Annotated in this window: 100 protein-coding genes, 2 tRNA genes and 2 pseudogenes (1 of these 104 running past the window's edge); 56 read left to right on the top strand and 48 right to left on the bottom strand. The window is 41.1% G+C overall.

Annotation, left to right across the window (positions count from 1 at the left end; genetic code table 11):
• Positions 1–10 precede the first annotated feature (10 nt).
• The 4 genes from hflK to EJ103_RS14880 all read left to right on the top strand — a co-directional run bounded on the left by hflK (position 11) and on the right by EJ103_RS14880 (position 4,348).
• Positions 11–1,183 carry an FtsH protease activity modulator HflK gene (gene hflK / locus EJ103_RS14895; RefSeq protein WP_004587663.1) on the top strand — a complete coding sequence of 391 codons (1,173 nt, stop codon included), beginning with the start codon at positions 11–13 and terminating at the stop codon, positions 1,181–1,183.
• A gap of 5 nt (positions 1,184–1,188) precedes the next feature.
• Positions 1,189–2,067 carry a protease modulator HflC gene (gene hflC / locus EJ103_RS14890; RefSeq protein WP_004587662.1) on the top strand — a complete coding sequence of 293 codons (879 nt, stop codon included), beginning with the start codon at positions 1,189–1,191 and terminating at the stop codon, positions 2,065–2,067.
• 216 nt (positions 2,068–2,283) lie between these two features.
• Entirely contained in the window at positions 2,284–3,597 is a 1,314-nt protein-coding gene (locus EJ103_RS14885; RefSeq protein WP_126008377.1) for an adenylosuccinate synthase, read from the top strand.
• Between the two features lie 112 nt (positions 3,598–3,709).
• On the top strand, positions 3,710–4,348 hold the full coding sequence (locus tag EJ103_RS14880; RefSeq protein WP_029772606.1) for a tetratricopeptide repeat protein: 639 nt from the start codon (positions 3,710–3,712) through the stop codon (positions 4,346–4,348).
• Between the two features lie 81 nt (positions 4,349–4,429).
• On the opposite strand, the gene EJ103_RS14875 is transcribed toward EJ103_RS14880, so the two are convergent.
• Positions 4,430–6,280, bottom strand: a complete 1,851-nt coding sequence (locus EJ103_RS14875) for a sodium:proton antiporter (protein WP_024031470.1) — start codon at positions 6,278–6,280, stop codon at positions 4,430–4,432.
• A gap of 851 nt (positions 6,281–7,131) precedes the next feature.
• On the opposite strand from EJ103_RS14875, the gene proB reads away from it, so the two are divergent.
• Both proB and EJ103_RS14865 read left to right on the top strand, forming a co-directional pair.
• Positions 7,132–8,238 (top strand): glutamate 5-kinase, encoded by a 1,107-nt coding sequence (gene proB / locus EJ103_RS14870; protein ID WP_004587658.1) that lies wholly within the window; start codon positions 7,132–7,134, stop codon positions 8,236–8,238.
• A complete protein-coding gene (locus tag EJ103_RS14865; RefSeq protein WP_126008375.1) occupies positions 8,235–9,482 on the top strand; it encodes a glutamate-5-semialdehyde dehydrogenase in 1,248 nt (415 codons plus the stop codon). The genes proB and EJ103_RS14865 overlap by 4 nt, the downstream gene beginning before the upstream one ends.
• A 45-nt stretch (positions 9,483–9,527) precedes the next feature.
• Here EJ103_RS14865 and EJ103_RS14860 read toward each other — a convergent pair whose 3' ends face one another.
• The 4 genes from EJ103_RS14860 to EJ103_RS14845 form a co-directional block, all read right to left on the bottom strand.
• Positions 9,528–11,753, bottom strand: a complete 2,226-nt coding sequence (locus tag EJ103_RS14860; protein WP_126008374.1) for an EAL domain-containing protein — start codon at positions 11,751–11,753, stop codon at positions 9,528–9,530.
• 57 nt (positions 11,754–11,810) lie between these two features.
• A complete protein-coding gene (locus tag EJ103_RS14855; RefSeq protein WP_126008372.1) occupies positions 11,811–15,029 on the bottom strand; it encodes an ATP-binding protein in 3,219 nt (1,072 codons plus the stop codon).
• On the bottom strand, positions 15,029–16,291 hold the full coding sequence (locus tag EJ103_RS14850) for an extracellular solute-binding protein (protein ID WP_126008370.1): 1,263 nt from the start codon (positions 16,289–16,291) through the stop codon (positions 15,029–15,031). Before EJ103_RS14850 ends, EJ103_RS14855 begins: the two co-directional genes overlap by 1 nt.
• A gap of 154 nt (positions 16,292–16,445) precedes the next feature.
• Positions 16,446–16,521 (bottom strand) — tRNA-Ala (locus tag EJ103_RS14845).
• Positions 16,522–16,685: 164 nt separating this feature from the next.
• On the opposite strand from EJ103_RS14845, the gene EJ103_RS14840 reads away from it, so the two are divergent.
• Together EJ103_RS14840 and EJ103_RS14835 are read left to right on the top strand one after the other, a co-directional pair.
• Complete coding sequence (locus EJ103_RS14840) at positions 16,686–17,087, top strand: hypothetical protein (protein ID WP_024031465.1); 402 nt, start codon at positions 16,686–16,688, stop codon at positions 17,085–17,087.
• A 1-nt stretch (position 17,088) separates the two neighbouring features.
• Positions 17,089–17,589, top strand: a complete 501-nt coding sequence (locus EJ103_RS14835; RefSeq protein ID WP_126008368.1) for a prolyl-tRNA synthetase associated domain-containing protein — start codon at positions 17,089–17,091, stop codon at positions 17,587–17,589.
• On the opposite strand, the pseudogene EJ103_RS14830 reads toward EJ103_RS14835, so the two are convergent.
• Positions 17,556–18,700 (bottom strand): annotated as a pseudogene (locus tag EJ103_RS14830) (MFS transporter). The gene EJ103_RS14835 and the pseudogene EJ103_RS14830 sit on opposite strands and share 34 nt — an antisense overlap.
• A gap of 199 nt (positions 18,701–18,899) precedes the next feature.
• Between EJ103_RS14830 and EJ103_RS14825 the strand changes: the two are divergent.
• The 4 genes from EJ103_RS14825 to EJ103_RS14810 all read left to right on the top strand — a co-directional run bounded on the left by EJ103_RS14825 (position 18,900) and on the right by EJ103_RS14810 (position 22,058).
• On the top strand, positions 18,900–19,439 hold the full coding sequence (locus tag EJ103_RS14825) for a DUF2058 domain-containing protein (protein ID WP_004587650.1): 540 nt from the start codon (positions 18,900–18,902) through the stop codon (positions 19,437–19,439).
• A 160-nt stretch (positions 19,440–19,599) separates the two neighbouring features.
• A complete protein-coding gene (locus EJ103_RS14820) occupies positions 19,600–19,923 on the top strand; it encodes a c-type cytochrome (RefSeq protein ID WP_004587649.1) in 324 nt (107 codons plus the stop codon).
• Between the two features lie 166 nt (positions 19,924–20,089).
• Positions 20,090–20,857: a class II aldolase/adducin family protein gene (locus EJ103_RS14815; RefSeq protein ID WP_024031462.1), complete on the top strand. Its 768-nt coding sequence runs from the start codon at positions 20,090–20,092 to the stop codon at positions 20,855–20,857.
• A gap of 25 nt (positions 20,858–20,882) precedes the next feature.
• A complete protein-coding gene (locus EJ103_RS14810; RefSeq protein ID WP_054983246.1) occupies positions 20,883–22,058 on the top strand; it encodes a mandelate racemase/muconate lactonizing enzyme family protein in 1,176 nt (391 codons plus the stop codon).
• A 127-nt stretch (positions 22,059–22,185) separates the two neighbouring features.
• Here EJ103_RS14810 and EJ103_RS14805 read toward each other — a convergent pair whose 3' ends face one another.
• From EJ103_RS14805 to zapB, 8 genes are all read right to left on the bottom strand, one after another.
• A complete protein-coding gene (locus EJ103_RS14805) occupies positions 22,186–22,557 on the bottom strand; it encodes a hypothetical protein (RefSeq protein WP_126008366.1) in 372 nt (123 codons plus the stop codon).
• Positions 22,558–22,603: 46 nt separating this feature from the next.
• Entirely contained in the window at positions 22,604–23,446 is an 843-nt protein-coding gene (locus EJ103_RS14800) for an amidohydrolase family protein (RefSeq protein WP_126008364.1), read from the bottom strand.
• Between the two features lie 10 nt (positions 23,447–23,456).
• Positions 23,457–24,185, bottom strand: a complete 729-nt coding sequence (locus EJ103_RS14795) for an SDR family oxidoreductase (protein ID WP_096042384.1) — start codon at positions 24,183–24,185, stop codon at positions 23,457–23,459.
• A gap of 26 nt (positions 24,186–24,211) precedes the next feature.
• On the bottom strand, positions 24,212–24,700 hold the full coding sequence (locus tag EJ103_RS14790; protein WP_126008362.1) for a peptidylprolyl isomerase: 489 nt from the start codon (positions 24,698–24,700) through the stop codon (positions 24,212–24,214).
• A gap of 67 nt (positions 24,701–24,767) precedes the next feature.
• Entirely contained in the window at positions 24,768–26,246 is a 1,479-nt protein-coding gene (locus EJ103_RS14785) for a LysM peptidoglycan-binding domain-containing protein (protein ID WP_126008360.1), read from the bottom strand.
• A gap of 37 nt (positions 26,247–26,283) precedes the next feature.
• On the bottom strand, positions 26,284–27,306 hold the full coding sequence (locus EJ103_RS14780; RefSeq protein WP_126008358.1) for an MBL fold metallo-hydrolase: 1,023 nt from the start codon (positions 27,304–27,306) through the stop codon (positions 26,284–26,286).
• Between the two features lie 62 nt (positions 27,307–27,368).
• Positions 27,369–27,671 (bottom strand): cell division protein ZapA, encoded by a 303-nt coding sequence (locus EJ103_RS14775; RefSeq protein WP_004587640.1) that lies wholly within the window; start codon positions 27,669–27,671, stop codon positions 27,369–27,371.
• On the bottom strand, positions 27,671–27,901 hold the full coding sequence (gene zapB, locus EJ103_RS14770) for a cell division protein ZapB (RefSeq protein WP_024031454.1): 231 nt from the start codon (positions 27,899–27,901) through the stop codon (positions 27,671–27,673). The genes EJ103_RS14775 and zapB overlap by 1 nt, the downstream gene beginning before the upstream one ends.
• 238 nt (positions 27,902–28,139) lie before the next feature.
• Between zapB and rlmJ the strand changes: the two genes are divergently transcribed.
• Positions 28,140–28,979 carry a 23S rRNA (adenine(2030)-N(6))-methyltransferase RlmJ gene (gene rlmJ, locus EJ103_RS14765; RefSeq protein WP_126008357.1) on the top strand — a complete coding sequence of 280 codons (840 nt, stop codon included), beginning with the start codon at positions 28,140–28,142 and terminating at the stop codon, positions 28,977–28,979.
• Between the two features lie 43 nt (positions 28,980–29,022).
• Here rlmJ and EJ103_RS14760 read toward each other — a convergent pair whose 3' ends face one another.
• The 3 genes from EJ103_RS14760 to EJ103_RS14750 form a co-directional block, all read right to left on the bottom strand.
• Complete coding sequence (locus tag EJ103_RS14760; RefSeq protein ID WP_126008355.1) at positions 29,023–29,838, bottom strand: META domain-containing protein; 816 nt, start codon at positions 29,836–29,838, stop codon at positions 29,023–29,025.
• Positions 29,839–29,954: 116 nt separating this feature from the next.
• Entirely contained in the window at positions 29,955–30,521 is a 567-nt protein-coding gene (locus EJ103_RS14755; RefSeq protein WP_055252603.1) for an alkylphosphonate utilization protein, read from the bottom strand.
• A gap of 69 nt (positions 30,522–30,590) precedes the next feature.
• Complete coding sequence (locus EJ103_RS14750) at positions 30,591–31,349, bottom strand: transporter substrate-binding domain-containing protein (RefSeq protein ID WP_126008353.1); 759 nt, start codon at positions 31,347–31,349, stop codon at positions 30,591–30,593.
• Between the two features lie 144 nt (positions 31,350–31,493).
• Here EJ103_RS14750 and EJ103_RS14745 point away from each other — a divergent pair, with 144 nt between their 5' ends.
• From EJ103_RS14745 to EJ103_RS14715, 7 genes are all read left to right on the top strand, one after another.
• The gene (locus EJ103_RS14745) at positions 31,494–32,759 is read left to right on the top strand and encodes an EAL domain-containing protein (RefSeq protein WP_126008351.1); all 1,266 of its coding nucleotides are present in this window, start codon (positions 31,494–31,496) and stop codon (positions 32,757–32,759) included.
• Positions 32,760–32,761: 2 nt separating this feature from the next.
• On the top strand, positions 32,762–33,370 hold the full coding sequence (locus EJ103_RS14740) for a paraquat-inducible protein A (protein ID WP_126008349.1): 609 nt from the start codon (positions 32,762–32,764) through the stop codon (positions 33,368–33,370).
• A gap of 63 nt (positions 33,371–33,433) precedes the next feature.
• Positions 33,434–33,799, top strand: coding sequence for a hypothetical protein (locus EJ103_RS14735; RefSeq protein WP_235576578.1), 366 nt, complete (start codon positions 33,434–33,436; stop codon positions 33,797–33,799).
• Between the two features lie 262 nt (positions 33,800–34,061).
• Entirely contained in the window at positions 34,062–35,384 is a 1,323-nt protein-coding gene (locus EJ103_RS14730; protein WP_126008347.1) for a TolC family protein, read from the top strand.
• 4 nt (positions 35,385–35,388) lie between these two features.
• Entirely contained in the window at positions 35,389–36,924 is a 1,536-nt protein-coding gene (locus EJ103_RS14725) for an efflux RND transporter periplasmic adaptor subunit (RefSeq protein ID WP_126008345.1), read from the top strand.
• Entirely contained in the window at positions 36,921–40,043 is a 3,123-nt protein-coding gene (locus EJ103_RS14720) for an efflux RND transporter permease subunit (protein WP_126008343.1), read from the top strand. The genes EJ103_RS14725 and EJ103_RS14720 overlap by 4 nt, the downstream gene beginning before the upstream one ends.
• Positions 40,044–40,336: 293 nt before the next feature.
• Positions 40,337–40,792 carry a hypothetical protein gene (locus EJ103_RS14715; RefSeq protein ID WP_004587628.1) on the top strand — a complete coding sequence of 152 codons (456 nt, stop codon included), beginning with the start codon at positions 40,337–40,339 and terminating at the stop codon, positions 40,790–40,792.
• Positions 40,793–41,001: 209 nt separating this feature from the next.
• Here the strand turns inward: EJ103_RS14715 and ppx are convergent, their stop codons facing one another.
• The 3 genes from ppx to EJ103_RS14700 form a co-directional block, all read right to left on the bottom strand.
• On the bottom strand, positions 41,002–42,489 hold the full coding sequence (ppx, locus tag EJ103_RS14710; protein WP_126008341.1) for an exopolyphosphatase: 1,488 nt from the start codon (positions 42,487–42,489) through the stop codon (positions 41,002–41,004).
• Complete coding sequence (ppk1, locus tag EJ103_RS14705; RefSeq protein ID WP_004587626.1) at positions 42,482–44,569, bottom strand: polyphosphate kinase 1; 2,088 nt, start codon at positions 44,567–44,569, stop codon at positions 42,482–42,484. Before ppk1 ends, ppx begins: the two co-directional genes overlap by 8 nt.
• Positions 44,570–44,746: 177 nt before the next feature.
• Positions 44,747–45,253 (bottom strand): ACT domain-containing protein, encoded by a 507-nt coding sequence (locus EJ103_RS14700; RefSeq protein ID WP_004587625.1) that lies wholly within the window; start codon positions 45,251–45,253, stop codon positions 44,747–44,749.
• A 657-nt stretch (positions 45,254–45,910) separates the two neighbouring features.
• On the opposite strand from EJ103_RS14700, the gene EJ103_RS14695 reads away from it, so the two are divergent.
• From EJ103_RS14695 to EJ103_RS14665, 7 genes are all read left to right on the top strand, one after another.
• Positions 45,911–48,145: an ABC transporter permease subunit gene (locus EJ103_RS14695; RefSeq protein WP_126008339.1), complete on the top strand. Its 2,235-nt coding sequence runs from the start codon at positions 45,911–45,913 to the stop codon at positions 48,143–48,145.
• Positions 48,146–48,160: 15 nt separating this feature from the next.
• Positions 48,161–49,810, top strand: coding sequence for a phosphate ABC transporter permease PstA (gene pstA, locus EJ103_RS14690; RefSeq protein WP_004587623.1), 1,650 nt, complete (start codon positions 48,161–48,163; stop codon positions 49,808–49,810).
• Between the two features lie 26 nt (positions 49,811–49,836).
• Positions 49,837–50,664: a phosphate ABC transporter ATP-binding protein PstB gene (gene pstB / locus EJ103_RS14685; RefSeq protein WP_004587622.1), complete on the top strand. Its 828-nt coding sequence runs from the start codon at positions 49,837–49,839 to the stop codon at positions 50,662–50,664.
• Positions 50,665–50,709: 45 nt separating this feature from the next.
• A complete protein-coding gene (phoU, locus tag EJ103_RS14680) occupies positions 50,710–51,411 on the top strand; it encodes a phosphate signaling complex protein PhoU (RefSeq protein WP_004587621.1) in 702 nt (233 codons plus the stop codon).
• Between the two features lie 150 nt (positions 51,412–51,561).
• Positions 51,562–52,239 carry a TIGR00153 family protein gene (locus tag EJ103_RS14675; protein WP_126008337.1) on the top strand — a complete coding sequence of 226 codons (678 nt, stop codon included), beginning with the start codon at positions 51,562–51,564 and terminating at the stop codon, positions 52,237–52,239.
• 40 nt (positions 52,240–52,279) lie between these two features.
• Entirely contained in the window at positions 52,280–53,548 is a 1,269-nt protein-coding gene (locus EJ103_RS14670) for an inorganic phosphate transporter (RefSeq protein ID WP_126008334.1), read from the top strand.
• Between the two features lie 82 nt (positions 53,549–53,630).
• Complete coding sequence (locus EJ103_RS14665) at positions 53,631–54,551, top strand: hydrogen peroxide-inducible genes activator (RefSeq protein ID WP_004587618.1); 921 nt, start codon at positions 53,631–53,633, stop codon at positions 54,549–54,551.
• 118 nt (positions 54,552–54,669) lie between these two features.
• Here the strand turns inward: EJ103_RS14665 and EJ103_RS14660 are convergent, their stop codons facing one another.
• A complete protein-coding gene (locus EJ103_RS14660; protein WP_024031438.1) occupies positions 54,670–54,882 on the bottom strand; it encodes a hypothetical protein in 213 nt (70 codons plus the stop codon).
• A gap of 187 nt (positions 54,883–55,069) precedes the next feature.
• Positions 55,070–57,601, bottom strand: coding sequence for an EAL domain-containing protein (locus EJ103_RS14655; RefSeq protein WP_024031437.1), 2,532 nt, complete (start codon positions 57,599–57,601; stop codon positions 55,070–55,072).
• Between the two features lie 201 nt (positions 57,602–57,802).
• Here EJ103_RS14655 and queA point away from each other — a divergent pair, with 201 nt between their 5' ends.
• The 7 genes from queA (at position 57,803) to EJ103_RS14620 (ending at position 66,266) form a co-directional block, all read left to right on the top strand.
• The gene (gene queA, locus EJ103_RS14650) at positions 57,803–58,834 is read left to right on the top strand and encodes a tRNA preQ1(34) S-adenosylmethionine ribosyltransferase-isomerase QueA (RefSeq protein ID WP_004587615.1); all 1,032 of its coding nucleotides are present in this window, start codon (positions 57,803–57,805) and stop codon (positions 58,832–58,834) included.
• Between the two features lie 175 nt (positions 58,835–59,009).
• Positions 59,010–60,134 carry a tRNA guanosine(34) transglycosylase Tgt gene (gene tgt, locus EJ103_RS14645; protein ID WP_004587614.1) on the top strand — a complete coding sequence of 375 codons (1,125 nt, stop codon included), beginning with the start codon at positions 59,010–59,012 and terminating at the stop codon, positions 60,132–60,134.
• Between the two features lie 25 nt (positions 60,135–60,159).
• A complete protein-coding gene (gene yajC / locus EJ103_RS14640; protein ID WP_004587613.1) occupies positions 60,160–60,495 on the top strand; it encodes a preprotein translocase subunit YajC in 336 nt (111 codons plus the stop codon).
• A gap of 19 nt (positions 60,496–60,514) precedes the next feature.
• The gene (gene secD / locus EJ103_RS14635; RefSeq protein ID WP_004587612.1) at positions 60,515–62,374 is read left to right on the top strand and encodes a protein translocase subunit SecD; all 1,860 of its coding nucleotides are present in this window, start codon (positions 60,515–60,517) and stop codon (positions 62,372–62,374) included.
• 9 nt (positions 62,375–62,383) lie between these two features.
• The gene (gene secF / locus EJ103_RS14630; RefSeq protein WP_004587611.1) at positions 62,384–63,331 is read left to right on the top strand and encodes a protein translocase subunit SecF; all 948 of its coding nucleotides are present in this window, start codon (positions 62,384–62,386) and stop codon (positions 63,329–63,331) included.
• A 318-nt stretch (positions 63,332–63,649) separates the two neighbouring features.
• Complete coding sequence (locus EJ103_RS14625; RefSeq protein WP_126008332.1) at positions 63,650–65,440, top strand: bifunctional diguanylate cyclase/phosphodiesterase; 1,791 nt, start codon at positions 63,650–63,652, stop codon at positions 65,438–65,440.
• Between the two features lie 16 nt (positions 65,441–65,456).
• Complete coding sequence (locus EJ103_RS14620) at positions 65,457–66,266, top strand: transporter substrate-binding domain-containing protein (RefSeq protein WP_126008330.1); 810 nt, start codon at positions 65,457–65,459, stop codon at positions 66,264–66,266.
• 53 nt (positions 66,267–66,319) lie between these two features.
• On the opposite strand, the gene suhB is transcribed toward EJ103_RS14620, so the two are convergent.
• Complete coding sequence (gene suhB, locus EJ103_RS14615; RefSeq protein WP_004587608.1) at positions 66,320–67,123, bottom strand: inositol-1-monophosphatase; 804 nt, start codon at positions 67,121–67,123, stop codon at positions 66,320–66,322.
• Positions 67,124–67,574: 451 nt separating this feature from the next.
• On the opposite strand from suhB, the gene EJ103_RS14610 reads away from it, so the two are divergent.
• A complete protein-coding gene (locus EJ103_RS14610; protein WP_004587607.1) occupies positions 67,575–67,991 on the top strand; it encodes a VOC family protein in 417 nt (138 codons plus the stop codon).
• A gap of 70 nt (positions 67,992–68,061) precedes the next feature.
• Here EJ103_RS14610 and EJ103_RS14605 read toward each other — a convergent pair whose 3' ends face one another.
• Entirely contained in the window at positions 68,062–68,718 is a 657-nt protein-coding gene (locus tag EJ103_RS14605; RefSeq protein ID WP_126008328.1) for a LiaF domain-containing protein, read from the bottom strand.
• A gap of 316 nt (positions 68,719–69,034) precedes the next feature.
• On the opposite strand from EJ103_RS14605, the gene EJ103_RS14600 reads away from it, so the two are divergent.
• The 4 genes from EJ103_RS14600 (at position 69,035) to EJ103_RS14585 (ending at position 70,892) form a co-directional block, all read left to right on the top strand.
• A complete protein-coding gene (locus EJ103_RS14600; protein WP_126008327.1) occupies positions 69,035–69,601 on the top strand; it encodes a BON domain-containing protein in 567 nt (188 codons plus the stop codon).
• Positions 69,602–69,666: 65 nt separating this feature from the next.
• Positions 69,667–69,825, top strand: coding sequence for a YqaE/Pmp3 family membrane protein (locus tag EJ103_RS14595; protein ID WP_004587604.1), 159 nt, complete (start codon positions 69,667–69,669; stop codon positions 69,823–69,825).
• A 269-nt stretch (positions 69,826–70,094) separates the two neighbouring features.
• Positions 70,095–70,171 (top strand) — tRNA-Ile (locus EJ103_RS14590).
• 205 nt (positions 70,172–70,376) lie between these two features.
• Positions 70,377–70,892 (top strand): hypothetical protein, encoded by a 516-nt coding sequence (locus tag EJ103_RS14585; protein WP_126008325.1) that lies wholly within the window; start codon positions 70,377–70,379, stop codon positions 70,890–70,892.
• 732 nt (positions 70,893–71,624) lie between these two features.
• Here EJ103_RS14585 and EJ103_RS14575 read toward each other — a convergent pair.
• Complete coding sequence (locus tag EJ103_RS14575) at positions 71,625–72,446, bottom strand: DUF4437 domain-containing protein (RefSeq protein ID WP_126008323.1); 822 nt, start codon at positions 72,444–72,446, stop codon at positions 71,625–71,627.
• Positions 72,447–72,590: 144 nt separating this feature from the next.
• Here EJ103_RS14575 and EJ103_RS14570 point away from each other — a divergent pair, with 144 nt between their 5' ends.
• Together EJ103_RS14570 and EJ103_RS14565 are read left to right on the top strand one after the other, a co-directional pair.
• A complete protein-coding gene (locus EJ103_RS14570; RefSeq protein ID WP_126008321.1) occupies positions 72,591–73,544 on the top strand; it encodes a LysR family transcriptional regulator in 954 nt (317 codons plus the stop codon).
• A gap of 196 nt (positions 73,545–73,740) precedes the next feature.
• Positions 73,741–75,621 carry a methyl-accepting chemotaxis protein gene (locus EJ103_RS14565; RefSeq protein ID WP_004588644.1) on the top strand — a complete coding sequence of 627 codons (1,881 nt, stop codon included), beginning with the start codon at positions 73,741–73,743 and terminating at the stop codon, positions 75,619–75,621.
• A 112-nt stretch (positions 75,622–75,733) separates the two neighbouring features.
• Here the strand turns inward: EJ103_RS14565 and EJ103_RS14560 are convergent, their stop codons facing one another.
• On the bottom strand, positions 75,734–76,063 hold the full coding sequence (locus EJ103_RS14560) for a 5-carboxymethyl-2-hydroxymuconate Delta-isomerase (RefSeq protein WP_004588643.1): 330 nt from the start codon (positions 76,061–76,063) through the stop codon (positions 75,734–75,736).
• Between the two features lie 168 nt (positions 76,064–76,231).
• On the opposite strand from EJ103_RS14560, the gene EJ103_RS14555 reads away from it, so the two are divergent.
• The 6 genes from EJ103_RS14555 (at position 76,232) to EJ103_RS14530 (ending at position 81,193) form a co-directional block, all read left to right on the top strand.
• Entirely contained in the window at positions 76,232–76,714 is a 483-nt protein-coding gene (locus EJ103_RS14555) for a CreA family protein (protein WP_004588642.1), read from the top strand.
• Between the two features lie 9 nt (positions 76,715–76,723).
• Positions 76,724–77,497: a hypothetical protein gene (locus tag EJ103_RS14550; RefSeq protein WP_055252632.1), complete on the top strand. Its 774-nt coding sequence runs from the start codon at positions 76,724–76,726 to the stop codon at positions 77,495–77,497.
• An 11-nt stretch (positions 77,498–77,508) separates the two neighbouring features.
• On the top strand, positions 77,509–78,135 hold the full coding sequence (locus tag EJ103_RS14545; protein WP_126008319.1) for a LysE family transporter: 627 nt from the start codon (positions 77,509–77,511) through the stop codon (positions 78,133–78,135).
• A 15-nt stretch (positions 78,136–78,150) separates the two neighbouring features.
• Positions 78,151–78,645, top strand: coding sequence for a gamma-glutamylcyclotransferase family protein (locus EJ103_RS14540; RefSeq protein ID WP_004588639.1), 495 nt, complete (start codon positions 78,151–78,153; stop codon positions 78,643–78,645).
• A gap of 11 nt (positions 78,646–78,656) precedes the next feature.
• A complete protein-coding gene (locus EJ103_RS14535; RefSeq protein ID WP_126008317.1) occupies positions 78,657–80,198 on the top strand; it encodes a serine hydrolase in 1,542 nt (513 codons plus the stop codon).
• A 77-nt stretch (positions 80,199–80,275) separates the two neighbouring features.
• Entirely contained in the window at positions 80,276–81,193 is a 918-nt protein-coding gene (locus tag EJ103_RS14530) for a histone deacetylase family protein (protein ID WP_126008316.1), read from the top strand.
• A gap of 48 nt (positions 81,194–81,241) precedes the next feature.
• Here the strand turns inward: EJ103_RS14530 and EJ103_RS14525 are convergent, their stop codons facing one another.
• The 14 genes and pseudogenes from EJ103_RS14525 to rsmD form a co-directional block, all read right to left on the bottom strand.
• Positions 81,242–81,535: a hypothetical protein gene (locus EJ103_RS14525; RefSeq protein ID WP_029772753.1), complete on the bottom strand. Its 294-nt coding sequence runs from the start codon at positions 81,533–81,535 to the stop codon at positions 81,242–81,244.
• A 2-nt stretch (positions 81,536–81,537) separates the two neighbouring features.
• Positions 81,538–82,347 (bottom strand): DUF2797 domain-containing protein, encoded by an 810-nt coding sequence (locus tag EJ103_RS14520; protein ID WP_055252638.1) that lies wholly within the window; start codon positions 82,345–82,347, stop codon positions 81,538–81,540.
• Between the two features lie 28 nt (positions 82,348–82,375).
• Positions 82,376–84,916: an EAL domain-containing protein gene (locus EJ103_RS14515; RefSeq protein ID WP_126008314.1), complete on the bottom strand. Its 2,541-nt coding sequence runs from the start codon at positions 84,914–84,916 to the stop codon at positions 82,376–82,378.
• A gap of 374 nt (positions 84,917–85,290) precedes the next feature.
• Positions 85,291–86,574, bottom strand: coding sequence for a phosphoribosylamine--glycine ligase (gene purD, locus EJ103_RS14510; RefSeq protein ID WP_024031418.1), 1,284 nt, complete (start codon positions 86,572–86,574; stop codon positions 85,291–85,293).
• Positions 86,575–86,590: 16 nt separating this feature from the next.
• Positions 86,591–87,412 carry a class I SAM-dependent methyltransferase gene (locus tag EJ103_RS14505; RefSeq protein WP_126008312.1) on the bottom strand — a complete coding sequence of 274 codons (822 nt, stop codon included), beginning with the start codon at positions 87,410–87,412 and terminating at the stop codon, positions 86,591–86,593.
• A 97-nt stretch (positions 87,413–87,509) separates the two neighbouring features.
• Complete coding sequence (purH, locus tag EJ103_RS14500) at positions 87,510–89,096, bottom strand: bifunctional phosphoribosylaminoimidazolecarboxamide formyltransferase/IMP cyclohydrolase (protein WP_126008310.1); 1,587 nt, start codon at positions 89,094–89,096, stop codon at positions 87,510–87,512.
• A 458-nt stretch (positions 89,097–89,554) separates the two neighbouring features.
• A complete protein-coding gene (gene fis, locus EJ103_RS14495; protein WP_002957804.1) occupies positions 89,555–89,845 on the bottom strand; it encodes a DNA-binding transcriptional regulator Fis in 291 nt (96 codons plus the stop codon).
• Between the two features lie 19 nt (positions 89,846–89,864).
• A pseudogene (gene dusB / locus EJ103_RS14490) lies at positions 89,865–90,777 on the bottom strand (tRNA dihydrouridine synthase DusB).
• A 282-nt stretch (positions 90,778–91,059) separates the two neighbouring features.
• A complete protein-coding gene (gene prmA / locus EJ103_RS14485) occupies positions 91,060–91,941 on the bottom strand; it encodes a 50S ribosomal protein L11 methyltransferase (protein ID WP_126008309.1) in 882 nt (293 codons plus the stop codon).
• A 66-nt stretch (positions 91,942–92,007) separates the two neighbouring features.
• Positions 92,008–93,855, bottom strand: a complete 1,848-nt coding sequence (gene rpoD, locus EJ103_RS14480; RefSeq protein WP_054983281.1) for an RNA polymerase sigma factor RpoD — start codon at positions 93,853–93,855, stop codon at positions 92,008–92,010.
• 124 nt (positions 93,856–93,979) lie between these two features.
• On the bottom strand, positions 93,980–95,731 hold the full coding sequence (dnaG, locus tag EJ103_RS14475; protein WP_024031414.1) for a DNA primase: 1,752 nt from the start codon (positions 95,729–95,731) through the stop codon (positions 93,980–93,982).
• Between the two features lie 373 nt (positions 95,732–96,104).
• The gene (locus EJ103_RS14470) at positions 96,105–96,551 is read right to left on the bottom strand and encodes a GatB/YqeY domain-containing protein (protein ID WP_004588626.1); all 447 of its coding nucleotides are present in this window, start codon (positions 96,549–96,551) and stop codon (positions 96,105–96,107) included.
• A gap of 20 nt (positions 96,552–96,571) precedes the next feature.
• Positions 96,572–96,787, bottom strand: a complete 216-nt coding sequence (gene rpsU, locus EJ103_RS14465) for a 30S ribosomal protein S21 (protein WP_002957797.1) — start codon at positions 96,785–96,787, stop codon at positions 96,572–96,574.
• Between the two features lie 145 nt (positions 96,788–96,932).
• Positions 96,933–97,538, bottom strand: coding sequence for a 16S rRNA (guanine(966)-N(2))-methyltransferase RsmD (gene rsmD, locus EJ103_RS14460; protein ID WP_004588625.1), 606 nt, complete (start codon positions 97,536–97,538; stop codon positions 96,933–96,935).
• A 207-nt stretch (positions 97,539–97,745) separates the two neighbouring features.
• Here rsmD and ftsY point away from each other — a divergent pair, with 207 nt between their 5' ends.
• The 4 genes from ftsY to rpoH all read left to right on the top strand — a co-directional run bounded on the left by ftsY (position 97,746) and on the right by rpoH (position 102,837).
• Entirely contained in the window at positions 97,746–99,821 is a 2,076-nt protein-coding gene (gene ftsY, locus EJ103_RS14455) for a signal recognition particle-docking protein FtsY (RefSeq protein WP_126008307.1), read from the top strand.
• Between the two features lie 231 nt (positions 99,822–100,052).
• Complete coding sequence (ftsE, locus tag EJ103_RS14450) at positions 100,053–100,730, top strand: cell division ATP-binding protein FtsE (protein ID WP_004588623.1); 678 nt, start codon at positions 100,053–100,055, stop codon at positions 100,728–100,730.
• On the top strand, positions 100,727–101,713 hold the full coding sequence (gene ftsX, locus EJ103_RS14445; protein ID WP_004588622.1) for a permease-like cell division protein FtsX: 987 nt from the start codon (positions 100,727–100,729) through the stop codon (positions 101,711–101,713). Before ftsE ends, ftsX begins: the two co-directional genes overlap by 4 nt.
• Positions 101,714–101,973: 260 nt before the next feature.
• A complete protein-coding gene (rpoH, locus tag EJ103_RS14440) occupies positions 101,974–102,837 on the top strand; it encodes an RNA polymerase sigma factor RpoH (RefSeq protein WP_004588621.1) in 864 nt (287 codons plus the stop codon).
• A gap of 154 nt (positions 102,838–102,991) precedes the next feature.
• Here rpoH and EJ103_RS14435 read toward each other — a convergent pair whose 3' ends face one another.
• From EJ103_RS14435 to gpmM, 4 genes are all read right to left on the bottom strand, one after another.
• Positions 102,992–103,753, bottom strand: coding sequence for a divergent polysaccharide deacetylase family protein (locus EJ103_RS14435; RefSeq protein WP_126008305.1), 762 nt, complete (start codon positions 103,751–103,753; stop codon positions 102,992–102,994).
• Positions 103,754–103,953: 200 nt separating this feature from the next.
• The gene (locus EJ103_RS14430; protein WP_126008303.1) at positions 103,954–105,219 is read right to left on the bottom strand and encodes a S41 family peptidase; all 1,266 of its coding nucleotides are present in this window, start codon (positions 105,217–105,219) and stop codon (positions 103,954–103,956) included.
• Between the two features lie 36 nt (positions 105,220–105,255).
• Positions 105,256–106,395 carry a peptidoglycan DD-metalloendopeptidase family protein gene (locus EJ103_RS14425; protein WP_126008301.1) on the bottom strand — a complete coding sequence of 380 codons (1,140 nt, stop codon included), beginning with the start codon at positions 106,393–106,395 and terminating at the stop codon, positions 105,256–105,258.
• A gap of 3 nt (positions 106,396–106,398) precedes the next feature.
• Positions 106,399–107,943 (bottom strand): 2,3-bisphosphoglycerate-independent phosphoglycerate mutase, encoded by a 1,545-nt coding sequence (gene gpmM, locus EJ103_RS14420; RefSeq protein WP_004588617.1) that lies wholly within the window; start codon positions 107,941–107,943, stop codon positions 106,399–106,401.
• A 585-nt stretch (positions 107,944–108,528) separates the two neighbouring features.
• On the opposite strand from gpmM, the gene EJ103_RS14415 reads away from it, so the two are divergent.
• Genes EJ103_RS14415 through gpsA form a run of 4 tightly spaced genes read left to right on the top strand, consistent with a single transcriptional unit; the run spans position 108,529 to position 110,780 of the window.
• Positions 108,529–108,960 (top strand): rhodanese-like domain-containing protein, encoded by a 432-nt coding sequence (locus EJ103_RS14415; protein WP_004588616.1) that lies wholly within the window; start codon positions 108,529–108,531, stop codon positions 108,958–108,960.
• Between the two features lie 31 nt (positions 108,961–108,991).
• Entirely contained in the window at positions 108,992–109,249 is a 258-nt protein-coding gene (gene grxC, locus EJ103_RS14410) for a glutaredoxin 3 (protein WP_004588615.1), read from the top strand.
• Positions 109,250–109,283: 34 nt separating this feature from the next.
• Positions 109,284–109,769: a protein-export chaperone SecB gene (gene secB, locus EJ103_RS14405; RefSeq protein WP_126008300.1), complete on the top strand. Its 486-nt coding sequence runs from the start codon at positions 109,284–109,286 to the stop codon at positions 109,767–109,769.
• Positions 109,770–109,772: 3 nt separating this feature from the next.
• Positions 109,773–110,780 carry an NAD(P)H-dependent glycerol-3-phosphate dehydrogenase gene (gene gpsA, locus EJ103_RS14400; RefSeq protein ID WP_126008298.1) on the top strand — a complete coding sequence of 336 codons (1,008 nt, stop codon included), beginning with the start codon at positions 109,773–109,775 and terminating at the stop codon, positions 110,778–110,780.
• Between the two features lie 97 nt (positions 110,781–110,877).
• On the opposite strand, the gene trmL is transcribed toward gpsA, so the two are convergent.
• On the bottom strand, positions 110,878–111,342 hold the full coding sequence (gene trmL / locus EJ103_RS14395; protein WP_029773366.1) for a tRNA (uridine(34)/cytosine(34)/5-carboxymethylaminomethyluridine(34)-2'-O)-methyltransferase TrmL: 465 nt from the start codon (positions 111,340–111,342) through the stop codon (positions 110,878–110,880).
• 108 nt (positions 111,343–111,450) lie between these two features.
• Here trmL and EJ103_RS14390 point away from each other — a divergent pair, with 108 nt between their 5' ends.
• A complete protein-coding gene (locus tag EJ103_RS14390; RefSeq protein ID WP_029773365.1) occupies positions 111,451–112,368 on the top strand; it encodes a cation diffusion facilitator family transporter in 918 nt (305 codons plus the stop codon).
• On the opposite strand, the gene EJ103_RS14385 is transcribed toward EJ103_RS14390, so the two are convergent.
• The 3 genes in view from EJ103_RS14385 to EJ103_RS14375 are tightly spaced (at most 2 nt apart) and all read right to left on the bottom strand, a layout consistent with a single transcriptional unit that may run on beyond the window.
• Positions 112,328–113,275, bottom strand: a complete 948-nt coding sequence (locus EJ103_RS14385) for an alpha/beta fold hydrolase (RefSeq protein ID WP_126008296.1) — start codon at positions 113,273–113,275, stop codon at positions 112,328–112,330. The genes EJ103_RS14390 and EJ103_RS14385 overlap by 41 nt on opposite strands.
• Before the next feature lie 2 nt (positions 113,276–113,277).
• Positions 113,278–114,693 carry an ATP-binding protein gene (locus tag EJ103_RS14380; protein ID WP_039972343.1) on the bottom strand — a complete coding sequence of 472 codons (1,416 nt, stop codon included), beginning with the start codon at positions 114,691–114,693 and terminating at the stop codon, positions 113,278–113,280.
• On the bottom strand, positions 114,671–115,343 hold the 3' portion of the coding sequence (locus EJ103_RS14375) for a response regulator (RefSeq protein WP_126008294.1). 17 nt of this gene lie beyond the right edge of the window; the window shows 673 of its 690 coding nt (coding positions 18–690); its start codon lies off the right edge, out of view — the gene reads right to left on this strand; its stop codon occupies positions 114,671–114,673. Before EJ103_RS14375 ends, EJ103_RS14380 begins: the two co-directional genes overlap by 23 nt.

Here is a 115,343-nt window from a genome sequence, read left to right as displayed (position 1 = left end):
GAGTATAGCTATGGCCTGGAATGAACCGGGTAATAATGGCAATGACAAAGATCCGTGGAACAATAAAGGCGGACGTGATCAAGGCCCACCTGATTTAGACGAGGTGTTCCGTAAGTTTAGCAACAAGTTAGGCGGCATATTTGGCGGTAAAAAATCCGGCAATAATAGTGGCGGTGGACTTGGCGGAGCCGGTATTTCATTTATCCTCATTATCGCCGCAATTGTGTGGGCGTTAAGTGGTATTTATACGGTTAAAGAAGCCGAACGTGGTGTGGTACTGCAATTTGGTAAGTATGACCGTATTGCAGAGCCAGGCTTACGCTGGAAAATGACCTTTATTGAAACGGTTATTCCAGTAGATATTGAAGCTGTGCGTTCATTATCTGCATCAGGGTTTATGCTAACGGAAGATGAAAACGTAGTAAGCGTTGAGTTTGAAGTGCAATACCGTGTTATTGACCCGTACCTTTACAAGTTTAGCGTAACTAATGCTGATAACAGCTTAGAAGAAGCGCTTGATAGCGCGTTACGTTACGTTGTTGGCCATGCAAAAATGGACCAAGTACTGACTAATGGCCGTGAAGTTGTTCGTCAAAATACGTGGGATGAGCTTAATAAAATCATCGAACCGTATAACTTAGGTTTAATTGTGACCGATGTGAACTTTAAAGATTCACGTCCACCAACTGAAGTAAAAGATGCATTTGATGACGCTATTGCCGCACAAGAAGATGAAGAGCGTTTCATCCGTGAAGCAGAAGCGTATGCACGTGAAATTGAACCGCGCGCGCGTGGTCAAGTAACACGTATGACGCAAGAAGCAGAAGGTTATCAAGAACGCATTACACTTGAAGCACAAGGTGAAGTGGCTCGTTTTGAAAAACTATTACCTGAGTATCAAGCAGCTAAAGAAGTAACGCGCGAACGTTTATACATTGATGCTATGGAAGAGGTGCTTAGCAGCAGTTCTAAAGTCATTGTTGATGTTAAAGGCGGTAACAACATGATGTACTTACCACTTGATAAAATTATGGAAAAGCAAGGCACTGCAACACGTGTAGCTTTACCAAGTTCAAGTGATATTCAAGATTTACGCAATAAAGTAAATACATCACGAAATAGCACTGTGAATAGCGGTAATGACCGTTTTAACAGTGATCGCTTTAACAATAACGGGAGATAAGCGTAATGAAAAACTTTAGTTTAGTCATACTATTAGCTGCCATTGTTATGTCTTTCTCTGCGGTATTTGTAGTACCTGAAGGGCAAAAAGCGATTGTGTTGCTATTTAGCAAAGTTGAAAAAGACAGTGAAGACAAAGCCGTTGTATACAGCCCAGGCCTTCACTTAAAAGTACCATTTTTTAGCCAAGTACGTCGTATTGATGCACGTATTCAAACACTAGATGGCACGCCAGACCGCTTTGTAACAAGCGAGAAAAAAGACTTAATTGTTGATTCGTTTGTTAAATGGCGCGTAAACGACTTTAGCGCATTTTACCTTCGTGCTCGTGGTGATAAGCAATACGCTGAAACACTACTAAAGCAAAAAGTTAATAATGGTCTGCGTACTAACTTTGGTACGCGTACTATTCGCGAGATTGTATCGGGTGAGCGTAGTGAGCTAATGGAAGAGGCGTTAGTACAAGCTTCTGAAAGTGCGCGTGAGTTAGGTATTGAAGTACTTGACGTGCGTGTTAAGCAAATTAACTTACCACAAGAAGTGAGTAGCTCTATATACCAACGTATGCGCGCTGAGCGTACTGCTGTTGCAAAAGAGCACCGCTCGGAAGGTCAAGAAAAAGCAGAAACTATTCGTGCTAATGTTGACCGCCGTGTAACGGTAATGCTTGCTGATGCAGAGCGTAATGCGCGCTCAGTACGTGGTCAAGGTGATGCAGAAGCTGCCGCTATTTATGCTAAAGCATACAACAAAGATCCAGAGTTCTTTGGTTTTGTTCGTTCTTTAGAGGCGTATAAAAAGACCTTTAAAGATAAACAAGATGTTATGGTACTTTCACCAGATAGTGACTTCTTTAAATATATGAAAGGCGCTGCAGCGCAATAAGCGATGCCTTAATCATTTAAAAAGTTATAAAGCCCCGCCTATGCGGGGCTTTTTGTTAAGTATAATTTAAAACTTTAAATTACTGTTATATATGTGGTTATTTAAAAAGTGTGATGGCCTAAAAAATACGCGCAGAAAAAATAAGCTGAACAGGGGTGATCTTTACTTCCGTTTTCTGGTAAAATCTCGTCCTAATTTTCTCGAAGTGAATTTACAATGGGTAAAAACGTTGTTGTATTAGGCACCCAATGGGGTGACGAAGGTAAGGGTAAGGTTGTTGATCTCCTTACAGACAAAGCATCTTTAGTAGTTCGATACCAAGGTGGCCACAATGCGGGTCATACTTTAGTTATTGACGGTGAAAAGACAGTTCTACACCTTATTCCATCGGGTGTATTACGTGACAATGTTAAATGTGTGATTGGTAATGGTGTGGTTTTATCACCAGAAGCGCTAATGAAAGAAATTGGCATGTTAGAAGAGCGTGGCGTACCTGTACGTGAGCGTCTTTTAATTAGTGAAGCATGTCCGTTAATTCTGCCTTTCCATGTTGCATTAGATGTAGCTCGCGAAACTGCTCGCGGCGACAAGCCAATTGGTACAACTGGCCGTGGTATCGGTCCTGCGTACGAAGATAAAGTAGCCCGTCGCGGTTTACGCGTAGGTGACTTATTCAATCCAGAATTATTCGCAGCTAAACTAAAAGAAGTACTTGAATACCATAACTTCACTTTAGTTAACTACTACAAAGTAGATGCTGTTGATTTCCAAAAAACGTTTGATGATGCAATGGCTGTTGCAGACATCTTAAAAGCAATGGTTGTTGATGTAACTGAGCTTTTAGATCAAACACGTTTAGCGGGTGAACACATTTTATTTGAAGGTGCACAAGGTACATTACTTGATATCGATCACGGTACTTACCCTTATGTAACTTCTTCAAACACCACAGCTGGTGGCGTTGCGACTGGTGCTGGTTTTGGTCCATTAAACCTTGACTACGTGTTAGGTATTATTAAAGCGTACACTACACGTGTTGGTTCTGGTCCTTTCCCGACAGAGCTTTACGATGGCCTTGAAAAACAAGACCCAGTGGGTAAGCACTTAGGTGATAAAGGTCATGAGTTTGGCGCGACAACAGGTCGTTTACGTCGTACTGGTTGGTTAGATGCTGTGGCAATGCGCCGCGCAGTTCAAATCAACAGCATCTCTGGTTTTTGTTTAACTAAGTTAGATGTTTTAGATGGTTTAGAAACGCTTAAAATCTGTACTGGTTACCAGCTTGAAGATGGCACAGTGACTAATGTAACGCCATTAGCTGCTGAGGGTTACGAGAAAGTAACACCAGTATATGAAGAGATGCCAGGTTGGTCTGAAAACACAGTTGGTGTAACTAACCTTGAAGGCTTACCAAAAGCTGCGATTGACTACATCAGGCGTATCGAAGAAATCACAGGTGTACCTGTTGATATTATTTCTACCGGCCCAGATCGTGTAGAAACAATGGTACTTCGCAACCCGTTTGCTTAATCACCATTAGTTTTAAAAAAAAGCTGCTTTTGCAGCTTTTTTTATGCCTAAAATTCACCTTGGAACGATCTTTGTATATTATTTGATAAGTTTTATTTTATACGTGGTAAACATGCGCCTATCTACCTGTAACACTTTTCTAGCGTCTTTGCTCACTCCGTTACTTTTATCTATAAGTAGCAATGTGTTAGCTGAAGAAACGCCTGCTGCGGTGCCGCTTTATACCGAACCGGAGCTGATTGCACTAATAAATAAAAATACACATTTGCAGCGTGTAAAGGCAGACGATTGCCAATTAGTACAAGATATAGAGGCAAGGGCCAATAAAATGGCGCTGCCATCTTACCAATTTTTATATGGCGATATGCTGGCATATAACGTGTGTGTTGAACGCAATGTGGAATTAGGTGTGTACTACATGCGTAAAGCGGCTGAACAAGGCTTAGCGGCTGCATTAGAGCAGCTTGGACGTTATTACGACACGGGTCGCTTAGTGCAGCAAGATAAAGCTATGGCCATTACCTACTTACGAGAGGCCTCAGCGCAAGGGAACTTAAAAGCACAGCTAAGGCTGGTTAAGCTTTTTAATGCAGGCTACGGAAGCCCACGTGACTTTGAAGATGCGTATCGCTGGTTATTCAATGCCATGGTGGCAGATAAAGCAACCCATAAAAAAATTGAGCGTGCGCTTAGCTTACTCGCTAAAAAAATGCCCGACAGCGTTGTTGCCCGCGCCCGATTGCCCATGTAAGTGCCGATAACGCACGCTATTTATATAAAATAAAAAAGCCCTAATATTTAATTAGGGCTTTTTTGCAATAACCAAAAGAGGTTAGCTCTCTTCTTTATTTTTTGTTTTAGCGGGGTCTTTTAATACCGACATTTTTGGCGGCTGAAGTGCAAATATACGCTCTCCCTCTTGCGGTGGCTTTTCCATATTACTGGTAAATGGGCGAAGCTTAACTGGCGTATCGTCGTCGTTGTCTTTATCACCTTTTAAAATAAACAACGGGATCGCTTCAGGGTTCATCTCTTGGTATTTTTCCCAATCAAATTCTTCTGAAATACGCGTCGCACTTACTTTACCGCCTTTAGCAATAATACTGCTTAGGCGAGCGTAAGAGCCATCTTCACCAAACAAAATTTGTCTAGATAGGAATGTTGCACTGTCTTTATTCGCTTTAGCATGCGAGGTAGATGAGCGCAGTGAAAATACATTTTTTTCATTCAACAAGTGAGAAAAATATTGTACACCAAGCGCATTATGGTGGCGGTTTGGTGAAAGTGCTAATACCGTTCTTATTGTTGTGAGCGGCAAGTAACGCTCAGCATGCTCTGATTGTGGGTTACCATAATAACAGGCAAGGCCGTCCATACGAGCCATTTTACAGTTCTCCCATGCGGGGTCTGATAGATGAACAGGAATGCTTTGCTCTTGTAAGCCTTTACCTATAGCGCGAGATACATGGTTTGCACCAATAATCAGTATGGTATTTGGAGAAGGTTGGCGCACGCCTAATAGCTTAGCAACAGGAATAGCGGTTAAGCTTTGCAATACCACAGTGATGATAATAACGGTAAATATTAACGGCACCATTTTTTCTGCATCAGCTACGCCAGCTTCCATCATACTTAGCGCAAATACCGAGCCAACAGCAGCTGCAACAATACCTCTAGGGGCTATCCACGATAGCACCAAGCGCGATTTCATTGGCAAGTCAGTACCAAAAGTAGATATGGCAATACACAATGGACGCGCTATAAATAACACCACTGCAAGGAATATAAATACGTCGCTGTCTAACATCATCAAGTCAGAAAGCTGTAGCCGTGCAGCAAGTAAAATAAACAGTGATGATATTAAAATCATCGATAAGTCTTCTTTAAACTCAAGTACAGAATCGATTTCTAAATCATTTTGGTTAGCAAGCCAAATACCAAATACGGTAACAGCCAATAATCCCGATTCGTGACTTAAGTGATTAGATACCGAAAAGCTAATAAGCACCAAGGCGAGTATGCCAAATTTATGTAGTTCAAACGGTAGCCATTCACGGCGCATAAGCTGTGTGGTGATCCAGCCCGCAACAACACCGATAGAAAGCCCTACGCCGACTGTTTTAACAAGTGCAACAATAGTGTGGCTAAGCACTTCTCCTTGGCCTACCAGCATGACTGCTTCAAATACAAGCACAGCAAAAAGAGCACCGATTGGGTCAATTACAATGCCTTCCCATCGTAATATACGGTCAATATCTTGTGTTGGGCGCATCGAATTAAGTAAAGGGGCGATTACCGTAGGCCCTGTTACTACTAGTACAGCGCCTAATACTGCAGCCACCCGCCAGTTAAGCTCCAGTAACCAATAGGCACTTAAGCTTATTACCACACAGGTGGTGATCATGCCGATAGAGCACAGGTTACGTACGACCTTACTTATGCCTTTTAATTCTCTAAAGTGCAAAGTAAGGGAGCCTTCAAATAAAATGACAGCCACACTCAGTGACACAACAGGAAATAATAAATCACCCAGTAAAGCATCAGGGTCTAATACACCACTAAACGGCCCTAGCAATAAACCGGTAAGCAATAAGAACAAAATAGCGGGTACTTTAAACGCCCACGCTACCCATTGGGCAAGCACCGAACAAAGTGCGATACCGGCTATATAAATTGCTGACATAAATTAAGAATTCCTTATTTATCACAATGTGAAAAGTATAACTTTTGTTAAATATTAATACAGGGGTATACACGTGAAATGTTTAATTTGCTAATAAAATTTTAGCGCTTAATACAAAAATTGTAGGTTAAACTTATTGATTTATTTATAAAAATTGAATTAAAACACAAAAATAAATATAACTCTTTGATTTTAAATGATTAACCACTTAGAGGTGAGGCGTAGCTATGCATTAGAGTGATTTTTAGCCTTGATCTTACCCCTTGAAATGTCGTATTATATTTAGAGTTCAAACAATTAGTCATCTAAATATAATTTTGCAAAATAACGGTAAGTATTAATACTAGCGTCATATTTGCCCTGTAATAATAGATTTGTACGCTATTATTACAATTAATTAGTAGCTATTGTATTATTGAATATCTTGGTATGGTTTTTTCAAACAAGTTTATTTAAGAAATTAAGTAAATAAATGTTTGAGTTGAACTATTACTTTCAATGTTTAGCTCCCATCGTGGCGGCTAAATCTCGGTCCTTAAGTCATCACCCTATCTGTTGGTGTATCTGACTTTAGAGGCTCTATGTATGTTGTTAACAAAAAGGCCGCACACAGCTTTTTACAGCGATACATAAACAACACTTTTTATTTTTATATTTAATAGACCTCCATTTATTTTGGTTGGTGCTGTTTCATGTCTTTACAAATCTAAAAGCAATTTTAGGTCGTGTATTTGCGTGCGTTTAAAAAGTGTATAAACAAACAACCTATTCGAAATTGCGTATTTTATACGCAATTACCTAGTTTTAGTTCACACTATGTGAATGCAGATAAAATGGAAAGTTGAGATTTTATGCAAAAGTTAAATTGGCGTCGTATTGTTTTAAAAGTAGGTAGTGCTCTAATTGCTCCAGATCAAGATGGGTGCCGTTCACGCTACTTATTAACCATTGCGCAATTTATTGTTCGCTGTCGTGCTCGTGGTATTGAAGTTATTTTAGTATCTTCAGGCTCAGTAGCTGCAGGCTCACACTTATTCCCATCTGACATTCCACGTTCAGTTGTGATGAAAAAAGCGATGGCAGCAGCAGGTCAAACTGAAATGATGGCCATGTGGGATCGCTTTTTCGATTTTCCATCAGCGCAATTATTGTTAACCCATGGTGATTTACGTGACCGTGAGCGCTATGAAAGTATTCGCGAAACTATTTTTACTTTGCTAGAGCATGGTGTACTGCCTATTATTAACGAAAATGATGCTGTAACAACTGATGACTTAAAAGTAGGTGACAACGATAACTTATCAGCCATGGTAGCGGCGGCCGCTGATGCCGATGCATTAATGATTTTTTCTGATGTAGATGGGCTGTATGATAAAAACCCAAATTTGCACGACGATGCAGTTTTACTGCCTGAAATAAAATCAATTGATGAGTCTATTTATGCTATGGCAGGATGTGCTACAAGCTCTGTAGGAACCGGTGGCATGAAAACCAAAATTGAAGCTGCTGAAAAAGCAACGTCTCACGGTATTGCTACTTATATTATTAATGGCTTTAAAGAAGAAACCTTTAATAGATTATTGGCAGGTGACAACCCTGGTAGTGTTTTCCTTCCTTATGAAAAACCAATGCAAGAAGCTGTGCACTGGATGACGCATACAGCCAATGAGCAAGGTGAAGTAGTCGTAGATGGCTCGTTTGATGAGTCTCTTGAAGGTGAAAACGGTTGCATACGTGGCGACGAAATAATGGAAGTTCATGGTGAGTTTGCCATTGGCGATACCATTTTAGTTAGAAGCGAGGATGGCACACGTTTAGCAAAAGCCACCGCAAATTATAGTAGTTGCTTGTTAAGCTTTATTGCAGATAACGAGCAAAGTGAATTTAGCGAAAAAATGCAGGATTCTATTGGTCCTGTTATTTCAGAAAAAGATATCGCATTATTGGAGAAGTCATGAGTTTGATTACGGATATTTCACGCCAGGCAGCAAAAGCTGCAAACACACTTGCTTTACTCGACACCGAGACCAAAAACCAAGTGTTAACCGAAATGGCGGCAGCATTACGCGCAGAAAAAGCATTTATAATTAAAGAAAACGAAAGTGATTTAAGCGCAGCACGCGATAATAACTTAGCCGCTTCGATGATCGACCGCCTAACGCTTAATGAAGAGCGCATTGAAGCAATGGCAGAGGGTATTGAAGTTATTGTAAGTTTAGATGATCCAGTCGGTCAGCTACGCGACATTACAGAGCGCCCAAATGGCATTAAAATACGTAAAATGCGTGTGCCATTAGGTGTTGTATGTATGATTTACGAAGCGCGTCCTAATGTAACTGCGGATGCTGGCGCATTGTGTTTTAAATCGGGTAATGGTGTTATTTTACGCGGCGGTAAAGAAGCCCTTAAAAGCTCACAAGCCATTGCGAGTGTACTGCACGGTGTACTTGAAAAACATAACTTACCTAAAGCGCTGATCTCAGTTATTCCTGATCCAGACCGTGCATTGCTTATGGAGCTAATGCAGCAACGCGAAAGTATTGATTTAATCATCCCTCGTGGTGGCGAAGGCTTAATTAACTTTGTTACAGAAAACAGTACTATTCCTGTTATTCAGCACTTTAAAGGGGTGTGTCATTTATACGTAGATAAAGATGCCGACTTAGAGGTTGCACTTAATTTACTATTAAATGGTAAAACACAGCGCACAGGCGTATGTAATGCGCTTGAAGGGCTAGTGGTTCACCAAAACGTTGCTGATGAATTTTTAAATTTATGTGCCGTTGTATTGCGCCAAGAAGGTGTGAAAATTAATGCAGATGAGCAAGCCGCAAAATACTTCGATAATGCTACAGTACTTGCTGATAATGAATTTGGTGAAGAATACTTAGATTTAGAAATTGCTATTCGTGTAGTACCAAGCTTTAGTGCTGCTGTGGAGCATATTGCTCAATTTGGTTCAAACCACACTGAGGTTATTTGTACTAAAAACGATACTGCGGCTGAGCTTTTCCAACGCAGTGTTGATGCATCGGTAGTAATGGTAAATGCATCATCGCGTTTCTCAGATGGCTCGCAATTAGGGTTAGGTGCTGAAATTGGTATAGCTACAACTAAGCTACATGCTTATGGTCCTATGGGGCTTGAATCACTTACAACTGAAAAGTATTTAGTTAATGGCGAAGGCCAAGTACGTAAGTAATATACTTCACATATAAAAAACGCCGATTGTTTAATCGGCGTTTTTTTATGCATTTTGCAAAGTATGGTTTAGTTTTTCTAACCAGCTTTCTAATGGCTCAGGCCGGTGCAGATGGTACCCTTGTAGGATAACCTCAGGGTACTCTTGTAATAAGTCAAAGTGCGATTGATTCTCAACTCCTTCCGCTACCACTTCTAATTGAAACAACCTGCCAAGGCTGACAATCATATCAATAATTAATTTATCGTTGTTATCAGTGGGGGCTTCAAGTACAAATGAGCGATCTATTTTTAGCTCATGAATAGGTAACTGTTTTAAGTAGGTTAAACTTGAGTAGCCCGTGCCAAAGTCATCTATTGAAACACGTACGCCCAGCTTTTTAAGGTAGTGTACGGCTTCAATGGCCGCTTCCATGTGATTAAGTAACGTCCCCTCTATTATCTCAATGGTGAGTTGCTGAGGATTAATATCAGCACTTTTAATTTGTTGGCTTATAAAGTTTAAAAATCGCGGTTCATGAAAATGGCGACCGCTTATATTTACCGAAATATTCAAACTTGGGTGGCTGTATTTAAGCTTGGTAAGTAAATTAAGTGCATTAGTCGTAACCCAGCAGTCTAATTCAAAAATAACATCAGATTCTTCAGCTATTGATATAAATTCACATGGGCTTATAAAGCCTTTTTGAGGGTGATTCCAGCGCAGCAGTATTTCTGCGCCTTTTAACGTTTGCTTACTATCAAATTGCGACTGCAAAAATATGGATAGCTCATTTTGAGGAATGGCTTTTCTTAAGTCTTGTTCAATTTCAAAGCGTCGTTTAGCTTGCTCGCCAAATGTAGTATCAAAAAATGTAACTCTGTTTCCGCCTTTTTCTTTGGCTTTATAGCAGGCTGCTTCACAATTTCTGATTGTCTCAATAGCACTTTCCCATACATCGTCACGCGGGAAAATATAAGTGCCTATACTAATTGTTAAGCTAACCTCTTGCCCATCAACGTCAAAAGGGCGGTTAACTGCGTTTAAAAGCTCTTGCGCTTTGTTTTCGGCGATTGATTGCGCACGTGTACGCCCAATTCCTTTATCTACGCTACATAAGGCGGCAAATTCATCACTGCCTAAGCGTGCGATAATATCTTTTTTATCTACATTGGCATGAATACGCTGAGCAAGCTCCTTTAAAATATTATCACCTGCTAAAAGCCCTAAGCCATCATTAATAGAGTGGAAGCTATCAATGTCGATAATATAAATATAGGCATATGTTTTATCGCTACTGCAATCTTGTAGTTGTTGTTCTAACTGTTTTAAAAAGCCATTACGATTAGGTAGCTTTGTAAGCTCATCATGCCAAGTTAGGTAATCTATGCGCTCTTGCGTTACCTTTACGCTTGAAATATCACTAAAAACGCCAATGTAGTGAATGTTGGTGTCTTGCTCGCTTTTTACCATGCTAAGTGTTAATAGCTCAGGGTATAGCTCGCCATTTTTTCTTCGGGTTACAAGTTCTCCGCTCCAGTAGCCCGCTTCGTTAGCGTGCTTCCATACTTCATCAAAGCTAATACTTGGGTGATTATTTTGTTTTATCTCTTTTAAATCCATTTCTAACGATTCAGCTTCGCAATAGCCAGTAATTCTACAAAATGATGGATTAACAGCGATAATCTTGCCATCGCTATTAGTAATTACAACACCATCGGCGGTACTAGTAAGTGCCTGGTAAAATAACTTTTGCTTAGATGACAGCTGCTTTAGCTCTTCCTCGCGTTGGCTTAACTCTTTTGCAAGGGCTTCTATTTCGAGTAATTTGTCGTGTAAGTCAAAGTTTTTTTCGATAAGTCTGTCTAGCATGCCTTGTGCAGTAATGTGCGTACGTATGCGCGCTCTAACCAAAGCTAACTTGTAAGGTTTATGGATATAATCAATGGCACCCATTGCAAAGCCTTTCTCTTCAGACTCTACTTCAGTAAGTGCGGTGACAAAAATGATGGGAATGCCTTTGGTATTTTGCTTTGCTTTTAATCTTTTACATACTTCATAGCCATCCATGCCTGGCATCATAATATCGAGTAAAATTAAATCTGGGCGTGTGGATTCAACAAATACAAGCGCTTGTTCACCACTTGTTGAAATGCGTACATCGTAGTCTGCAAGTAGGCCCTCAACTAATACATGTAGGTTGCTAGGTTCATCATCAACAATGAGTATCAAAGGCTTTCGCGGTTGAGTTACTGCAGGTTGATTGTTGCCAGCTAGAAAGGTTGAATGCACACTAAATCCTTATTCTTTAATTACCCCTTAAAGTTAGTTTATAGTTGCCATAATTGTCTAGTTTTTATAGTTATTTCTGTATTTATCAATAAGTTTAATCACTAAAGCGTAGTTAAAGTTATCTATTGCCTCTTTTAGCTTGAATAATGGATGGGAATGATCGAATTTTTGAAGCGCAATTTCTCTAACTAATTTACTAGGAATAGGACGGGCAGATAACGCTAAAGAATAGATTTCATCAATTAATGTATCTGGATTTTGCCCAGAGCTCATAGCTTCAGGCTGATGATTATAAGAGTTTGTTACCAGTAGCTGTCTTACTGCATAAAGTGCTAAGGTCAATTGTTCATTAAAAACACTAAGATCGGTGCATGCGTTACTGCTCAGTTCTAACTCTGCTTTTTTAGCGCTTTGCTCTAGTAGCTCTAACCCTAGGGTGCCGGCTAAGCCTTTTAAGTTATGCATCGCTCTAGCTAATGTTTTATGCTCATTATTTTTCAAGTGCTTTACAGCTACCTCCATAAAGTGGCTGTAATCGGTATTAAACTTAGTGAATATTGAATTAATGAGTTCATTATTATCTTCAAGATTAGACCGTGCTACATCGAGGTTTAATGTACATAACGTATGGGTTTTTGTTAGATGCTTTTCTATGCTGTCACAAAGCAGACCAAATAATAACGGCTTGACTAAATAGTCATCCATGCCTGCTCGAATGGCGGCTTTTTTATCATTAGAAAATACAGCTGCAGTTACAGCAACAATAGGCGTTGTATAACCCCTTTGACGCAGTATACGTGTCGCTTCTAGGCCATCCATCACTGGCATTTGAATATCCATAAAAATAATATCAATTGTGTTTTCTTCTGCTTTAATGAGTGCTTCCTCGCCATTACTTGCAGAGATAACAGTCATATTCATTTTAGTTAATAGTGCTTCAAGAATCTCTTGGTTTACAGGGTTATCATCTACTGCAAGTGCGGTGTAACCGGTAAACTGTGGGTAAGACTCTCCTTCTTTAAGCTGTGTTGAGTCGGGCAATAATAAACGCATTAACTGAGAATCAGTGTGAGTATTACCTATTGTTATAATATCAATATGATCGCTATCGGGGACTGCTTGCGGGTGTTCTTGATCGTTAATGAGTAAAATAAGCAGCAGTTTGTGTTTATTTTTTTGTTTTTGTAAGTACAGTTGCTGCAAAATAAAATTCTCTTTTAGTTCTTTGTGTGACAACGTCATGATCACAATATTAAAAGGGTTACTCGGTTGAGACATTTTTGCAATTGCACGCAACGGCTCTTGGGTAATTTCTGCAGTAATATCAGCGCTACTTAATAACTTAGTGAGTGATTTTATTTGCTCAGTATCGGGAGTAATTAGTAAGGCATGCTTTTTAAGCGCTTCTTTGCTCGTCATTTTAAACGGTAGTGTAAAATAAAACTCACTCCCGACGTGGGGTGTGCTGCGTACTTGTATTTCGCCGCCTAGTAACTTGGTTAGTTGCTTACAAATAGTTAAACCTAATCCGGTGCCGCCATATTTACGTGTTGTACTGGAATCGCCTTGGTAGAACGAGTCAAAAATTGAGGCGGTTTGCTCAGGCGTCATGCCTATGCCAGTGTCTTTAATACCAAAGCGTAACTGTATTTGCTGCTCATCTTGTGTTGTGGCTTCAATTGTTACAGTTACTTCACCGCGATCTGTAAATTTAATGGCATTACCTACACAGTTATTGATAACTTGACTCAAGTGCAGTGGATCGCCCATCAGCTCAAGCCCTGCATCAACATGCAATACAAAATTAAGGCGCAACCCTTTTTGTTTAGCATTTACCGAAAATAAATTTTTTACATTAGAAACCACGGTATGCAAAGTAAAAGGGATTGATTCAAGCTTTACTTTATCAGACTCAAGCTTTGAAAAGTCGAGTACGTTATTAAGTATTTGCAGTAAGTTTTGAGCACTTGAAAACGCTTTATCTGCATAGTGTTTTTGTTTTGCTGGAAGAGCGCTGCTTTGTAATAGCTGCAGCATACCTAAAATACCGTTCATTGGAGTGCGAAGCTCATGGCTCATATTAGCTACAAAGTCACCTTTCGCTTGGTTGGCATTTTTTGCTTGGGTGATGGCTAGTGTAAGCTCTTTATTCATTAATTCCATTTTAGAATTAAGCGCTTGGGTTTCTGCTAGTAGTTCTTTTGTTTGTTTATTTTTTAAATACAGCGCATTAGCGGCGGTAATAACCGAGTTAATTTCATTTTGATGATGCTCATCACTATTTAGTGTTACTTGCTTTTCATTACTCATATCATTTAACAGCTTAGTTAATTTCGCAATGGGCTTAATGACAGAGTTAAATATAAAAAAGGTAATTACTATTATGATAACAGTGATCAGCGCGGCAAAAAGGTTGGCCATTTCGGTACTTTTTAATACGTGGTCTCTTAGCTGCTGCTCGGTCTGGGAGAGCTTTTGCTTCTCTACATCCCTAATTTTTTCGGCTAGGTAAAGCAGCTCGTTTTCTATTCCTGTTAAAACTACATTTATCGAAAACGTATAGCTGCGGGTTAAAATAACTAATTGGCTATACGCTTGCTCAAGCTCGTCAGTATTATTAAGTAGGTTAACATTAGCGGTTTCAATACTCGCCAGTAGGGTATTTAAGTGTGCTAGGTTATCTTGCACATTTTGTGCTTCATCATAATTTGGCTTGTGTAAATAATTGGTTGTTGCTTGTTCTATATTGCTAATAGTTAAAAGGGTATTCACTATTTTATTTTGCTTGTTGGTTAGCGTGTTTTTTTTAAGCTCATTAAGTTGTGCTTTTAGCGCTTCAATAGGTTGTTTGAACTGTGTAATGTACAGCTGCTCTCGTTTGGTTCTGTTAACGACTACGCGATTAAATGTATCTTGGTAATTATTTAAGTACTCGTTAAGGCGCTTTATATTGTTTTGATAGTTTTCGTCATACTCACTTAAATGTGTACTTAGCGTATCTAAATCCATTTTTGCAGCATTTAAGTGCACATTAAACTTTTCAATGGTATTGCTATTAGCATGATCTAGATAAGCAATAGCTTGGCTTTGTAAAGAAATTACATCGTTTTCTAAACGGGTAACGGACTCGCTTTGTAATAAAGCTTTGTGCTGCGCATTTTGCAGCTCAAAAAGTGATTTTTGCGAATAATTGAATAGGTAACTTTGCAAAATTAATAAAGTAATTAATACGCATAGAGCAATTATTATTTTTGATTTTATTGAACGGGTTATCATTATCTGCTTATTAACTCATACCATTTTTGCAAACTGTAATCGTAAGTCGGCATAACGCTATTCCAAACAGCTACATTGCTTAAGCGTTTTAAATAGCTACCACCATTTCGCTGCTCGCCGGCTTTTACTGCGACTTGTTTTTGGGTGTTTAGTAAGTCAACCGTAGTGGGCTTGCCTAAGTACCAGTAGTCCCATTCACTTGGTGAAAGCATTGCTTTTGAGCGCTGTGGATTACTAATGTAATACCCTTGGCGAGCAATAAATGCGCCGGCCCATCCCGAAAGCCACCAGTTCATGTAATCGTATGCGGCATCTTTTTGGTTATTATTAACCTGTGACGATAAGCACATTACCCCATGCCAGCCACGATAGCCCTCTTTTGGGGCGGCAAATCGCACATTAACATTTTGACTATTGAGCGCGGCCACAGCGGGGGAAAACATACTTTCTATGTGCACGCGTTGGCTTTTCATAAATTCAACAGACTCTGGCACCGAGTTCCAATAACCTGCAAAATGCCCTTGGCGTTTATAGTCAATTAAAATACTAAATAAACGGTCAAGCTCGGAGCGAGTAATCGCACCAATATCTTTAAATGTTATTAACCCTTTGCTTTGTGCTGCCAAGGCAAGGTCAAATAAGCCAATTGTGGGTGCATTTACAATGCCTACTTTACCTCGGTGGGCATCATCAAGTAACCAGCCCCAACTTTCAGTTTCGTAGGCAATGCCAGGTTTTATCTTAGCGGTGTTATAGCCAAAAGAGTCAACATTATGTACATAGGGCAAAAAGCTAATGTAATCGCTTTCATTTGCGCTTAGTGTGCCGTCCTCTTGTACATTGAGTAATTTATAAGGAGCGTCGCCTGCACCGAATTTTGCATCGGGGGTGAGCTTCCCCGTTTTGGTTAGAGAATTTATTTCATTAAAGTAGGTTAGCCGTTTTTTTTCTATGGGCTGAATAGACCCCGCCCGCCAAAGTACATTAATACTGTTTGACCATTGCTCGTATAAATCAAATGAGCCAGGGTCCATGGAGGCTTTTTGTAATACGGCAGCACTACCGGCAGGGGAAAATTCTATATTTATGCCTAAATCAAGCATTGCTTGTTTACGAATGGCTTCTTGTAGCGTGACATGTGTTCCTAAGACTCTTAGGGTTACTTTTTTTCGGGCAAAAACATAAGGTACATGAGTAACTACGCCCGCGGTTAAACCGATGATAGCGAGCTTTTTTAATGTGGTGCGTTTAGGGGTATCCATTGTTTAAGCCAAAAGTATCACTGCTACAGATGAGATAATTTATAGCCAACAAAGACTAAACAAACAAGGAATGCGCAAATATAAAAGTTATTGTGTAGAAGATAAAAGAATAATAAGGCGATGAAAAATAGGAAGTAATAGAAGAGTAGGAAAGTGGTGGAGCTAAGCAGGATCGAACTGCTGACCTCCTGCGTGCAAGGCAGGCGCTCTCCCAGCTGAGCTATAGCCCCACATTCCTAAATTACATAGTTGTAATTACTTGGCTGCTGAGTTCCAAGCGGGGTGAACTTTAAATATTTTTATAAATTTGGTCAAGTATTTTTTAGCAATATTTAACTGTTATCGTTTATTTTTGATAGACTCGAGAAAAATACCTCGCGAAACGACAAAAACAATGAAAAAAAGTATCTGTATACTTGCTTTGCTACTTGCAGGGTGTGCCAGTAATGAAGCGCCTCCTTATGAAATAAATAACAAGCAGTTTTATGAGAACGTGGATGAGCAAGGTAACAAAATATTTGCTTATGTTGTATCGGTAAAGGCTGAGCATCGCAGTAACATAAACTTAAATAACGGCGGGCGAGGCGAAAAAAGACCGAGCCGCTCTGATGTAAAACGTTACATAGAACAAGAACACTTCGAAGACTCTAGTGTGTTAAAACTTAAGCTTGAGGATGAAGCCGTCAGGTTTTTAAACGAAACCCTCAGTGAAAATAACTATTGTGAAAATAAACACGAAATTACACAAGTGCTATGGCGTGACTTAAGTGTGCAGTTAAGAGGGCGTTGTTTGTAGTATGTTGGCCGATAAAGTAAAGCTTGCGCAGTTGTTAGCGCAATTAGGTATAAATTACGATGTAATAGAACACCCTGCGTTACATACCAGTTTAGATGCTGATGCATTTATGGTGGAGCGCCCAGGTACGCGACTTAAAAACTTGTTTTTGCGTGATAACGAGGGCAAAAAGCACTTTTTAGTAATTACCGCACACGACAAACAGCTCGATTTAAAAACCCTATCTAAGCAACAGGGGCTTTCTCGGTTGGGGTTTGCCTCTAGCGAGCGGTTAGCACGTTATTTAAAAGTGGCGCCCGGGTGTGTGTCTATGCTTGCTTTAGCAAACGATAAACAAAGCAATGTTACTTTGTGGCTTGATCAAGATATTTGGTTTAACGAGCTGTTTCATTGTCACCCGTTTGAAAACACTCAAACTTGGCTGCTTACAAAAAATGATTTAAATACCTTTTTTGAGCATACAGGGCATCAGCCTCGGGTAATGTTTTTACCTTCTCGATAGCCTAAAGTGACTAAGACTAAACCAATAAAACACACACTCAGTAAGCAAAGCATAAATGCAGTTTGCCCTGAGTGTTGATAAACAATACCTGGCAATAACGAGCCCAGCGCCCCACCACTATAATAAAACGATACATACCCGCCATTTGTTACACTTGCAGGCGCTTTGCTAATCTTGTTAACAAGCGGAGCAGCGCTTGAGTGTATAACAAACATAGCAGCACAAAATAACGTAAACGCGATTAAAAACACACTCAGTTGCTGGCTTATAAGTAATACAATGCTTAAGTTATACATGATAAAAACCGCAGCAAGTAAATGCCAAGCTGAAGGCACTTTTTTAGCAAGCCAAGGTGTTGCAATAGATGCTAAAGCACCGATTAAGTAGCCGCTGTACACTAAGCCAATATCGCGTGTGTTTGTAATTAAAAAGGTGTTTTGCAAAATAAATGGTAGGTAATTTAATAAGGCTGCAAAGCAAAAAACATACAAAAAACGGCGCCATACAATTTTAGTACTGCCGCATCTTTTAGCTGCTTAATATACGTTAACGGCGTAAGTACTGATTGATTAGATACCACAAAGCCCGTGGGCTTTATACTCATAGCCAGGCCAATAAGCACAATCGAAATAACATAATAAAAACTTTGCCAATGCCATACATCACTAAATAAAGCGGCTAATACTCGGCCAAAGTAGCCCCCAGCTATGGTACTGCCTATGTATAAGGTCATATTTTTTTGTAAGGCATCTGCGCTGTAACGTATACCAATAAAGCTTGTCATCGCGGTGAGCGCGGCAGGTAAGGTTAAGCCTTGTATAAAACGCACCAAAAGTAATAGCTCAAAACTTGGCGCTACTGTAAACAGTATGCAGCTCAACCCTAAAATAAACATAGCAATACGTAAAATAATAAGCGGGTTTTGCTTGGCTAAAAATAGCCCATAAACCAAAGGTGCAATTGCTAAAGGCAGCATGGTGACGCTCATTAAGCTGCCGGCAAGCGCAGGGGAGACGTTAAATTCGCTAGCAAATAAGCTCAATAAAGGCTGAGGTGCGTACAGCACAAAAAATATAAACACCGAGCAAGTAAGTAAATGAGCAAAACGCATTGTAGGGCTTAAAACATAAGCTGATAAGTTAGCCAAAGTATATGAAAAATGGCTTATATTTCATAGGTTAAATCATCAACAATTGCGCTAAATCAAAGTGTATATTCAGCCCTTTGCTAGATTAATGCTAATAGCACTGTTATTTGTACTCGTTGGTGATTAAAATAAACCTAATATAAGTTTTTAGTGGAACAAAGCCATGGGTTCATTACAAGACCAATTGCTGCAAGCAGGGTTAACAACATCGCACAAAGCTAAAGTTGCTAAGTCAGAAAAACGTAAGCAACAAAAAAAGCAAAAAAAAGGGGCTACCAGTAACCCAAGCGATCTGCAAAAGCACATACAGCAAACTAAATTAGAGCAGCAAAAAAAGGCTGAAGAACTTAACCAGTCGCGCCAAGAAGAGCTTAAGCAACGTGAGCAAGTTGCTCGTGTTAAGCAAATACTTGAGCACCATAACCAAGACTCTATCCGCGGTGAGCGTACCTTTAATTTTACTTACGATAACAAAGTAAAAGGGATAGACGTAAACGAGAAAACTCAAAAAGCGTTATCGGGTGGTCGTTTAGCTATTTGTGTACTGGAAGGGCAGTTTTACGTACTCGATGATGAGCCGGCGCGTAAAGTCGCAGAAGTTGATGAAAAGTACATTGTTTTTCATGTTGAACCTGAAAACAAACCAAAAGATGAAGACGACCCATATGCAGACTTTGAAGTACCAGATGATTTAGTATGGTAAGTGTCTGTTCAGTATTGTTTGCTAAAGTTAACAACAATGGCTGAAAACGTAGTCATGTTTGTTTGATCGCCTAACGTAAATTGATACGTATGCTTTTTACTAGATTGTTTACTACAATCAATAGACTATTTTCTAACCGTCAAAAAGAAGAGTGAATATAATGAGCAAGATGAAAGCACTAATAGTAGGCGCGGGTATTAGTTTAGCCGCAAGTTTTTCGTTTAACGCCGCCGCTGCTGATGGCGAAGCCCTTTACACCCAAAAAATGTGTCAAACATGTCACGGTGCAGAAGGTAAAGCACCTATTATGGGCGCATACCCTAAAATTAATGGTCAAAACAAAGACTATTTAGTGGCCCAAATGAAAGATATTAAATCGGGCGCGCGTAGCAATGGTATGACTGCCGCAATGAAAGCAATGGTTGCAACGGTAACGGACGAAGAGTTTGAAGCAATTGCTGACTACCTTTCAAAGGTAAAATAAAGCACCGCGTTTAAAAACGTATTATCGTTTTAAATTAAAGCGCAGCGTAAACAGCCACACAATTGTGTGGCTGTTTTGTTTGTGTTTGCTATAAAATTAATACTGCTTTAGACTTCTAAACATCTATTCGTACTTGTGTTGTTGTACGTATTTTAAAAGGCTGATTATGATTGATTTACCCCAACTAGATTTAAAAAATAAAGTGTCGGAGCAAGAGTGGCAATTGCGCGTAGATTTAGCAGCTTGCTACCGATTAGTAGAGCATTTTCGTTGGGGGGATTTAATATACACGCATTTATCAGCACGTTTACCTGGCACCGATCACTACCTTGTAAATGCGTTTGGCTTAACGTTTGACGAAGTAACTGCATCAAACCTAGTAAAGGTTGATTTGCACGGTAATATTATTGACGACACCCCCTTTAGCATTAACCCGGCAGGTTTTACTATTCATAGCGCAATTCACGAAGTGCGTGAAGATGCTCATTGTGTTATTCACTTACATACTAAAGAAACCATTGCCGTTGCTACACAAAAAAATGGCCTATTGCCACTAAGCCAATACTCTATGTTTTCGCTCCCTTCACTGTCGTACCATGGCTATGAAGGGCTGGCTGTAAATGATGACGAGCGCAAAGTATTACAAGATGATTTAGGCAATACCAATCATATGCTATTGGTAAATCATGGTGGTTTAACTGTAGGCCCAACCGTAGGCGATGCCTTTATGCGTTTTTATGACTTGCAACGTGCCTGCGAAATTCAGCTTGCATTACAAGCCAGCTCACAAGAGGTTATTCCGGTGCCGCAGCCAATTATCGACAATATTTATAACCAAGCTAATGTGGTACATAGCGGCAGCACAGGTGGGCAATTAGCGTGGCCTGCCATGTTACGAAAAGCGTACCGACTTGATCCCAGTTTTGCACAATAGCCTGCGTGGCTAATAAGGAATTTTAATGAAAGTAAATCGCGTAGAAGTATTTGATATTCATTGCCCAGAGCGTCCAGCCTGGACGCCGGTTTTTGTACGTATTCATACCGATGAAGGTATTAGTGGTGTAGGTGAGGCTGGTTTAGCTTACGATTTAGGCCACAGCGCAGCAGCAGCAATGATAAAAGAAATGGCTGATGCTTTTTTAATTGGGCACGACCCGTTTCAAACCGAAAAGTTATGGTCGCGTATGTTACGCGAAAGCTTTTGGGGTTTAGGTGGCGGCCCTGTAGTGTATGCAGCAATGAGCGCTATAGATACAGCACTTTGGGATATAAAAGGTAAAGCACTTGGTTTACCGGTATACCAATTACTAGGCGGTAAAGTAAACGATAAGCTGCGTACTTATGCATCGCAGTTACAGTTTGATTGGGACAGCGAATTTAAAGCGTTAGTACAACCGCAAGAATACGCAGAAGCGGCGTTAAAAGCGATTGGCGAAGGTTATGATGCAGTAAAAGTTGATCCTATCCAATACGATAAAGACGGCAATACGTATTACGACCGTACTAAAATAATTTCTCGCGCTGAAATGAAGCTATACCGTGCTCGTATGCAAGCTATACGTGAAGCAGTTGGTGACGAAGTGGATATTATTTTTGAATGTCACAGCTTACCTGGCGCGACCTCTGCTATACAAATTGGTGAAATAGCCGAAGAGTTTGATTGCATGTACTACGAGGAGCCAGTTAACTACTTAAACCATTCTTTACATGCAAAAGTAGCAGATAAAGTGGCAGTGCCAATTGCAGGCGGTGAGCGTTTATACAACCGCTGGGGTGTGCGCCCTTATTTAGAAGATCAAAGCATTGATGTACTTCAACCCGATATCGGTTTATGTGGTGGCTTTACTGAAACTAAAAAAGTGTGTGACTACGCCGATATTTTTGATGTGCGTATTCAGGCGCATGTATGTGGCGGGCCGGTTGCTACTGCCGCGTCGTTACATTTAGAAACCGCTATTCCTAACTTTTTGATTCATGAGCATCATACTTATGCCATTAAAAAGTGGAACCGAGAGCTGTGCTTACAAGATCCACAACCAAAAAATGGCTTTTTTGAAGTATCAGAAGAGCCAGGCTTAGGCATTGAATTAAATGATGAGATTGTTATGCGTTCGCAGCGTGTAGAAATTAAATAATTTAAGCTTTATTTAAAGAGCGTTATTTAAATACTATTGTTTAAAGTAAAAGCCGGTAAGTGATAGCTCACTTACCGGCTTTTTTATAGCTGTGTTGCTCTAATACCGATGAGCAATACCATTTGAATTAATTGGCAAGATTAATTGTACACGTAACGCCTTTTATCTCAGCGGTGGCTTTACTATCAAGGTGGCGTATATAGCAGCGATTATTGTTTATCATTAACTCAAATTGATCGGGAAAGTTAAGCTGTTGATTGGCTGTTATATCGCTACGGTTTGTGTTTTTAAGAGTAAAGGTACTGGTGTCAATAAAGATATCGTCAGCAAGCGTTACGTTTTTTATATGCATTAAGCGCTCTATAACACGCTCTACCGCTTGGCTATTTGGCTCGGTAAGTAAGGCATGATGCAGCTTAGGAGTAGGCTGCGTGTTAGATGCGCAACCACTTAAAATAGTTAAGATGCCAAGGGCTGATAATTGCGAGTGTAATGTCATAGTCATTGCCGCATTTACGTAAGTGGTTAAATTTAATATAGCTTAACTAGGGCATGTTATAAAAATGCTTAGCATTTGCGTAGCTAAGGTTGTGCCATATTTTATTTGTTTTACACAAAGCTTGATGGCTATGCCAAACATCATTATAGCTTGCGTTAATTTGGCAAACCGGAAAGTTACTCGCAAACATAATGCGCTGCTCGCCAAAGTACGAGAGCATAGTTTCAAAACAATCTTGTTGCTGTTGTAAATTCAACGCTAAAAGCTCAAAACCCGAAAACTTAATCGCTATATTATTGTGCGCACTTAGCATGCGAATGCTTTGCTGCCAGTTATCAATATTATTAGGTAGGCCGCCATGGTTTATTATTATTTTTAGCTGAGGCAGCGCCTTAGCGTAACGAGCAAGCTGAGCAGCTATTGCGGTATTTTCAAGCTCAAACTGGGCTTCATAATGCAGCCCTTGCTGGCAAAGGGTTTGCAAATTACTAAAGCACTCTGGGTTTAGTAATCGCTGTGCACCTGCGCCTTCGGTTATATCCCGTATGCCTATTAAATGCGGGTGGGCAAGGGCGTTTATTGCTTTTGCAAATTGCACAGGTGCGCAATCTAACTGGGCGTAACTAATGGCTTTAAAGGGAAGCTTTTTTAAATGCGCCGTTAGCCAATTAAGTTCGTTAATGGGGGCGTTGTTATCAAAACCTGCCTCTATATGTACTATGCCGGCGAGGGTAAAGTCACTGCTCTCTAGTAGCTTTTTTTCACTAATAGGTTGTTTTATTAACTCTAAATTTGGCCATGCTGGTGGGTTTTCGCCTTGCAGCCAAGTATATTGCCCCTCGGCAAGGTTAAAAAAATGCACGTGGGGGTCAATAATTTTCAGGCTCATCGGCATGTGCTCATTGTGTGGTATAGCCGCCATCAATATGTTGTAGGCTACCGGTTATAAAGCTTGCATCATCACTTGCTAAAAAGCTAACTAACGCGGCAACTTCATCAGCTTGTCCTAAGCGGTTTAGCGGTTGAAGGCTTGCCTCTTCTGCCACTATATCGGCCTTGTTAGCCCCACTTTTTTTACAATAAGCATCTATCGCGTTGTGAAATAGAGGGGTTTCTATTGTCCCTGGGCATACCGCATTCGCGCGAATATTAAATTGGGCGTAATCAAGCGCTGTGGTTTTTGCCATAGAAGCAAGAGCATGTTTTGTCAGGTTGTAGGCAAACGAGTTAGGCTTACCAATTATTGCCTGATCTGAGGCTATTAAAATAATAGCGCCATTGTTTTGCGCTTTCATGCTGGGTAGTACACTTTGTACAGCCGCATAGGCCCCTTTAACGTTCAATGCAAATAACGCATCGAAAGTGTGCTCATCGGTATCCTCTATGCTAGCACTGAGGTGTTTACCTGCGTTAGAAACAAGTACATCTATGCGTGGGCTTTGTTTACAAATGGCCGTAATACATGCTTTTACAGCACTAACATTACTCACATCACATTGGTGAAAAACCCCCAGCTCGCTGTACTCAATATCCAGATTGTGCACCGTGTAGCCATTTTCAATAAAGCGTTTTACAACCGCTAATCCAATGCCTTTTGTACCGCCTGTAACAATAGCAACCTTAGACATACTTGCTCCTAATTTAAGGTGTGTGATTAGTGAGAGTGACCACAGCCGCCTTCAGCGTGAACATGGCCATGCGAGACCTCTTCACTGGTTGCTTCACGAACCGATACCACTTCTAAATCAAACGTTAGCGTTTTGCCTGCAAACGGGTGGTTTAAATCGCAATCTGCATTAAAGCGGCCTACTTTAACTAATGTTACCTGGTGTTGGCCTTGGTTTGAGTGCACCATCGCAGTCATACCTGGTTTCCACACCTTTACGTCACCTTGTAGGTGCTTAAGCGGAATACGCTGAATTAAATCGTCAACGCGCTCACCGTATGACTCGCTAGGCTCAAGTGTTACGCTAAACTTATCGCCAGCGGCTTTGCCTTCAAGGGCTTTTTCTAAGCCAGGAAGCATGCCTTCGCTGCCATGAATATAGCTAAGAGGCGCGTGGTTTATACTGCTTTCTAGTTGCTCGCCCGCTTCGCTTAATGTGTAATGAAATTCAACTGCTGAATTTTTGCTAATTTGCATGCTTGTCTCTTTAAGTTTTTGACTAAGTTAAAAGCCGATTTTACGCGAAATACCGAGCTTTATAAACTCAGCGTGGTTGAATAAGTGATTTTTGTAGATCTTGCAGTAAATCTTGTTTTTGCTGCGGCTGTTTGGGTTTTTCTGCCTGGGGAATAAATAGCGTTAATTGCGTACCGGGCTTTAAAATGCTTGAGGCACTTAAGTTGTTCCATTTAGCTAAATCACTGTGCGGCACTTCGTAAAGCTGACTAATGCTCCACAAGCTATCGCCTTGTTTTACTTCATAGTCTATTTCAAGAGTGGGGATCACGACTTCTTGTGGCTCTAAATAAGGACTAATTTGATAATCTATAGTGAGCGATTTTGGGAGCGTTTTAGGCTGTCCAACCAGCAGTTTTTCACCTATGCCTATCATATTATTTTGTTTGCCATTGAGCTGCTTTAACGCGTTTACCGACATGCTGAAGCGCCTTGCAATGCTGTATAGCGTATCATTTTTTTTAACGATGTATTCGCCTGCAAAATTAGACTTAAAAAACTGACTTTTTAACAGTGCCTCTTGGCCGATAGGTAAAAGCAATGAGTGGGGACCATTCGGTGAGCTTTGATTTTTTAAATAGCCTTGGTTAAGCGCGTGCAACTGTTTTGAGCCAACCCCGGAGAGCTTAGCGATGACCGAAAAATCAAACTGTTGGCCAACATTCATTTGCGTTGTTATTGGTTTATTAGCCAGTTTAGGACGCTTAAAGCCTTTTTGCGGGTGTTTAACTAAGTAGCTGAGCGCTAACAGTTTAGGTACGTAGTCGGCCGTTTCTTTTGGCAGCTTTAGAGAAAAGTAATCGGTACTTTTACCGCGTTTTTTATTTCGCTCAATGGCTCGTTTAACACGCCCCTCACCACTATTATAAGCCGCTAGGGCGTGTAGCCAGTCGCCATCAAAGCGTTTGTGTAAATAGCTGAGGTATTCAAGTGCGGCATCGGTGGAGGCAAGTACATCTTGTCGGCCGTCATACCACTGATCGGATTTAATGCCAAAATGATGCGCTGTGGCGGCCACTAATTGCCAAACGCCTACCGCTTGCTGCGATGAGGCAATGGTGGGTCTAAAATCACTTTCTACAAAGGGCAGTAAAGCCAGCTCCATAGGCAGGCGATTTTGCTCAATTTTTTTTACGATATGATACAAATAAGGCGCGGCGCGTTTATTTACCGTGGGTAAATAGTTAGGTTGTTTTAAATACCAGTTAATACGCTTTTTTAAGGCGCGATTTTGATACACCGTAAAATGTAGGTTGTTGGCAATATGCACCCATAGGTTTTTAGCTTTGGCGGGGCGCTTTTTTACAATTGTTTTTTTTGCCTTTACCGGCGGCGCAGTATTGGCTTGCTGTAATTGTTTTGGCTCTACAGGCTCAAGCTCTATTTGGTTTTCGTAGCTTGGCTCAAAGTGAGTAAAAATTTGTGGTGCGTCTGTTTCGGGTTGTGTTTGTGTGCTGTTACAGCCATACAAAAAAATAATTACACAACTTACAAGCAATCCACGCATCTTCATCTCTTATCTACAATCCTTTATTTTTATAACACTACTGCGCGTGCTCAATTAACTGGGCGCGCTTAAGCCCAGCCTGTAAAAATAACTGGCTCGACTTTGTATTTAACGCTTCTTGTTTATATGGTGCTAAAACATCCGCAGGGAAACTCTCAGTAAGTTGCTCAAGTGTTTGTTTTTTATTGTTTTTCACATGGGTTATTAAATTTGTTAAAAACATTAAAGGCTGCTTAAGTTGCGCTTTTTCAAGCGCCCCGCCGTGGCCGGGAAGTATTGTACGCAAATTAGGCTGATTAATATAGCGTTTGAGCAAGGCTTGCCAATTTTGTAACTGGCCGTGGCCTGGGTAGGGGAGCCAGTCAACAATATCGCCGCCTATTAGCAGCGTGCCATTATTGGTGCTAAGTGTTAAATCGCCGTTTGTGTGGGCTTTTTCGGGCGTTATTTGTACCGCAAAGTTACCTAAATCAATACTTTGTTGCTCGCTGATTACGGTGCTAGGTGATTTTAAGTGATAGTTTTTCCAACGTAAAAAACGTTGTTTAGCTAAAGAGAGCTTTTCGCGCCACTGTGTTTGCTGTTGCTCGGGCAATGTGGCTAAGCGCTGATAGCTCAGCTCTATACTTTTTTCATAGCCTGCTAACTTATCATCATAAGCTTGTTGGTATGTGGCAAAATTATCGGCTACCTGTTTATGTACTATTAGCTGCGCTTTTGGGAAGGCATTTTGTAATACGGCCATGCCGAGTAAATGGTCGTCATGAAAGTGGGTCGCAACTAAATAACAGAGCGGGGTTTTAAGGTGTTTTTTTAACTGTTTTGCCAGTGCTTCAACGGCTGCAAAGTTTCCGCTTGCATCTACCATGAGTGCGCATTGCTCGCCCTCTATGAGCACTTGGTTTGAATCGTAAAAACGTAACTTATCTTGTTGTTTTAAAAATTGTACATTTTCGTTTATTTGCTGCCAAGTAACCGCTGCCTTACTAGAGTGAGAAAATAGGCTAAGGGTAATAAAAAGGGCGGGGATTACAGTTACTAAAAGGGGTTTTAATGTCATTGTGTGTCTCTGCGCAGCATTTATTTACCCTCATAATAAACAAAAAGCGCACGGGGCGCTTTTTATTTTTTTATTGGGTCACTCGCCAAGCATTGGCTGAGTTTATCAATGAGTTGATCTTGCTGCTGCTGCTCTACACTGGCATGCGTTTTAGCTTCTAGCAACTCATGGCTAAGTGTAAGTGCTGCTAAAAGTATTGCCTGTTGTTCGTTGCGAACTGATGAGCGTTGCTTTGTTTGCTCAACCAAGTCATTTAAATTTTGTGCTGCTGCTATTAATGCATCTTCTTGCCCAACAGGGCATGCAAACTGCTGCTCTTTACCTAGCAACTCAACTGTGACCCGCTGGTTTTGCAGCTCAGACATTAGCTTGCCTGTTGTGCGCTTTGTAGTTTATCAAGTAAGCCTGTTAACGTAGAGCTGGCATCTTTTTGCTTTTCTTCGTTTTCAAGGGCTTCTAGTTGTAAAATTTCGTTTTCGTCGCTTAGTTTTGCGTTTTGCTCTTTTAAGCTAGCAACATCTGTTTGTAATTGGTTGTTGCGCTCGATAAGCGAGTCAATCAGTTGTTCGAGTTGTTGAAGAGTTGTGTTGTTCATAAAGGCGCTCATATAACTGTAATTAATGTCATGCAAATGTAAAGCAAAGTGTGTTGTTTTGCCAGCATTTACGGAGGTTTTAGCACAATTTTATTGTTTATTAAGTGATAATTCAGGGTGGCGGCTTTTTTGTTCATAAATGGTTCATTTAACTGCTCGCTAAGCGGTGTATAGGTTGCCAAAATACAGAGCTTATGGTTCACTGCCGATATTAAATTGCGTATAGCGAAAATTAACAATGCTTAGTTACAGACACTCTTTTCATGCAGGTAACCCTGCCGATGTGCTTAAACATTTAGTACTTGCACAGGTACTTCAATATCAAACCATTAAAGATAAACCTCTTGATTATATTGATACCCACTCTGGTGCGGGATTTTTTGAGTTAAGTTCATCTGATGCCCAAAAAACACAAGAATACAAAGAGGGCATTGCTAAGCTTTGGCAACATAGCAGTGAGCACGAGGCGCTAAACGATTATATTGCATTAATTAAATCGTTTAATGATGGGGACGAACTGGCGTTTTACCCCGGTTCGCCAAAAATTGCTGAGCATTACTTACGTCGTCAAGACAAAGGCTGGTTTTTTGAATTACACCCACGCGATTTGCAGTTACTTGAGCAAAACATGCAAGGTAAGCGCTCTATTCGCGTACGTGGCGAAAACGGTTTTGCCGGATTAATAGGGTTACTTCCGCCAGCTTCGCGGCGTGCATGTGTGCTTATTGACCCGCCTTATGAGATAAAAGACGATTACGATACTGTAGTAAGCACACTAGTTAAGGCGCACCAGCGCTTTGCAACCGGCACATATATGATTTGGTATCCCGTTGTTGATAGAGAGCGAATCAATACAATGGAGCAAGGGCTGATTGAGTCGGGAATGCGTAATATTCAATTATTTGAGTTAGGCACGCAAGCGGATACTGACGTACACGGTATGACGGCATCAGGCATGATTGTTATTAACCCGCCATGGAAATTAAAACAAACTATGGAGAGCATATTACCTGAATTAGTTGAGCTTTTAAGTGAGCCTAGCGGGTTTTATAGAAGCGAGCAGTTAGTCGACGAATAACTGCCTGCCATTATGTAAAGTAAAAGCCCAGCTGGGCTTTTATTTAATTAAAATAAACCGCATTAAAGGTGGCAAGCGTGTTGCCACTGTTATCTTTTAATTCTAAAGACTCGCCTTCTATAGCCCACTTTTGCGTGTTATTGAGCATGTTTAACATAGCCGCTTCTTGCTCCATGCTTTGTGAGCACATTTTTTTTGTACTTGCCAATTGGCTAAACGAAATTGAATGTTGCTCTGTGCTATAGCTACCACTGACATTATTACACCCTAAAAAGCCGTTAACGCGGTTATCTTTATCAAATTGTATAAATGGCTCTTTTGTTCTTACACTGACTGTTTGCGCGTTAATTGTAACAGCTTTCCAGTATGTATTTGTAAGGGTAACATCGCTTTTAGGTGAGGCGACTTTTTCAAGCTCAATTTCGTGAAGAATCCCCGAGTTTGCATTTTTAAAAGGGTCGTACTGCATTGTGCTGGTATAAAGAACCTTGTCTTTATTAATGATTCTAGCGGTGAGGTTATAGCGGTGTTTATCAACAATGTTGTTGTCATCATAAGCTAGCTCCACGGTATACGGCGGCGCTTTATTTATATCAATTACTTGTTGCGTAATTATTTCGGCTTTTACATCTGCTTTTGACACATCAGATAGCGTTACAATTAGTTGTGAGCCAGGGTTTGGCATACTGCGATCTTTATAGCTCACTTGCGTGGTTAAACCCATAACGCTTTTTTCTTGTACTGTGGATTGTGATTCGTTAGTTGGTTTTTCACAGCCCGCTAATGTAAGTGCACTTAGGGCTAATAAACCTAAGCCAGTAAATGTGCGTTTTTTAAACCTAAATTGCTGCTTTGCCATGCTTGCGCTCCTTATTCCTATATTGCTGGTAAGTGTAGGGGGGAGGAGCTTAATCATGGCTTAATTTTTTAAGGCACAAAAAAAGCGCTAATGCGCCTTAATACAATGCTTTAACGCTATTTTTTTACAAACTTTGTTAAAATAACAATACGTTGGCCGTCTACTCGCCCTTCAATATGCTCAGGGTTATTTGTTAAGCCTATATTGCGTACTGCTGTGCCGCGTTTGGCGGTCAAGCTACTACCTTTAACGTCTAAGTCTTTAATTAAAGTAACCGTATCGCCAGCTTGTAGTACTACGCCGTTACTGTCTACGTGTTTTATATCGTCATCTTCAGCAAGGGCTTTTTTGGCCCAAGTAAGGGTGTCTTCTTCTAGGTAAATCATATCTAGCGCATCTTGTGCCCAGCCATTATCAACAGCTAAGCGCGTTAGCATTCTGTAAGCCACTACTTGTACGGCAGGTGTTTGGCTCCACATGCTGTCGTTTAAACAGTGCCAATGTGTTGGGGTAAGCTCGCTGTTGTTTTCTATTTGATCTTTACAGGTTTGGCAGGTGTAAATGCATTTGTCTGAATGGGTTTCGGTAACAGGAGGCACTTCGTAAACAGATAAGTGTTCGGTTGCGCTGCATAATTCACACTGGTTATTACTGCGCTCGATTAAGGCTTTTTCAATACTCATAAGGCGTTCTTATATAGGAAGAGGTTTACATTTGGCCGTATTATACCCTAGCAAAGGTAGGCGGCGATACTAATCCCTTAAATTTTGTGCGGGTATTGAGTTAATGTATTTATCTTCAATGCGTTTTATGTAACCACTGCTATGTAAGTGGGCAAGGGCTTGGTTAATTTTAGGCAGTAACGCTTTGTGCTTAGCAAGTAAACGCACTCTTAAATAACCATGCGAATGCTGGGCGCCAAACTCAGTATTAATATTTAGTTGTTTAGACCAATACGCTGCGGTATGAATACCCATAATGGCAACGTCAATACGCGCTTTAGATAATGCAATCATTAGCTCTTTTTCAGAGGGAAAATCGACGCGGTTAAATTTTGCATCATCATGGTAGTAGTAGCCAAGTACTGTACCAACCTCTTTAGAGTATAAACTTTGCGTAGTTTGATACTGCGCGACGTTATCAGGCAGCGCGACAATCATTTCGGTTGCGGGGATCAGCGGCTCTGAAAAAATATAGTAAGGATTATCTCGCTCGCTTTGCGCTAACCATTTTAAAGAAATTACATCAAAATCAATAAAGCCGTTTTCTAAGTATTTGGTAATTCGCTTAGTGGGAAGCTCAACGTGATTGGCGGTAATATTTGCTTGCGCCATTAAAGCGGTGATTATTTCTGGCAAAATGCCGGGTTTTTCTGGGTTGCCGGTATAAAAAGGGTAGTGACTACCTGACGCACTGACATTGTAATTTAGTTCTGGCTGGTTTTGCTGGGCATGAGCAAACGTAGCAAGATGCAAAATAAATAAGGGTAAAAACAACTTTAAAAAAAACAAATACGTAACCTTTGCTAAACTTTTAACCTTGAGCGTTATGTAATTTTACTCCGCTTGCAATGATTCTAGAATCTTCATAGCAGTTGAATTACAGTGTATAACCTAATTGTAATAAACAACGTCAAATTAGATAGGTTTTATTAAGTGAATCCCACAAATATTTTACAGAACGGGCAAAAGATAACACAGTTTGTTGCAAGGCAACCTATTTTTGATGCGCAGCAGAATGTGTTTGCTTATGAGCTGCTTTATCGCGATTCAGCCCATAACGCATTTCCTGTGGGGACATCTGATGAGCAAGCAACCAGCCGTTTGTTTTTTAATACGCTGATGATGCTAGGGCCAGACAAACTTACAGCGCATCATTTAGCGTTTATTAACCTTTCTTCAGCCACTATTTTAGAAAACTTTCCTAAATTGTTAGTGCCACAAAATTGTGTGTTAGAAATTGTTGAGCGTACGAACAAAATAGCTGAGGTAACTCAGCGCGTGAAAGCGCTCAAGCAAGAGGGATACAAGTTTGCCTTAGATGATTACGATGGCGACGATAAATGGGCGCCATTACTTGCGCATGTAGATTACATTAAAATTGAAATGGACGATGTAATAATTAGAACTAATATGCGCATAAAAAAAATTAAACGCGCTAATCCGCATGCAAAAATTATTGTTGAGCGCATAGAAACTCATGCGCAATTTCACTCGTTAAAACAAGCCGGTTGCGATTTGTTTCAGGGTTACTTTTTTGCCCGCCCAGAGATGATCACTTACAAAGATGTGGAGCCGGGTAAGGTGATTGTGTTTGATTTACTGCGCTTTACGGCAAAAGAATCTTTATGCTTTGATGAAATACAAAAACAAGTAGCCAGAGATGTGGCAATTACAGCGCGAGTATTGAAATTAGCGAATGCCCGCTCGGGCAGTACTAAATTAACCATTACTTCTATTTCGCAAGCGGTTGTGTATTTAGGAGAGGACAGCATAAGGCAACTGGTACGCGTGTTGGCGCTGAGCGAATTAGGCGCCGATAAGCCCTCAGAACTCACAAAACTTGCCTTAACTAGAGCGCAGTTTATTGCGCTATTGCTAGGGCAAAACCACGCAGAAATGGTTGGTCAGGGCTACTTGGTTGGGTTGTTTTCTGTGATGGATGCAATTTTAGATACAGACCTTGAAGCGATTGTTAAAGAGTTTTCGCTAGATGAAAGTATTGCCCAGGCATTATTAAACAATGAGGGCATTTTAGGGCAAAGCCTTGCGCTTATTAGGGCGTTTGAACTAGATGAAATGGATAAAATAGCGGTGTTAATGCCGGTAATAAACAGTGATTTGCATATAGGCCATATTTTTAATTATGTTCTTGATGCACTGTTGTATAGTGACGAAATTATTGAGGCTATTGCAGAATAAATATGCGTAATTGGTTATCTATTTTAAGTATTGTGGTTGCATTAGGGCTGTTATTTCCTGGTGTTACCAAACCTGTATTATCGATTGAGGGCAACATTGATAAATCGCAACTCGCCAAAGCAGGCATAGAAATGCTGGCTGAGGAAGGCGATGGCCGTACCCGTAGTATGTTAATGATGTTCTCTAGTATGTTGGGACTTGATAAATTAGAGGGTGAAATAAACGCGTATAGCAAAACACAAAGCATTTGGGGAACCGTAAACGAGCTAGCTAATAATAATAATTTATTTGTAGCGGCGTTAGTTGGGTTGTTCTCTATTGTGATCCCAAGCTTAAAATTACTGCTGCAATTACTGTATTGCTGCTTGTCGGCCAGCAGATTTAAAAATAAGTTAGGTGTGGTTATTTGCGCACTGAGCAAGTGGAGCATGGTGGATGTGTTTGTTATTGCGTTAATAGTGACTTATTTGGCAGGCAATGCTCATGGCCAAAGTAGCGATTTACTAATTATGCATAGCACTTTTGGTGAGGGATTTTGGTATTTTAGTGCTTATTGTATTTTTGCTATTTTAGCGAGTAGCTTAATTACACCACCTAAAAAAGAAAATTAATTATTTGAGTTAGCTCAATAACTCAAATATTATTACTGGGTAATTTACTTAATAGGCTTTGTTTTGCAGCGTTTTTACTCAAATTTACTCGTTGTTGTGATGCTACTCACGTTTGTGGGGCAAGCCGTTGCGTCTGTAAATCAGCAGTGCGAAATGCCACATATGAGCCTATCAGCAAAGCATGCCACACATGTAATGAGCGAGAGTAAATTGCATACAGATATGATGGAAATGGATTGCTGCAGTGATGAAGCAGATGTTCAAAATGATTGTCATTGCCCCATAAATGGCTGTGGAAGCAGCTCTATTTTAACGTCCCCGGCCTTATTTACTGCTTTTTCGTTATCGAGTGAAAAAGTTACCCAGCTTAATAGCGGTATTTCCTCCCCCCCTAGTAATACCTTATATCGCCCTCCTATGTTTGCTTAAACGCAGGATAGGTGTGATACCAATCGACTTGATTATTTAGTCATTTAGCGTGCCAAATAAAGCGTTAACAGCGTTATAAACCTCTCATGTAGAACAACTACATGCCGATATTTATGCCTTGTTATCACTCTATTTAACTGTCGCTATACATAACGACTAATTTAACACCATTGGTATAAGTGAAATTTAGCTATATTCGCTTAAAGCGCCTGTTCTGCTTGTTAATTTAAGATTTTATTTTTAATTTTAGATGGAGCAGGCAATGACCCGCACTGTAATTTTTAAAGCTGTATTACTGAGCGCCACCTTATTTGGTGCTGTATTTAATAGTGATGCTATAGCAAAAGCATCAACCCTTAATTTAACGGATGCCATAAACCTAGCGCTCAATAACGAGCCGTGGCTGAGCGCCAGTGAGCAAAAGCAAGCCGCCGCCACAGCGCAAAGTATTGCTGCAGGAACACTACCAGATCCCGTATTAAGCATAGGTTTGCAAAGCGTACCCGTAGATGGCTTTGCGTTTGATCAAGAAAACATGACGCAGTTAAAACTGGGTATAAGCCAAAGCTTTAGCCGTGGTAATAGCCTGGCACTTAGCCAACAAGCAATAAAAGAAGAGGCACTTGAGCACCCGTGGCTTAGGGCGCAGCGAAAGGCGCAAGTAAAAGCTAGGGTAATGGAGCTGTGGTTAAATGCCTACAGAGCACAGCAAAGTATTGCGTTAATTGAACAAGATAAAGCATTGTTTAGCCAGTTAATTGAAGTTACCGAAGCCAGTTACTCCAGTAGTTTAGGTAAAACCCGTCAGCAAGATATTATTCGCTCACAATTGGAGCTCACACGCCTTGAAGATAAACTGATTGTATTAGCGCAGCAGCTAGATGCCGCTAAACAAGGGTTAGCCCAGTGGTTACCACAGAGCATATTACGCCAACCATTAAGCCTAACTTTTACAGCGCCAGCCCCGCTTACCCAATTTAATAGCTTAGACTTTGATGAACTCATTAAGTTACTTATGGCGCATCCCTCTATGGTGGCTATAGATCAACGTATAGCCGCTAAACGTACACAAGTGAGCCTTGCTAAACAAAGTTATAAGCCACAACTTGGCGTAAATATGGGTTATGGCTACCGCGCTGATAACCAAGCTGGTGAATCGCGTGCTGATTTGCTTTCGGTGGGGGTGAGTATTGATTTACCTTTATTTACCGACAACAGGCAAGATCAGCAAGTTAATGCGGCTATTGCTAATGCAGAGGCCATAAAAACCGACAAACGCGTGGCGCTACAAAGCTTAAAAGGACAGTACTTTAAAGAGGTTAGTCAACTTGAGCGAATTGAGCAGCGCAATACGCTTTATCAAAACACGTTATTACCGCAAATGTCGCAGCAAGCTCAGGCTACTTTAAACGCGTATACCCGTGACGATGGCGACTTTTCTGATGTTATGCGCGCGCGTATTAGTGAGCTAAACGCCAAAATAGATGCCCTTAATATTCAAATAGACAAACACATAATTATTGCTCGCTTAAATTATTACGCAGCCAGTTTAGACTCGCTAGTAATGGCTGAGCTACAAGGATAAAACAATGAAAACTAACTTAAAATACCTTGTAGCGCTGCTTATTGGTGCCACGTTAATGTTTATTGCTAATCGTTGGTTGATTGATAATACCGAGCACTTAGCCACAACCGCTGATAATAAAAAAGCGAAGCCGCTGTATTGGGTTGCGCCAATGGACAGTAACTATAGGCGCGATGAACCAGGGCTATCACCAATGGGGATGGAGCTGGTGCCTGTATATGCAAACGCTGAAAACGACAGCCCAGGTACTATAAAAATATCCCCTGAAGTGGTTAATAACTTAGGCGTTAAAACCAGTAAAGTGCAACTGAAAACACTGCAAAGTGATATTCAAACAATCGGTTATGTGCAATACAATCAAGATCAGTTAACTCATATTCACCCCCGCGTAGAAGGGTGGATAGAAACCCTATTTGTAAAAGCGCAAGGGGAGCCCGTTAGTGCTGGTGAGCCACTTTACACACTTTACTCTCCTCAACTTGTGAACGCACAAGAAGAATTTTTACTCGCAGTAAATAGAAAAAACAGCGTATTGATCCGGGCTGCTAAAGCGCGTTTAGAGTCGCTAAATGTGTCTGATGGCTTTATTGAGCGCTTAGAAAAAAATAAAAAAGTGATGCAAAATATTACATTTTACGCGCGTCAAAGTGGCGTGCTTGATGAGCTTAATATACGTGAAGGTTTTTATGTTAAGCCCGGCACCTCAATGATGAGCATCGCTAAATTAGATCAAGTATGGGTAGAGGCAGAAGTATTTGAGCGCCAAGCAGCTTTAGTGAGCAAAGGGCTACCCGTTACAATGACCCTTGATTACATTCAAGGTAAGCAGTGGCAGGGCGTAGTAGATTACATTTATCCAGCGCTTAATGCTCAAAATCGCACTTTACGTGTAAGGCTGCGTTTTGAAAATACCGCAGGGCTACTTAAGCCTAATATGTTTGCCCAAGTAAGTATTCACATACACAGTGATTCACCGCAATTAGTTATACCTAAGCAAGCGCTTATTCGTACAGGTGCACAAAACCGAGTAGTACTTGCCCTAGGCGATGGGCGTTTTAAATCGGTGGCGGTAAAAGTAGGGCAAATTAGCCAACATGAGGTGGCTATTTTATCGGGCATTACGAAAGAAGACCGTGTTGTGACTGCTGCGCAGTTTTTAATAGACTCTGAATCGAGTAAAGACTCGGACTTTAAGCGTATGAGTGCACCGAGCACTCATGCCATGAGCGACATGCCTAACATGGAAATGGACAAGGCTGAAGCGGTTCAATCAGCTACAGTAATGGGAACCATAAATAATATAAACGCAGCGCAGCGGGTTATTAATATTAGCAGAGAGGCTATTGCTAAATGGAACAGAGGCCCTGCTACTATGGACTTTATACTTGCTAAAGAGCTTGATATTAGTGCGCTTTCACCTGATCAGCAGGTTCATTTTACATTTAGCATTATTGAGGGCGAATTTGTAATAAGCAAAATTGCTGAGCACCCTACTGACGAAGGCGCAGCTCATCATTCAATGCATGGGGAGTCATTATGATAGCTGCTGTTATTCGCTGGTCGGTTGTTAATCGTTTTCTCGTCTTGTTACTGAGTATTATTGTATTTGGCGCGGGTATTTACAGTGTAAAACAGACACCCGTTGATGCGCTTCCGGATTTATCGGACGTACAGGTAATTGTTAAAACCAGCTACCCAGGCCAAGCGCCCCAAGTAGTGCAAGACCAAGTTACCTTCCCGCTCACCACGGCAATGCTGTCTGTGCCTGGCGCTAAAACGGTGCGTGGTTTTTCATTTTTTGGCGACTCGTATGTGTATATTATTTTTGATGAAAATACCGATATTTACTGGGCCCGTAGCCGCGTACAAGAGTATTTAAGTCAGGTAGAAAGCCGCTTGCCGGCAAGTGCAAAGGCACAACTTGGGCCCGATGCCACAGGAGTGGGATGGGTTTATTTATATGCGTTAGTCGATAAAACAAATCAGCTCAATATTAGCCAGCTTCGTAGCTTGCAAGACTGGTTTTTAAAATTTGAACTACAAAGTGTTGAAGGTGTATCTGAGGTCGCTGCTGTAGGTGGCATGATAAAGCAGTACCAAGTGGTTGTAGACCCCGTTAAGTTACGTGCTTATGGCCTTCCTCTTAGTTTAATACAAACTGCAATTAGCCAAGGTAATCAAGAAACCGGTGCCTCAGTAATCGAAATGGCTGAAGCCGAGTACATGGTAACCAGCACAGGTTATATTAAAAGTGTCGCCGACTTAGAAGCCATTCCATTAGGAGTTAACGCCCAAGGGAGTGCATTACAATTACGAGATGTAGCGGATGTGCGCTTAGGTCCTCAAATGCGACGAGGCATTGCAGAGCTAAATGGCGAAGGCGAGGTTGCGGGTGGCATTGTGGTGATGCGTTATGGCGAAAACGCCCAAGAAACGATTTCTCGGGTAAAAGCAAAACTTGAGTCTTTAAAACAAGGGTTACCCGAAGGGGTTGAAATAATTCCGGTTTACGACCGCTCCACGTTAATAAAAAGCGCGGTCGATAACCTAAGTAGTAAATTGTTTGAAGAGCTCATTATTGTAGCCTTAGTGTGCGTGGTATTTTTATTTCATGTGCGCTCATCGCTGGTGGCTATTATTAGCTTGCCTATGGGTATATTAATGGCTTTTATTGTGATGTATTGGCAAGGCGTAAACGCTAATATCATGTCGTTAGGCGGGATTGCTATTGCTATTGGCGCTATGACAGATGGTGCTATCGTAATGATAGAAAACATGCATAAACACATGGAAAAAATGCCACTGACCAAGCAAAACCGCTGGCAAATAGTGACTAAATCGGCCACCGAGGTAGGCCCTGCGTTATTTTTTAGTTTGCTCATTATTACTGTAAGTTTTATGCCTGTATTTATTTTAGAGGCGCAAGAAGGGCGCATGTTTGCCCCGCTTGCTTATACCAAAACGTATGCAATGGCAGCCTCTGCCGGTTTAGCTATTACGTTAGTACCGGTGCTAATGGGCTACTTTATTCGGGGTAAGGTCATTTCTGAGCATAAAAACCCAGTTAATAGAGCCCTGGTTGCAGGGTATAAACCGCTGTTAGCCGTCGTACTTAAATTTCCAAAAAGTACGTTATTTATTGCATTTATAGTGACGGTTATAGGCTTTTATCCGGTAAACAAAATAGGCAGTGAGTTTATTCCTTTGCTAGATGAAGGCGACTTAATGTATATGCCAACAACTTACCCAGGGCTCTCTATTGGTGAAGCACGAAAAATTTTACAGCAAACAGACAAGCTCATAGCCTCTGTGCCTGAAGTAAAAACTGTATTTGGTAAAATAGGGCGCGCCGATACCGCTACCGACCCCGCACCGTTGACAATGATTGAAACCTTTATTCAATTTAAGCCCAAATCACAGTGGCGAGAGGGCATGACGAAGCAAAAAATTAAAGCCGAGCTGGAAAGCTTAGTTGCATTACCGGGCCTTACAAATGCGTGGGTTATGCCAATAAAAACGCGAATTGATATGCTTGCCACCGGTATTAAAACGCCCGTAGGTATTAAAATTGCGGGCCCAAGCTTGTTAGAAATTCAAAATATTGGGCAGCAAATTGAGCAATTGTTAAAAGATGTGCCCGGCACAGCCTCAGTGTATTCAGAGCGTGTAGCCACAGGGCGTTATATTAAAGTGGATATAAACCGCGAAAAAGCAGCACGGTATAATCTAAATATAGCCGACATACAACAGGTTGTAGCTACTGCAATTGGCGGCTCAAACGTGACTGAAACAATTGAAGGGCAACAGCGTTACCCGGTAAATTTACGCTACCCGCAGAGCTTTCGTGCTTCGCCTGAAGATTTAAAATTATTACCTATTATTACACCATCAGGCCAACATATTGCACTTGGTGATGTTGCTGTTGTATTTATTGAAGATGGCCCTACCGGCATTAAAAGCGAAAATGCGCGTTTAAATGGGTGGAGCTTAATTGATATTAAAGGCAGTGATATTGGCAGCTATGTAGCACAAGCTCAGCAAGTACTTGGTGATAACCTACAATTACCCGCTGGTTATTCAATTACTTGGGCAGGGCAGTACGAATACATGCAACGCGCAAAAGCAAAGCTTACTTATGTGATCCCGCTTACACTCGCGATTATTGTAATACTGCTATACCTTAATTTTAAATGCCTAAGCGAAGTACTTATTATTATTGCCACCCTTCCTTTGGCTATGGTGGGCGGCATTTGGCTAATGTACTTTGAAGCGTTTAACTTTTCGGTGGCAGTGGGTGTAGGGTTTATTGCATTGGCCGGTGTTGCGGTAGAAATAGGCGTCATAATGCTTGTATATTTAAACCAAGCTTATACAGAGCAGCGCCAGCAGTGCGAGCAAACTGGAACTGCATTTAACTTACAAGCGCTACAACACGCTATTATGCAAGGTGCAGGGCTAAGAGTGCGCCCCGTAATGATGACGGTAGCTACCATTATTGCTGGCTTATTACCCGTTTTATACGGCACCGGCACCGGTAGCGAAGTAATGAGTAGAATAGCTGCGCCGATGGTAGGCGGGATGCTAAGCGCAATTATACTTACGTTATTGGTTATACCTGCGGTGTATTTACTGTGGAAAAAGCAGCATATTAGTCAATAGGTGTTGTTCTTTGTGAGTTAAAACTTGCTGAATGAAGGGGCGGTTAAATCGCGGCGCACGGTTTGTACCCTTGTGAGCTTGATAGCTGCCCCTAATTCAGCACGCTCTAATAACACAAGGTGGGCAATACCCGTTTCGTTGCCCTATAAAAATTACCCGTATTTTGTAACTTGTACCAAATAACCCGCCTAGCTCCTATTTTTTTATTTTTAGTGCATTGTTTTTAATTGAGTTTATGTTGGCACGGTTTACGCAACCTATACCTTATACAGTCAACTTAGTAAGGAATGCACATGCAAGTTAAAACAATTAAAGAAGTGTACGATTGGACCGTTCTATTTCACACACAAATGGCGGCAAATTTTTACAGCGTTAAGGAGTTACTTGATGAACGTAACGCGATGCTAGTGGACTATTATTTAGATTATGAAAAAAAGTTAGCTGAAGACTTAGTTGGCTTTAAAGCAATTACAGAGATCAACACCTTAGATACTTACAGCTACGAATACTTTGCAGACAACCCCGAGTTAATTACGTTTAACGATATTAGCAAAGACCAAGAATTTGATGAAAAGGTGATTCAAAACTACCTCTCTGAGCAGCACAAAAAAGTAATCGAACTTTACGAGTACTTATTAGAGCGCGCTGAGACAGAAAACGGTAAAGAAAAGCTCGAGCAAATTTTAGAGCTTGAAAAGCAAGGCGTTAAGCAAATGATGCAAAGCTCAAACCGCCATATGGATATGTAAACCTGATAAAATAACTCGGTTGTTACCTTTATAGGTGAATATCTTTATAGATAAAGCTTCAAACGCCCTTGGGTTTACCCGAGGGCGCTTTATTATGTGTGCTTTACATGGGGCGTAAGTAAAGCAGCAAGTTCACTTTAAAAAGCGCGTGTCGCAATTACATTACTTCTGCACAAAAAATGTCACAGGCTTTTAATAGCCTTATAAAATTAAACGCACTCAAACTGAATCCCTGCTTTTTTAAGATAGAGCTGCTCTTGCTCTAGGTCTGCTTGTAGCAATGTATGCTCTTGCAAATAGCTGTTACTAAACTTAATAAATAAGCCTAGGTTGCTTGCGCTTATTTCCATATCCGGCTTTAAGCTCACTTGGCGCTTTTGATTAAATAAAATGGCTAAGCGTAAAATAACAATCAGTTTAAGCACATGCTTTTGAGAAATAGTTAAAAACTCAGGCAGCTCAGTCAGTTTAATTTTTTTACGATAAAAGCGTATAAGTGAGCTTAAAATAAGTTGCTCTTGCTGCGTAAAACCGGGTAATTGACTATTCGCCACTATATAAGCGCTGTGTTTGTTAATCCCCGATGAGTTAATTGATAAACCAATCTCGTGTAATTTTGCTGCCCACGTTAACAAAGCAATATCGTCGTTATTATCTAAATGCCATACATTTTTTAACTGTTTATAGAGCCAAATAGCCGTATCAGCAACACGCGCTGCATGCGCTTTATCAGCGGTGTAGCGCTCACTTAAATTATTAATGGTGTTTGAGCGAATATCTTTATCGGCCAGCTTTTGCTGCATTTCGTGCAGCAACCCTTCGCGCAACGAAAAATCGCTGTAGGTCAGCTCTTTAATGGCAAACTCTGTAAATATCGCAATTAAAATTGCTAAACCACCACATATACTTTGTTGGCGCTCGGGTGTAAGCCCTGCAATAGCTAAGTTATCAATATGTTTAGCACTAATAAATTGCTGTTTTAACGCGAGTAAATCGTCGTAAGTAATGTTAGGTTGCTGCGGATTTGTGGCGCTTATCATCGCTAATATTGACTTTATAGTGCCCGACGTGCCAATTACCGATTGCCAATTTTCGCTTACATAATTAGAAAAAATGGCTTCAAGCTCTTGCTCGGCTCTTATTTGCGCTTTGTTAAAGCGTTTGGCCGTTATTTTTCCATCGCTAAAAAACTGCTTTGTAAAGCTAACGCAGCCCATATTACGGCTAGATAAAAGCTTATGCTTGAAATGTTTACCTATTATAAGCTCGGTACTGCCACCACCAATATCGATCACTAAGCGGTTTTCTTCATTATGAACATAATGCGCAACGCCCTGATAAATAAGGCGCGCTTCTTCTTGACCTGCAATTACATCAATATGAAAAGGAAACACAGCGCTAGCTTGGGCTAAAAAGGCGTTAATATTTTTAGCGCGCCTAAAAGTGTAAGTGGCAGCTACCTTTACATTACTTGCGGGGAACTCATGTAAGGTTTTAGCAAATTGCTTTAGTACCACGAGGGCGCGGTCTATTGCAGCTTGGCTTAAGCGAAATTTATCATCTAGCCCATCGGCTAAATAAACGCGTTGTTTTTCTTTGTGCAAAATTTGCAAAGTGCCGTTTACTTCTCGGGCAACCACTAAATGAAAGCTGTTGGAGCCTAAATCAACTGCGGCTATTGAAGGGTGATCATTCATTATAATAAGTGTGTTCCCATTTTTTTAGATAATCGTAAATTGCTATCTGAGAGCGAATTTTTTTACGGTTACCCCTTCTTACATAAGCGTTTTTTTGCTCGCTATCAATAATGCGTGCTTTGGTACGGTCTTTAAATTGTAGCTCTAATATATCAACTATAAGGCGTTTTAACTTAACATCCAAAATAGGAACACCTACTTCAACACGATGATCTAGGTTACGTGTCATCCAATCAGCAGAAGATATAAATACTTTTTCATCGCCATTGTTACCAAATACCATTACGCGAGGATGCTCTAAAAAGCGATCAACAATACTAATTACCTTAATATTATCGCTAAGTTTAGGCACGCCAGGGATGAGTGAGCACATGCCACGTACAATAATTCTAATTTTAACGCCGATTTGACCAGCTAGGTAAAGCCTGTCTACCAGCTCTTTATCGACGAGGTTATTTATTTTTACTGTTATTTTGCCTGGTTTGTTGTTTTTAACATGGTCAATTTCGTTATTGATTAAATTAAGCAGCGTTTCACGGGCATTAATTGGCGAAAGCATTAAGTAGTCAAATTTGAACGGTTTATAACTGCTTTCTATAAATCTAAATACGCTGTCGCTTTCTTCACAAATACCAGTGTGGCGAGTAAATAGGCTAAAGTCAGTGTAAATTTTGGCTGTTTTTTCATGAAAATTACCAGTGCCAATATGAGCATATTTTACTATTTGGCCTTTTTCTTTACGGTGTACCACACATAATTTACTGTGCACTTTTAGTGCGGGTATACCAAAAATTACTTTAATACCTGCACTGCTTAGCACCTTTGCCCATTCAATATTATTTTGCTCGTCAAAACGTGCTTTTAGCTCAACCATAACGGTTACTAATTTACCGTTTTGAGCGGCGTTAATTAACGATGAAATTAGCCTAGATTTACTCGCTACACGATAAATATTAACCTTTATTTGTGTAACCTTAGGGTCGAAGGCCGCTTGGCGCACATATTCAAGCACATGATTAAAAGTATGATAGGGGTAATACAGTAAAATATCTTGCTCGCTAATAGCGTCAAATACACTGGCATGTTTATTAAACGCACTACTTTGCAATGCTGGGAGAGGTTTGTTTTCTAAATATTGGCGCCCTACATTAGGAAACGATATAAAGTCTCTAAAATTACGATAACGCCCCCCAGGAATTAACGCATCATGATGCGTGACACCGAGGCGCTTTTTCATCACTTTTAGCATGTTTTCAGGCATGGCTTGATCGTAAACCAATCTTACCGGCTCAGCATAAATACGTTGTTTTAACCCTTTGGACATTTTATCAAGTAAGCCAGCCTCTAGCTCGTCGTCTAGGTTGTACTCTGCATCGCGAGTTAATTTTATTGCATAACCGGCAATGCTTTTATAAGAAAAAAAGCTACTAAATACATCGTTTAAAAAGTAAGTGATGACATCATCAAGCATTACAATGGTTTTATGGCGGCGGGTTTTTTCTGGAGGCAGGTTTATAAAGCGATCAACCCTGTCGGTGGGTACCTCAAGCATTGCGTAATAACTTTTTTCATCACTCATTTCTACAAATAAGTAGGTCATGGTGTCGTTTATATAGGTAGAGAAATCTTTGTTCTCGTTTAGCAAAATAGGAGAGGTATGTTGCAGAACGTGATCATGAAAGTAATTTTTTAACCAGTTTAAATGAAACTCACTGAGCTCATCAGGGCGACTAACATGAATGTTATGATGGTTTAAGTCGGTTAATACCTGCTGATGTATGTGGTTAAATTTTTTACCTAACTGCAGTACTTTTTTTTGTATCTCACTAAGCAGTATTTCGTCTTCTTCAAAATTAGCATCGGGGAGTTTATTTAATAAAATTCGGCGCTTTACATCAGCAACGCGTACTCTAAAAAATTCATCTAAATTATTAGAGAAAATGCCCAAAAAGCGCATGCGCTCAATAATCGGATTGTTTTTATCTTTAGCCTCTTGTAGTACACGCTCGTTGAATGACAGCCAGCTTAATTCTTTTGCAAAATATTCAGTTGTTTGAGGGGGTTCTATATGGGCATTCATATCTATTCCGTTATCAGGATATGTTTCAAATTTAATTTGGGGCTGTGCGTGCGCTTATGAGGTTTAAATGTAAAAAGCGATAAAAGTAGTAATAATCAGCCCTTTTTACTCAAACATACGCCAGTTAGATGACATAAAAATGACTACCATGTCATTTTTATGTCAACGGCGTTTGGGCTATGCCTCTTCAATATCTACAATTAAATCACTGGTAATCGATTCAAGTGCATCAATAACTTCTTCTTTATTCATACCACTGGGTAAGGTGACAGTCGCTACGGCACTAAAAATAGGCACTCCCCAATTTGGCGCACTTTGTTGCCTTGAGTTTAAGTGAGTAATGCTAGCGCCTTTGTGGCGTATTACACTTGCCAGCTCCTGCACAATGCCCGGGCGGTCATTGCCAGTAATGACAAAATTTATTTGTTCTTTGCTACTTGGCTCTACTTCTGTGTTGCCAGTTTCAATCCGCACGTCGAGTTTAGGTAAGGCATTTAATTCGTTTTGCAATGCTTCAAAGTGCTCTTGCGCTACTTCTACCTGAATAATACCGGCAAAGTGGCCTAGTAAGTGGCTTAAATTACTGCTCAGCCAGTTACCCTTGTTTTGCAAGATAACCGATGAAATACTTTCTACTAATCCGGGCCGGTCTTGCCCTAAAATGGTGATTACCAACTGCTTCATAAATAGCTCTCTCTAAGCCTGAAAATGTAAATGCGTAGGCATTAAGTGTTTATAACGTTTCTATCATTGTAGTGGGTAATATAAACGCATAAAAACTAATTGTTTATTATTACTTATTTGTGTCTTTATCGTTGAGTTTTTTTAACTTTAGCGCTGCGGTCTGGTTTCGTTATACATAGATTTAGTATTGTCTGCGTTAAATTGTTTGTCCAATAAAAGCACAAATTAGTTCCTTCAAGAACATAAATACACTCTGAATTTATTAACAATTTTATAGCATTTTTGATAATAAGTGTCATTTATGAACCATAACATTTATTTTTTTAATGCTTTGAGCGCTATGTACTTTATTTAACCATAAAAGTGTTAACAACTGATGCGCCATAAAAGCATAAATTTAGTCATCTCCAGCAGGGCAGTAAAACGCGTTATTAAATAGCTAAATAGGCACTAATTTAGGGCGTTTATATTAAATATTTCCCCTTTTTTGTATCGATTTATGTTGTGGCATATCAGTGAGTAACAATTTAGCAAGCGCTGTTATTAGAAAAAAGGACTGATTTTAAAGCATTTAGGCGGGTATTTATTACATCTGTAACATTACTGTCATCTTGATGAAATATAATTTGCGCAACGACAGAATTAAAGGGTGTTTTGATGACTTCCAATCCGAATAAGCCGACTTTAAATACGGATCGAAGCCGTCTATTTAAAGACCGGTTTGCAAAGTGGGGTATTTCCGCAGGCGGAGTAATGGTATTAATAGCATTGTTATTAATATTCTTTTACCTTCTTTATGTAGTACAACCAATTTTTGAATCAGCAAAAGTAGAAAAACGTAACAGTTTTAACGTTGCTAATGCTGAACAAATTGTGGGCTTAGGTGTTGAGGAGCAAACTGAGGTTGCTTTTTTACTCTCTCAGCAAGGAGAGGTAGATTTTTATAGTGTGCAAGATGGCAGCTTTGGTAAAAAGCTTAAAACATTAAGCGCCGAGCTACCTAGTGATGCATCAAGCTTTGCAAACAGTGCGCCGTTTCAGGGGCATTATGCGTTTGGTTTAGAAAATGGCTCAGTGGTGCTGGTAGCACCTAAGTTTTTAGTTACTTTTCCTAACAACGAAAGAAAGCTAACGCCACGTTTAGATTACCCACTTGGCAAAATGGCATTAGAAGTTGACGAGCAAGGTGCTGCCATTAAGCGTTTTGCATTTAGTCATTACGAAGATAAAACAGCCGTGGTTGCTTTAACCGAAGACAAACGCGTTTTATTTAGCAGCTTTGTTGCTGAAGAAAACATGTTTACCGGTGAAGTAGAATGGGTAGTTGAGCGCACTGAGCTTAATATTGAAGGCCGTGTTGATGAGCTTTTAATGTCGCCAGACACCACCCGCACATTTGTACGTTCGGCAAATCAAATTTATGTTTACGATACACGCTACCCAAGCGAAGTAGAGCAAATTCAGCTGCTTTCGGCTAACGAAGAAAGTGCTAACTTAGTGTCTGCGCAGCTACTTTCTGGTGCTAACTCACTCATGCTTGCAAACGATAACGGTGAAGTATCGCAGTGGTTTGAAGTAAATACAGACAGCGGCCGTGAGTATCAAAAAATTCGCTCGTTTGAAACAACTAAACAAAGCAAGCTGAACATTTTTACCGAGTTTTATCGTCGAACTTTCTTCACTACGAGCAGTAACGGTGAGTTAGGTGTGTATTACACCACAAGTGAGGCAAAACTTTGGCAAGGTAAAGTAAGTGATGGCGAGATTAAAAACTTTGCTATAGCTCCGCGCTCAAATGCCGCCCTTATTTTAGCCGATAACCAACTAACCGTATTAGAAATTCATAATGAGCACCCAGAGGTTACCTGGTCTGCGCTTTGGCAAGAAGTGTGGTACGAAGGTTACCCTGAGCCTGGTTATATTTGGCAATCTACATCGGCAAGTGATGACTTTGAGTCTAAATTTTCTTTGGTTCCTATTTCGTTTGGTACGTTAAAAGCAGCGCTTTACGCCATGCTATTTGCTGTACCCATTGCGCTTTCTGCCGCTATTTACACCGCTTACTTTATGTCGAGCGAGCTGCGTAAAGTGGTAAAGCCAACGGTAGAAATTATGGAAGCCCTCCCGACTGTAATATTAGGCTTTTTAGCAGGCCTGTGGTTAGCGCCACTTATAGAAGAGCACCTACCTGCTATTGTTGGCTTACTGATTTTATTACCGTTAGGTGTGCTAGCAACAGCACTAGGTTGGACTAAGTTACCAGCGAGTATTCGCCATAAAATCCCTGAAGGGTCGCACTCTATTTTACTTATTCCGGTTGTTCTATTAATTGGTTGGTTCTCGTTCGCGATGAGCGAAACAGTAGAGCTTTGGATGTTTGATGGCAATGTACGTCAGTACCTAACCAACGAGCTGGGTATGACGTTTGACCAACGTAATTCATTAGTAGTGGGTATTGCGATGGGCTTTGCCGTTATTCCTACTATATTCTCGATTGCAGAAGATGCCGTATTTAGTGTTCCTAAACACTTATCAAATGGCTCACTAGCACTTGGTGCTACGCAGTGGCAAACGCTCGTACGCGTTGTACTACTTACAGCAAGCCCAGGTATTTTCTCTGCTGTAATGATGGGACTTGGCCGTGCGGTAGGCGAAACCATGATTGTATTAATGGCTACAGGTAACACACCTATTATGGATTGGAGTATTTTCCAAGGTATGCGAACGCTTGCAGCAAACATTGCGGTAGAAATGCCTGAATCAGAAGTAGGCAGCTCGCACTATAGAATATTATTCTTAGCAGCATTTGTACTATTCATATTCACCTTTATTTTCAACACAGTGGCTGAGTTTGTTCGTCAGCAACTGCGTGAAAAATACAGCTCAATGTAAGTGGAGAGACACGACATGGTAAAGCAGTGGTTTAAGTCTGGTTCTCCTTGGATTTGGATGACAGGTGGTGCGGTAAGCATCAGCTTAATTTCAGTTCTCGGTTTATTAGCAATGATAGCTTGGAAGGGATTAAGCTTTTTCTGGCCATCAGAGGTAGTTCAATTTGAGCTAGAAGGGTCTATTTCAAAACAAACCATCATTGGTGAAGTTTACGACCGAGAACTTGTGCCTACAGCGCGTTTAGCTGCAACAGGTATTGATGTATCAGATTTTAATAAAGACGAAGTTGAGCGTTTACTTATAAAAACAGGTAACCGCGAATATGTAGATTTAGATTTTCGTTGGATATTAGAAACCGATATTACTGAGCAAAGTACACCGGCTACGCTTGCTGTATTTGAGCGCAGTAAAAACGGTAACTTTTATGGCTACATAGAAGGTGTAATTAAAGATGGAAAGCCGGTTACTGGCGATAAAATCGAAACCTTACATGAGCTAGTAGAGCGTGCGGTTGATTTAAACGATGAAGCGCTTGATTTACAAAATGGCGACATCGGTCATATCAACTACGAATTAGAACGTCTTCGCTTACAAGAAAAAGCGTACCTACTTGATGACGAACTAACCGATGAGCGTGTTGCTGAGCTTGCTCAAGCACGTGCCGAGTTACGTAACGAATATGCCGTACTTGAAAAAGAGTTATTTGCACTGCGTAAAAAAGCCAAGCGTGACCAAGTTTTAGTTAAGGACATGCGTGGTGAAGTAGTCACCATTCCACTGTATCAAGTGCTTGATGTTTGGTTGCCTAACGACATGGGCTTTTTCTCAAAATTAGGTCATTACTTTGTACAACTGGGTAAGTTTGTATCAGACGACCCACGTGAAGCAAACACCGAAGGCGGCGTATTCCCTGCTATATTCGGTACAGTATTTATGGTAATGCTGATGGCCGTTATTGTGACCCCATTTGGTGTTGTAGCTGCAATTTACTTACATGAATACGCAGCTAAAAATGCAGTAACTAAGATGATTCGTATTGCGGTAATTAACCTTGCCGGTGTACCGTCTATTGTTTACGGTGTATTTGGCTTAGGCTTTTTTGTTTACATGTTAGGTGGTAGCCTTGACCAACTGTTTTACCCAGAAGCTGCGCCTACGCCAGTATTTGGTACGCCGGGTGTTATGTGGTCCGCGCTTACATTAGCTATTCTTACATTACCGGTTGTTATTGTATCAACCGAGGAAGGTTTATCGCGTATTCCTAGTACAGTGCGTGATGGTTCATTAGCGCTTGGTGCAACCAAAGTTGAAACCTTATGGCGTATTATTATTCCTATGGCAAGCCCAGCAATTATGACAGGTTTAATACTTGCAGTTGCTCGAGCGGCCGGTGAAGTTGCGCCGTTAATGCTCGTAGGTGTTGTAAAAATGGCCCCTACGTTACCACTTGATGGCAACTTCCCTTATTTTCACTTAGATAGAAAGTTCATGCACTTAGGCTTTCATATTTATGATGTGGGCTTTCAAAGCCCGAATGTTGAAGCGGCACGCCCGCTGGTATACGCAACGGCCTTCTTATTAGTGTCGGTGATTATTACCCTCAACATAACAGCGATAGGCATACGTAACCATTTACGTGAAAAATTCAGATCGCTTGAACACTAATTAGTAAAGAATTATAGGTAACAAACATGATTACAGTCGCTCCACAAGTAAACCAAGCTAACAAAAGCTTGAAGTTAGACTTAGAAAACTTAACTGATGACCAAAAAGCGTTAGAGATTAAGGACCTTGATCTTTACTATGGTGAAAAGCAAGCGCTTAGCAAAGTAAATATGAATATCCCGAAAGGCCAAGTTACAGCGTTTATCGGTCCGTCGGGTTGTGGTAAATCAACGCTATTGCGTTGTATTAACCGCATGAACGATTTAGTTGATGTGTGTCGTATTGAAGGTGAAATATTGCTTCATGGCCAAAATATTTACGATAAAAGTGTAGATGTAGCCGCGCTTCGTCGTAACGTGGGTATGGTGTTTCAGCGTCCTAACCCATTTCCTAAATCAATTTATGAAAATGTGGTTTATGGCCTACGCTTACAAGGTATTAAAGAAAAGCGTAAGCTAGATGAAGTGGTAGAACAATCACTTCGCGGTGCAGCCTTATGGGATGAAGTAAAAGACAGATTACACGATAGCGCATTTGGTCTATCGGGTGGTCAGCAACAGCGTTTAGTTATTGCCCGTTCAATTGCGATTGAACCTGAAGTACTATTACTTGATGAACCAACATCGGCACTTGACCCAATTTCTACTTTGGTTATTGAAGAGCTAATTAACGATTTAAAGAACAAATTTACCGTTGTTATTGTGACACATAACATGCAACAAGCAGCGCGTGTATCTGATCAAACGGCCTTTATGTACATGGGCGAGTTGATTGAATACTCAGACACAAATACCTTATTTACAACGCCAAGCAAAAAGAAAACGGAAGACTACATTACAGGCCGTTACGGCTAGTCGTATACGTTTTAGTGTTGTAAACGAATTTAAGAGAAGGTAATTATGGAACATAATATAAATAAGCATATTTCTGGGCGCTTTAACCAAGAGCTAGAAAATGTTCGTAACCATGTACTTAACATGGGTGGCCTAGTTGAGCAGCAGCTAAGCAGTGCATTAGATGCAGTAAGTCGCAATGATGCTGAACTGGCACAAAAAGTACGCCAGAACGATTACAAAGTAAATGCGATGGAAGTTAGCATTGATGATGAATGTACGCGCATTATTGCTCGTCGTCAGCCTGCTGCGAGCGATTTACGCTTAGTAATTGCTATTGCAAAAACGATTGCCGATTTAGAACGCATTGGCGATGAAGCAGAGCGCATTGCTAAAGTGGCTTTGGATTCATTTACTAAAGATCAGCAAGATTTATTAGTAAATATTGAAAACATGGGTCGCCAAGTTTTAAAAATGCTACACGATGTACTAGATGCGTTTGCGCGCATGGATGTACAACGTGCCTTTGAAGTACATAAAGAAGATGCAAAAGTTGACCGTGAATATGAAGCAATCACGCGTCAAATTATGACTTACATGATGGAAGACCCACGTTCAATTCCTAAAATTATGGATTTAGTATGGTCTGTACGTTCATTAGAGCGTATTGGCGACCGTTGCCAAAATATTGCGGAATACATTATTTATTTTGTTAACGGTAAAGATATTCGTCATACATCTCAAGAAGATATAGAAAAATCGTTGTAGGTTTTTATCTATCATTCTTTTTTATTGAAGCGGCTTAGTGCCGCTTTATGCATTGTTAGCCATGATGAAATAATAAAAAGCGTTCACAATCGCGGCTAATACTGTAAAATTCATGCTGCAAAGCATATCAATTTGATTAAAGGGTCAGTTATGCCTACAAACGCGTTTTTAGGAGTATTTGCAAAATCTCCTATCAAACCAATGGAAGAACACATCAAGAAGGTTCATCAAGCAAGTAAAGCCTTGATACCTTTTTTTAATCACGTATTTAAAGAAGAGTGGGAGCAAGCAGAAGAGCTTCGCTTAACTATTCGTAATTTAGAGCGTGAAGCTGATGATATGAAAAGAGATATACGCTTACAATTACCGCGTGGTTTATTCATGCCGGTAGAGCGTACAGATCTGCTCGAACTCGTAACTCAACAAGATAAAATAGCAAATAAGGCTAAAGACATTGCAGGGCGCGTAATTGGCCGTGAAATGACAATTCCTAGTGCTATGCAAGCAGACTTTTTAGCTTATCTAACACGTTGTGTTGATGCGACTAAACAAGCATCAAAAGCAATTAATGAGTTAGAAGAATTGTTAGAAACGGGCTTTAAAGGTCGCGAGGTTACTTTAGTAGAAAAAATGCTCGTAGAATTGGATGCCATAGAACAAGACACGGATGAAATGCAAATTAAAGTACGCCGCCAACTACGCGATGTAGAAAGCGAGCTAAACCCAATTGATGTTATGTTTTTATACAAAATAATTGAATGGGTTGGCGAACTTGCAGATATTGCAGAGCGCGTAGGATCACGTCTTGAGCTGATGCTAGCTCGTTAATTTATAAAAATCAGTTCAAACGAAAGATTAAGGTTACACAATGGATATCATTGCATCTTACGGCACGGTATTAGTTTTAATTGCCGCAGCAGTCGGCTTTTTTATGGCTTATGGTATTGGCGCGAACGACGTTGCTAATGCGATGGGTACTTCGGTAGGTTCAAAAGCGTTAACAATTAAACAAGCAATTATTATTGCTATGATTTTTGAATTTGCTGGTGCTTACTTAGCAGGTGGTGAGGTTACATCAACAATCCGTAAAGGTATTATTGATGCTGCGCCTTTTGCTGCTCTCCCTGATTTAATGGTTTTAGGTATGATCTCTGCACTTTTTGCAGCAGGTACTTGGCTATTAATTGCCTCATTTTTAGGTTGGCCTGTTTCAACAACTCACTCAATTATTGGTGCAATCATTGGTTTTGCATTAGTTGCAGTGGGTACAGAGGCTATTCAATGGAATAAAGTAGGTGGTATTGTAGGTAGCTGGATTATTACACCTGCTATTTCGGGCTTTATTGCTTACTTAATCTTTATGAGTGCGCAAAAGCTGATTTTTGATACTGATGCACCGCTTAAAAACGCAAAACGCTTTGTACCTTTGTACATGGGTTTAGCGGGCTTTATTATGGCGCTAGTAACAATCAAAAAAGGCCTAAAGCATATAGGTATTAACCTAGGCGCTACTGAAGGTTATTTAATTGCGATCGCGATTGCTGTGATTGTAGCTATTATTGGTAAAATTGCGATTTCACGTTTAAATATCGACCCTAAAGCCGATAAACAAATGCAATTTAATAACGTAGAAAAAGTATTTGCGGTATTAATGGTATTAACAGCGTGTTGTATGGCGTTTGCGCATGGCTCAAACGATGTAGCGAATGCAATTGGTCCACTTGCTGCGGTTGTGAACATTGTTGAAAGCAACGGTGAAATTGCTAAAAAAGCGGCTATTGCTTGGTGGATTTTACCACTAGGTGGTTTTGGTATTGTTGCCGGTCTTGCTATTTTAGGTAAAAAGGTAATTAAAACGATAGGTGAAGGTATTACTCACTTAACGCCTAGCCGTGGTTTTGCTGCTGAATTAGCTGCTGCGTCTACCGTTGTTATTGCATCAGGTACAGGTATGCCAATTTCTACTACACAAACCTTAGTTGGTGCGGTATTAGGTGTAGGTATGGCACGTGGTATTGGTGCACTTAACATGGGTGTTATCAGAAACATTGTAGTTTCTTGGGTAATTACATTGCCAGTTGGCGCTGCCCTTGCTATTGTTATTTTCTACGTACTAAGAACCGCGTTTGGGGTTTAACAAAAAAGTACTCAAAGACTTTTAGCTTGAAAAGATCTCAACGCCCTAGGTGTTGGGGTCTTTTTATTTGTGGAAAGAAAAAATGACCAACCTACCAAGTATTAAACAGCTACAGTATTTATTAGCTGTACATCAGCACCAGCATTTTGGCCGTGCAGCAAGTGCGTGCTTTATTGGGCAATCTACTTTAAGCAGTGCAATTCAAAACCTTGAAGAAACACTCGGTTGTCAGCTAATTGAGCGAGAAAATCGCAGCCTTATGTTTACCAGTATTGGTGAAGAGGTCGTGGAGCGCTCTCGTAAAATTATTAACGATACAATTAGTTTAAAAGAGCTAACCAAAAGCTTTTTAACGCCACTCAGTGGTAAGTTAGTGGTAGGGGTTATACCCACTATCGCCAGCTTTATAGCGGCGCCTTTGTATCACTTTTGTAAGCAAACCTTTTGTGATTTAGAGTTGGTACTTGTTGAAGATACCAGCGACAAGTTATTAGATAAGCTTGAACACGGCCATATTGATTTAGCCTTATTAGCCTTACCGTACCAAACGGAGAAGTTTCATACTCAAGTATTGGCTAAAGATCACTTTAGTTTAGTGCACCATAAAGATTACAGCCCTGCTAAAGGCGTTGAAGACTTTAACTTGCTACCCGATGCTAGTGTGTTTTTATTAGAGCGAGAGCATTGTATGACGGGGCATGCATTGAGTGCGTGTCATCTAAACCGCTCAAGCTGTATTAACCCTTTTGAAGCTGCAAGCTTACATACCTTATTAAGCATGGTAGAGCATCAGTTAGGGGTTACATTTTTACCGCAAATGGCGATTAATGCGGGCATTCTTAAAGATAAAAACATGATAGCAACCCCATCGCAAGGCGATGCCTACAGAGATATAGGCATACTGTGGCGTAAAACCACAGGAAGAATTCGCGACTTTAAGTTATTCAGCCAACAGCTAGAAGTGTTTTTAGCTCGCCAATGTAGCTTAGACTTTGAGAGTTAAGCCTATTTACCTTAAGGTTAAAGTGCAGCAGTAATATGTTGTTTTAGGTAAATAGGGTCTGTGCAGTGTGGTTATTGGTCACTATTAAGCACCAGCGTAGCATAAACAAAACAGCAGCCTACAAGGGCTGCTGTTTGCTATGTGTTTGGCTTTCAAAAGGTTCGAGTTCGGGTAGGAAAAGCAAGTAAATCCAAACCACTACATTAAAATAAGGGAGTAGGCCTAAAGTAGCAAATACGCCTACTGGGTAGCCCTTTAGCTGCGCGTACCGATAGCACTGATACGCAATTACACAATGTATTACGAGAAGTAAAATAATTAACTGCGCCATACCTTCCTCCTTAAACCTGACAAGCTTTAACCTCTATGTAATTGCTAGTCATGTATGCTTATAGGTAATGTCATGTTTTTATTGTTAAATCATCAAAATAACAAGACATTTACTAAGTGGTACGTAAAGTATAGGCAATAAGTGCAATAATGATAGTAATAAAATGCTTAAAACTGTTTAAAAATGTTTAGCTGGCGCTAGTGTGTTGTTGGATAAAAGGTTTCTTCTGGTAAATAATTTTAAGCGTCGATTGTACTTTTTCTACAGGCACAGGACGGGCAATAAAATAGCCTTGTCCGTAGTCAACACCAATCTCTTTTAGTGCAAAAAATATCTCTTCGCTTTCTACGTATTCTGCCACAGAGCGCTTATCAAGGGAGCGGCTTATATCGTTAATGGCCTTAACCAGTGCTAAGTCGATGGGGTCGTTAATCATGTCGCGTACAAACGAGCCATCTATTTTTACATGTTGTGCAGGTAACTGTTTTAAATAGTTAAATGTGCTAAAGCCTGTACCAAAGTCATCAATAGAAAAATGACAGCCTAAACTGTTTAGCTTTTCTATCATTTTACGGGTGGCTTTTAAATTGTTAACTGAGGCCGACTCGGTGATTTCAAAAATAATACGCGAAGGCGGTACGTGGTATTTTTCTAGGCTCGATTCTATATGTGGCAATAAGCGTTCATCTAAAAACGATTGAGCAGAAAGGTTAATAGCCACTTGGTTTAAATCTGGGTGTTCAGCCACGCTAGCAATGGCATTGCGAATAACACATTGGTCCATTAAAAAGGTATCGTTTAGCAGCTCAAGAGAGGGAATAAATTGATTAGGGAAAATAAGTTTATCGTCTACTTTTAAACGCAGTAACGCTTCAAAATAAGCCACTTTATTGGCTTTAAAGTCCCATATTGGCTGATAGTGCAGCTCTACGTTATCTTGCTGAAGTGCTTGTCGAATCTCATGCCCCCACTCAAGCCCGGTTTGCAAGGTGTTATTTTGCGCATCTTCTTTTGAGTAGCAGTGCACTAGGTTACGGCCTAAACTTTTAGCAATATATAAGGCAATATCGGCTTGCTTGAGGCACTCACTCGGGTCGCAATTTTTAGCTGTTATTTGCGTTAAGCCAATAGAGCAGCTAATTGAATACACTTGGTCTTCTGATTTAAACTCGTGCTGTTCAATCGCGCTACAAATACTCTCTGCAATTAGGTGAGCGTCAAGCAGCTGCGTATTTTTTAAAATAACAGCAAATTCGTCACCACCTATTCTACACACTAAATGTTTAGCGCTAATGTTTGCTTCAAATAATTGAGCTACATCTTTTAGTACAATGTCGCCTTGTTGGTGGCCTTTGCTGTCGTTAATTATTTTAAAATGATCTAAATCGATGTAAATAAGCGCGTGCTCTACATCACCATAAGTGTGCTTGGTTTGGCATATTTTATTGAGTTGTTGATCAAAATAATAACGATTATGTAAACCTGTTAGCGTATCGTGCAGGGCCAAGTGGCGCAGCTTTAATTCAGCTTGTTTACGCTCGTGTATGTTGTCGATTGTGGCAGTAATGGTGGCATTATTACGGCTGTTTTTTATTAGCTGTAAGCGGCATTCCACCCAAATCTGATTGCCATTTTTATGATTAAGTTGAATCTCGACTTGCTGCTGGTGCATGCCGCCATTAAGAATATCGTTAATGGTCGTATTTAGTTTTACTTGGCATTCATCAGAGCAATAATCGATTAATGATTTTTGCAAAGACGATTTAACCCCAAAGCCACTTAGTGTTTCCCAAGCAGGATTGATAAAGCGAATTTTACCTTGTTGGTCGAGCTCTAAAACCACCGTATTTAAATGCAGCAAAATACGTTGGTGCGCCGAAAACAGCTCTTTGTAGCGTACTTCGCTAATACTTAACTGTTCAACCTTTTGGGCAAACTCAGCATAACTAACCATAAAGTCTTCACGGCGCGCAGCATGGTCACATACTTTATTTAAAAACGACGGGTCGTATGGCGCTCTTATAAAGTCGGTAACACCGGACAGCAGCAGCTGCTCTGCATAGTCGGCATCGTTATTATCAATAATAGTTACAATGGCTTGTTTAGGGTTATGTTGCAGTATTTCTTCGACTAAAACACTTGAAGTATCTGCGCGCGACGCGGTTGCATCAAGCAGTACAATGGCAAACTGTTGTTGGTTGTAAGCGTTTAAAGCACTTTGGCTTGAGGTGACATGGGTAATGGCAAAATTGAGCTTAAGTTGCTCTGCTATTTCATCGGCTTTTTGCGCTATTGGTTCAAGCAAGAGTAAATTAAGGCGGCTGCTTTTTTCTAAATGCGTAGACAGAACATTAGCCAGCACCTGCGGCAGCATATCTTGGTGCTCAAAGGGCAGTACGGCATCTATGCCATAACTACGAGCGGTGGTTTCTGCTATACGCTCACAGTAAATAGGCGGAATAAGTAAAATTGGGGTGTTTTTTGGGGTGTTAAGTAAGCCTGAGCGGATCATGCGAGAAAAACGCCAACCATCTATTTTTCCCACGCTTAAGCCCGTAATAATCATGTTTACTGGCTGCTTTTTTAACAGGGTGAGTGCATCTAGGCTATCTGCGGCTTCAATAAATTCAAATACGTTTAAGTACTCTAAAGTGGCGCGTATAGTGCGGCGTTCTTCGCTACTTGCGTTTAGAATGAGCAACTTCAGCTTATCTGCCACTTTTTTATAACCCCAAAACTAAACCATCATTATTAAGGACAGTAAGAATAATGATATTTACCAATAAGAACAAGATTATTTAAAGTAGTTACTCAAATGTATCTAAAATAGGGCGAATCCTCTCAACTGTTGTAGATATCTTGAGCTTAGCCGAGGATAGATATACACTTGGCGCGATTTTAATGATGTGGAATACCGACTATGCGCGTGGCTGACTTTAGCTTTGACTTACCTGATGAATTAATTGCTCGTTTTCCTAAACAAGACAGAACCAGCAGCCGTTTACTAACCCTAGATGGTCCAACTGGCAACGTTGAACACAAAGTGTTTAGCGACCTACTTGATTTAGTAAACGAAGGTGACTTATTAGTATTTAATAATACCCGCGTTATTCCTGCCCGTATGTTTGGCCAAAAAGCCTCTGGCGGTAAAGTCGAAGTACTTGTAGAGCGTGTAGTTGATGAACACCGCGTACTTGCCCATGTAAGAGCAAGTAAGTCGTTAAAGCCTGGTAACGAAGTTATTTTAGAAGGCAAAGCCAAAGCGACAATGATTGCACGTCACGATACGTTATTTGAGCTTGAATTTGATCGCAGCCAAAATGTACTCGATATTCTAAACGACATTGGCCACATGCCTTTACCTCCTTACATTGACCGCCCAGACACCGAAGCTGACCGCGAGCGTTATCAAACCGTTTATGGCGAAAAGCCCGGTGCAGTAGCAGCGCCTACAGCAGGGCTGCATTTTGACGATAAGCTAATGGCGGCATTAAAACAAAAAGGCGTAAACATGGCGTTTGTTACGCTACATGTGGGCGCAGGTACGTTTCAGCCGGTGCGTGTAGAAAGCGTAGATGAGCATGTCATGCACTCTGAATACATTGAAGTACCTGATGAGGTGGTTCACGCTGTTGCTAATACAAAAGCTAACGGTGGGCGTGTTATAGCTGTGGGAACTACTTCTGTACGCTCGCTGGAGTCGGCAGCAAAAGTACACGGCGGTAAATTAGAGAGCTATTTTGGCGATACCGATATTTTTATTTTTCCGGGTTATCAGTTTAATGTAGTTGATGCCATGGTGACTAACTTTCACTTGCCAGAATCAACCCTCATAATGCTAGTAAGTGCCTTTAGCGGCCAAGATAACATTATGGGCGCGTACAACACGGCTATAGAACAAAAGTACCGCTTTTTTAGCTACGGCGATGCGATGTTTTTAACACGTAAATAAGCACGGTTTTATCCGGTACCGTTTTTAAAAGCCCAGCTCGCACGCTGGGTTTTTATTTGCCTGCGCTAATACGCAGTGAATTTAGCGCAGCTAATAGTAATAACGGGGCAAAAAGGGTAGAATCGAGCGGTTAAATTATAGCTTGTTGGACTGTTTTTCCGACATTGAGGATGATATGAAATTTGAATTAGACCGCACCGACGGAAAAGCGCGCCGCGGCCGCTTGATTTTTGACCGTGGTGTAATAGAAACGCCTGCATTTATGCCAGTAGGTACTTACGGTACTGTTAAGGGCATGACCCCAGATGAAGTTAAAGCCACAGGGGCACAAATTTGTTTGGGTAACACCTTTCATTTAATGCTACGCCCAGGTACTGAAATCATTAAACAACACGGTGATTTACACGACTTTATGAATTGGGACTTTCCAATTTTAACCGACTCAGGTGGTTTCCAAGTATTTAGCCTTGGTGCTATGCGTAAAATTACCGAAGAAGGCGTGTTGTTCCAATCGCCGGTAAATGGTGACCAAATTATGATGTCGCCTGAAAAATCAATGGAAGTACAGCGTGATTTAGGCTCAGATATCGTCATGATTTTTGACGAATGTACGCCATACCCTGCCACCGAAAAAGAAGCAAAAGACTCAATGGAGTTATCGCTTCGTTGGGCTAAGCGCTCTAAAGAAGGCCACGGCGATAACCCATCAGCCTTATTTGGTATTATTCAAGGTGGTATGTACCCAGAGTTACGTGCACAATCACAAAAAGGCCTAGAAGAAATTGGCTTTGATGGTTACGCATTAGGCGGCCTATCGGTTGGTGAGCCTAAAAACGAAATGATGAATATTCTTGATCATTGTGCGTACAAAATGCCAGAAGACAAACCGCGCTACTTAATGGGTGTAGGTAAACCTGAAGACTTAGTTGAGTCTGTACGCCGTGGTATTGATATGTTTGACTGTGTAATGCCTACCCGTAATGCACGTAATGGTCATTTATTTATTACCACAGGTACAATTAAAATTCGTAACGCAGTACATAAAACAGACACTGGCCCACTTGATCCTGAGTGTGATTGTCATACCTGTAAAAATTATTCGCGTGCTTATTTGCATCACCTTGATAAATGTAACGAAATTTTAGGCGCACGACTAAACACAATCCATAACTTACGTTACTATCAGCGTGTTATGGAAGGCCTACGCAATGCAATTAGCGAAGGTAAACTAGAAGAATTTGTTAGTGATTTTTATGCTCGCCGTGGCCAAGACGTGCCAGAGCTTGCAGATATAAATTAAAATTTAAAAATATAGAGGAAGTATTATGAGTTTATTTATTTCAAACGCACACGCCGCTGCTGGTCAACCTGCTGCAAGTGGTGGCTGGGAAATGCTAATTATGTTAGCTATTTTCGGTTTAGTTTTTTACTTTTTAATTTACCGCCCACAAGCTAAGCGTGTTAAAGAGCACAAAAGCCTTATGAGCGCGATGGCTAAAGGTGATGAAGTACTTACCCAAGGCGGTTTAGTAGGTAAAATTGTTAAAATTACTGAAGATAAAGATTTCATCGTGATTTCTTTAAATGAGCAAGCTGAAGTAACAGTACAAAAATCGGCAGTATCTGCTGTATTGCCTAAAGGCACAATGAAGTCACTATAAAAATAAAAAGGACATGCCTGTGTTAAACAAGTTTCCAATTTGGAAGTATTTACTTGTTTTAGCTGTGGTAGCCATTGGCCTTTTATATGCTTCTCCAAACTTGTATGGCCGCGATCCGGCCATTCAGGTTTCGGGGGCAAAAGGCGCAGATGTCGATCTCAGTGTAGTAGACAAAGTAAACGCAACCCTCAAACAGCATAATGTAACAGCTAAGTCTACCGTGCTTGAAGGCGGCCAAGTATTAGTACGTTTTAAAAATGTTGAAGAACAGCTAAAAGCGCAAGACTTACTGCGTAATTCTCTTAGCGACGATTATATCTCTGCTATTAATATGGCACCTGCGCAACCTGCATGGTTAAAATCATTGGGTGGTAACCCTATGAAGCTAGGTCTTGATTTAAGTGGTGGTGTTCACTTCACCATGGAAATCGACATGGCAACCGCGGTAGATAATCAGCTAGAGCAAATGGAACAAGATTTTCGTAGCGACCTACGCGAAGAAAAACTTCGTTACCGTAGTGTTCGCCGCGTAGCGGGCTCTGAACGTATGCGTGTAGAAATGCGTACCGAAGAAGATAAAGAAGCGGCTGAACGCTTTTTAGCATCGCGCTACCCACTAAACGTATACATTGATGATAGCAGTAACGATCGCGCATTTTTTGCCACTATGAGTGAGCAAAAGCTTAAAGAAATACGAGACTACGCTATTAAGCAAAACGAAACCATTATTCGTAATCGTATTAACCAAATTGGTGTTGCAGAGCCTAACGTACAGCGCCAAGGTGCTGAGCGTATTATTGTGCAACTGCCAGGTGTTCAAGATACAGCACGCGCTAAAGAAATTTTAGGTGCAACGGCCACGCTTGAATTTCGTGAAGTAGACGAAAACGCAGACCCAAGTGCTGCTGCTCAAGGACGTATTCCTGCGGGCACAGAAATGATCATGAGCCGTGATGGCTACCCTGTGGTACTTAAAAAACGTGTAATCCTTGAAGGTAGCCATATCACTGGTGCACAATCAGGAAACGACGAATATCAGCGCCCACAAGTAAGCATTACCTTAGATAGCAAAGGCGGGGCAAAAATGAATGCCTTTACCAAGCGTGCTATTGGTAAGCGCATGGCAACAGTATTTATTGAATACAAGCCATCGGGTAAAAAAGATGCTGACGGTAAAGCACTTCCACCTATTAAGGTAGAAGAGGTCATTAACGTTGCGACTATTCAGGCTCGTCTTGACCGCTCATTCCGTATTACAGGTATTGATAACCCAGCCGAAGCCCACAACTTAAGCTTACTATTACGCGCCGGTGCATTAGTAGCGCCAATTCAAATTGTTGAAGAGCGCACAGTAGGCCCAAGCCTAGGTCAAGAAAACATTGAAGCCGGTATGACAGCTGTAGCCCTTGGCTTTGCGTTTGTACTTGCCTTTATGCTTATTTACTACAAAGGGTTTGGTTTAGTTGCCAACATTGCACTAGCAGCTAACTTAGTGCTTATTGTAGGTGTAATGTCGTTAATCCCAGGCGCAACTTTAACGCTGCCAGGTATTGCCGGTATTGTATTAACAGTAGGTATGGCGGTTGATGCTAACGTACTTATTTTTGAGCGTATTCGTGAAGAGCTGGCCGATGGCCGCAGCCCTCAACAAGCCGTTCATTTTGGTTACGATAGCGCCTTTAGTACTATTTTTGATGCCAATATTACCACTTTAATTGCTGCGGTTATTTTATTTGCAGTGGGCACTGGCCCTATTGCAGGTTTTGCCGTAACACTGGCAATTGGTATTTTAACTTCAATGTTTACAGCCATAGTTGGTACCCGTGCGGTAATTAACTTATTTATTGGTGGTAAGCGCATTGATAAACTTTCAATTTAAGGAGCGGACATGCAAATTTTAAGTTTGGGTGGTAAAACCCTACGTTTCATGTCACTTCGTAAAGTGGCAATGGGTTTTTCTACGCTATTAATTTTAGCGTCGTTTGCCTCAATTTTTATCAAAGGTTTAAACTTTGGTTTAGATTTTACTGGCGGTACCGCTGTAGAGGTTGGTTTTTCGCAACCTGCAGATTTGAAAAAAGTACGCTCAGTATTAGCTGAAAACGGGTTTGCCGATGCCTCAGTGCAGCTGTTTGGTTCTAGCCAAGATATTTTGGTTCGTTTAGCGCCGCGTGGCAGTGAAGTAAAAGCCGAAGTTATTGGTAACCAAGTTATTACTGCCTTAAAGCAAGCTGATGAGAGCGTAGTAATGCGCCGCATTGAGTTTGTAGGCCCAAGCGTAGGGGAAGACTTAAAAGAGCAGGGTGGCCTTGCCATGTTAACTGCGCTTATTTGTATTTTGATTTACGTGGCATTTCGCTTTGAGTGGCGTTTTGCTGTGGGCGCGGTAGGTGCACTACTACACGATGTAATTATTACAGTGGGTTTGTTTTCTGTATTAGGGTTAGAGTTTGACTTAACTATTTTAGCGGCAATATTGGCGGTAATTGGTTACTCACTTAACGATACTATTGTTGTATCTGACCGTATTCGTGAAAACTTCCGTAAAGTACGCATCGACGACACTATCGAAATTATCGACATGTCGTTAACGCAAACACTTAACCGTACACTTGTAACGTCAATCACCACTATTTTGGTATTGATTGCGCTATTTGTGTGGGGCGGACAAACCATTCACGGCTTTGCTACAGCCCTGTTATTTGGTGTGTTCATTGGTACTTATTCTTCAGTTTACGTTGCAAGCTCGGTAGCTATTACCATGGGCGTAAGTAAAGAAGATTTAATACCAGAGGTAATTGAAAAAGAAGGCGCAGACCTAGACGCATTGCCGTAATAGAGTTAACGCTAAATAAAACCGCTCAATTGAGCGGTTTTTTATTGCGCGCGGTTTTATAGAGCTTGATTACCTTTAATACTAAACGTACACGCTTTTTAGGCTGCATTTAAAGCCTTGAGCCGATTATATAATTAAGCCATTACAATAACGTATGATTAGTTAACAGTATATTAGGCTATAAACTTAGTGCTTAGATTGTACCGCCGCTAAATTGAGCAAATTTAATCCTGAATAGTCAATAGCAGCTAATGCCATAAAATTGTCATACAGGCTTGCTACTTTAATGCCCCTATTAAACGACAATCAGGTTTTGCAGTGACGATGCAGCGCAAAGTACTAGAGTACATTTTAAGTAACGGTGAAATAACCACGTTATTTCAGCCTATTTTTGATATAGCTAATCAAACAATTATAGGTTACGAAGCGCTAAGTCGAGGGCCTAAAAACAGCCCTTTGGAAATGCCTAACCCTCTGTTTGAAGCGGCCAGTGAGCACGCTTTAATTTCAGAGCTTGAGCTATTATGCCGCTCAAAAGCAATTGAAAACTTTGTAAAGCTTAATTTAAACGGTAAGTTATTTTTAAATGTAAGCCCTAAAACCTTACTCGACCCTTGCCACCCAAAAGGTGAAACCCTGCACTTAATAGAGCAGTTTGGTTTAGCAGCAAACCGCGTGGTGATTGAGGTAACAGAGCAAGAAAAGGTCGACGATGGTTTTTTATTATTAAAAACAATTGCACACTACCGCGAGCTGGGTTTTACCATTGCCATTGACGATTTAGGTGCTGGTTACTCGGGCTTAAAACAGTGGTCTGAACTATGCCCCGACTTTGTAAAAATCGACCGTTACTTTATTGATCATTGCGATGAAAGCGAAGTTAAAAAAGAGTTTTTGAAATCGATTACGGTACTCGCAAAAGCAACAAACACCGCCGTAATAGCCGAAGGCATAGAAAGAGTAGAAGAGCTTGCCTATGTTGAAAGCTTAGGCATAGCAAACGTACAAGGTTTTTTACTGGAAAAACCAAACCCAAATCCAAGCCTTGATTACAGCTCAGAGCAATTACAAGCATTGAACTTTAAACAGCCAAGCAACACGTTTGATCAATCAATGGCGATTGGCTGGCTTGCTGTTACACAAGAAGCAATAGACAGCGAAACCCGTTGTAAAGACGCCCACAAGCTATTCGAAAAAGATAAAGCCGTGATGAGCCTAGCGGTTTTAAATAAAGCCGGCCAACCGGTTGGGTTACTACATAAAGATCAGCTTACTGAGGTGTTTGCAGCGCCCTATGGCCATGCACTTTACGACAAGTGCCCCGTAACCGACTTTATGGATAAACAACCTTTAGTGGTGGATGAAAACCAACTTCTTGATACCGTGAGTCAGCAAATTACAGAGCAAGACTTTGATATTCGCCGCCATATTGTGATCACCCGAAATAAACGTTACCTAGGGCTTGCCCCTTTGCGTGATATTTTAAAGCACATAACAGAAGAAAAAATTCGTCACGCCCAGCATGCTAACCCACTCACCATGCTCCCTGGTAATGTAGCGATTAATGAGGCAATAGAGCAAAGGTTACGCTCACAAAGTGCGTTTTCGCTTGCCTATATAGATCTTAATCACTTTAAGCAGTTCAATGATTTATACGGCTATGCCAGTGGCGATAGTGTGATTAAATTATTGGCAGATGTAACCGTGCAAGCATGCGAAAACAGTGCTAACTTTGTAGGACATATAGGTGGTGATGACTTTATGGTTGTGTTTGACCAATCAGATGCTGTGTATATTTGTAATACCATAATTGAGCAGTTTGAACTGCAATCACGCACTTTTTTTACGCCTGAGCACATTAAGAGCAAAGGTTACTGGGCTACAAATCGTGAGGGAGAAAAGCAATTTGTACCTTTACTTACGTTATCAATTGGCCTTGTGGAGCCCGACTTACAAGAATGTAAAAACAGCCATCAAGTTGCAGCACTTGCAACAGATGCTAAAAAAGAGGCTAAGCGGTATCGCCATAGTTATTTGTTTATTTGCAAGCGCAGAAAGCCTGCGCCTGCCGTAGTGCGCTTAGCACCAGAGAATAAACAGGTGGTATAAAAAATAGGTAATTATTATGTTGCCATTAAAAGTAGTTGTTGGTGGGTTTGCTTTATTTGCGGTTAGTTTTTTTGTGCAAGGGGTAGAGATTGTTAATGTTGCTCAAAAGCAAAGTGTGCAAAATGCCCGTGAAGAATACCTAAGTGAGCTATTAACACGAGCCCTAGAGCGGGCTAATTATCCTGTAGACATAAAAATGCAGCCAGTGAGCTTACAGCAACAGCGTGACCTGATTGAGCTAGATAAAACAGAGTTAGATGTTTATTGGAGCATGAGCAGCCCAGAACGAGAGGCACTGGCAATAGCCGTTAAAGTCCCGCTATTTAAAGGCTTTATAGGCAAGCGCGTTTTATTAACCAGTAAAAAAAATGTCGAGAAATTTAAAGGCATTACCACTTTGGCGCAATTAAGTGAGCTCTCGGCAGTGCAAGGGCATGATTGGCCAGATACAAAAATAATGGCCTATAACGGCTTACATGTAAGGCCGCTGAGTAACTATCAAGCTATGTTTACGCTTACTAGCCGGGGCAGAATCGATTACTTTCCTCGCTCATTTATAGAAGTTAATTCTGAGCTTGTTGCCAATGCGCAGAGTAACTTAGTTATTGTGCCTAATTTATTTATTAGTTATCCCACCGGTATTTATTATTTTGTTGTAAGTAGTAAGCCAGCTTTAGCGCAAGCCATAGAGCTTGGGTTGCAAAACATGAAAAACAGCGGAGAGTTTGATGCGTTATTTGATGAGTATTTTGCAAAAGACATAAACTCACTCCCTTTTACAAAAGGTTACACCACGGAGCTAAAGCTCGATAACCCTTACTTTTAAAACAAAAAAGGAGCCATAGGCTCCTTTTTTATAATAGGGTTACATGCACTTTATTAGCGAAGTAACGCTTCAGGTAATACTGGGCGAATTTCACGGATAATTGCTTGAGTAAGCTTAGGTGCACCACAAATAATGTTACCGCTATTGTTGTAGTTAACGCCACCTGCAAAATCAACAACCATGCCGCCAGCTTCTTTTACAAGTAACTCGCCTGCTGCTGTGTCCCACGGTTTTAAACCAATTTCAAAAAAGCCATCAACACGGCCCGCAGCTACATATGCCATATCTAGTGCTGCAGAACCTGCACGACGAATATCAGCAGTTTGTGTAAACAATGCTTTAAACGCGTCTGTGTATGCATCTAAGTGGTGTTTTTGTTTGAAAGGGAAGCCTGTTGCTAAGATTGAACCAGCTAATTCTACGGTTTTAGTAACGCGTAAACGCTTGCTGTTTAGCTGTGCGCCTTGACCACGAGATGCAGTGAAAAGCTCGCCACGAATTGGATCGTAAATTACAGCTTGGTCTAAACGACCTTTTACTTTAAGTGCGATAGAAACCGCGAAATGAGGGATACCCTTGATAAAGTTAGTTGTGCCATCAAGCGGGTCAACAATCCATTGGTAATCTGCATCTTTGCCTTTGTGCTCACCTAGTTCTTCACCAACAATGCAGTGATCAGGGTAAGATTTTAAAATTGTATCACGAATTACGGCTTCGGCTTCTTTATCAATGTTAGTCACTAAGTCGTTAGTGCCTTTTTGTTGAATTTCAACTTTTGATAAATCTTCACTTGCGCGAAGTAAAATTTTGCCTGCGTTGCGCGCAGCGCGAACCGCAATGTTTAACATTGGATGCATGGTATTACCTTTGGGTTGTAAAAGAACGTTTATATATTTAAGCCGGCGTATTTTAGCGACTTTTGCCATAAAGTAAACAATAAACCCTAAATACTTTTGTGCGTTTTTTGTACGGCCTTGAAATGCATGTAAATTTATTCGTATCTAAGACGTGTTGGCGTGTATGGATTGAAATTTGTTCAACCAAAGGGCGACTTAATCACAGCGCGAAGTGCGAAGCCTTGGGAGTTCAATAACTTCCATGAAGCAAAGCTTCCGCGTCCTGCTCACGCCCCTTACCTACATCCATGTAGGCAAAGCTTCCGCGTCCTGCTAGCAAACATACTGTCGTAAAAATTAATCTTACAAGGGCAATACACGCCAATAATACTAAAAAGTAAAAAAAGTGCTTTACCTAAAGTTAGCTTGAGGTTTTATCTTGTGTTTAAGCAATCAACTAGGGTAAATAATAATGAAATTAGAACACGTACATTTAGTAGTAAACGATATAAATGCCATGCTTAAATTTTACCAAGCAGCCTTTCCTTATTGGTCAATTAGAAGTGAAGGGCATAACACTTGGTATGGTAAACCTAAGCGCTGGGTACATTTTGGCGACGATAATCACTACATTGCTATAAGCGATAATGGCGAGCATAAAAACAGAGATTTGGCAGGGCATCAAGTCGGGCTGGCTCACTTTGCCTACGTTACAAACAACCTAGACGCTGTTATACAGCGCTTAAAACACGCCGGATTTAGCATTGATAAAGAGGGTGCAGAAAACCCATTTAGAAAAAACGTATATTACCTAGACCCAGCAGGGTTCGAGGTTGAGTTTGTGCAGTATATGAGTGACATTCCAAGCGAGCGTAATAACGACTTATAAAATAGGCAGTAACTAACGGTGTAGAAAAGCGCATAATATGGCTTTTCTACCCATTGTGTTTTTACCCGTATTATTTATTACTCACCCCAAGCTGGGCCTTTAAATCATTAGCAAAACTCACAAACTTTTCTTTAATGGTGCGTTTAACTTTTACCTCCACCGAGCCTAAAACTGTTTTACCTTCGAGGTTAATTGTGGGGCCTTGGCGCTTATTAAGCGACACCGTTTTGTTTTCAAAACTACCTAATATACAAAACATTTTAGAAACTACATTGACGTGCTCTGGTACGTAAATTTCTTCGCTGCCAAAAATACAATTTACATGCACGGTAACATGTTGGTGGGCAAAAATGGCATCAGTAAAATCTAAAACAATCGACCCCATATAGTTTTGAATATAAATATCTTTAGGCACCACCCATTGGCCGCTACGCTCGCTTGAGCCTAAAATGCTTCGCAGTGTTAAGTTTTCTTCATCCGTTTGTTGGGCGCTGTAGTTAGGGGCAAATTGCGTTTGCTTTTGAGCACTGTACTGGGTATCTGTTGTAAGGGTTAAATCCTCTACTAAATTAAGTAACGCGATATTATCGGTTGCTTCCATTGCACTGTCTAAGCGCCTTTCAAAGGCTTCAGCTGAAATAACACCATGGCTGTAGTTATAAATAAGTTGGTCTATCACTTGTTCGCGAACTTGATCTATTGGGCGGTCTTCTATTTTTACAGACATGGGAATAATCCTTTTTATATGAGTTACCACAGTACATAGCAAGTGGTGTACCAAAAATTAACTATTTATATATCAATGGTTTATTGTTTTAATAACTCCGCTTAATTTATATATTAACGATAGATTAACCAAAACAGCAATATAATCGTTATTTTCACCACTTAAGAAAGTTTTACCTAATAGCCTGTAAATGTTTACTCGGAGGTATTTTTATTTATACCCAATAAAATAGCTAACTTCATGAATTTAAAGTGTTAATAAAGTTGGCCTAAAGCTCGCATATATAAAAGTGTCTTTAATCAAAAGGAGAAAGATTATGAAAACATTCAACAAATCTATGATTGCGGCTTTAGTTCTAGGTACTACAGCTATGGGTGCTCAAGCGGGCACTTGGGAAAATGAAAGTAAAGATGCTTGGATTGATGGTAAGGCAGAAACAGTGCTTCTTATGAACACTAATCTAAACAACTTTGACATTAACACTGATGTAAAAAATGGCAAGGTAGTACTTACAGGTAAAGTAGACAGCGACCTTGATAAAGAGCTAGCTGAAGAACTTGTAATTAGCCTAGATGGCGTATCTGATGTAGAAAACAACCTAACTGTTGTGAAAAACATGGATATGGACGACAAAGATCGTGACACTATGGATGATGACGATAACGACTTAACTGACGCTAAAATCACCACAGTAATTACTACACGTTTCTTATTTGACTCAGAAGTTGACGGTACAGATATCGACGTTGATACCGACAACGGTATAGTAAAACTTAAAGGTTCTGTTGAAACAGAAGCTGAAAAGCAGTTAGCAGTAAAAATTGCTAAAAATGCTGAAGATGTTCGTGACGTAGTAGATGAACTAACTATTGTTGCTGAATAATACACTATACTAAAAAGCCCAGCTTAGCTGGGCTTTTTGCTTGTCATTTTTAAAGGAGCTATATCATGGATATCATTCGTATAATATTGTCGATTTTATTACCGCCACTGGGTGTATTTTTACAAGTTGGTTTAGGTATGCACTTTTGGCTAAATATTTTACTAACTTTACTGGGTTACTTCCCTGGTTTAATTCACGCTATCTACATTATTGCTAAAAAATAATGTGTGGTGTGTTCAATGTGAGCCGGCCACTTTTTTATAGTTATTAAAATTGTAAAAAAGCGGCTTACATACTTCTGCGTTTATTTTTCTGTTATTTCCTGCCTATTCGCATGCAAAAAGATTACTATTTAAGCAGTCAGCTTACTGATTGTTAAAATAAAGGTTTTTGCTAGTGACAAGCCTTAAAAAACTTTTTATACTGCAACCCGCTTTAGTCGCTCAGTGGCTAAACGCTTCAAAAATTAACTACCTCGTAGTTATACAAAGTTGGCCCCTTAGCTCAGTTGGTTAGAGCACACGACTCATAATCGTTAGGTCCCCAGTTCGAGTCTGGGAGGGGCCACCACTTTTCAAAGCTTTCCAATTAAATATCTACTAACCTAAATTACTCTGTGCTACCTCTGTGCTACCTCTGTGCTACTTTTCACTATAGAAGATGGATTGTTTATCATGAATCTTAAGTTTTATTTCATGTTGATAATTTTTACATAAGATGTGTTATAAGTTTTAAGCTAGAAATGAACAATTAATTTTTAAATGGATGGACAGGTATGGATACTATTTTAATCAAAGACATATTAATGTTTACAGTTGCGCTGTATGGAGCAACCCTTGCAACTTTTACTTACAGGCGGGGTAAGCCTAAATTTGAAATTGACTATAGTGTTGTTTTAATGGCTTTAGCTGATGGGCCTGCCGATGCGTTAAAGCTTACTATTTTAAATACGGGACAGACCAGTTGTTTTGTGAAGGGGTTTGGTGTAGTTGGTGAAGATGGAAAATTTTTAGATTTGGAACTGATTTCTCAAGTGAATCGGAGGCTACAAGCTGATTTTAAAGGCAATACGCTGAGTGGCTTTACAGCCACAAACCAAAAATTTAATCTCTTGCACGAAGATAGAGAGGTAAAGCCTAATTCTACATCAGTTGCTTTTCTCAGTTTGAAGGGGCAAAAGGAACTTCTTGATAGTAATAAATCTAAAAAACTATTTATTTTCTTTGAGTCAGCAAAAGTAATGAAAAAAAAGGAAATAGATTTTAAAGACTTAAAATTCTGCAAAACTTAACGAAACAAAAGTGTATTTAACGGTCTGAATTTCTATCTCAAGTAAACTTCAATAATTTCAGCCCTGAAATGATCTAGCTCTTGCGATACTGTCTCGAGAGCTATTGCCCTCCTTAGACCGAAACTCCTTAGCTCAGCCATTCTCTCTTGTGCGTAGCTATGCCTGAGGCCATGACCGCCATTAGAAAAGAAGAGTGTGCGACTAGATGCTTTTGAGAATGAGCATGACCATTTATGACCGCCACCAATATCATAACGTTGCAAATAGTTAATTTCCCTATCACGAACCGTTATGGGCTGTGCTAAGCGCCTTTGTTTTAGCTGTGTAGCTAATGCGTTAGGTATTAATACATCACGAATTATACCGCCTTTGCCTTTCACTGTATAAATACTACCTTCTCGACCAAGCCATTTACTATCTAGCGCTGGACGGCTTTCAGCTTTACGCTCTGATATTTTGGCTATTGTCAAAAGTTCATGGGCTCTTAACCCTGCTGCGTGGGCTATTTGTGTAGGTAAATTATTTTTCTAGTTTGATGTTCACTGATTGCGTGAGCTTGGCTGGAGTGTAGGCACGAGACTTTTCGATTACCTCTTTTTCGTATTTTTAACATCCAGTGTTTCTTTTATGCTTGTATTTTAATATCGAAAGGCGATGGCTGGATTTGCATATAAAGATTTAAATAGGTGAATAAGTAGCCTCTAGCAATGGCTTGCTAGAGGCTTTAACCAATTAATTTACTTGGTACTTACTGTTAGTACGAATGTAAATAGTGGCTGTTTTGTCGCTAGTGTTCTCAATCGTGTGGGTAAAGTTACCGGTTGATTCTACATAGCTGCCTGCGCTTAGGTTTTGCGCTTTATCTTGCTCGCTTGAGTTGTACTCAACGGCGCCGGCTATAACAACAGCACGAAATTCGCTTGCATCTGTTTTTATTTCACCTTTAAAGCCGGCAGGAAGTTTAATCATTGAGCCGTTCATATCGGCTGTACTTCCCCAAAGGTAGGCTGTTTGAACGCCTTGGGCTTTAATGTCGTTTAAATCGCTGCTGTTTAACCATACTATGTTGTCTGCATGTAGGTTTAACGGGCGCTCACCATTATCAAACTGGGCATTAGTTGGTTTAACTAAGTACGGCCCTGAGTCGATTTCTAAGTAAATTAAATTTGTTTCAGCATTGGCTGCAGTGGTGTGGTTTTCACCTGCTGGTTGTGTCCAAAACGAACCCGCTGGCATCCACATTTTTTCGGCTGTTGGGTCGTCATTATGCATTTGCCCTTCAATAACGATACCGCGGTAGGTAATGTTGTGAATGTGCGGCGGAGATTCAAAGCCTTTTTTAAAGCGTACTAACATGCCTGTTGCAGTGTCGGTTGTGCGGTTTCCCCATAAATCTGCAGCGCCAGGGCTTTTATCACCACGTAGCGGGTTTAAGTAACCCCAGTCAATATTGCTTGCAGCAACAACTTTTGATGCGCTTTGCTCTGCAGAGGCTGGCGTTGATATGAGTGTTGCAACCAGTGCAAGAGTTGATGCGTTTAGTAAAAATTTCATTTAAAAGCTCCGTTAAGTTGGTATAGCGCTATAGTACGGCTTAAAATTCAGTCAATAAATGGGCATAAGTTAAATACACTTTCGCAAAAACGTGGATAATAACGTTATAGTTACGCATGCTGGTTTATGCAATAAGAGGGTTTGATGAAAATAGCTGATTTACAAGTATTACTCAAAGTGGCTGAGCTGCAATCAATTACAGCTGCTGCAAATCAATTAGATATGAGCTCATCGGCTGCAAGTGTCTCGTTAAAGCGTATAGAGCAGGCGCTTGGGGCACAAATATTTGTGCGCACAACAAGGCAAATACGCCTCACGCCTGAAGGGGAACGGTATTTACCTCTGTGTCAGCAGGCACTCGGTTTATTGCAACAAGGGCAAGTGCTTATTCATGAGGAACAGCAATCTATTAGTGGTGAAGTGCGAATAGCAGTGTCATCGGAAATGGGGCGCAACCTTATGCGGGTATTACTAAATAATATTATGGATAAACACAGCGAAGTGACGCTGCGCTTACAAGCAAGCGACAGCCGCGCTGATTTTTACCGTGATGGAATTGATGTTGCGCTGCGCGCCTTAACTAAAGAAGCCGCACAGGAGCTAAATTTATACGGCTTTAAAATTTGTAACATAGCACACGTGCTATGCGCCTCGCCTGATTACATTAAAAAGCACGGTGAGCCGTTAACGCCAGATGACCTACTGAATCATAATGCCCTTTTATATAAGCTCTACGAGGTAGTGCATGATGGGTGGGAGCTGTATAACGATAACCAAAAATACAAGGTTAAAATGAGCAGCGATCGCGCCGTTAACGATGGCGATATAGTTAGGCGTTGGTGTGTTGATGGCACCGGGATAGCCAAAAAATCGGCCATTGATGTAGCTGAAGATTTATTAGCAGGCAGACTAAAAAGGTTAATACCCGATTACAAAATCCCCCTCACTGAAATGTGGTTAGTACTGCCTAGCCGCCAGCTTATAACGCCTGCCATTAGGCTTATTCGTGACGAGTTAAAACACACGATTAGCCAATTAAGAAAAAACCTGATTGCGCAAGGTATAATTAACGAGCAAGAGTGGCCCGATTCACCCTAGTGCACCTTACGCGAGGTTAGTGTTGCTAGCCTTGCGCCTTTAAAATTTAATTCGCTTTCCTGTGGTGGATTAAATTAAAATACACGCTCTTCTTTTATGTTCTATTTTTTCTAATTATTGGGCTTATTGCTCAGCTGATCCTATATTTATTCTAAGCAAGTGTTAGTTAAGTCCTTTATCCATTTACAGGTATTGTATGTTACTTAAACAAAAAGTTTATATTAGTCTTATTTTGGCTATTGTTGTGCCGTTAGCGGTTTCTACATTTTTATTTTCAAATAGTATTCAAAATCATACCGATGAAAAGCTCGCAAAGGTTGATCTACCCACCGCATTGAGTGAAGTAAAAAGCAAAATTGAACTCGAACTTGCCACTCCTATAATTGTTGCCAAAGAAATTGCGCAAAACAGCTTTGTTAAACAGTGGCTAAGCAACGGTGAGAGTGAGCAAGCAAGAGCCGATTATATTAATTATTTAGCCAGTATTAAAAAAGATAACAACGCAGTTATTGCGTATATAATTTCCAAAAATACCAACAACTATTACACCGATATTGGCATATCTAGACAGATAGATAGAAGCGAAGATGTATGGTTTGATCAGTTTCTATCCTCTAACAGACCCTTTGAAATAGCACTGGATATAGATAAAACCACAAATAGCATGGTGGTTTTTATTAACTATGCACTGCAAATTAATGGTGAGCGTACCGCCATTACTGGCGTAGGGCGCTCGCTCGATTCTATGATCAACTTAATTAACGAATACCGTATTGGCGAAGCCGGTGTGGTGTATTTGGTCTCTGATGAAGGTGAGGTAATGCTTCACAGTGACAGAAGTAAAATGGGTCAAAAAATTAATATTAACGATATAAAAAATGGTGCCATTATTAGTAAAACAATGGCAGGCGAAGATTATGTTGTGTCGAGTACGCCTATTGAGTCATTAGGTTGGCATTTAGTGGCAGAAGTGCCCGAGCAGCAGTTATACGGGCCAATAAATAGTGCCATTAATAGCAATTTATTATTTGGTGTGATCATTGCCATTATTGGCTTTGCCCTGGCCAGAGTTTTAGTGTCGCAAATATTTAAACCCATTGAAAACATAACCGCTGCAGTGAGCGCGTTAACTAAAAAAGATGGCGATTTAACCGTAAGGCTGCCTACTAACGATAACAACGAAATATCAGAGCTTGCCGCTAACTTTAATTTATTTTTAGAGCAGCTACATGGCATGTTTAAGCAAGTGTCGGACTCAGCAAACCATGTTAAAAGCATTTCAGAAAATGTGTTAGTACAAGTACAAGGCGCGGCTAACTTGGCCGAGGTACAATCATCTAGCACGCAAACGGTGGCGGCAGCCGTTAACGAAATGGAAGTAACCGTACAAGACATTTCAAACAGTGCCAGTAACGCCTCTGACATTGCGACTTTAACAGAAGAAGCGACTCATAAAGGGGTGGAGTTTGTAAATAGCACGATAAAGCAAATGGAGCAGCTAGAAAACGCCATGGCTACCTCGGTTGCCTCGGTAACTGAGCTTTCAGGAGAGATAAAGTCAATTACGCAGGTGCTTGATGTTATTAAAGCAATATCGGAGCAAACTAACTTACTGGCGCTCAATGCTGCCATAGAAGCCGCGCGGGCAGGCGAACACGGTCGTGGTTTTGCCGTTGTAGCCGATGAAGTAAGAACCCTTGCAATGCGTACTGCAGAGTCGACCGAGCAAATTAACGAAATGATAGACACGTTAAATTCTAAGGCTTCAAGTACGGTGTCGGCTATAGAGCTTGGCAGTAAAAATACCCTAGAAAACGCCGAACGTTTAAAAGTAACGGGGAGTACCTTAACGGGTATCTCCCAAGAAATTGTTACGCTAAGTGAGCTAAATAGCTCAGTGGCAACAGCCACCCGCGAGCAAACGTTGGCTACCTCAGAAATAAGTCAAAATGTGGTGATGATTTCTGATTCTGCTGAGCAAACAAAACAAAATATGAAAACCTCAGAGCAGCTATGCAATGGGTTAAATGAAGAGTCGAATATATTAAAAGACTTACTGGGTAAGTTTACGCTTTAAAAAAAGTGACAACATTAAGCTAAAAAACGCGTTGTAACTTAGTTAATCTAAGCTTTGGTTAAGAGGTTTATTATCCAAAGTTTAGGTTAATAACAACGCGTTTTTAAAAGGGTTAATTTTTACGGTAAATTTCGTGTTGAATGTCGTAAATATTAACGCTTAAGCTGTCAGAATCTCGGCAATAAGTTTTTAAACACTCAAGCAAGCTCTCGCTTAACATTTGTTTTTGTTCAATAGAGCGCCCGGCCATGATATGCGCCGCAATATGAATAAACCCTTCTTTTCCTTCACCTAGCTGGTATTGCTGATAAGCAATAGCGCGGGTTTTAATGGTTTCTAAGTCAAACAAACCACTTTGAAAAGTCGCGTTGTGCACTTTTTCAACAAGTACTTGCGGTAATACAGGAAGATCTTCAGAGTGTTCAATAATAATGTGCGGCATTTACGCGTTTCCTATTATGAGTTACTACGTGGGCGTACGTATAATTGTACCAAAGCCTGAACTGTGCGCTAACCCCTCAATGGCCTAAATTTAGTTGTATTAATTTTTGATGGTAGTATAAAAACAGTCACGTGAACCTTCGCTTATAAAGCAAAATTAAGGATTAATATGAAATTACCACACCGCTTTAAACGTTTAGCTGTGCTATTAAGTGCAGTGGTTACCTTAAGTGCCTGCTCAGATGATGTTGCATCGGTGAGCTTAGGGCTGTTTACTACTAAAGATGTAGTGGTAAATTCCCAGCAAGACCCACTAGTAAAAGGGGTTACGTGCCATATTAGCCATATTGAGGCCGACTTAGATTTTTCAGATCCCTCTGATATGTCTATTGCGTGTCGCCAAACAGGGCCAATTACAGCCGATATGTTACAAGCAATAGATCGCAGTAAGTCGGGCGAAGTGGTGTTTAAGTCATCAAAAAGTATTTTATTTAAATCGCTAAAAGTACGCCGTATTTACGATGCACAAAACCGCACATTACTGTACTTATCGTACTCGACTAAAGAGTCGAGCGGCAGCCACCACCACGCACTTTCAACTGTGCCTTTATACAATACACAAGCTTGGAACTGGGCACTTGAACAAAAATAAGAGCACACTATGTTAGCGTTATTTAAATCAAAGCCGCTGCTAGAACAAGCCGAGCAGCAGTGGCTAATTGATACCTTTATTTGGGCGGTAGAGCACTTTGATGCCGCATTTTTTACCAAGCACACGCAAATAATATTGCCAACGGTGGCGCATTTTCCTGATTCGGTATCGAGTATTGAGGAAATGGCCACTAAGGTATTTGTACGAGTACGTGATTACGCAGGTATGAGTGCGTGGCCAATACAATTAGTTGCGCCACAACAGTTACAGCCGCAAGTATTTCCGCATTTTGAATTTGCTGAACACTTACGCGGAGAGCAAAGCCAACTTATTGTACCGCCAAGCCACACGATTAATATTTCATTTAATCCTAATCAAATTAATCAGCCGCAAGATTTAGTGGCTAGCTTTGCCGGCACGCTGGCTACTGTATTAATTCATCATGTTGGGGTGTTACCGCCAGGCGGTAAAGACTACTTGCCACAAGCGGCAGATGCGCTGGCCTGTTTTTTAGGGTTTGGGGTAATGATGAGCAACACTGTGTATCAATTTAAAGGCGGGTGTGGCTCGTGCTATAACCCTTATGCTAATCGTGAAGCGAAGCTAAGCGAAACTCATACCGTATTTATGCACGCACTGATTAGTTATTTTAAAAACGATCGTGACTCTAAAAAACATTTAAAGCCACATTTGCGCAGCCAATTTAAAAAAGCCCAAAAAGAGATCAAAGCATTAGTTGATAACTCTGCTAATCCGCTATTGCTTGCCTATGCACCAACTTAAACCGGATACTTGTGAACTACTTAGACGAATTTTTATTGATTGCCATCGCCCACTTCTTTGCAGTAGCCAGCCCAGGCCCCGACTTTGCCGTGGTGCTCAAACAAAGTATACAGCAGGGCAGGCGTAACGCCTTATGGACAAGCGCTGGTGTGGGCGCTGCTATTTTATTACACGTAGGATATTGCGTATTAGGGGTTGCGCTAATTTTAACGCAATCGCCTAATTTATTTATGGCATTAAAGTATGTTGCGGGGGCGTATTTAGCCTATTTAGGCATACAAGCATTAAGGGCTGCCAAACCACCGTTAAATAAAACAGACAACATAGAAAACAAAACTACCCCACAAGAAAGCGTATGGCATGCATTTAGGCGCGGCTTTTTAACCAACGCGCTTAATCCTAAAGCCACTCTCTTTTTTATGTCGTTATTTACTTTAGTTATTAGTATAACTACACCAACTAGCGTGCAAATTGTGTATGGGGTTTATATGGCTCTGGCTACGTGGGTGTGGTTTTCTATGCTTTCTTTAGTGTTGTCAAAACCCAGTGTACGGGCGTTTTTTCAAAAAAGCGGCTATTGGTTTGACCGGGGTATAGGTGTTATTTTAATTGCTTTAGCCATTCGTGTAGTAATTTAACCCTAGGGAGAAGTCATGCCTATTTATAATTTTTCGTTTGGATCGAATATGTCCTCTAACCGCTTGCTTGCGCGTTTACCAAAAGCAAAGCGAGTTGGCACAGCTGTACTAAAAGGCTACGAGCTTACGTTTAATATGTTATTTAAAGATGGCTCGGGCAAGTGCAGTATTCAAAAAAGTGATGACAAAAACGCCTTGGTATATGGCGTGGTCTATGAACTTGATGAAGCCGAAAAAGCAATTTTAGATACCATAGAAGGCCCAGGCTACGATTGCGTTGCTATTAAGCCCACTTTGTTAAATGGGGAGCAAATAGAGGCCCATTGCTATATTGCTAACACCCACGATAACGATGTACTGCCATACGACTGGTATATTCAGCACGTTCATCGCGGCGCACTTGAGGCTGGCGTACCAAAAGAATACAGTGATGCAATACTTAATCGGCCGCATAAGCCCGATACAAATAAAGAGCGTGCTGATATTGAATTTGCAGTGCACCAAAAATAATAAGGATAATCATGAAACTCACCAAATTAGCCAGTTTAGCGTTGCTTGCCAGTGCCACTTTTAATAGTTGGGCACAAATTAATACCACGGACTTAGAAGAGGTTATTAACACCTCAATGGCACGCTTTGACGTACCGGGTATGGCGGTAGCGGTTGTGCAAGACGATAAAGTTGTATTTGCTAAAGGGTTTGGGACAAGCAACCTCAATACAAATGCAAAAGTGAACAAAGACACACTTTTTGGTATTGCCTCAAACACAAAAGCGTTTACCAGTGCAGCGCTGGCTAAGTTGGTTGATGAAGGTAAGTTAAGCTGGGATGACAGGGTAATTGACCACTTACCTGAGTTTAGGTTGTACGACTTCTACGTCACCCGCGAAATGCGTGTTCGTGATTTATTAAGCCATCGCAGTGGCTTAGGGCTTGGGCAGGGCGATTTAATGATTTGGCCAAGTACTGATAAATCTATAGAGGCTATTTTAGCCGGCCTACAGTATTTAAAGCCAGCCAGCAGCTTTCGCAGCCAGTATGCCTATAACAACTTAATGTTTGTAACCGCAGGCGAAGTGGTGGCACGTGTATCAGGTATGAGCTGGAACGATTACATCGAAAAAAATATATTACAGCCTTTGCATATGGATAACTCTCGCGCGGGCTTTTCGCGTATTCCAAAAAGCAATAAAAACTGGGCAATTGGCCACATACCAATGGATGGCAAGCTCAATCCTTTTTTTGTTAACTACCTAGAAGATTTTAGAGGCGCAGGGGCTATTGCATCAAGCGTAAACGATATGAGCCAATGGTTACTAACGCAGTTAGCTGGCGGAAAAATGCCAAGCGGCGAGCAACTATTTAGTGAAAAACAGCAAGCGCAAATGTGGCATCCGCATATTACCTCTATGGCTTCTAAAAGTGCGTATGAGGCCTATCATCAGCAATTTAGAGGCTATGGGCTAGGTTGGAGCATTGAAGATTACCACGGCTTTAAAAAGCTAGGCCACGGCGGGGGCATTTTAGGTATGGTGTCGCAAGTCACATTATTGCCTGAGAAAAAACTTGGCATTGTTATTTTATCTAATCAGCAAGCATTTAGTGCACTTTCGGCAGTAACCCACGAAGTGCTTGAAGATGCCCTTGAGCTTGAAGATAAAGACTGGGTTGAAGAGTTGGCTAAAAAACATTTTGCGAGTAAACAAAAAGCCTACGCCAATGCAAAACCCGACACCCCAGCAGATTACCAGCCACAGTTACCTAATATAAATTACACCGGCACGTTACATGACGATTGGTACGGCGATGTAATTATTGAGCAACTCGATGGCAAACTACGTATTGATTTTACCCATACCAAACGCTTAAAAGGCACGCTTGAGCATTACACGGGTAATACGTTTATTGTTAAGTGGGATGAAAAGCTACTCGAGGCCGATGCGTTTATTCGTTTTGATATGGGCGCAAACAACCGTGTTAATAGCGCAAAAATGCGCGCGGTATCAACAGCGGTAACAGACTTTAGTTTTGATTTTAGAAACCTTAATTTAAAAGCTAAGTAGTGATGCTATACACCAAAGTCGCAAAGCCACCGTAAGGTGGCTTTGTTATATTAAGCACTCACATTAAAGGAGCGTTTATGCGTACTGCAGTTATTTCACACCCTCATTGCCGTAAACATAAAATGATTGACGAACATCCTGAGTGCCCAGAGCGCCTAGACGCTATTGCAGATAGACTTTTGGCAAGTGGTGTAGATATTGGCTTAACGCATCTACAAGCGCCTAAAGCGCAGCGTGAGCATTACTTATTAGCCCATGATGAGTCATTAGTTAACCTTGTGGAGCGCTTAGTCCCTGAGCAGGGGCTACATAACCTTGATGGCGATACCTGGCTTTGCCCTGATTCGTTTAAAGCGGTAGAGCGCGCCGTAGGAGCAGGGTTGTTGGCTGTAGATGAAATACTCGCAGATAAACTCGATGCGGCGTTTTGCGCTGTACGCCCGCCAGGGCATCATGCCAATGCACACGCTTCATCAGGGTTTTGTGTATTTAATAATTTAGCTATAGCAGTTAAGTATGCTCAAAGCAAAGGCGTTAAACGTATAGCAATTGCTGATTTTGACGTACACCATGGTAATGGCACCCAAGACATATTTATAAACGATGAAAACATATTACTTTGTTCGTTATTTCAATACCCATTTTACCCAAACACAGCTGTAAAAAATAACAGCCACATAGTTAATTCTCCTTTGCCAATTGCCAGTAGTGGCGATGATTTAAAAGAAGTGTTTAATACCCAATGGTTGCCAAAATTAAAAGCCTTTAAGCCAGAGCTGCTATTTATCAGTGCAGGGTTTGATGCCCACCTAGAAGATGACATGGCAAGTTTAAAGTTTGTAGAAGATGACTACAGCTGGCTTACAGAGCAATTATGCGACGTTGCAAAAGAGAGTGGCTGCAAAGGTGTTATATCTTACCTAGAAGGGGGCTATGCGCTATCAGCATTAGGAAGAAGTGCTGTAGCGCATATAAAAGTGCTTAGTGAGTACTAATACCAATCCGCAATAATACTTAATTAAGCGAATTGGTATAACTAAGGGTTATAAACCCAGTAAATCAAACGCCTGCTTGGTATTAAGGGTTTTAATTTTGCCAAGGCAGCATTGCCCTTCATTTAATAAATAAGTGGTGACCAGTTGCGCTAGCTGCTCCTGTGAAAGAGGGGCGCATGCAGCGCCGTGTAGGTCAACGTACTCACCTTGCTTGTTCAACACGCGCACATTACTAAGCTCACTTTGCGTAACGCTGTGCAAACACGCTTCTTGTTCTTGTTTATCGTGCGCTATTTCAAGCTCATTATAAACAATTAATAACTGTGGAAAGCTGTTTAGCATAGTTACCCTACTGTTACCTCATATGAGGTAAATTTACGCACATTAATAACGCCAGTATCAAAAATTAAGTACTGACCTTTTATACCTTGCAGCACGCCGCTTACTACTGGGTTTTTATCAAAATTAAACGAGCTAATTTTAGTGGGGTACTCTGTTACCGGAAAGTTTAAATCAACCACGTCTTCATCAAGTTGCTCTATGGCTGTGGCACCAAATAACTCGCTTAGCTCGTTTAATTTATCGCTAATTTGCGGGATCAGCTCTGCCGCGGCGGCTTTAAGGTCAATGGCTTCGTTTTGGCCCTTTAGCATGTTACGCCAATTGGTTTTATCGGCAATAAACTCGGCCAATGCCACCTCAACTAAGCCTGATTGCAAACGTGTTTGCACTTTAAAAATAGGCAGTGCTTGAGTGGCGCCTTGATCAACCCAACGTGTCGGTATTTGCGTATGGCGAGTAATGCCTACTTTAAGCCCAGAGGTGTTGGCTAAATACACATAATGCGGGATCATGCAGTTTTCTTCGCCCCATTGCGGCTCGCGGCAAGTGCCTTTATCGTAATGGCAGGTTTCTGGTTTCATAATGCACATATCGCAGCTAGCAAGCTTGCGCATGCATACAAAACAGTGGCCTTGCGAGTAACTCTTTTTGGTTTTTTTGCCACAGTTTGAGCATAAAATGGTACCGCTAAACGTCAGCGTTAACTCTTTACCAATGAGTGCGTTTAGGTCGACTAGGTTGTCGCCCACAGGAAGATGATATTGAACCGGCTCTGTTAAGCTCGATTTTAATTTACGCAAAGTGCCTTGCATCTTTACTTGGCCCCTAAAGATGTTGATATTAAAACGTGGAGTTTAACATCTTTAAACTGTATTGGCTTTTTAAGAAATACAAATAGTCATCTAGAGGAATTGGCTTAGCGTATAGGTAACCTTGCGCTCTGTCGGCGCCCATTTCTTTCAATAAGTGGTGCACATCTTGGGTCTCTATGCCTTCCATGGTTATAGATAGCCCTAGGTTATGTGCCATATCTATAGCGGTTTGCACAATCACTTTATTGGCGGTGTTATTCGTTAAATCAAATACAAACGATTTATCTACTTTGAGCTCCGTAAAGCGGTAATTAACCAAATAACTTAGCGATGAATAGCCAGTGCCAAAGTCATCAAGGACCACGCGCACTCCTAAATCAGAAAGCTCATTAACCAATGAAATAAGCGCTTCGTGGCTTTCGACTAATGCTGACTCCGTTAATTCAAACTTAAGAAGCTGCGCCGGAACTTGGTATTTTATAAGAATGTTTTCGACTTTTTCGGCTAGGTTTTTAATCGACAGATTTTTAGCACTTAAATTTACGCTAATTGGGTGATCGTTATAGCCTTGCTCGGTTAGTTTGACGATATCTTTACAGGCTTGCTCAATAACCCATAAGGTAAGCTCGTTAATAATACCTGTGTGCTCAGCAAGGGTGATCAGCTCTTCTATCGATACGCCTTTAAAAGCCGGGTCGGGCCAACGTAGCAGCGCTTCAGCGCCACATACTTGATTAAAGTTTAGCCCTATTTGAGGCTGATAATACAACGCTAGTTGGTTGTTTTTAATTGCTTTTTGTAATTTAGCGGCCAATGCCACATCCATTAATATATTACTGCCGTTAGAGGCGCTTACTACTAAATCGTTATTACTTTTAGCTTTTTTAAGTGCCAAGTAACCCCGTTTTGTCCAGTATTCAAAGTCGTCACTGTGGGCTGCGCTACTAATCCCTATGTTATAGGTAAGTTGTAAGTTTAAGCCTTGAATTTCGTATTGTTTGGGCAGGCTATTTATAACTTTAATTAAGGCCCCTTCAAGTGACTCCTGGTTTTGGTTTTTAGTAGATATGCAGGCAAATACCCCGCTGCCTAAGTCGGCTAAGCGGGGGCTGTTATTAAAATCTGTATCTAGGTTGGTAAATTCGCGCTCATGGCTAAGCTCTAACTCTATTTGTTTAGCCACATGTTTTATTAAAGTGTAGCCCTGCGATGGGGTAATAATGGTATTGAGCGAGTTAAAATGGCGAATTTTAATTAAACACAAGGTGGTATTTCGCCCCTGTGCTTGTAAGCTCATAAACGCTTGTTTTAATTTGGCACTGTTAAGTAATTTAGTTTGCTGAGTATGTGTAGCATGATAAAGCGCACGCTCGCGCTGATAGCGCACTCTATCGGCAAGTGCCATAGCCATTAAAATAACTTCACACAATATAGCCACTAAAAACGCGTGACGAATCGCAAAGCTATAATCCAAATAGCCCGTTAATTCTAATGGCTGTATTGCCGCGCCAACAATGAGGGGAACCCACGAAAAAACGTAAAACTTCGCCCACCTAAAGCCCGTGCGTAGTTTGTTATAAATTAAAATAACACACGTAATATATAACAAGCTTAATACACAAAAAAAGATGGGTGCTGCAATGTATTCGGGTATAAATAAAGTGGTGATTGATAATAAAAATATTAAAATAAGTAGCGCTTTACTCATTTTATAGCGCCAGCATTTGTCCTTGTGGTAGCGCAAAAACATGGTGCAAAAGGCGAGCGTAAAAAAGGCCATTGCGTAGTTTGAAAAAATCACTTTTTCGTGTAAGTACAATTGCCACTCTAGGGGCCACAAGTAAAAGCCAAAGCCCATTACAATGCCCATTAAACACAGCGCACTAATTATATAGCCTATATAAACTAAATAAACGCGGTCTTTAATCCCAAAATAAAGCACTAAATTATACAGGGCAGCCATTAATAACACGCCGGCAAATATGCCCCAAATGCCGGTTTGCGAGCGAACTAAATCAACAAATTCTTTATGGCGATACAAATTAACCGGGGTTTTGCTGATCCCCGTTGTATCTATTTTTATGGCTAAGCGCTCTGTTGTTTTACTCTCAAGTGCAAAACGTATATGCGGTACGCTATATTGAAAAAGCGTGAGAGACTTTACTTTATCACCTAATATATAGCTTTCTATAAGCTCATTTCTTTTGTTTAACCGATACACGCTTAGGTGATCAACCATCGGGTTATCGAAATGGGCAACAATGTCTTGAGCATCTAAACTTTTATTTTCAAGGTCTATAAATAGCCAATAGTTTTGCTGCTTAAAGCTCCACTGAATATCGGTTAACGGCTGGTGGGTGATTAGCTCGGGATTTAAAATAATATCGTTGAGTGTGTGAGATTTACTTTCATCTATGTAGTAGGCAAAGTCTAAATATACAGGCGTGGTTTTATCGATGGTATAGCGAGTCGGCACAACCAGGTTAGAAGCGAGTGTGCTAATAATATAAAATATGAAAATCAGTATGGCTATGGCCGCGGCATGATAACGTAAAGTTTTCGTTTCCAACGTTGTATACTTGTAATAACTCTTTTAATTAGTGTAGCACTAAAAAAGCGCATATAAACTGCGCTTTTTTAGTTAAATTTTTAGGGCCTGCTTATCCTTCAGGATTAAAATTTGTTCTAACTAGGGACGATTTAATCGTGGCGCGAGGTTTGTAACCTAGTGGGCTAAGTAAAAACCGAGCAACAAAGAGTTAATCTTCCCTAGGACGAACCTTCGTGCAGAGCGTGTTTGGTATTTATACTGCGTTATCGCCTATTTATGGGGAATAACCACACTACATAGGCTCTGCCTTGCCTAAATACCAAACACACTGCTGCAAATTTAATCTCGAAAGATAAACAGGCCCTAAGTTAAACCAATAATTTAGTTACAGGCTACTGCTCTCGGGCAATCGCTCTGTAAGCAATATCGGTGCGGTACTCCATACCTTCCCAGCTAATTTGTTTTACAAGCTCATATGCACGTTGCTGTGCCTCGGTAACGGTATTGCCGAGTGCCGTTGCACATAATACACGTCCACCTGCGGTGACAACGTTTTCGCCATCTTGCTTAGTACCCGCATGAAATACTTTTTCATCAGCAGGGTAGTTAACTTTAAGGCCTGATATTGCATCACCTTTAGGGTAATCACCTGGGTAGCCTTTAGCAGCAAGTACAACACCTACGGCTGCGCGCGGGTCAAACTCAATGGTTGTTTTATCAAGCTCTTCGCGGTTAGCCGCTTCAACTAGTTCAACTAAGTCTGATTTAAGACGAAGCATCATAGGTTGCGTTTCAGGGTCACCAAAACGACAGTTGTACTCAATTACTTTAGGCGTGCCTTGGGCATCAATCATTAAGCCTGCGTATAAAAAGCCAGTGTAAGGATGACCTTCGCTTGCCATACCCTCAACGGTAGGAACGATGACTTCGTTCATAATGCGCTGGTGGATTTCGTCGGTTACTACAGGTGCCGGTGAGTATGCGCCCATGCCGCCAGTATTTGGACCTTCATCGCCATTGTATGCACGCTTATGATCTTGGCTTGTTGCAAATGGCAAAATGTTTTTACCATCAACCATAACAATAAAAGAGGCTTCTTCGCCTTCTAAAAACTCTTCGATCACGACGCGGCTGCCAGCCTCGCCAAAAGCATTACCGGCAAGCATATCGCGAATAGCGTCTTCAGCTTCGCGCTCATCCATTGCCACAATAACGCCTTTACCAGCTGCTAGGCCATCTGCTTTTATTACAATTGGCGCGCCTTTTTCTTTTAAATAAGCAAGGGCAGGGTCAATTTGTTCAAACGTTTGGTAATCAGCAGTTGGGATGGCATGGCGAGCTAAAAAGTCTTTAGTAAACGACTTAGAGCCTTCTAGCTGCGCTGCACCGGCTGTTGGACCAAAAATAGCGAGACCGTGTTCACGGAACTTATCTACAACGCCCAATACAAGCGGTACTTCAGGGCCAACAATCGTAAGTTCTACATTGTTTTGTTGTGCAAAGCTTAATAGGCCATCTAGGTCTTCAACATTAATTGCAACGTTTTCTAGTTTTGGCTCAAGTGCAGTACCGGCATTACCCGGTGCTACAAATACAGTGTTTACTTTCGTGTTTTGAGCGGCCTTAAACGCAAGTGCGTGTTCGCGGCCGCCGCTGCCAATGACTAATACATTCATGGCGAAATATTCCTATTTAAAGCGGTTTTTTAAATTTCAGCGTCATACGGTCGCTTTCACCAATAGCTTTGTATTTATCAGCGTCTTGTTCGCCAAGGCGTAAGCTAGGTGGTAGCGTCCACACCCCTTTAGGGTGATCGGCTGTATCTTTTGGATTGGCGTTAATCTCACTGCTTGCAACTAATTCAAATCCAGCTTTTTTAGCTAAATCGACCACGTAACTTTGCTTCATGTAGCCGGTTGATTTTTGATCCTCATCAGGTCGGCTTTCATCTAAGCGATGTTCAACTACACCTAATACGCCACCTGGTTTTAACGCTTTATAAAAAGACTTAAATGCACTGAGTGCGCCTTTAGTGTCTTTACCCATGTACCAGTTATGTACATTGCGAAAGGTTAATACCATGTCGGCAGTGCCGGCTGGGGCAATATCAGTGTGCGTTAATGGGGCAAACTCAGAAATTTTTACTTTGCTAAAACGCTCATCTTCGGCCACTTTTTTCTTAAAGCCAGCTAAAGAGCGCTGGTAGTAACCTACCGATGAATCACTCGGAAAATGCGCTGCGTAATATAAGCCTTGCTCTTTAAGTGCTGGGGCTAAAATTTCGCTGTACCAACCACCACCAGGGGCAATTTCAACCACAGTCATTGTTGGTTTAAAACCCAAAAATGCCAGTGTTTGCTCAGGGTGACGGTATTCATCGCGGGCGCTATTTTTAGCGCTACGCTCGCTTGATTGAATAGCATGGCTAAGGCTTGACTCGTGGTTATGGCTAAGTGCCATTGTTGAGGTCAGCGTAAGCGAGGCAACAAGTAGTGACTTTAGTGCAAACTTCATCGTTTGTTCCTTAACATTTTATATAGGTGTTGAACCAGAATACGTGAATTGATTGCAAACAAAAAGGGCTAAACGTTGTGTTTAACCCTTTGTGTGATTAGTGGCGGAAGTGGCGCATGCCGGTAAATACCATCGCCATGCCAGCTTCGTCAGCGGCGGCGATAACTTCTTCATCGCGCATTGAACCACCCGGTTGAATAACCGCAGTAATACCAGCGGCTGCGGCTGCGTCTATACCATCACGGAATGGGAAAAACGCATCTGATGCCATTACAGAGCCAGGTACTTTTAGGTTTTCATCAGCGGCTTTAATACCCGCTATTTTAGCTGAGTAAACACGGCTCATTTGGCCTGCGCCTACGCCAATGGTCATACCGTCGCGGGCATATACAATCGCGTTTGATTTAACAAACTTAGCCACTTTCCAGCAAAATAGTAAATCTTTAAGTTCTTGCTCAGAAGGTTGGCGCTTAGATACGACTTTTAAATCGCCTTGGGTAACCATGCCTAGGTCGCGGTCTTGTACTAAAACACCGCCGTTAACGCGTTTAATATCGTGGCCAGTTGCTTTGCCACTCCATTGACCACACGCTAATAAGCGTACGTTCTTTTTCGCTTCAACAATTTTTGCTGCTTCGCTTGAAACGCTAGGAGCAATAATTACTTCAACAAATTGACGCTCAACAATGGCTTGTGCTGTTGCAGCGTCAAGCTCGCGGTTAAAGGCAATAATGCCACCAAACGCTGAGGTTGGATCTGTTTTAAAGGCGCGGTCGTAAGCACTAAGAATATCTTCGCCAATTGAAACGCCACACGGGTTTGCGTGTTTAACAATAACACATGCAGGTACATCAAATTCTTTAACACACTCAAGTGCTGCGTCGGTATCTGCAATGTTATTAAACGACAGGGCTTTACCTTGTAGCTGAGTAGCTGTTGCTACAGACGCTTCGCTTACATTGTTTTCAACATAAAAAGCAGCATCTTGATGTGAGTTTTCACCGTAACGCATATCTTGCTTTTTAGTGAACTGCATATTGATAGTGCGTGGGAATTTAGTCTCTTCAGCGGCTTCTTCAGTGTAATCAGGTACCATTTTGCCAAAGTAGTTAGCAATCATGCCATCGTACTGAGCTGTGTGCTCATACGCGGCAATGGCTAAATCAAAACGTGTTTTGTACGTTGTTGAGCCATTGTTGCTTTGCATTTCGCTAATAACGCGCTCGTAATCGTTTGCGTTTACCACGATGGTGACGTCTTTGTGGTTTTTAGCGGCTGCACGAACCATGGTAGGTCCGCCAATATCAATGTTTTCAATAGCATCTTCAAGGCTGCAGTTTTCTTGAGCGACAGTATTCGCAAAGGGGTATAAGTTAACTACAACAATATCGATAGCAGAGATGTTGTTATCTGCCATTACGCTTTCATCTTGTCCGCGACGCGCTAAAATACCGCCGTGAATTTTAGGATGAAGGGTTTTTACGCGACCATCCATGATTTCAGGATGACCTGTGTGATCTGATACTTCAGTCACTTTTATGCCGTTATCAGCAAGGAGTTTGCAGGTACCGCCAGTTGATAAAATATCTACACCTTGCGCTTCTAGTGCGCGGGCAAATTCAACAATACCGGTTTTATCAGACACACTTAATAGTGCGCGACGAATAGGACGATGAGTATCCATTGTAGTTTAATTTCCTCAGTTAATGAGCTAGCTTAGAAGCGGGCATTTTAACTGATTACTACTCAAAAAACGACTTATAAAGCGCCAATAAGCGTGAGCATTTTGCAACATCGACACACTTAATAGTGCGCGACGAATAGGACGATGAGTATCCATTGTAGTTTAATTTCCTCAGTTAATGAGCTAGCTTAGAAGCGGGCATTTTAACTGATTACTACTCAAAAAGCGTGAGCATTTGCAACATCTATACTAAATTGTGCGCATAAAAAAAGCACCCTAAGGTGCTTTTTTTGCATGATACCAATTGTATTGGATTAGTAAGCAGTTATAACGATAGAAAAACAAGTCTATAACAAGGCAAAAATTTTACAGTGTAGTTATTCTACATAAGAAATTTTTAACGCCGTTATGGGCTTGTTTAGCTCGTTAGCATGCTTACGCTTTCAATATAATTGGTATTAGTTCATGCCGTATTTTTTAAGCTTTTTACGTAAAGTACCACGGTTGATACCTAGTAAAATTGCCGCACGAGTTTGGTTTCCACGTGTGTATGTCATTACTTCTTCAAGTAATGGCGCTTCTAGCTCTGAAAGAACAAGGTCGTAAACGTCTTGCACATCTTGACCGTTAAGCTGCTTTAAATAGTGGTGAACAGCTTTTTTTACTGCATCACGCAATGGCTGCGGTTTCTCGTGTGACTGAACATGAGGGTTTGTGATAAATGGAGAAGTCACGTTTTGTTCGAACATTATTTAATCTCTTTCTTTCTTAGTTAGCTGCTAGTGTTTTAAAGTATTGCGTTAATGCGTCAACCTGTGCTTGTGGGTTGTCGAGCGCATTAAATACTCGCCTAAACTGACCGTCACTGTCATGGGTTTGCAAATACCAAGATACATGTTTGCGAGCGATTCGCGCTCCCATTGGCTCGCCGTAAAACGCATGGAGGTTATCTAAATGCTCCATTAAAATACTTCGCACCTCTGAAATAGCAGGTGGTGGTAAGTGTTCTCCAGTTCGCAAATAGTGGTCTATCTCCCTAAATATCCAAGGGCGACCTTGGGCGGCTCGGCCAATCATGATGGCATCTGCACCCGTATAGTCCAAAACCTGCTTTGCTTTTTCTGGAGATGTAATATCACCATTAGCAACCACAGGTATCGACACTGAGCGTTTTATATCCCTAATCGTGGCATATTCTGCTTCACCTTTGTACATACATGCGCGTGTACGCCCATGTACGGCAAGTGACGCAATGCCATAACGCTCAGCTATTCTCGCAATCTCTACACCATTACGGTTGTCCTGATCCCATCCTGTACGGATTTTAAGTGTGACCGGGATATCAACAGCGTTAACCACTGCATCAACTATCTCTTCCACAAGTTCAGGAAACTGTAATAATGCAGAGCCTGCGAGTTTCTTGTTCACTTTTTTTGCTGGGCACCCCATATTGATATCTATGATCTGTGCAATGCACCGCGCGTATACCCGACTCACCGCTGTGATCCATACGGTTCATCGATTTTTCAGTTTTCCAAACCTTCGGGTTTGACGATAACATTTCAGACACGGCCAAGCCTGCGCCTAAGCGGCGGCAAAGCTGTCTAAATGGTCTGTCTGTAATACCTGCCATTGGCGCGACTATTACATTATTCTCAAGTTGGTATGAACCGATACGCACTGTATTCAATAGGCCTCTTTTCAAGGGGCGCTAAGTTTACGGTTTTTTTAGGAAAAATCAAAGGCTATAAATTGAACAAAAGTGACTTTTTTTTGCCCTTTTCGTATTGACTTTTGATAACCGCATGACAAGTGGGTCGATTTGTTTGAAATTTAAACAAAAAATAATTTTGTTAAATTATGCGTGCTAATTTTCTAACTGTAAAAAAATAGTAAAGCCTGTTAAATACAGGCTTTACATGCAAGTTTTGAGTTAAAACTCTAAATTTATAAATGTATGTGGTTAGCTATTTTTTGTACCGCTTATACGGGTCCAACCACCCTCTAGTGCAATATCGTCAAGCTCAATAAAGGGTGCGTAAATATCGGCAACCGATTGGGCTTGCTCTTCTAATATGCCCGACATAGCAATTTTGCCACCCGGTTTAAGTAATCCCAAAATTACACTGTGAAGCTCACGCAGCGGCTGCGCTAAAATATTAGCCACTACAATATCAGCACTAAACTCAGGTTGGTTTTCTGGTAGGTATACCTCAAGCTTATCGGCTACGCCATTACGTTGTGCGTTATCTAAGCTTGCTTCAAGCGCTTGCGGGTCAATATCAATACCTATCATGCGCTCTGCACCAAGTTTAATGGCTGCAATGCCTAAAATTCCCGAGCCACAACCAAAATCAACCACTGTTTTACCACTTAAATCTTGGCTTTCTAACCATTTAAGGCACAATGCCGTTGTTGCATGCGTACCCGTACCAAACGCAAGACCTGGGTCGAGCAGTACATTAACTGCATCTGGGTCTGGAATGTCGCGCCAGCTTGGGCAGATCCACAGTTTTTCGCCGAACTGGATTGGGTGAAAGTTATCCATCCACTCACGTTCCCAGTCTTTATCTTCTAGTTGCTCAATTTTGTATACCAGTGTGTCTTTAATTTCATCATGACGCTTAAGTAAAGCAATTACCGCGTTCATATCATGATTGGCTTCAAATAGACCAATTACAGTGGTATCGGCCCAAAACTCAACGGTGCCAATTTTAGGCTCATAAATAGGCGTGTCTTTAGCGTCAATAAAAGTAACAGAGGCGCTGCCTGCTTCCATTAATAAGTCACTCACTGCATCTGCGGTAGCAGCATTGGCATTGATACGGATTTGGATCCAAGCCATGGTTGTTTCCTTTAAATAGAAAAAAGGCCGCTACAGCGGCCTTTTTAGTTTATATGAAGCGCTAAATTATTTAGCGTCTAAAAAGCTTTTTAGTAAATCAGAGCGAGAAGGGTGGCGTAATTTACGCAGTGCTTTCGCTTCAATCTGACGAATACGCTCACGTGTTACGTCAAACTGTTTACCTACTTCTTCTAAGGTGTGGTCGGTATTCATATCAATACCAAAGCGCATACGAAGTACTTTAGCTTCACGGGCTGTAAGGCCTGCTAGCACGTCGTTTGTTGCGCCACGAAGAGATTCCATTGTTGCCGAGTCGATTGGCGAATCAATAGTGGTATCTTCGATAAAGTCACCTAAGTGCGAATCTTCATCATCACCGATTGGTGTTTCCATCGAAATTGGCTCTTTGGCAATTTTAAGTACCTTACGGATTTTATCCTCAGGCATCATCATGCGTTCTGCTAATTCTTCAGGATTTGGCTCACGACCCATTTCTTGTAACATTTGACGAGAGATACGGTTAAGTTTATTAATCGTTTCTATCATATGTACTGGAATACGGATTGTTCTTGCTTGGTCAGCAATTGAGCGGGTAATCGCTTGGCGAATCCACCACGTAGCATAAGTCGAGAACTTATAACCACGGCGGTATTCAAACTTATCTACCGCTTTCATCAAGCCAATGTTACCTTCTTGGATTAAATCTAAGAACTGTAAACCACGGTTTGTGTATTTTTTAGCAATTGAGATTACAAGACGTAAGTTAGCTTCAACCATTTCTTTTTTCGCACGGCGTGCTTTTGCTTCACCAATGCTCATACGACGGTTAATGTCTTTAATACGCTCAATGCTTAAGCCTGTGCTTTCTTCAATTACACATAGCTTTTGAATGCAACGAATAATTTCAGGCTTCACTTCTTCAAGTTTAGCTGAGTGTTTTTCGTTAGCATTTATTTCTAGGTCTAGCCACGCTGAGTCAGTTTCGTTATTAGCAAAGTGCTTAATAAACGTTTTCTTAGGTAGCTTAGCAATTTGTACCGCTTGTTTCATGATAAGGCGTTCTTGAATACGCACTCTATCCATCATTTCACGCATGTTATTAACCATGCGATCAAACTGTTTTGGTACTAATTTAAAGGTTCTGAAAAGCTCGCCAATTTCAAAAATAGCGGCTTGAGAATCTGGGTGCGAACGCCCTTTTTCATCAAAGGTAGCGCGAGCTTTAACGTATAAATCACGTAAGTTTTCAAAGTGAATACGGGCTTCTTCTGGATCTGGGCCTGTATCTACTTCTTCTTCGTCTTCATCGTCATCGCTGTCTTTGTCATCTTCATCATCGTCTTCATCAAGTTGTTCTTCACTTAATTCAGAGCCAATGTGAGTTGCTGAGATTTGCGCTTCGTCTTCGTTAGGGTCGAAAAAGCCTGAAATAATGTCGCTTAAGCGCATTTCTTCTGCTTCAAACTTATCCCACTGTTCAAGTAGGTAAGTAATCGCTTCAGGGTATTCGGCAACAGAAATTTGTACCTGATTGATACCTTCTTCAATGCGCTTAGCGATTACAATTTCGCCTTCACGTGTAAGAAGTTCAACAGTACCCATTTCACGCATATACATGCGCACAGGGTCAGTTGTACGGCCAATTTCTTTTTCTACAGTTGCAAGGGCTGCAGCAGCAGCTTCTGCTGCGTCTTCGTCTGTCGTGGTTTCTTGCATCATTAATTCATCAGCATCAGGCGCGTTTTCGCTAACCTTGATACCCATGTCATTAATCATGCTAATGATATCTTCTACTTGATCTGAGTCGATTATGTCTTGTGGAAGGTGATCATTTACTTCAGCAAAAGTTAAGTAGCCTTGCTCTTTACCTTTTTGAATCAGAAGTTTTAATTGTGACTGAGGAGTTGGATCCATAGAGATTGTTTCTTCCACTCTGATAAGTTGATACAACAGGCGTCATCATAGAGTTAGCCTTTTAACTAACTTTAATAATGTGACGCAGTGAATAGCACAGTATAACAGTTTAAATCAAGTCTGACTAGCTGTTACTCGCTTTTAGCGCTGTCATAAGTAAATGACATTCTAGTTTTTCATCACTTGATAAGCCCTGTGTCTTGTCCTTTATTAATAGGGTCTCTAGTCGATAATTTAAACACTGATCTTCAATAAATTTAAAAGTATTTTGAAAAACAGTCTCTAAACGCTCATCACTAATTTGGTGCTGCCATGTGGCAAGCTTTACTAGCGGTTCGTAATCCTCGGAATCTCTAAATGATTCGAGTAAAACCGCTGTGTTAGCATTGTCTTTTTGCAGTGCGCGCTCTTGTAAGCGCAGTAGCAAACCAATACCCGCTATGTTCATTTGCGCCAATTCTGGCAAATGGGGCACACTTTTAGCTAACTGTGGGTGCTGAATTAAAATACCAATAGCTTGGCGCATTGGGGTAATTTTAAATTTTCGCTCAACAGCGTGTTGTTGCTTTGGTGTTTTTAAGCGGCTATTTAGCTGCTCACGCGTACGGCCAATTAATCGCCCTAACTGCTCTAAAATATTTTCTTGGTAAAATTCACTCGGAATTTTTTCAATTAACGGCAAAGCGGCACTTAATAGCTTCGCTTTGCCTGAGTCGAGTGTTAGGTCTACTTCTTGGCTAAGCTTATTAAATAACACTTTGGTAAAATCATCTGCTTGGCTTAAGCGTTGCTCAAACTGTGTTTTACCTTCTTGCTGAACCAGTGAATCAGGGTCTTCGCCGTCAGGTAAAAATACAAAGTGTAATGCTTTGCCATCGTTTAAGTAGGGCAGGGCATTTTCTAGTGCTCGCCATGCAGCGTCGCGGCCAGCTCTGTCGCCATCGTAACAACAAATAACTTTGTCGGTGGTTCTAAATAGCGTATGCATATGCTCGCTTGTTGTTGCGGTGCCAAGCGCAGCTACGGCATATTCAATACCTTGCTCTGCAAGTGCAACTACATCCATGTAACCTTCTACAATAAGTACATGTTCAAGCTTTTTATGTGCTTGTTTTGCCTCATAAAGGCCATATAGCTCAAAGCCTTTATGAAAAATGCGGGTCTCTGGTGAGTTGAGGTATTTTGGCCCTTGGTCGGCTTGCATTACACGCCCGCCAAAGGCGATAACACGGCCACGTTTATCACGAATAGGGAACATTAACCGATCGCGGAAAAAATCAAACTGCCTACCTGGTGTTTTTTCGGAGGCGAGCTTAAGCTCGACCAACTGTTCTTTTTGCTCTTTTGTTCGGCCAAGTTGTTGGCACAGCGCTTCCCATTCGCTCGGCGCATAACCAATCATAAACTTTTTAACGGTTTCGCCACTTAAACCACGCCCTTTTACATAATCAATCACCGCAGCAGAGTTACTGTGGTGCTTTAATTGATGCTGGTAAAAGCGTGCTGTGTGTAACATTAAATCGTAATCTGAGCGCTTTTGCGCTGCTGTGCGCTCAGGTGCTGAGCTACTGCCTTTCTCGCGAGGTACGTCTAAATTTAAAAGGCTTGCAAGCTCTTCTATGGCATCAACAAATTCAAGCTTGTCGTATTCCATAACAAACGAAATAGCGTTGCCATTAGCACCACAGCCAAAGCAGTGGTAAAACTGTTTATCTTGAGAAACAGTAAACGAGGGAGATTTTTCGTTGTGGAAAGGGCAGCAAGCTTGGTAGTCTTTACCTGCTTTTTTAAGACCAACTTTAGAGTCTATTAGCTCTACAATATCTGTTCTGGCGAGTAAATCGTCAATAAAATTTCGTGGGATCTTTCCAGCCATGTTTTGTAAGTAGTCCTAACAATTGGTGAGGTGTAATTTCAACACAATGCGCGCATTTATAAAAGGGGTATCGGTAAGCTAAAAAGTTACATTATATCCATGGGCAATAATACTTAATCATTTTCAGGTGCTAAACCTGACGCTAACAGCGTACAAAGCTAGGATATTGAAGGTAGAGCAGTGCAGGCGCAGGTAAGTGTTAGCCCTAAATAACCCATTTTACCTAGCCCTCAATGTGCTTTTGTAGCTACACAATAAATCACTTAATTACATGCACGAGCATTACTTAAAAGCGTTTTGTTTGTCTACTTAAACGAAGAAACCGAGCACTAGGCTCGGTTTGCTTTAATCATACTTTGTGTATGTGGGAGTATTAGGCTGTTAATCGTTGCTTAATTAAACCAGAAAGCTTGCCCATATCGGCACGTCCTTCGGCTTTGCTTTTGATTATGCCCATTACTTTACCCATGTCTTGCATACCTGCTGCATTAGTATCAGCAATAGCCGCATCAATAAGGGCAACTATTTCTTCTTCACTCAATTGTTGAGGTAAAAAAGTTTCTAGTGCTGCGATCTCATTGGCTTCAATTTCGGCTAAATCTTCACGCCCAGCATCTTTGTACTGAGTGTAAGAATCACGACGTTGTTTAACAAGCTTCACTATAACGGAGGTAATACCTGCGTCGTCTAGTGTTATTTGCTCGTCAATCTCACGTTGCTTGATTGCGGCAAGTACCATGCGAATAGGGTTAAGACGTTGTTTGTCTTTCGCTCTCATCGCATCTTTTTGCGCATCTTTTAGCGTTATTAAAAGGCTCATTTATACAAGACCTAATACTATTAGTATAATTTAACGCGACGTGCGTTATCGCGAGAAAGCTTCTTCATGTGACGCTTAACCGCTGCAGCTTTTTTACGCTTACGCTCAGCTGTTGGCTTTTCATAGTGCTCGCGACGACGAACTTCTGAAAGGATACCTGCTTTTTCACATGAACGCTTGAAGCGACGAAGTGCTACGTCAAACGGTTCGTTCTCTCTTACTTTAATTACTGGCATTAAAAATTCACCTACCTAAATTATGAGCGTTGCTCAAGTTGATCAAACATTGATCAAGTGGTTCAAAAATGGTGCGGTATTGTAATCCGAAGCAACACCACATGTAAAGGATAATATTAACAGAAATGCAGCGGCTTAAATAGTGTTAATTTGGCTGGCGTTGGTATAGCCTGCAGAATACTTGTCCTGCTTTTTTTTCTTTAATTAACAGCCAGTTATCTGGTTGTGAAAAGCTGCTTAGTTCGGTTTCTACCTCAACATAAATGAGCGCGTCTTCGCTAAGCCATTGGTTATTTTCTAATAAATCACAGCTACTTTGCGCTAAGTTTTTACGAAATGGTGGGTCAACAAAAACTAAATTAAATGGTGAATTTGTATTCTTTTGCTCTAAATATGAGAGTGAATTAGTGTGTTTTACCTGTGCATTTTCAAGCTTTAAGGTACTAATATTTTGCTCAATTTGCTTAGCAGCCGAGGCATCTAGTTCGATAAACGTGGTGCTTTTAGCAAACCGAGAAAGCGCTTCAAAGCCAAGCCCGCCAGAGCCTGCAAAGCAATCGAGTACTGTTGCATCGCGCGTATCTTGCATTAACCAATTAAACACGGTTTCTTTAATGCGGTCTGTTGTTGGGCGTAGCCCTTCTACATTTTTTACCGGCAGTTTACGGCCACGAAATTGCCCGCTGATTACTCTAATAAAGCCGTCAGTAGATTTGCTAATTGCTTTATTTTTCGTTGTTTTTTTTCTCATTTAGGTCACTAAAAAATGGTATAAGGGATCTAGCTCAGATAATATTGTGCGTAGTTTACGTTTAGCTTCATTTTTCAACCGCATTAAAAGTGTTACTATTTAGCACTTACGTTTTGAACGGTTGTTTGGCCGGCACGCTTTGCTGAGCCACACCAAGCTATTTCAAATTTTAGTTTATCAGATTTTTATAAGTGGTTATTAGCAAGTATGGCAAAAAAAAGTAAATTCATGTCTTGGCTCGGTTTTGGTAAGTCAGATAAAAAACAAGCAGAAGCTGATAAACAACAGGCATTAGCTCAGCAACAAGAGGCTGAGCGCTTAGCGGCAGAAAAGGCTGAAGCAGAGCGTGAAGAACAAGCGCGTATTGCTGCTGAAAAAGCACAAGCAGAGCGTTTAGCAATTGAAAAGGCTAATGCAGAGTTGCTTGCAAAAGAGCAAGCCGAAGCACAGGCGCAACAACAAGCACAAGCTGCACGTTTAGCTGAGCACGAAGCGCAAATGCGTTTAGAGCAAGAGCGCATGGCTGCACAGCGAGCTGAGCAACAACGTTTAGACACAGAGCGTGAGCAAGCTGAGCAAGATGAAAAATTAGCAATTGAAAAAGCCAACGCTGAGTTGCTTGCGAAAGAGCAAGCTGAAGCACAGGTACAACAACAAGCACAAGCCGCTCGTTTAGCAGAGCAAGAAGCGCAAATGCGTTTAGAGCAAGAGCGTGTTGCAGCAGAAAAAGCTGAAGCTGATCGCTTAGAACAAGATCGTATTGTACAAGAACAAGCAGAAGCCGAACGTGCAGAGCAAGAGCGTATTGCTGCAGAAGCGGAAGCTGAGCGTTTAGAGCAACAGCGAATTGCCACAGAACAAGCAGAAGCTGAACGTGCAGAGCAAGAGCGTATTGCTGCAGAAGCAGAAGCTGAGCGTTTAGAGCAACAGCGAATTGCCGCAGAGCAAGCAGAAGCTGAACGTGTAGAGCAAGAGCGAATTGCCGCAGAGCAAGCAGAAGCTGAACGTGTAGAGCAAGAGCGTATTGCCGCAGAGCAAGCAGAAGCTGAGCGTTTAGAGCAACAGCGAATTGCCGCAGAGCAAGCAGAAGCTGAACGTGTAGAGCAAGAGCGTATTGCAGCAGAGCAAGCAGAGGCCGAGCGTTTAGAGCAACAGCGAATTGCCGCCGAGCAAGCAGAAGCTGAGCGCTTAGAACAACAACGAATTGCAGCAGAGCAAGCAGAGCAAGCAGAGGCCGAGCGTGCAGAGCAAGAACGTATTGCAGCAGAGGCCGAAGCTGATCGCTTAGAGCAAGAGCGCATTACGGCAGAGCTTGCAAAAGAAGAAGCTAAACTTGCCGAAAAGCCTAAAAAAGAAGGCTTTTTTTCACGTCTTAAAAAAGGGTTATTAAAAACCCGTGTAAATATAGGCTCTGGCTTTGCATCTATTTTTAGTGGTAAAAAAATAGACGATGATTTATTTGAAGATTTGGAAACACAGCTTCTTACCGCCGATTTAGGTGTTGATACCACCATGAAGCTGATTGATAGCCTTACTGATGCCGCCGATCGCAAGCAGCTTAAAGATGGCGATGCGCTTTATGACTTAATGAAGCAAGAAATGGCCGCAATGCTTAAAACAGCTGAGCAACCGCTTGAGATACATGCTGATAAAAAACCATTTGTTATATTAATGGTCGGTGTAAACGGCGTAGGTAAAACGACAACCATTGGTAAGTTAGCTAAGCAATTTCAAAATCAAGGTAAGTCGGTTATGTTGGCCGCAGGTGATACCTTTCGTGCAGCAGCCGTAGAGCAACTGCAAGTGTGGGGCGAGCGTAACAGCATTCCTGTTATTGCCCAGCACACTGGTGCAGATAGTGCCTCGGTGGTGTTTGATGCATTTCAAGCCGCTAAAGCGCGTAATGTAGATGTATTAATTGCTGATACAGCAGGGCGCTTGCAAAATAAAGATAACTTAATGCAAGAGCTTGAAAAAATAGCCCGCGTAATGAAGAAAATTGACCCTGATGCACCGCATGAAGTTATGCTAACCATTGATGCGGGTACAGGTCAAAATGCAATTAGCCAAGTAAACTTATTTAATCAATGTGTTGGTTTAACCGGTATTACCCTCTCAAAACTTGATGGTACTGCTAAAGGTGGGGTTATATTTGCGGTTGCAGATAAATTTAATATTCCTATTCGTTACATTGGTGTTGGCGAAGGTATTGATGATTTACGCGCATTTAAAAGCGATGACTTTATTGACGCTTTATTTAGCCAAGATGAGGATGACGCTTAATACATAAAAGGGAGCTTGCTCCCTTTTTTGGTCTGTTTATCTTTTGAGATTAAACATGCGCTGCCCTTTGGGCTATTTCTTTTTATTGCTAGGTTTTACTTAGTCCTCTGGGCTATAAACCTTGCGCCGCGATTAAATAGGCTCTAGGCAAAGCAAATTTCAATCCTGAAAGGTCAACAGGCCCTAGCTAAGGAATTCCATTTTACTAATTTGGGACTGGCATAATAAAAAATGATAAATTTTCAGCAAGTAAGTAAAACCTATCCGGGTGGGCATCGCGCTCTCGAAAAAGTTACATTTCATATTAAGCCTGGCGAACTGGCTTTTTTAACAGGCCACAGTGGTGCGGGTAAAAGTACCTTATTAAAGCTCATTAGCTTAATGGAGCGCCCCTCTGCAGGCAACGTGCTAATTAATGGTGTTGATTTAAATAAAGTTAATTCTCGGCAAATTCCTTATGCGCGCCGCGATATTGGTATTATTTTTCAAAATCATCGTTTGTTAGAGCGTTACACTGTGTTTGATAACGTTGCACTGCCGTTGATTATTGAAGGCACTCATCATAAACAAATCGCTAAACGAGTCCATGGTGCGCTAGATAAAGTAGGGCTGTTAGATAAAGTTAAATGCCATCCTTCTACACTCTCTGGTGGTGAGCAGCAACGCGTAGGTATTGCCAGAGCGATTGTAAATTCTCCGCCTATTTTATTAGCTGATGAACCAACGGGTAACCTTGACCCCGAGCTCTCTATGGAAATATTAAGGCTATTTGAAGATTTTAATAAACACGGTACGACAGTACTTATAGCAACACACGATCTAGGTCTGGTGTCGCGTTTAAAATACCGTAGCCTGACTTTAAAAGATGGCCGTATGCTTGAAGACCCACTTGCGGAGGGCACGCTGTGAGCTTGTTATTTAAAGGACGCCAAAACTCAAACGATAAACAAAAAAAATCAGCCATAGCTGGCGGTTATTTTTTTATTATTAATATTTTTCGCCAAGGGGTGCACAGTTTAGGTGAAATGTGGCGTACGCCACTTGCATCATTAATGACAATTGCTGTACTTGGGCTAAGTTTAACATTGCCTGCAACGCTTTATTTAGTCGTAAAAAATGTACAGCAAGTCAGTAGCGGGTTTGAAGAAGCCAGTGAAATATCGCTTTTTGTAAAAGAAAGTATGAGCGAACAAGAAACACAAACCTTAGTAAAGCGTTTAGCACTTTACGCCGAGGTAGAAAGTGTTGAATTTATTTCTAAGCAACAAGCATTAACTGAATTTAAAGATGTGTCGGGGTTTGGGCAAGCTTTAGAATACCTAGATAGCAACCCGCTACCCGATGTTGTATTAGTGACACCTACTAAGCGGCATCGCCAGCCTAATGCGGCTAAAGCGCTGCTTACAAAGCTTGAGAACGAGCGCGAAGTAGATTTTGGTAAGCTTGATATTGCTTGGCTTGAGCGCCTAAATGCATTATTAGACTTATTAAAAGAAAGCGTTATCACAATTGCTTTATTACTTCTTACCTCTGTCACGCTTATTATTGGTAATACGATTCGTTTATCGATTATGGACAAAAAAGAAGAAATACAAGTAATGAAGTTAGTAGGTGCTACCAATACGTTTATACACGCTCCGTTTTTGTGGACCGGTATTTGGTATGGCGTTATAGGGGGCTTGTTTGCATTTATTTGTATTGCCTTAATGATGTGGTGGTTAACTAGCGCAGTAAGCAGCGTTGCAGGCGTGTATCAAACAAGCTTTTCGTTAATTGGTTTAACGCTTAATGAGTTTGGCGCATTAGTATTACTAGCAACCAGCTTAGGCTTTATTGGTTCTTACTTATCGGTTAACCGATATATTAAAGAAATTGAGCCTGATAAAGTATAAGTACGGCTGCTAATGGCTGACTCAAAAATGTCATGTTTGTATATTATTATCCTCAAATGAGATTAGTTGTAAATGCGCTGTTACGCTTGCGCTAATCTCTTGCAATCCCTTAGTTCATCACTTATTCAGTCGCATGTAGTAGACTTAACATACACTAAAAAACCGCTTGATTTACGCTTAAAAAAAGTTTTAAATTGGGGTTAGCACTCTTAGAGAAAGAGTGCTAAGATGGTTTCAAATGTTTATCACCGAGGTGAAAAATGAGTAAAGATTTATACGCAATGGCACTTACAGTTGGGCAACAAAGCGCAAGTATGGACGGCTACCTTCAAGCGGTTAGCACAATTCCTATGCTTAAAGCTGAGCAAGAGAAAGAGCTAGCAACACGACTTCAAGAAGAAGGCGATCTTAGTGCTGCAAAGCAACTCATTATGTCGCATTTACGCTTTGTAGCACATATTGCTAAAAGCTACTCGGGTTATGGTTTACCGCAAGCCGACTTAATCCAAGAGGGCAATATAGGCCTGATGAAAGCGGTTAAGCGTTTCGACCCGAGTGTGGGTGTACGTTTAGTGTCTTTCGCTGTACATTGGATTAAAGCAGAAATTCATGAGTTTGTGCTTAAAAACTGGCGCATCGTAAAAGTTGCGACCACTAAAGCGCAACGTAAATTGTTTTTTAATCTTCGTAAAAACAAAAAACGTTTAGGTTGGTTTAACCAAGCTGAAGTAAGCACTGTAGCTAATGAGCTAGGTGTGAGTGAAAAAGAAGTTCGTGAAATGGAATCGCGCATGAGCGGCCAAGACATGGGCTTTGACTTAACGGGCGACGATAACGACGACGCACCAACAAGTACATATTCACCAGTACAATACTTAACAGACGGCTCAGCTGATTTAGCTGACGATATTGAGCAGCAACAATGGCAAGAGCAGTCACATACTCGTTTATTTAGCGCGCTTAAAACGCTAGACGAACGCTCACAAGACATTGTAAGTGCACGCTGGTTGTCTGATGACAAAGCAACACTACAAGAGCTTGCTGAAAAATACAGTGTATCTGCTGAGCGTGTTCGCCAGTTAGAAAAAACAGCGATGAAAAAGCTGCAAAGTGCTATGAGCTAATAGCGCAAAAATAGTAAAACTTAAAAAGCCCTGCATTAATATGCGGGGCTTTTGCTTTGTGGCTATGAGTATTTTAATCAACGTTTTAGCTATTTAATATTGTTTTTGTTAGCTTGGTTGTATGGCTTAAATATACTTAAAATACCGCCTAAAGCTACCTAGCGTTGATCCCTTTACCTTGCGCCTGCGCTAATTGTATGTATTTTTTATGCACTAGTTGCGATACCGGAACTAACTCAAAGCCTTGCTCGGTGAGCTTAGGTAGCGCTTGGCGTAAAAAGTCGATGGTTTCTGGGTAGGGGTGGGCAATCGCTATGGCAAAGTGATGTTTAGTCGCTTTATATTTTAGCTCATCCAGCCTTTGCTGCAGTTGCTCATGCGTGGTTATATTGTCTAAAAACACATGGCGGCCAATATTTTCAACCCCGATAAAATTTGCCGCATTTTGCGCTTGGCTTAAGTCGGTAGTACGGCTATCTAAAAAGAATAAATTACGTTTTTTAAGTACTTCCATAGTCCACTTCATGGCTTGGCTTTGTTGAGTGAGTGCCGACCCCATATGGTTATTAACCCCTTTTACTTGCGGTAAGCTTGCCAACGCGGTGCCTAAAGTTTTTTGTAGCTGTTCTTTATCCATATTTACGGTAAGCCCGCCAGGGCCGAGTGCTTTACCGTTTAAGGCTTGCATAGGTACATGCAATAAAAGCTCTTTATTTGCTTGGCTGGCAAGCGTGGCAAAAATTTGAGAGTAGGGTGTGTGGGGCAAAATTGAATACGACAATTGCCCTGGTAAGGTAAGAAATTCTAAATCTCGCTGATGATAGCCAATATCATCAATTACGATGGCTATTTGCTTTGCCCAAGCAGTGCTAGATACAAAGCAGATAGCCAACAACAGCCATTTTATTATTTTCACGTTTATAGTTTTTATTATCTTTTTAATTTATTAAGGGTATTTTTTAATCTCAGCGCCGGGTAATAAAGCTATCTCAGCAGCCATTTTTAGCGCTAACTGCCTTGAGTTTACTTAAAATTTATAGCTAAAGAATAGCAGAATCTAATAGTGTTAATATTTATTCTGTTATTAAATCGCTTACCTAGAGTTCAGATTATTTACTATTGCATGCTAAGTAATTGCTTAGCTTTTACTAACTGCAAGTCGCCCAGTATTTCATGTTCAAATTGTGGTGCATTTTTGTTCTGCTCATTTTTTATTATAACGGCTTTATTTGATTGTGGAAGGGTTGCTTGCGCAATTGCTACATCGGGGGTAACTCCTACACCTTCAATCGATACGCCCGCAGGTGTAAAGTACTTAGCAGTTGTTAATTTTAGCGCTGTATTACCATCACCGAGTGGGATCAAAGATTGCACCGATCCTTTGCCATAAGACTGATTACCAACCACTGTAGCGCGCTGATTGTCTTTTAAAGCAGCGGCGAGTATTTCTGCCGCAGAGGCCGAATTTTCATTAATAAGCACCACAATAGGCAAGCCTTTTAGTATGTCGCCTCGTTTAGCGTAGTAGGCTTGATTAGCGTCGTAATAGCGCCCTTTAGTGGTGACTATAGTGCCGCTTTGTAAAAATAGATCCGCTACCGCCACTGCGCTTTGTAAAGTACCACCTGGGTTGTCACGTAAATCAATGACTAACCCTTTAAGGGGCGTGCGATAATCATTTTTAAGTGCAGCTACCTGCAGCGCCACTTCATGTAAGGTGTGATTAGAAAAATTATTTATGGCTAAATATCCAGTGCCTGAGTCGAGTAATTGGCTAGTGGCGCTTTCTAAGTTTATTTCTTTGCGATTTACCGCAAAGCTAATTGGTTGCTGCTGCCCTGCGCGTTGTATTGTTAGTTTAACCGCGTTAAAGCGGGTATCTTTTATCAACGCAGCTACTTGCTCTAAGCTACGTGTTTGCGTGTTTGTACCATTAACACTAACTATAATATCGCCCGCTAAAATACCGGCCTTTTTGGCTGGGGAGTTTTTAACTACACCGACAATAGTAATGTCACTGTCAATGTCTTTCACTTCAATGCCCACGCCAGTGTAATGGCCATTTGTATTGTTAAACAAAGCGTCTAAGTCATTTTCATCGAGGTATTTAGAATAAGGGTCTAGCTGGTCGAGTAAAATTTCGACTTGATGATTATTAAAGGCACCCTGTGCACCTTTTGTCAGTGATAAGTCATCAACATAATAGGCTTTAATGTTGAAGAGTATTTCAGAAATTTGCTGACTTTTAAGATCTTTAACTGAGCTGGCAAGTAATGAATTGCTAAAACAAAAAATAGCAATACAGGTTAATGCGCACAATAAAAACGAATAGCGCGTACGGGAAGAGGGAAATGAGCGTGGTTGTGGTATTTTTTGAGTCATCAGCTGCTCCTAATGCGGTGCAGCTGTTTTATTCACTTAAATACGTCTGCACCATTTAACAGGATTTACTGCGCGTCCTTTGTGGCGTATTTCAAAGTATAGACCAGAACTCGACTGTCCGCCGCTTTGACCTACTAATGCCAGCGTTTCGCCTTCTCGAACCATGTCGCCCACATCTTTTAATAATGTTTGCGCATGGCCGTATAGGCTCATAAAGCCCTCACCATGATCAACCACAATAACCCAGCCAAAGCCTTTAAGCCAATCAGCAAATACAACTTGACCATTATTAATACTGTTTACATTAGTGCCTTCTTTTGCACCAATTAACACACCTTTCCAGTCTATGCCGCCATGTTTGCGCTGACCAAATGTGTGTTTTAGCTTTCCTTTGCTGGGCCAATTAAGCTTGCCTTTACTTTTATTAAGGCCGAGTAATTCAATTTTTTGAGTCTTCTCTTGCTCAAGTTCTTCAATGGTGGTGATTAATGTTTGCTCGTTGTCTTTTAAGTAATTAATCGAACTTTTAGTGCTATTGAGCTGTGCTTGTAAGTTTTTAAGGTTAGTTTGGCGCTCGCTTTGGGCGTTTACTAGCGCGCTTTGGCGTCTTTTTTGTTCTTCAAATAAGACGGCTAATTTTTGTTTGGTTTTGGCAAGTGCGGCTTGGTTTTCTGCAATTTGTTGTTGTAGTACTTTAAGCTCTTCAATTTGCTCTATGCGCGCTTTATTTAAATAGTTGTAATAGCTTAATGTACGCTCAAATTTAGCTGTGTCTTGCTGGTTTAAAAGCATTTTGGGGTAGTCGTCGCCCCCAGCCATGTAAGCACTTTTTAGCTGGGCAGCTAAAATGGCTTGAAATTGCGCATGTTGAGCTTTTAATTGCTGTGCTTTTTGTTGCTGTGCTTGTTGTTTTTGCTCGGTTTCTTTTACTGATTGCTCAGCCATATTGAGGGCTTTGGCATTTTTAGCTATTTCTAACTCGTGTTTTTTTAAGTTTTTTTGCAGTGCGGCAATTTTTTTTCGCTGTGCATTGTACTCTGCTTGGCTTTGCTCTAATGCAGATTGCACTTCAGATAGGTCTTTTTTAGTGCGGTTTTCGTTAGCGGTTGCAGGGGCAACCACTAACGAAACCAATACAAATGTATAAACACTAAACCAATTTACTGGTTTGCTCATGTGTTATTTCAACGTCATGATTGGCGTGCCGGTCATTTCGCTTGGTTGCTCCATGCCCATAAGGTGAAGCATAGTAGGTGCTACATCACTTAATGCTTTGCCTTCACTTGGCGTTGCATCGCGTCCTACATAAATAAATGGCACTGGCTCGCTAGTGTGAGCGGTATGAGCTTGGCCCGTGGCAGTATTTGCCATTTGCTCTGCATTACCGTGATCGGCTGTGATAAGCGCTTCACCACCAAACTCATCTAGGGCTTCTACCACGCGGCCTATACATGCATCAACAGCTTCACAGGCTTTAACCGCGGCTTCAAACACACCAGAGTGACCCACCATATCGCCATTCGGGTAATTACAAATAATGGCATCAAACTTACCGCTTTTAATAGCTTCAATAAGTTTGTCGGTTAGCATTTCTGAATTCATTTCTGGCTGAAGGTCGTAAGTGGCAACCTGTGGAGAAGGAATTAATTCGCGTGATTCGCCTTCAAATTCATCTTCGCGTCCGCCACTAAAGAAAAACGTAACATGAGCGTATTTTTCTGTTTCAGAAATACGTAGCTGCGTTTTGCCATTTTTTTCAAGCCATTCACCTAATACGTTTACCAATGGCGTAGGCCCAAATGCGACAGGGGCATCAATATCGGCTGAGTATTCTGTCATCATTACAAATGCGCTTAACTGTGGTGATTTTTTCTTTTCGAACCCATCAAAGCCTGGCTCTACAAAGGCACGGGTAATTTCACGGGCACGGTCGGCTCTAAAATTAGCAAAGATGATGGTGTCGCCATCATTTATTTGTGCTGCTTCAGTGCCTTGTGGCGTGATGGTGGTTGGAGCTACAAATTCATCGTTTTCGTCGCGCTCATAGGCGGCTTCTAATGCCGATACACCATCAGCATAATTAAATTCGCCTTCACCTAATGCCATTACATTGTAGGCTTTTTCTACACGGTTCCAACGGTTGTCTCTGTCCATGGCGTAATAACGCCCCACAAGAGACGCTAAGCGGCCACAATTTAGCTCGGCAAATAAGGCTTCTATACGCTCTATTGATGCTTTAGCACTGCGTGGTGGTGTATCACGGCCATCTAAAAAGCCATGAAAATATACTTCTTTTGCACCGCGTTTAGCGGCTAATTGAATACTTGCGACAATATGATCTTCGTGGCTGTGAACACCACCTGGGCTTAATAAACCCATAATATGCACGGCTTTGCCTGCAGCGACTGCTTTATCGATGTTTTCAACAAGTGCAGGAGTTGAGTCAAATTCGCCATCGTTGATTGCTTTGGTAATGCGAGTGAAGTCTTGATAAACAACACGACCAGCACCTAAATTTACATGGCCTACTTCTGAGTTACCCATTTGCCCTTCAGGTAAGCCTACATCTAAACCTGAGCCTGAAATTAATGTGCGTGGACGGGTTGCCCATAGGTTGTCTAAAACGGGGGTGTTGGCTGCAAGAATCGCATTGCTTTGCTCATCTTCGCGGTATCCCCAACCGTCTAAAATCATTAATACCAGTGGTTTTTTATGCTCTGTCATAATAGCTCCTGAAAATTAGCACCTGTTGATGGGCACTGTGCACCGAAAAGGTTATCTGGTTAGTTTTAGCATACCGTGTTTTAGCGCCAGAATCAGCACTGAGAACAAGATATTAAATTTTTTACTTACTTTCATATATGGGGCGCTTTATGTGTTTTTAAAGCGCAGCAAACTCGCATTTTAACTTGGTTTGGGTATACTTGCGTGGCTAAAGTACAAAATACCTAGAATATTAGGGCGTGTTGCACTTTGGTGGCTGAATTTGCAGCAGTATGTTTGGTTTTTAGGTTAGGTAAGGCAGAGCCTATGAAGTGTGGTTATTCCCCATACATAGGCGATAAAGTAGCATAAATACCAAACATGCGCTGCCCGTTGGGTTCTTTCTAGGGGCTATTACCTTTTTGTTGCCTACATGGATGTAGGTAAGGGGCGTGAGCAGGACGCGGAAGCTTTGCTTGGTTTTTACTTAGCCCACTAGGTTACAAATCTCGCGCCGCGATTTAATCGCCCCTAGATTGAACAAATTTCAATCCACAAAGGCCAACACGCCCTAGGTTTAGAACATAATTTCATAGTGGAAGTAGAATGGATCAATATATTGAATTTATTACAAATCATCCTATTTTAAGCCTAGCTTGGGTTGGTCTTGTATTCCTTATTGTAAGCGGCTGGATAAAGAGCAAGTTTTCAGCAGTGAGAGAAATAAACCCACAGCAATTAACACTTCTTATTAATCGTGAAGATGGCAAAGTAGTTGATATTCGTGCTCAAAAAGAATTTAACGCAGGTCGTATTGCGGGTGCTGAACACTTAAGCCCTGAAAAAGCAAAACAATCTGACTTTTCAAGCCTTGAAAAGCACAAGAGCAAACCCATTATACTAGTATGTGCCACAGGCATGACTGCTCAAGGTATTGCTAATGCAATGCATAAAGCAGGCTTTGAATCGGTTTATGTATTATCAGGTGGTATGGGGTCGTGGCAATCTGCCAGCCTTCCAACTACAACAGGTCGCTAATCAGTTTAGTAGTACCGATAGAGGATTTATTATGAGTAATGTTGTTTTATACACCAAAGCGTACTGTCCATTTTGCCAACGTGCTCTTGCACTTTTAAACAGTAAAGGCGTTGAGTACACAAATATTGATATTGGTGTTCAACCAGAGCTTCGCGATGAAATGATTGCTAAAGCAGGTGGCGCAAGCACAGTACCGCAAATTTTTATTAATGATGAACATATCGGTGGCTGCGACGACATGATGGCTATTGAAGCGCAAGGTAAACTTGACGCTAAGCTAAATGCTTAATTTTAATTATAAAAACTAACACGTAGGAAGCACAATGAACGAAGAAAATCAAAACGCAGCAGTACAAGAAGGTGGCGCACAATTTACTATTCAACGTATTTACACTAAAGATGTATCGTTTGAAACGCCTAACTCGCCTGCGATTTTTCAAAAAGAATGGACGCCAGAAGTTAAACTAGACCTAGACACGCGCTCTAATAAGCTAGACGAAGGTGTGTTTGAAGTGGTTTTAGCATTAACGGTTACTGCTTCTATTGGTGAAGAAACTGCGTTTTTATGTGAAATTCAGCAAGCCGGTATTTTTACAGTTGGTGAGCTTGAAGAAGTACAACTAGCACATATGCTAGGTGCATACTGCCCTAACGTGTTATTCCCATACGCGCGTGAAGCCGTATCTAATCTTGTTAACCGTGGTACTTTCCCACAGCTTAACCTTGCGCCAGTGAACTTTGATGCGTTATTTGCACAATACATGCAACAACGTACTGCGCAAGCTGAGCAGGTTTCAGCAGACGCATAATTTATGAGTACAGCAACTTCAGCTGTTACTGTATTAGGAGCGGGGTCTTACGGCACCGCTCTTGCTATTTGCTTAGCCCGAAATGGTCACCAAGTGACACTTTGGGGTCGCAATAGCGACGACGTTGCCACGCTTGCAGCTGAGCGGAAAAATCAACGTTACCTTCCTGATGTACCATTCCCCTACACTCTTTTATTACAAGCCGATTTACAACAAGCCGTAGCCAGCAGTGCCATTGTACTTGTGGTTGTGCCAAGCCATGCCTTTGCAGATACATTGCAGCAAATTAAACCTGCGCTGGTTGAAGGTGCGCAAGTTGCGTGGGCAACAAAAGGGCTTGAGCCAAATACTGGTCGCTTGTTACAAGAGGTTGCCCTGCAGGAACTAGGTGATGAAATGCCGCTTGCGGTTTTATCAGGACCAACCTTTGCAAAAGAAATGGCAATGGGGCTACCTACCGCTATATCGGTGTCGTCTACCTCAACGGAGTTTGCGCAACAACTTGCAGATTTACTCCATTGTGGGCGCTCGTTCCGCGTGTACAACAACGATGACTTTATTGGCATTCAGTTAGGTGGCGCGGTTAAAAATGTAATAGCCATTGGTGCTGGTATGTCTGATGGGGTGGGCTTTGGTGCTAATGCACGTACTGCACTGATCACTCGCGGCTTAGCTGAGCTAACGCGCTTAGGGTGTGCCTTGGGGGCAAAGCAAGAAACCTTTATGGGTATGGCTGGACTTGGCGATTTAATCTTAACATGTACCGACAATCAATCGCGCAACCGTCGCTTTGGTTTGGCATTAGGTAAAGGTGAAGGGGTTGATGCTGCTATTGAGTCTATTGGGCAAGTTGTTGAAGGCTTTAGAAACACAAAAGAAGTGTATTTATTAGCACAACGCGCCGGTGTAGAAATGCCCATTACTGAGCAAATTTATAAAGTACTTTATGAAAATAAAGATATGAAAGAAGCCGCCATGGCGTTATTAGGCCGAGAGCAGCGCGCCGAATAAATGAGCATATAATGCCCATTTTATTAAAAGCATGAACATGCTTTGCTATTAAAAAAACCGACGCTATGTCGGTTTTTTATTGTTTGGTACAAGGTGCTTATTGCGCGTTAGGAAAGCCTAGCTGGCGCCATGATTCATAAACGAATACCGCCACAGCGTTTGATAGGTTCATACTACGGCTATTGGGCTGCATAGGAATGCGCACACGCTGATCGTTAGGTAGCGCTTGAATCATCTCATCGGGGAGACCGCGAGTTTCTGGCCCAAATACCAAGCAATCACCGGCTTCATAACTGGCTTCGTGATGAAACTGGCTGCCTTTAGTAGTGCATGCATACACTTTTTTAGGTTGGCACTTTTCAAGGTAGGCTTCAAACGAGGCATGGCGCTGTACGTTACTAAACTCGTGGTAATCTAGCCCGGCACGTTTTACTCGCTTATCATCCCACTCAAAACCTAATGGCTCAATTAAATGCAATGAGTAACCTGTGTTTGCACACAAGCGTATGATATTTCCTGTATTTGGTGGAATTTCAGGTTGATATAAAACGATATCCAGCATAATGCGCCTTTCTATTAATCTATAATTTGACGAGTGGCAGTATACACGAAACCGGTAAAAAAAATGATATACTCGCGCCATTGAATACCGCAAGTAGTGAATATTAACGTGCATCACCGTAGTTACGAATTTTGGGTTAAAACATCAAGCATAGTTACCATGGTTATGGTTAGCTTAATGATAGCCGCTAAAACCTGGGCATGGTTGGCATCGGGTTCAGCTTCTATGCTTGGCTCATTAACCGATTCATTAATGGATATTACCGCCACGGCCATGAGCTTTTTAGTGCTAGGATATGCACTGCGCCCAGCAGATGACGATCATCGTTTTGGTCATGGCAAAGCAGAAGCCCTAGCCGGACTTGGTCAGGCTGCGTTTATAGCAGGGTCGGGGTGCTTATTGGCGTTTCACGGTATTGAGCGATTATTTAACCCAATTGTGCTTAGTCATTCACTGTTAGGTGTGTGGGTGAGTATATTTGCTATTGCTTGTACGTTAGTGATTGTGTTTTTTCAGATCAAAGTGGTTAAGCATACCGAATCCATCGCTATTAAAGCAGACTCGGTGCATTACAAAGGGGATTTAATTTTAAATGCGGCGGTATTACTTGCTATTTTGCTCTCGTACTATGGGGTGTTATACGCAGATCCGCTGTTTGCCATAGGCGTTGCCGGTTACTTACTTTATAACAGTTGGGATATTGCGTGTGAGAGTGCCGATCATCTAATGGATAAAGAACTCCCAGATGATGAAAAGCAAAGTATTTTAGATATTGCTAATGCACATAAAGATGTACACGGTGTACATGATATCCGCACTCGCCAAGGCGGTAAAATTAAGTTTATGCAAATGCACTTAGAGCTTGATGACCATTTAAGTTTAATACGTGCCCACAATGTGGCTGACGATGTAGAAAAGGCGCTTGCCGAGCGCTTTGACTCTGAGGTTGATATTTTAATTCATCTAGATCCGCTCTCGGTCGTACCTAAGTATCAAACGAAGAACAAAACTGATACAAGCGCATAAGCACAGGTTTTCTAATTTCGTCGCGTTCAAACAATAACTCGTGCTTAGCCCCTGCAAAGCTTTTCAGCTCGGCATTAGGGAGCCTATTTACGAGCTTTTGTTGCGCGTTGTTATCAACCACTTCATCGTTTTGTGCGCTGGCAATAAAAATAGGGAGGTTGATTGTGTGGGTATCCACGGCAGACATAAAAGCAAAGCTTGCATTTAACCAGCCATATGTAACGCCGCCTAACTGTAAAAGAGGCTGTTGTTGATAAGTGAGCCTAAATAGGTTGTACCGCACTTGGCTGCTGGTTAAGGTATTAAGCGCAAATTCTTCTGGGTTGTAATCGTTTTGCCCTAGCGCATAACTGTAGCCAAAACCGAGCTTTGTGGCGGCGCGGGCTATAAATTTAGCCACCGGTTTAGGAATACCTTTAGTGTAAATATCAAACATGGGCGCTGATAAAAACGCACCGCTGAAAGTATGCGGGTAATTTGCAAAATAATCGTACGCTATAGCGCCGCCCATAGAGTGGGCTAATAATATTTTTTTGCCTTGCCAGTGCTTATTTACAATATGTTGATTAAATAAATCTAAGTCGGCACTGTAGTCACTAAAGCGTTTTACATACCCTTTGTGCTTATTTTTTAACGGTCGATACGAGCGGCCTTGCCCTTGGTGGTCGGCTATAAATACCGCATAGTTATTAGTGTAAAGCTCCCACAGCAGCTCTTTGTATTTTTCAAGCCCTTCTATGCGCCCAGAGCTAATTACTATGGCAGTGTTAGCTGTTTCTGGCACTGCGTGAGCAAAAAACAGTTTACCTTCAGATGCATTAAAATAGTTTTTATTAAGTACATTTTCGTAAAAGTGATTAATGCGTGCTTGGTTACTTTCAAGCGCTGATTCGGTACTGTAAAACATGCTTACTCTTTAATTAGTGGCAGGGTGATATTGGCACAAAGCCCGCCTTTTTCTTTATTAGATAGCGCTAAACTACCGCCGTGGGCAATAATAGCATTTTTAGCGATAGCTAAGCCAAGCCCTGTGCCGCCACTTACTCTGTCGCGAGCGTCTGATTGCCTAAAAAAGGGCTCACAAAGCTTGCTCAGTTGCTCATTTGGAACGCCAGGGCCATCGTCGCAAATCTCTATATAGATTTGGTTGTTATAGTGTACGTTAAAGCTAATGTTGCTGTGCGCGTATTTTATTGCGTTACGTAATAGGTTTTCGAGTGCGCTGGCAATTAATGATTCATCGCAGCTTAGCATTACATCGGCATTGCCACTAAAAGTAAGTGTTTTAGTATTTTGCTTTGCTTCAAACTGCGCATCGTTTAATACGTGCTCTACTATATCTTTTAACGATTGCTTTTGAAGTGACAGTGTTTGGCTTTGCGCTTCTAAACGCGACACTTGCAGCACGTCGGCAATCATTTTATCAAGCTGGTTTGCTTCTTTTTCTATACGTAATAAATACGATTGGCTCGCCTCGTTGGCTTGCATTTGTGCAAGGCCTGTTGCCATTTTTAAACGCGTAAGCGGGGAGCGTAACTCATGAGATATATCAGCCAGTAAGCGCTTTTGGGCACTAATAAGTTGCTCAAGCTGATTAGCCATGCTGTTAAAGTCGCGCCCAAGTACCCCTAACTCGTCTTTTCTGCTTGCAGGTATGGCAACTCGCGCTGACAAATCGCCAGATGAAAGTTTTATAGCTGCTTTTTTAAGGCTGTTAATTGGGGCTATTAAATTGCGACTAAAAATAAAACTCAGGATTAAAGAGGCAAAAATAGCCACGAGTACTTTCATCCAATTCGGCATTAACTTAAAGCGCATGAGCAAAGGAGGTTGGTGGTTAATGTCTATTTCGTAGAGGTAAAACTGCCCCTCTGGCACGCTAATATTAACAGGGCCGAAAGCTTGGTATTTTTCGGTAAAAATGACCTGTGGCGCCAAGTTTTGACTAAAGCTAAGTAAGTTTAAATCTATTTCAGCGGGGATCTCTTTATTGCTTAATGCGTCTTCGGGTTGTGCTGCGCCTAAAAATAAAATTTTTCGTTTTGAAAGCCTAGGGTGCGATAAAACATCAGCAAGGGTGCGTTTGTGCTTAGTGGCGCTTCGCTCAATGCTTTTAGCAGTATAAATTAGGTTTTTTTTCATTGGCCCACGCAAAGGCTCGGTGCTTACTGCATTAATTGCCGTAATGTTGCTTAAAAATATAAGCGCAGCCACTGTGCCTGTTATTGTTAGCCAAAACCAAATAAATATTTTAAAAAATAAATAATGTCGAGGGTGCTTTAGCCATGCAAAGTAATGTTTATTACTCACCTTGGATGAAGACATAACCTGTTCCTCGCATTGTTTTTATTCGCTCGCCTTGAATATGCTCAGCTATTTTTTTACGAATATTGCTAACGTGCATATCAATTGAGCGGTCGAATGAAGCTAAGCGCCTACCTAATACTTCTTCACTTATTTGCTCTTTACTGACAACTTCGCCGGCATTTTTTATTAATAACACCAGTACTTCGTACTCTGTGCCAGTAAGCGTGAGGGTGTGCTCATTAATAGCGGCCTCTCGGGCTGCCAAATTAACCGTAATGTCATTTATATTCATTTTGCTAGGTGTTGCAACGTTTAGGCTATTTATGTGCTCTATACGACGGGTAATGGCTTTTACTCGGGCAAGTAACTCGCGGTGATTAAAGGGTTTGGGTATGTAATCGTCTGCGCCTAGCTCTAAGCCAAAAATGCGATCAAAGTCTTCGCCTTTTGCAGTGAGCATAATAACCGGTGTTAGCTTTGTTTGCCTAAGTTGTTTAAGTACTTCAAAGCCATCAAGGGTGGGGAGCATGACATCAAGCAATATCAGCGCGTAGTCATTTGATAGAGCAAGCTTTAAGCCTTGCTCGCCATCGTGAACGCTTTGTACGTCAAAACCTTGCGCGGCTAAATATTCAGTGAGTAGTTCGCACAAACCTGTGTCGTCATCA

Source organism: Pseudoalteromonas sp. Xi13, assembly GCF_003952205.1.
Lineage (GTDB): Bacteria > Pseudomonadota > Gammaproteobacteria > Enterobacterales > Alteromonadaceae > Pseudoalteromonas > Pseudoalteromonas atlantica.
The sequence above is the reverse complement of the archived record's forward strand: the minus strand, read 5'-3'. Positions and strand labels throughout refer to the sequence as shown.

Excerpts from the sequence above, each read along its gene's own strand:
- hflK (WP_004587663.1), top strand. The coding sequence starts at position 11 with ATGGCCTGGAATGAACCGGGTAATAATGGCAATGACAAAGATCCGTGG.
- hflC (WP_004587662.1), top strand. The coding sequence starts at position 1,189 with ATGAAAAACTTTAGTTTAGTCATACTATTAGCTGCCATTGTTATGTCT.
- EJ103_RS14885 (WP_126008377.1), top strand. The coding sequence starts at position 2,284 with ATGGGTAAAAACGTTGTTGTATTAGGCACCCAATGGGGTGACGAAGGT.
- EJ103_RS14880 (WP_029772606.1), top strand. The coding sequence starts at position 3,710 with ATGCGCCTATCTACCTGTAACACTTTTCTAGCGTCTTTGCTCACTCCG.
- EJ103_RS14875 (WP_024031470.1), bottom strand. The coding sequence starts at position 6,280 with ATGTCAGCAATTTATATAGCCGGTATCGCACTTTGTTCGGTGCTTGCC.
- proB (WP_004587658.1), top strand. The coding sequence starts at position 7,132 with ATGCAAAAGTTAAATTGGCGTCGTATTGTTTTAAAAGTAGGTAGTGCT.
- EJ103_RS14865 (WP_126008375.1), top strand. The coding sequence starts at position 8,235 with ATGAGTTTGATTACGGATATTTCACGCCAGGCAGCAAAAGCTGCAAAC.
- EJ103_RS14855 (WP_126008372.1), bottom strand. The coding sequence starts at position 15,029 with ATGATAACCCGTTCAATAAAATCAAAAATAATAATTGCTCTATGCGTA.
- EJ103_RS14850 (WP_126008370.1), bottom strand. The coding sequence starts at position 16,291 with ATGGATACCCCTAAACGCACCACATTAAAAAAGCTCGCTATCATCGGT.
- EJ103_RS14840 (WP_024031465.1), top strand. The coding sequence starts at position 16,686 with ATGAAAAAAAGTATCTGTATACTTGCTTTGCTACTTGCAGGGTGTGCC.
- EJ103_RS14835 (WP_126008368.1), top strand. The coding sequence starts at position 17,089 with ATGTTGGCCGATAAAGTAAAGCTTGCGCAGTTGTTAGCGCAATTAGGT.
- EJ103_RS14825 (WP_004587650.1), top strand. The coding sequence starts at position 18,900 with ATGGGTTCATTACAAGACCAATTGCTGCAAGCAGGGTTAACAACATCG.
- EJ103_RS14820 (WP_004587649.1), top strand. The coding sequence starts at position 19,600 with ATGAGCAAGATGAAAGCACTAATAGTAGGCGCGGGTATTAGTTTAGCC.
- EJ103_RS14815 (WP_024031462.1), top strand. The coding sequence starts at position 20,090 with ATGATTGATTTACCCCAACTAGATTTAAAAAATAAAGTGTCGGAGCAA.
- EJ103_RS14810 (WP_054983246.1), top strand. The coding sequence starts at position 20,883 with ATGAAAGTAAATCGCGTAGAAGTATTTGATATTCATTGCCCAGAGCGT.
- EJ103_RS14805 (WP_126008366.1), bottom strand. The coding sequence starts at position 22,557 with ATGACATTACACTCGCAATTATCAGCCCTTGGCATCTTAACTATTTTA.
- EJ103_RS14800 (WP_126008364.1), bottom strand. The coding sequence starts at position 23,446 with ATGAGCCTGAAAATTATTGACCCCCACGTGCATTTTTTTAACCTTGCC.
- EJ103_RS14795 (WP_096042384.1), bottom strand. The coding sequence starts at position 24,185 with ATGTCTAAGGTTGCTATTGTTACAGGCGGTACAAAAGGCATTGGATTA.
- EJ103_RS14790 (WP_126008362.1), bottom strand. The coding sequence starts at position 24,700 with ATGCAAATTAGCAAAAATTCAGCAGTTGAATTTCATTACACATTAAGC.
- EJ103_RS14785 (WP_126008360.1), bottom strand. The coding sequence starts at position 26,246 with ATGCGTGGATTGCTTGTAAGTTGTGTAATTATTTTTTTGTATGGCTGT.
- EJ103_RS14780 (WP_126008358.1), bottom strand. The coding sequence starts at position 27,306 with ATGACATTAAAACCCCTTTTAGTAACTGTAATCCCCGCCCTTTTTATT.
- EJ103_RS14775 (WP_004587640.1), bottom strand. The coding sequence starts at position 27,671 with ATGTCTGAGCTGCAAAACCAGCGGGTCACAGTTGAGTTGCTAGGTAAA.
- zapB (WP_024031454.1), bottom strand. The coding sequence starts at position 27,901 with ATGAACAACACAACTCTTCAACAACTCGAACAACTGATTGACTCGCTT.
- rlmJ (WP_126008357.1), top strand. The coding sequence starts at position 28,140 with ATGCTTAGTTACAGACACTCTTTTCATGCAGGTAACCCTGCCGATGTG.
- EJ103_RS14760 (WP_126008355.1), bottom strand. The coding sequence starts at position 29,838 with ATGGCAAAGCAGCAATTTAGGTTTAAAAAACGCACATTTACTGGCTTA.
- EJ103_RS14755 (WP_055252603.1), bottom strand. The coding sequence starts at position 30,521 with ATGAGTATTGAAAAAGCCTTAATCGAGCGCAGTAATAACCAGTGTGAA.
- EJ103_RS14740 (WP_126008349.1), top strand. The coding sequence starts at position 32,762 with ATGCGTAATTGGTTATCTATTTTAAGTATTGTGGTTGCATTAGGGCTG.
- EJ103_RS14730 (WP_126008347.1), top strand. The coding sequence starts at position 34,062 with ATGACCCGCACTGTAATTTTTAAAGCTGTATTACTGAGCGCCACCTTA.
- EJ103_RS14725 (WP_126008345.1), top strand. The coding sequence starts at position 35,389 with ATGAAAACTAACTTAAAATACCTTGTAGCGCTGCTTATTGGTGCCACG.
- EJ103_RS14720 (WP_126008343.1), top strand. The coding sequence starts at position 36,921 with ATGATAGCTGCTGTTATTCGCTGGTCGGTTGTTAATCGTTTTCTCGTC.
- EJ103_RS14715 (WP_004587628.1), top strand. The coding sequence starts at position 40,337 with ATGCAAGTTAAAACAATTAAAGAAGTGTACGATTGGACCGTTCTATTT.
- ppx (WP_126008341.1), bottom strand. The coding sequence starts at position 42,489 with ATGAATGATCACCCTTCAATAGCCGCAGTTGATTTAGGCTCCAACAGC.
- ppk1 (WP_004587626.1), bottom strand. The coding sequence starts at position 44,569 with ATGAATGCCCATATAGAACCCCCTCAAACAACTGAATATTTTGCAAAA.
- EJ103_RS14700 (WP_004587625.1), bottom strand. The coding sequence starts at position 45,253 with ATGAAGCAGTTGGTAATCACCATTTTAGGGCAAGACCGGCCCGGATTA.
- EJ103_RS14695 (WP_126008339.1), top strand. The coding sequence starts at position 45,911 with ATGACTTCCAATCCGAATAAGCCGACTTTAAATACGGATCGAAGCCGT.
- pstA (WP_004587623.1), top strand. The coding sequence starts at position 48,161 with ATGGTAAAGCAGTGGTTTAAGTCTGGTTCTCCTTGGATTTGGATGACA.
- pstB (WP_004587622.1), top strand. The coding sequence starts at position 49,837 with ATGATTACAGTCGCTCCACAAGTAAACCAAGCTAACAAAAGCTTGAAG.
- phoU (WP_004587621.1), top strand. The coding sequence starts at position 50,710 with ATGGAACATAATATAAATAAGCATATTTCTGGGCGCTTTAACCAAGAG.
- EJ103_RS14675 (WP_126008337.1), top strand. The coding sequence starts at position 51,562 with ATGCCTACAAACGCGTTTTTAGGAGTATTTGCAAAATCTCCTATCAAA.
- EJ103_RS14670 (WP_126008334.1), top strand. The coding sequence starts at position 52,280 with ATGGATATCATTGCATCTTACGGCACGGTATTAGTTTTAATTGCCGCA.
- EJ103_RS14665 (WP_004587618.1), top strand. The coding sequence starts at position 53,631 with ATGACCAACCTACCAAGTATTAAACAGCTACAGTATTTATTAGCTGTA.
- EJ103_RS14660 (WP_024031438.1), bottom strand. The coding sequence starts at position 54,882 with ATGGCGCAGTTAATTATTTTACTTCTCGTAATACATTGTGTAATTGCG.
- queA (WP_004587615.1), top strand. The coding sequence starts at position 57,803 with ATGCGCGTGGCTGACTTTAGCTTTGACTTACCTGATGAATTAATTGCT.
- tgt (WP_004587614.1), top strand. The coding sequence starts at position 59,010 with ATGAAATTTGAATTAGACCGCACCGACGGAAAAGCGCGCCGCGGCCGC.
- yajC (WP_004587613.1), top strand. The coding sequence starts at position 60,160 with ATGAGTTTATTTATTTCAAACGCACACGCCGCTGCTGGTCAACCTGCT.
- secF (WP_004587611.1), top strand. The coding sequence starts at position 62,384 with ATGCAAATTTTAAGTTTGGGTGGTAAAACCCTACGTTTCATGTCACTT.
- EJ103_RS14620 (WP_126008330.1), top strand. The coding sequence starts at position 65,457 with ATGTTGCCATTAAAAGTAGTTGTTGGTGGGTTTGCTTTATTTGCGGTT.
- suhB (WP_004587608.1), bottom strand. The coding sequence starts at position 67,123 with ATGCATCCAATGTTAAACATTGCGGTTCGCGCTGCGCGCAACGCAGGC.
- EJ103_RS14610 (WP_004587607.1), top strand. The coding sequence starts at position 67,575 with ATGAAATTAGAACACGTACATTTAGTAGTAAACGATATAAATGCCATG.
- EJ103_RS14605 (WP_126008328.1), bottom strand. The coding sequence starts at position 68,718 with ATGTCTGTAAAAATAGAAGACCGCCCAATAGATCAAGTTCGCGAACAA.
- EJ103_RS14600 (WP_126008327.1), top strand. The coding sequence starts at position 69,035 with ATGAAAACATTCAACAAATCTATGATTGCGGCTTTAGTTCTAGGTACT.
- EJ103_RS14595 (WP_004587604.1), top strand. The coding sequence starts at position 69,667 with ATGGATATCATTCGTATAATATTGTCGATTTTATTACCGCCACTGGGT.
- EJ103_RS14585 (WP_126008325.1), top strand. The coding sequence starts at position 70,377 with ATGGATACTATTTTAATCAAAGACATATTAATGTTTACAGTTGCGCTG.
- EJ103_RS14575 (WP_126008323.1), bottom strand. The coding sequence starts at position 72,446 with ATGAAATTTTTACTAAACGCATCAACTCTTGCACTGGTTGCAACACTC.
- EJ103_RS14570 (WP_126008321.1), top strand. The coding sequence starts at position 72,591 with ATGAAAATAGCTGATTTACAAGTATTACTCAAAGTGGCTGAGCTGCAA.
- EJ103_RS14565 (WP_004588644.1), top strand. The coding sequence starts at position 73,741 with ATGTTACTTAAACAAAAAGTTTATATTAGTCTTATTTTGGCTATTGTT.
- EJ103_RS14560 (WP_004588643.1), bottom strand. The coding sequence starts at position 76,063 with ATGCCGCACATTATTATTGAACACTCTGAAGATCTTCCTGTATTACCG.
- EJ103_RS14555 (WP_004588642.1), top strand. The coding sequence starts at position 76,232 with ATGAAATTACCACACCGCTTTAAACGTTTAGCTGTGCTATTAAGTGCA.
- EJ103_RS14550 (WP_055252632.1), top strand. The coding sequence starts at position 76,724 with ATGTTAGCGTTATTTAAATCAAAGCCGCTGCTAGAACAAGCCGAGCAG.
- EJ103_RS14540 (WP_004588639.1), top strand. The coding sequence starts at position 78,151 with ATGCCTATTTATAATTTTTCGTTTGGATCGAATATGTCCTCTAACCGC.
- EJ103_RS14535 (WP_126008317.1), top strand. The coding sequence starts at position 78,657 with ATGAAACTCACCAAATTAGCCAGTTTAGCGTTGCTTGCCAGTGCCACT.
- EJ103_RS14530 (WP_126008316.1), top strand. The coding sequence starts at position 80,276 with ATGCGTACTGCAGTTATTTCACACCCTCATTGCCGTAAACATAAAATG.
- EJ103_RS14525 (WP_029772753.1), bottom strand. The coding sequence starts at position 81,535 with ATGCTAAACAGCTTTCCACAGTTATTAATTGTTTATAATGAGCTTGAA.
- EJ103_RS14520 (WP_055252638.1), bottom strand. The coding sequence starts at position 82,347 with ATGCAAGGCACTTTGCGTAAATTAAAATCGAGCTTAACAGAGCCGGTT.
- purD (WP_024031418.1), bottom strand. The coding sequence starts at position 86,574 with ATGAATGTATTAGTCATTGGCAGCGGCGGCCGCGAACACGCACTTGCG.
- EJ103_RS14505 (WP_126008312.1), bottom strand. The coding sequence starts at position 87,412 with ATGAAGTTTGCACTAAAGTCACTACTTGTTGCCTCGCTTACGCTGACC.
- purH (WP_126008310.1), bottom strand. The coding sequence starts at position 89,096 with ATGGATACTCATCGTCCTATTCGTCGCGCACTATTAAGTGTGTCTGAT.
- fis (WP_002957804.1), bottom strand. The coding sequence starts at position 89,845 with ATGTTCGAACAAAACGTGACTTCTCCATTTATCACAAACCCTCATGTT.
- prmA (WP_126008309.1), bottom strand. The coding sequence starts at position 91,941 with ATGGCTTGGATCCAAATCCGTATCAATGCCAATGCTGCTACCGCAGAT.
- rpoD (WP_054983281.1), bottom strand. The coding sequence starts at position 93,855 with ATGGATCCAACTCCTCAGTCACAATTAAAACTTCTGATTCAAAAAGGT.
- dnaG (WP_024031414.1), bottom strand. The coding sequence starts at position 95,731 with ATGGCTGGAAAGATCCCACGAAATTTTATTGACGATTTACTCGCCAGA.
- EJ103_RS14470 (WP_004588626.1), bottom strand. The coding sequence starts at position 96,551 with ATGAGCCTTTTAATAACGCTAAAAGATGCGCAAAAAGATGCGATGAGA.
- rpsU (WP_002957797.1), bottom strand. The coding sequence starts at position 96,787 with ATGCCAGTAATTAAAGTAAGAGAGAACGAACCGTTTGACGTAGCACTT.
- rsmD (WP_004588625.1), bottom strand. The coding sequence starts at position 97,538 with ATGAGAAAAAAAACAACGAAAAATAAAGCAATTAGCAAATCTACTGAC.
- ftsY (WP_126008307.1), top strand. The coding sequence starts at position 97,746 with ATGGCAAAAAAAAGTAAATTCATGTCTTGGCTCGGTTTTGGTAAGTCA.
- ftsE (WP_004588623.1), top strand. The coding sequence starts at position 100,053 with ATGATAAATTTTCAGCAAGTAAGTAAAACCTATCCGGGTGGGCATCGC.
- rpoH (WP_004588621.1), top strand. The coding sequence starts at position 101,974 with ATGAGTAAAGATTTATACGCAATGGCACTTACAGTTGGGCAACAAAGC.
- EJ103_RS14430 (WP_126008303.1), bottom strand. The coding sequence starts at position 105,219 with ATGACTCAAAAAATACCACAACCACGCTCATTTCCCTCTTCCCGTACG.
- EJ103_RS14425 (WP_126008301.1), bottom strand. The coding sequence starts at position 106,395 with ATGAGCAAACCAGTAAATTGGTTTAGTGTTTATACATTTGTATTGGTT.
- gpmM (WP_004588617.1), bottom strand. The coding sequence starts at position 107,943 with ATGACAGAGCATAAAAAACCACTGGTATTAATGATTTTAGACGGTTGG.
- EJ103_RS14415 (WP_004588616.1), top strand. The coding sequence starts at position 108,529 with ATGGATCAATATATTGAATTTATTACAAATCATCCTATTTTAAGCCTA.
- grxC (WP_004588615.1), top strand. The coding sequence starts at position 108,992 with ATGAGTAATGTTGTTTTATACACCAAAGCGTACTGTCCATTTTGCCAA.
- secB (WP_126008300.1), top strand. The coding sequence starts at position 109,284 with ATGAACGAAGAAAATCAAAACGCAGCAGTACAAGAAGGTGGCGCACAA.
- gpsA (WP_126008298.1), top strand. The coding sequence starts at position 109,773 with ATGAGTACAGCAACTTCAGCTGTTACTGTATTAGGAGCGGGGTCTTAC.
- trmL (WP_029773366.1), bottom strand. The coding sequence starts at position 111,342 with ATGCTGGATATCGTTTTATATCAACCTGAAATTCCACCAAATACAGGA.
- EJ103_RS14385 (WP_126008296.1), bottom strand. The coding sequence starts at position 113,275 with ATGTTTTACAGTACCGAATCAGCGCTTGAAAGTAACCAAGCACGCATT.
- EJ103_RS14380 (WP_039972343.1), bottom strand. The coding sequence starts at position 114,693 with ATGTCTTCATCCAAGGTGAGTAATAAACATTACTTTGCATGGCTAAAG.